This window comes from Deinococcus frigens DSM 12807, from assembly GCF_000701425.1.
In the GTDB taxonomy this organism is placed as follows: domain Bacteria; phylum Deinococcota; class Deinococci; order Deinococcales; family Deinococcaceae; genus Deinococcus; species Deinococcus frigens.
This window is the reverse complement of record NZ_JNIW01000002.1, coordinates 1-107883: the sequence shown is the minus strand read 5'-3', so window position 1 is coordinate 107883 and position 107883 is coordinate 1. Positions and strand designations below refer to the sequence as shown.

The 107883-nt window shown below is 65.7% G+C and carries 122 protein-coding genes, 2 tRNA genes and 2 pseudogenes (1 of these 126 only partly in view); 61 read left to right on the top strand and 65 right to left on the bottom strand.

The genetic code is table 11. The features are described from left to right. Positions 1-276, bottom strand: partial view of an HAD-IIB family hydrolase gene (locus Q322_RS0101355; protein WP_342667648.1) — the start only. Its footprint begins 558 nt before the window's first position; 276 of the gene's 834 nt are visible here — the first part of the coding sequence; its start codon is at positions 274-276; its stop codon lies beyond the left edge, outside the window. Between the two features lie 199 nt (positions 277-475). Continuing rightward, positions 476-997: a 50S ribosomal protein L19 gene (gene rplS / locus Q322_RS0101350; RefSeq protein ID WP_029475178.1), complete on the bottom strand. Its 522-nt coding sequence runs from the start codon at positions 995-997 to the stop codon at positions 476-478. A 281-nt stretch (positions 998-1278) separates the two neighbouring features. On the opposite strand from rplS, the gene Q322_RS0101345 reads away from it, so the two are divergent. After that, positions 1279-2079 carry a hypothetical protein gene (locus tag Q322_RS0101345; RefSeq protein ID WP_029475176.1) on the top strand — a complete coding sequence of 267 codons (801 nt, stop codon included), beginning with the start codon at positions 1279-1281 and terminating at the stop codon, positions 2077-2079. On the opposite strand, the gene Q322_RS24340 is transcribed toward Q322_RS0101345, so the two are convergent. Together Q322_RS24340 and purB are read right to left on the bottom strand one after the other, a co-directional pair. Then, positions 2076-2294, bottom strand: coding sequence for a GNAT family N-acetyltransferase (locus Q322_RS24340; protein WP_245593094.1), 219 nt, complete (start codon positions 2292-2294; stop codon positions 2076-2078). The genes Q322_RS0101345 and Q322_RS24340 overlap by 4 nt on opposite strands. 441 nt (positions 2295-2735) lie before the next feature. Next, positions 2736-4043: an adenylosuccinate lyase gene (gene purB, locus Q322_RS0101335; RefSeq protein WP_029475174.1), complete on the bottom strand. Its 1308-nt coding sequence runs from the start codon at positions 4041-4043 to the stop codon at positions 2736-2738. Between the two features lie 89 nt (positions 4044-4132). Here purB and Q322_RS22100 point away from each other — a divergent pair, with 89 nt between their 5' ends. Next, entirely contained in the window at positions 4133-4501 is a 369-nt protein-coding gene (locus Q322_RS22100; RefSeq protein WP_084147697.1) for an excalibur calcium-binding domain-containing protein, read from the top strand. 8 nt (positions 4502-4509) lie between these two features. Here the strand turns inward: Q322_RS22100 and Q322_RS0101330 are convergent, their stop codons facing one another. The 5 genes from Q322_RS0101330 to Q322_RS0101310 are packed head-to-tail and all read right to left on the bottom strand — an operon-like array spanning position 4510 to position 7149. Beyond that, on the bottom strand, positions 4510-4857 hold the full coding sequence (locus tag Q322_RS0101330; protein WP_029475172.1) for a DUF503 domain-containing protein: 348 nt from the start codon (positions 4855-4857) through the stop codon (positions 4510-4512). Positions 4858-4859: 2 nt separating this feature from the next. After that, a complete protein-coding gene (locus Q322_RS0101325; protein ID WP_342667647.1) occupies positions 4860-5024 on the bottom strand; it encodes a heavy-metal-associated domain-containing protein in 165 nt (54 codons plus the stop codon). A gap of 50 nt (positions 5025-5074) precedes the next feature. After that, entirely contained in the window at positions 5075-5617 is a 543-nt protein-coding gene (locus Q322_RS0101320) for a DUF1999 domain-containing protein (RefSeq protein WP_029475168.1), read from the bottom strand. Between the two features lie 41 nt (positions 5618-5658). Continuing rightward, a complete protein-coding gene (locus tag Q322_RS0101315) occupies positions 5659-6543 on the bottom strand; it encodes a ribokinase (RefSeq protein ID WP_029475166.1) in 885 nt (294 codons plus the stop codon). Between the two features lie 60 nt (positions 6544-6603). Next, complete coding sequence (locus Q322_RS0101310) at positions 6604-7149, bottom strand: nucleoside deaminase (RefSeq protein WP_029475164.1); 546 nt, start codon at positions 7147-7149, stop codon at positions 6604-6606. Between the two features lie 365 nt (positions 7150-7514). Between Q322_RS0101310 and Q322_RS0101305 the strand changes: the two genes are divergently transcribed. Further along, positions 7515-9149 carry a long-chain-fatty-acid--CoA ligase gene (locus Q322_RS0101305; protein ID WP_245593100.1) on the top strand — a complete coding sequence of 545 codons (1635 nt, stop codon included), beginning with the start codon at positions 7515-7517 and terminating at the stop codon, positions 9147-9149. A 132-nt stretch (positions 9150-9281) separates the two neighbouring features. On the opposite strand, the gene tsaD is transcribed toward Q322_RS0101305, so the two are convergent. Beyond that, positions 9282-10298, bottom strand: a complete 1017-nt coding sequence (gene tsaD, locus Q322_RS0101300) for a tRNA (adenosine(37)-N6)-threonylcarbamoyltransferase complex transferase subunit TsaD (protein ID WP_029475160.1) — start codon at positions 10296-10298, stop codon at positions 9282-9284. A 220-nt stretch (positions 10299-10518) separates the two neighbouring features. On the opposite strand from tsaD, the gene Q322_RS0101295 reads away from it, so the two are divergent. The 10 genes from Q322_RS0101295 (at position 10519) to ychF (ending at position 20795) form a co-directional block, all read left to right on the top strand. Next, positions 10519-11229 carry a hypothetical protein gene (locus Q322_RS0101295; RefSeq protein ID WP_245593093.1) on the top strand — a complete coding sequence of 237 codons (711 nt, stop codon included), beginning with the start codon at positions 10519-10521 and terminating at the stop codon, positions 11227-11229. 335 nt (positions 11230-11564) lie between these two features. After that, positions 11565-12359, top strand: a complete 795-nt coding sequence (rpsB, locus tag Q322_RS0101290; protein ID WP_029475155.1) for a 30S ribosomal protein S2 — start codon at positions 11565-11567, stop codon at positions 12357-12359. A 90-nt stretch (positions 12360-12449) separates the two neighbouring features. Next, positions 12450-13247 carry a translation elongation factor Ts gene (gene tsf / locus Q322_RS0101285; RefSeq protein WP_029475153.1) on the top strand — a complete coding sequence of 266 codons (798 nt, stop codon included), beginning with the start codon at positions 12450-12452 and terminating at the stop codon, positions 13245-13247. A gap of 129 nt (positions 13248-13376) precedes the next feature. After that, positions 13377-14084 carry a UMP kinase gene (gene pyrH / locus Q322_RS0101280; protein WP_029475151.1) on the top strand — a complete coding sequence of 236 codons (708 nt, stop codon included), beginning with the start codon at positions 13377-13379 and terminating at the stop codon, positions 14082-14084. A 114-nt stretch (positions 14085-14198) separates the two neighbouring features. Next, positions 14199-14750, top strand: a complete 552-nt coding sequence (frr, locus tag Q322_RS0101275; RefSeq protein WP_029475149.1) for a ribosome recycling factor — start codon at positions 14199-14201, stop codon at positions 14748-14750. 67 nt (positions 14751-14817) lie between these two features. After that, positions 14818-15651 carry a phosphatidate cytidylyltransferase gene (locus Q322_RS0101270; RefSeq protein WP_029475147.1) on the top strand — a complete coding sequence of 278 codons (834 nt, stop codon included), beginning with the start codon at positions 14818-14820 and terminating at the stop codon, positions 15649-15651. A gap of 752 nt (positions 15652-16403) precedes the next feature. After that, positions 16404-17393: an ADP-ribosylglycohydrolase family protein gene (locus tag Q322_RS0101265; RefSeq protein WP_029475146.1), complete on the top strand. Its 990-nt coding sequence runs from the start codon at positions 16404-16406 to the stop codon at positions 17391-17393. Between the two features lie 67 nt (positions 17394-17460). Beyond that, positions 17461-18036, top strand: coding sequence for a nucleotidyltransferase family protein (locus Q322_RS0101260; RefSeq protein WP_029475144.1), 576 nt, complete (start codon positions 17461-17463; stop codon positions 18034-18036). Positions 18037-18169: 133 nt separating this feature from the next. Then, entirely contained in the window at positions 18170-19474 is a 1305-nt protein-coding gene (locus tag Q322_RS0101255; RefSeq protein ID WP_156952816.1) for a hypothetical protein, read from the top strand. Between the two features lie 223 nt (positions 19475-19697). Next, positions 19698-20795, top strand: a complete 1098-nt coding sequence (ychF, locus tag Q322_RS0101250; protein WP_029475141.1) for a redox-regulated ATPase YchF — start codon at positions 19698-19700, stop codon at positions 20793-20795. Positions 20796-21382: 587 nt separating this feature from the next. Here ychF and pgl read toward each other — a convergent pair. The 4 genes from pgl to gnd all read right to left on the bottom strand — a co-directional run bounded on the left by pgl (position 21383) and on the right by gnd (position 26117). Further along, the gene (gene pgl / locus Q322_RS0101245) at positions 21383-22057 is read right to left on the bottom strand and encodes a 6-phosphogluconolactonase (RefSeq protein ID WP_029475139.1); all 675 of its coding nucleotides are present in this window, start codon (positions 22055-22057) and stop codon (positions 21383-21385) included. A gap of 61 nt (positions 22058-22118) precedes the next feature. Next, entirely contained in the window at positions 22119-23060 is a 942-nt protein-coding gene (locus tag Q322_RS0101240) for a glucose-6-phosphate dehydrogenase assembly protein OpcA (RefSeq protein WP_029475137.1), read from the bottom strand. A gap of 217 nt (positions 23061-23277) precedes the next feature. Further along, the gene (gene zwf, locus Q322_RS0101230) at positions 23278-25044 is read right to left on the bottom strand and encodes a glucose-6-phosphate dehydrogenase (RefSeq protein WP_029475135.1); all 1767 of its coding nucleotides are present in this window, start codon (positions 25042-25044) and stop codon (positions 23278-23280) included. After that, positions 25041-26117, bottom strand: coding sequence for a phosphogluconate dehydrogenase (NAD(+)-dependent, decarboxylating) (gene gnd, locus Q322_RS0101225; protein ID WP_029475133.1), 1077 nt, complete (start codon positions 26115-26117; stop codon positions 25041-25043). The genes zwf and gnd overlap by 4 nt, the downstream gene beginning before the upstream one ends. Positions 26118-26325: 208 nt before the next feature. Between gnd and mqnC the strand changes: the two genes are divergently transcribed. Together mqnC and Q322_RS0101210 are read left to right on the top strand one after the other, a co-directional pair. Beyond that, positions 26326-27552 carry a cyclic dehypoxanthinyl futalosine synthase gene (gene mqnC / locus Q322_RS0101215; RefSeq protein WP_051667968.1) on the top strand — a complete coding sequence of 409 codons (1227 nt, stop codon included), beginning with the start codon at positions 26326-26328 and terminating at the stop codon, positions 27550-27552. A gap of 3 nt (positions 27553-27555) precedes the next feature. Beyond that, positions 27556-27978 carry a hypothetical protein gene (locus Q322_RS0101210; protein WP_029475130.1) on the top strand — a complete coding sequence of 141 codons (423 nt, stop codon included), beginning with the start codon at positions 27556-27558 and terminating at the stop codon, positions 27976-27978. Positions 27979-28128: 150 nt separating this feature from the next. Here the strand turns inward: Q322_RS0101210 and Q322_RS0101205 are convergent, their stop codons facing one another. Further along, entirely contained in the window at positions 28129-28674 is a 546-nt protein-coding gene (locus Q322_RS0101205) for a GNAT family N-acetyltransferase (protein WP_034417225.1), read from the bottom strand. Further along, positions 28674-29696, bottom strand: a complete 1023-nt coding sequence (locus Q322_RS24335; RefSeq protein ID WP_029475126.1) for a hypothetical protein — start codon at positions 29694-29696, stop codon at positions 28674-28676. The genes Q322_RS0101205 and Q322_RS24335 overlap by 1 nt, the downstream gene beginning before the upstream one ends. A 154-nt stretch (positions 29697-29850) precedes the next feature. Between Q322_RS24335 and Q322_RS0101195 the strand changes: the two genes are divergently transcribed. Next, positions 29851-30735: an NAD(P)-dependent oxidoreductase gene (locus tag Q322_RS0101195; protein ID WP_029475125.1), complete on the top strand. Its 885-nt coding sequence runs from the start codon at positions 29851-29853 to the stop codon at positions 30733-30735. Further along, complete coding sequence (locus Q322_RS0101190; RefSeq protein ID WP_029475123.1) at positions 30732-31613, top strand: DegV family protein; 882 nt, start codon at positions 30732-30734, stop codon at positions 31611-31613. The genes Q322_RS0101195 and Q322_RS0101190 overlap by 4 nt, the downstream gene beginning before the upstream one ends. A gap of 177 nt (positions 31614-31790) precedes the next feature. Here the strand turns inward: Q322_RS0101190 and nagZ are convergent, their stop codons facing one another. Beyond that, positions 31791-33266 carry a beta-N-acetylhexosaminidase gene (gene nagZ, locus Q322_RS0101185; protein ID WP_029475121.1) on the bottom strand — a complete coding sequence of 492 codons (1476 nt, stop codon included), beginning with the start codon at positions 33264-33266 and terminating at the stop codon, positions 31791-31793. Between the two features lie 169 nt (positions 33267-33435). Here nagZ and Q322_RS0101180 point away from each other — a divergent pair, with 169 nt between their 5' ends. The 5 genes from Q322_RS0101180 to Q322_RS0101160 all read left to right on the top strand — a co-directional run bounded on the left by Q322_RS0101180 (position 33436) and on the right by Q322_RS0101160 (position 41127). Then, the gene (locus Q322_RS0101180; RefSeq protein WP_029475119.1) at positions 33436-34689 is read left to right on the top strand and encodes an ABC transporter substrate-binding protein; all 1254 of its coding nucleotides are present in this window, start codon (positions 33436-33438) and stop codon (positions 34687-34689) included. 264 nt (positions 34690-34953) lie between these two features. Then, positions 34954-36984 carry a beta-N-acetylhexosaminidase gene (locus tag Q322_RS0101175; RefSeq protein WP_084147693.1) on the top strand — a complete coding sequence of 677 codons (2031 nt, stop codon included), beginning with the start codon at positions 34954-34956 and terminating at the stop codon, positions 36982-36984. A 154-nt stretch (positions 36985-37138) separates the two neighbouring features. Further along, the gene (locus tag Q322_RS0101170; RefSeq protein ID WP_029475115.1) at positions 37139-38722 is read left to right on the top strand and encodes an ABC transporter substrate-binding protein; all 1584 of its coding nucleotides are present in this window, start codon (positions 37139-37141) and stop codon (positions 38720-38722) included. A gap of 361 nt (positions 38723-39083) precedes the next feature. Further along, positions 39084-40112, top strand: a complete 1029-nt coding sequence (locus Q322_RS0101165; protein WP_029475112.1) for an ABC transporter permease — start codon at positions 39084-39086, stop codon at positions 40110-40112. 16 nt (positions 40113-40128) lie between these two features. Further along, positions 40129-41127 (top strand): ABC transporter permease, encoded by a 999-nt coding sequence (locus tag Q322_RS0101160; protein WP_029475110.1) that lies wholly within the window; start codon positions 40129-40131, stop codon positions 41125-41127. Between the two features lie 81 nt (positions 41128-41208). Here the strand turns inward: Q322_RS0101160 and Q322_RS0101155 are convergent, their stop codons facing one another. The 7 genes and pseudogenes from Q322_RS0101155 to Q322_RS0101125 form a co-directional block, all read right to left on the bottom strand. Beyond that, complete coding sequence (locus tag Q322_RS0101155) at positions 41209-41958, bottom strand: hypothetical protein (protein WP_029475108.1); 750 nt, start codon at positions 41956-41958, stop codon at positions 41209-41211. A 47-nt stretch (positions 41959-42005) separates the two neighbouring features. Beyond that, positions 42006-42758, bottom strand: a complete 753-nt coding sequence (locus tag Q322_RS0101150) for a tryptophan-rich sensory protein (RefSeq protein WP_029475106.1) — start codon at positions 42756-42758, stop codon at positions 42006-42008. A gap of 108 nt (positions 42759-42866) precedes the next feature. Further along, positions 42867-43118, bottom strand: a complete 252-nt coding sequence (locus Q322_RS0101145) for a hypothetical protein (RefSeq protein ID WP_029475104.1) — start codon at positions 43116-43118, stop codon at positions 42867-42869. 96 nt (positions 43119-43214) lie between these two features. Continuing rightward, complete coding sequence (locus Q322_RS0101140; protein ID WP_029475102.1) at positions 43215-44051, bottom strand: 3-hydroxyacyl-CoA dehydrogenase family protein; 837 nt, start codon at positions 44049-44051, stop codon at positions 43215-43217. Beyond that, a pseudogene (locus tag Q322_RS24925) lies at positions 43978-44400 on the bottom strand (WapI family immunity protein); the annotation flags it as partial. The gene Q322_RS0101140 and the pseudogene Q322_RS24925, both read right to left, overlap by 74 nt. Positions 44401-44492: 92 nt before the next feature. Beyond that, a complete protein-coding gene (locus Q322_RS0101130) occupies positions 44493-44801 on the bottom strand; it encodes a YciI family protein (RefSeq protein ID WP_029475100.1) in 309 nt (102 codons plus the stop codon). Positions 44802-44885: 84 nt separating this feature from the next. Continuing rightward, positions 44886-46064 (bottom strand): acetyl-CoA C-acetyltransferase, encoded by a 1179-nt coding sequence (locus Q322_RS0101125; RefSeq protein ID WP_029475098.1) that lies wholly within the window; start codon positions 46062-46064, stop codon positions 44886-44888. Positions 46065-46158: 94 nt separating this feature from the next. Between Q322_RS0101125 and Q322_RS0101120 the strand changes: the two genes are divergently transcribed. Beyond that, positions 46159-47031, top strand: coding sequence for an EamA family transporter (locus Q322_RS0101120; protein ID WP_029475096.1), 873 nt, complete (start codon positions 46159-46161; stop codon positions 47029-47031). Here the strand turns inward: Q322_RS0101120 and Q322_RS0101115 are convergent. Further along, a complete protein-coding gene (locus tag Q322_RS0101115) occupies positions 47024-47311 on the bottom strand; it encodes a nucleoside triphosphate pyrophosphohydrolase (RefSeq protein WP_029475093.1) in 288 nt (95 codons plus the stop codon). The genes Q322_RS0101120 and Q322_RS0101115 overlap by 8 nt on opposite strands. 87 nt (positions 47312-47398) lie before the next feature. On the opposite strand from Q322_RS0101115, the gene ffh reads away from it, so the two are divergent. Together ffh and Q322_RS0101105 are read left to right on the top strand one after the other, a co-directional pair. Next, positions 47399-48751, top strand: a complete 1353-nt coding sequence (ffh, locus tag Q322_RS0101110; RefSeq protein ID WP_029475091.1) for a signal recognition particle protein — start codon at positions 47399-47401, stop codon at positions 48749-48751. A gap of 106 nt (positions 48752-48857) precedes the next feature. Beyond that, positions 48858-48933 (top strand) — tRNA-Lys (locus Q322_RS0101105). 461 nt (positions 48934-49394) lie between these two features. On the opposite strand, the gene Q322_RS0101100 is transcribed toward Q322_RS0101105, so the two are convergent. Continuing rightward, positions 49395-50696, bottom strand: coding sequence for a tyrosine-type recombinase/integrase (locus tag Q322_RS0101100; RefSeq protein WP_029475090.1), 1302 nt, complete (start codon positions 50694-50696; stop codon positions 49395-49397). A gap of 140 nt (positions 50697-50836) precedes the next feature. On the opposite strand from Q322_RS0101100, the gene Q322_RS0101095 reads away from it, so the two are divergent. Beyond that, positions 50837-51337: a type II toxin-antitoxin system antitoxin SocA domain-containing protein gene (locus Q322_RS0101095; protein ID WP_029475087.1), complete on the top strand. Its 501-nt coding sequence runs from the start codon at positions 50837-50839 to the stop codon at positions 51335-51337. Continuing rightward, positions 51334-51738 carry a hypothetical protein gene (locus Q322_RS0101090; protein ID WP_029475085.1) on the top strand — a complete coding sequence of 135 codons (405 nt, stop codon included), beginning with the start codon at positions 51334-51336 and terminating at the stop codon, positions 51736-51738. The genes Q322_RS0101095 and Q322_RS0101090 overlap by 4 nt, the downstream gene beginning before the upstream one ends. A gap of 81 nt (positions 51739-51819) precedes the next feature. On the opposite strand, the gene Q322_RS22090 is transcribed toward Q322_RS0101090, so the two are convergent. From Q322_RS22090 to Q322_RS20460, 4 genes are all read right to left on the bottom strand, one after another. After that, a complete protein-coding gene (locus Q322_RS22090) occupies positions 51820-52896 on the bottom strand; it encodes a P63C domain-containing protein (protein WP_162176567.1) in 1077 nt (358 codons plus the stop codon). 205 nt (positions 52897-53101) lie between these two features. Then, positions 53102-53305 carry a hypothetical protein gene (locus Q322_RS0101080; protein ID WP_029475083.1) on the bottom strand — a complete coding sequence of 68 codons (204 nt, stop codon included), beginning with the start codon at positions 53303-53305 and terminating at the stop codon, positions 53102-53104. A 16-nt stretch (positions 53306-53321) separates the two neighbouring features. After that, positions 53322-54347 (bottom strand): hypothetical protein, encoded by a 1026-nt coding sequence (locus tag Q322_RS0101075; RefSeq protein ID WP_029475081.1) that lies wholly within the window; start codon positions 54345-54347, stop codon positions 53322-53324. Continuing rightward, the gene (locus tag Q322_RS20460) at positions 54344-54586 is read right to left on the bottom strand and encodes a helix-turn-helix domain-containing protein (RefSeq protein WP_156952815.1); all 243 of its coding nucleotides are present in this window, start codon (positions 54584-54586) and stop codon (positions 54344-54346) included. Before Q322_RS20460 ends, Q322_RS0101075 begins: the two co-directional genes overlap by 4 nt. Positions 54587-54735: 149 nt before the next feature. Between Q322_RS20460 and Q322_RS0101065 the strand changes: the two genes are divergently transcribed. The 7 genes from Q322_RS0101065 (at position 54736) to Q322_RS0101035 (ending at position 57791) form a co-directional block, all read left to right on the top strand. Continuing rightward, a complete protein-coding gene (locus tag Q322_RS0101065) occupies positions 54736-55143 on the top strand; it encodes a hypothetical protein (protein WP_051667966.1) in 408 nt (135 codons plus the stop codon). 244 nt (positions 55144-55387) lie between these two features. After that, positions 55388-55552 (top strand): hypothetical protein, encoded by a 165-nt coding sequence (locus tag Q322_RS22965; protein WP_156952814.1) that lies wholly within the window; start codon positions 55388-55390, stop codon positions 55550-55552. Further along, the gene (locus Q322_RS0101055) at positions 55545-55823 is read left to right on the top strand and encodes a hypothetical protein (protein ID WP_029475075.1); all 279 of its coding nucleotides are present in this window, start codon (positions 55545-55547) and stop codon (positions 55821-55823) included. Before Q322_RS22965 ends, Q322_RS0101055 begins: the two co-directional genes overlap by 8 nt. Beyond that, on the top strand, positions 55820-56014 hold the full coding sequence (locus Q322_RS20450; protein WP_034417217.1) for a hypothetical protein: 195 nt from the start codon (positions 55820-55822) through the stop codon (positions 56012-56014). Before Q322_RS0101055 ends, Q322_RS20450 begins: the two co-directional genes overlap by 4 nt. Beyond that, positions 56011-56691: a hypothetical protein gene (locus tag Q322_RS0101045; protein ID WP_029475074.1), complete on the top strand. Its 681-nt coding sequence runs from the start codon at positions 56011-56013 to the stop codon at positions 56689-56691. The genes Q322_RS20450 and Q322_RS0101045 overlap by 4 nt, the downstream gene beginning before the upstream one ends. After that, on the top strand, positions 56688-57107 hold the full coding sequence (locus Q322_RS0101040) for a hypothetical protein (protein ID WP_156952813.1): 420 nt from the start codon (positions 56688-56690) through the stop codon (positions 57105-57107). Before Q322_RS0101045 ends, Q322_RS0101040 begins: the two co-directional genes overlap by 4 nt. 114 nt (positions 57108-57221) lie before the next feature. Continuing rightward, complete coding sequence (locus tag Q322_RS0101035) at positions 57222-57791, top strand: hypothetical protein (protein WP_029475070.1); 570 nt, start codon at positions 57222-57224, stop codon at positions 57789-57791. 83 nt (positions 57792-57874) lie between these two features. Here Q322_RS0101035 and Q322_RS0101030 read toward each other — a convergent pair whose 3' ends face one another. The 21 genes from Q322_RS0101030 to Q322_RS0100940 form a co-directional block, all read right to left on the bottom strand. Next, positions 57875-58174, bottom strand: a complete 300-nt coding sequence (locus Q322_RS0101030; protein ID WP_051667965.1) for a Txe/YoeB family addiction module toxin — start codon at positions 58172-58174, stop codon at positions 57875-57877. Beyond that, a complete protein-coding gene (locus tag Q322_RS0101025; RefSeq protein WP_029475066.1) occupies positions 58146-58418 on the bottom strand; it encodes a type II toxin-antitoxin system Phd/YefM family antitoxin in 273 nt (90 codons plus the stop codon). The genes Q322_RS0101030 and Q322_RS0101025 overlap by 29 nt, the downstream gene beginning before the upstream one ends. A gap of 74 nt (positions 58419-58492) precedes the next feature. Next, positions 58493-58828 carry a hypothetical protein gene (locus Q322_RS0101020; RefSeq protein ID WP_029475064.1) on the bottom strand — a complete coding sequence of 112 codons (336 nt, stop codon included), beginning with the start codon at positions 58826-58828 and terminating at the stop codon, positions 58493-58495. Between the two features lie 41 nt (positions 58829-58869). Next, complete coding sequence (locus tag Q322_RS0101015; RefSeq protein WP_034417214.1) at positions 58870-59196, bottom strand: hypothetical protein; 327 nt, start codon at positions 59194-59196, stop codon at positions 58870-58872. A 406-nt stretch (positions 59197-59602) separates the two neighbouring features. Then, positions 59603-59953 (bottom strand): helix-turn-helix domain-containing protein, encoded by a 351-nt coding sequence (locus tag Q322_RS0101010; RefSeq protein ID WP_029475061.1) that lies wholly within the window; start codon positions 59951-59953, stop codon positions 59603-59605. A 160-nt stretch (positions 59954-60113) separates the two neighbouring features. Next, positions 60114-60359, bottom strand: a complete 246-nt coding sequence (locus tag Q322_RS22960; protein WP_156952812.1) for a hypothetical protein — start codon at positions 60357-60359, stop codon at positions 60114-60116. Further along, complete coding sequence (locus Q322_RS0101005; RefSeq protein ID WP_029475058.1) at positions 60356-60856, bottom strand: hypothetical protein; 501 nt, start codon at positions 60854-60856, stop codon at positions 60356-60358. Before Q322_RS0101005 ends, Q322_RS22960 begins: the two co-directional genes overlap by 4 nt. Then, positions 60853-61128, bottom strand: coding sequence for a hypothetical protein (locus Q322_RS0101000; protein WP_029475056.1), 276 nt, complete (start codon positions 61126-61128; stop codon positions 60853-60855). The genes Q322_RS0101005 and Q322_RS0101000 overlap by 4 nt, the downstream gene beginning before the upstream one ends. Further along, complete coding sequence (locus tag Q322_RS0100995) at positions 61125-61343, bottom strand: hypothetical protein (protein WP_029475054.1); 219 nt, start codon at positions 61341-61343, stop codon at positions 61125-61127. Before Q322_RS0100995 ends, Q322_RS0101000 begins: the two co-directional genes overlap by 4 nt. Then, positions 61340-61615 (bottom strand): hypothetical protein, encoded by a 276-nt coding sequence (locus Q322_RS0100990; protein WP_029475052.1) that lies wholly within the window; start codon positions 61613-61615, stop codon positions 61340-61342. Before Q322_RS0100990 ends, Q322_RS0100995 begins: the two co-directional genes overlap by 4 nt. Then, positions 61612-61839: a hypothetical protein gene (locus tag Q322_RS0100985; RefSeq protein WP_029475051.1), complete on the bottom strand. Its 228-nt coding sequence runs from the start codon at positions 61837-61839 to the stop codon at positions 61612-61614. The genes Q322_RS0100990 and Q322_RS0100985 overlap by 4 nt, the downstream gene beginning before the upstream one ends. Next, complete coding sequence (locus Q322_RS0100980) at positions 61836-62108, bottom strand: hypothetical protein (RefSeq protein ID WP_029475049.1); 273 nt, start codon at positions 62106-62108, stop codon at positions 61836-61838. The genes Q322_RS0100985 and Q322_RS0100980 overlap by 4 nt, the downstream gene beginning before the upstream one ends. After that, complete coding sequence (locus Q322_RS20445) at positions 62105-62428, bottom strand: hypothetical protein (protein ID WP_029475047.1); 324 nt, start codon at positions 62426-62428, stop codon at positions 62105-62107. The genes Q322_RS0100980 and Q322_RS20445 overlap by 4 nt, the downstream gene beginning before the upstream one ends. Beyond that, positions 62425-62730: a hypothetical protein gene (locus Q322_RS0100970; RefSeq protein ID WP_029475045.1), complete on the bottom strand. Its 306-nt coding sequence runs from the start codon at positions 62728-62730 to the stop codon at positions 62425-62427. The genes Q322_RS20445 and Q322_RS0100970 overlap by 4 nt, the downstream gene beginning before the upstream one ends. 3 nt (positions 62731-62733) lie before the next feature. After that, the gene (locus Q322_RS0100965; protein ID WP_029475042.1) at positions 62734-63006 is read right to left on the bottom strand and encodes a hypothetical protein; all 273 of its coding nucleotides are present in this window, start codon (positions 63004-63006) and stop codon (positions 62734-62736) included. 50 nt (positions 63007-63056) lie between these two features. Beyond that, entirely contained in the window at positions 63057-63347 is a 291-nt protein-coding gene (locus Q322_RS0100960) for a hypothetical protein (protein WP_029475040.1), read from the bottom strand. After that, positions 63344-63577 (bottom strand): hypothetical protein, encoded by a 234-nt coding sequence (locus tag Q322_RS0100955; RefSeq protein ID WP_029475038.1) that lies wholly within the window; start codon positions 63575-63577, stop codon positions 63344-63346. The genes Q322_RS0100960 and Q322_RS0100955 overlap by 4 nt, the downstream gene beginning before the upstream one ends. Beyond that, positions 63574-64188 carry a hypothetical protein gene (locus Q322_RS22955; RefSeq protein WP_156952811.1) on the bottom strand — a complete coding sequence of 205 codons (615 nt, stop codon included), beginning with the start codon at positions 64186-64188 and terminating at the stop codon, positions 63574-63576. The genes Q322_RS0100955 and Q322_RS22955 overlap by 4 nt, the downstream gene beginning before the upstream one ends. Beyond that, on the bottom strand, positions 64185-67628 hold the full coding sequence (locus Q322_RS0100950) for a hypothetical protein (protein WP_029475036.1): 3444 nt from the start codon (positions 67626-67628) through the stop codon (positions 64185-64187). The genes Q322_RS22955 and Q322_RS0100950 overlap by 4 nt, the downstream gene beginning before the upstream one ends. A gap of 103 nt (positions 67629-67731) precedes the next feature. Further along, the gene (locus Q322_RS20440; RefSeq protein ID WP_029475034.1) at positions 67732-67998 is read right to left on the bottom strand and encodes a MerR family transcriptional regulator; all 267 of its coding nucleotides are present in this window, start codon (positions 67996-67998) and stop codon (positions 67732-67734) included. 109 nt (positions 67999-68107) lie between these two features. Continuing rightward, complete coding sequence (locus Q322_RS0100940) at positions 68108-68962, bottom strand: hypothetical protein (RefSeq protein ID WP_029475033.1); 855 nt, start codon at positions 68960-68962, stop codon at positions 68108-68110. A 524-nt stretch (positions 68963-69486) separates the two neighbouring features. Here Q322_RS0100940 and Q322_RS0100935 point away from each other — a divergent pair. The 5 genes from Q322_RS0100935 to Q322_RS0100910 all read left to right on the top strand — a co-directional run bounded on the left by Q322_RS0100935 (position 69487) and on the right by Q322_RS0100910 (position 74914). Then, positions 69487-71502, top strand: a complete 2016-nt coding sequence (locus Q322_RS0100935) for an elongation factor G (protein ID WP_029475032.1) — start codon at positions 69487-69489, stop codon at positions 71500-71502. A 2-nt stretch (positions 71503-71504) separates the two neighbouring features. Next, on the top strand, positions 71505-71798 hold the full coding sequence (locus Q322_RS0100930) for a DUF7674 family protein (protein ID WP_029475031.1): 294 nt from the start codon (positions 71505-71507) through the stop codon (positions 71796-71798). 273 nt (positions 71799-72071) lie between these two features. Then, complete coding sequence (locus Q322_RS0100920) at positions 72072-73088, top strand: threonine aldolase family protein (RefSeq protein ID WP_029475027.1); 1017 nt, start codon at positions 72072-72074, stop codon at positions 73086-73088. 88 nt (positions 73089-73176) lie between these two features. Continuing rightward, on the top strand, positions 73177-74154 hold the full coding sequence (locus Q322_RS0100915) for a CPBP family intramembrane glutamic endopeptidase (RefSeq protein ID WP_029475025.1): 978 nt from the start codon (positions 73177-73179) through the stop codon (positions 74152-74154). Positions 74155-74200: 46 nt separating this feature from the next. Continuing rightward, positions 74201-74914: a hypothetical protein gene (locus tag Q322_RS0100910; RefSeq protein ID WP_051667963.1), complete on the top strand. Its 714-nt coding sequence runs from the start codon at positions 74201-74203 to the stop codon at positions 74912-74914. A 96-nt stretch (positions 74915-75010) separates the two neighbouring features. Here the strand turns inward: Q322_RS0100910 and Q322_RS0100905 are convergent, their stop codons facing one another. Continuing rightward, complete coding sequence (locus Q322_RS0100905) at positions 75011-75514, bottom strand: DUF456 domain-containing protein (RefSeq protein WP_029475021.1); 504 nt, start codon at positions 75512-75514, stop codon at positions 75011-75013. A gap of 110 nt (positions 75515-75624) precedes the next feature. After that, positions 75625-75701: transfer RNA gene (locus Q322_RS0100900), tRNA-Met, on the bottom strand. A 328-nt stretch (positions 75702-76029) separates the two neighbouring features. Here Q322_RS0100900 and Q322_RS0100895 point away from each other — a divergent pair. From Q322_RS0100895 to fni, 3 genes are all read left to right on the top strand, one after another. Further along, complete coding sequence (locus tag Q322_RS0100895; RefSeq protein ID WP_051667961.1) at positions 76030-77118, top strand: acyltransferase family protein; 1089 nt, start codon at positions 76030-76032, stop codon at positions 77116-77118. Next, positions 77094-77957, top strand: coding sequence for an SGNH hydrolase domain-containing protein (locus tag Q322_RS21470; protein ID WP_029475017.1), 864 nt, complete (start codon positions 77094-77096; stop codon positions 77955-77957). Before Q322_RS0100895 ends, Q322_RS21470 begins: the two co-directional genes overlap by 25 nt. A 134-nt stretch (positions 77958-78091) precedes the next feature. Then, complete coding sequence (fni, locus tag Q322_RS0100885) at positions 78092-79144, top strand: type 2 isopentenyl-diphosphate Delta-isomerase (RefSeq protein ID WP_051667959.1); 1053 nt, start codon at positions 78092-78094, stop codon at positions 79142-79144. Here fni and Q322_RS0100880 read toward each other — a convergent pair. The 3 genes from Q322_RS0100880 to Q322_RS0100870 all read right to left on the bottom strand — a co-directional run bounded on the left by Q322_RS0100880 (position 79075) and on the right by Q322_RS0100870 (position 82016). Further along, positions 79075-80397 carry a low temperature requirement protein A gene (locus tag Q322_RS0100880; protein WP_034417205.1) on the bottom strand — a complete coding sequence of 441 codons (1323 nt, stop codon included), beginning with the start codon at positions 80395-80397 and terminating at the stop codon, positions 79075-79077. The genes fni and Q322_RS0100880 overlap by 70 nt on opposite strands. Before the next feature lie 58 nt (positions 80398-80455). After that, a complete protein-coding gene (gene ruvA / locus Q322_RS0100875) occupies positions 80456-81052 on the bottom strand; it encodes a Holliday junction branch migration protein RuvA (protein ID WP_029475011.1) in 597 nt (198 codons plus the stop codon). Between the two features lie 271 nt (positions 81053-81323). Further along, entirely contained in the window at positions 81324-82016 is a 693-nt protein-coding gene (locus Q322_RS0100870) for a TetR/AcrR family transcriptional regulator (protein WP_029475009.1), read from the bottom strand. 250 nt (positions 82017-82266) lie between these two features. On the opposite strand from Q322_RS0100870, the gene hpf reads away from it, so the two are divergent. The 3 genes from hpf (at position 82267) to Q322_RS0100855 (ending at position 84459) form a co-directional block, all read left to right on the top strand. Then, positions 82267-82833, top strand: coding sequence for a ribosome hibernation-promoting factor, HPF/YfiA family (hpf, locus tag Q322_RS0100865; RefSeq protein ID WP_029475007.1), 567 nt, complete (start codon positions 82267-82269; stop codon positions 82831-82833). A 129-nt stretch (positions 82834-82962) separates the two neighbouring features. Next, entirely contained in the window at positions 82963-84051 is a 1089-nt protein-coding gene (locus Q322_RS0100860) for a butyrate kinase (protein ID WP_029475005.1), read from the top strand. A gap of 30 nt (positions 84052-84081) precedes the next feature. Beyond that, the gene (locus tag Q322_RS0100855; RefSeq protein ID WP_029475003.1) at positions 84082-84459 is read left to right on the top strand and encodes a hypothetical protein; all 378 of its coding nucleotides are present in this window, start codon (positions 84082-84084) and stop codon (positions 84457-84459) included. A gap of 13 nt (positions 84460-84472) precedes the next feature. Here Q322_RS0100855 and Q322_RS0100850 read toward each other — a convergent pair whose 3' ends face one another. Then, positions 84473-85081: a GNAT family N-acetyltransferase gene (locus Q322_RS0100850; RefSeq protein WP_029475001.1), complete on the bottom strand. Its 609-nt coding sequence runs from the start codon at positions 85079-85081 to the stop codon at positions 84473-84475. Positions 85082-85136: 55 nt separating this feature from the next. Between Q322_RS0100850 and map the strand changes: the two genes are divergently transcribed. Then, positions 85137-85880, top strand: coding sequence for a type I methionyl aminopeptidase (gene map, locus Q322_RS0100845; RefSeq protein ID WP_029474999.1), 744 nt, complete (start codon positions 85137-85139; stop codon positions 85878-85880). A gap of 7 nt (positions 85881-85887) precedes the next feature. Here the strand turns inward: map and Q322_RS0100840 are convergent, their stop codons facing one another. After that, entirely contained in the window at positions 85888-88101 is a 2214-nt protein-coding gene (locus Q322_RS0100840) for an MMPL family transporter (protein ID WP_029474997.1), read from the bottom strand. A gap of 118 nt (positions 88102-88219) precedes the next feature. Between Q322_RS0100840 and Q322_RS0100835 the strand changes: the two genes are divergently transcribed. The 3 genes from Q322_RS0100835 (at position 88220) to Q322_RS0100825 (ending at position 92111) form a co-directional block, all read left to right on the top strand. After that, the gene (locus tag Q322_RS0100835; protein ID WP_029474996.1) at positions 88220-89437 is read left to right on the top strand and encodes a 23S rRNA (cytosine(2499)-C(5))-methyltransferase; all 1218 of its coding nucleotides are present in this window, start codon (positions 88220-88222) and stop codon (positions 89435-89437) included. A gap of 335 nt (positions 89438-89772) precedes the next feature. After that, complete coding sequence (gene cysS, locus Q322_RS0100830) at positions 89773-91254, top strand: cysteine--tRNA ligase (RefSeq protein WP_029474994.1); 1482 nt, start codon at positions 89773-89775, stop codon at positions 91252-91254. 272 nt (positions 91255-91526) lie between these two features. After that, positions 91527-92111, top strand: coding sequence for a YcjF family protein (locus Q322_RS0100825; protein WP_034417199.1), 585 nt, complete (start codon positions 91527-91529; stop codon positions 92109-92111). Between the two features lie 91 nt (positions 92112-92202). Here Q322_RS0100825 and Q322_RS0100820 read toward each other — a convergent pair whose 3' ends face one another. After that, positions 92203-92598 (bottom strand): hypothetical protein, encoded by a 396-nt coding sequence (locus tag Q322_RS0100820; RefSeq protein ID WP_029474990.1) that lies wholly within the window; start codon positions 92596-92598, stop codon positions 92203-92205. 35 nt (positions 92599-92633) lie between these two features. Between Q322_RS0100820 and Q322_RS0100815 the strand changes: the two genes are divergently transcribed. The 3 genes from Q322_RS0100815 to Q322_RS0100805 all read left to right on the top strand — a co-directional run bounded on the left by Q322_RS0100815 (position 92634) and on the right by Q322_RS0100805 (position 94131). Further along, positions 92634-93197, top strand: coding sequence for a DUF402 domain-containing protein (locus tag Q322_RS0100815; protein ID WP_029474988.1), 564 nt, complete (start codon positions 92634-92636; stop codon positions 93195-93197). 206 nt (positions 93198-93403) lie between these two features. Further along, positions 93404-93562, top strand: a complete 159-nt coding sequence (locus Q322_RS24330) for a hypothetical protein (protein ID WP_245593092.1) — start codon at positions 93404-93406, stop codon at positions 93560-93562. A gap of 71 nt (positions 93563-93633) precedes the next feature. Further along, positions 93634-94131, top strand: a complete 498-nt coding sequence (locus Q322_RS0100805) for a PaaI family thioesterase (RefSeq protein ID WP_029474986.1) — start codon at positions 93634-93636, stop codon at positions 94129-94131. 220 nt (positions 94132-94351) lie between these two features. Here Q322_RS0100805 and Q322_RS0100800 read toward each other — a convergent pair whose 3' ends face one another. Further along, a complete protein-coding gene (locus tag Q322_RS0100800; RefSeq protein WP_029474984.1) occupies positions 94352-94807 on the bottom strand; it encodes a response regulator in 456 nt (151 codons plus the stop codon). 114 nt (positions 94808-94921) lie between these two features. Here Q322_RS0100800 and Q322_RS20430 point away from each other — a divergent pair, with 114 nt between their 5' ends. Further along, complete coding sequence (locus tag Q322_RS20430; protein WP_084147689.1) at positions 94922-96067, top strand: sensor histidine kinase; 1146 nt, start codon at positions 94922-94924, stop codon at positions 96065-96067. A gap of 124 nt (positions 96068-96191) precedes the next feature. Here Q322_RS20430 and Q322_RS0100790 read toward each other — a convergent pair whose 3' ends face one another. Further along, positions 96192-97130, bottom strand: coding sequence for a ribose-phosphate diphosphokinase (locus Q322_RS0100790; RefSeq protein ID WP_211248861.1), 939 nt, complete (start codon positions 97128-97130; stop codon positions 96192-96194). A gap of 245 nt (positions 97131-97375) precedes the next feature. On the opposite strand from Q322_RS0100790, the gene Q322_RS0100785 reads away from it, so the two are divergent. From Q322_RS0100785 to Q322_RS0100770, 4 genes are all read left to right on the top strand, one after another. Next, entirely contained in the window at positions 97376-98809 is a 1434-nt protein-coding gene (locus Q322_RS0100785; protein WP_029474980.1) for a phytoene desaturase family protein, read from the top strand. A gap of 106 nt (positions 98810-98915) precedes the next feature. After that, positions 98916-99086 (top strand): hypothetical protein, encoded by a 171-nt coding sequence (locus Q322_RS22945; RefSeq protein ID WP_156952809.1) that lies wholly within the window; start codon positions 98916-98918, stop codon positions 99084-99086. 171 nt (positions 99087-99257) lie between these two features. Then, positions 99258-100037 carry a ThuA domain-containing protein gene (locus tag Q322_RS0100775; RefSeq protein WP_051667957.1) on the top strand — a complete coding sequence of 260 codons (780 nt, stop codon included), beginning with the start codon at positions 99258-99260 and terminating at the stop codon, positions 100035-100037. Then, complete coding sequence (locus Q322_RS0100770; protein ID WP_029474976.1) at positions 100034-101065, top strand: Gfo/Idh/MocA family protein; 1032 nt, start codon at positions 100034-100036, stop codon at positions 101063-101065. The genes Q322_RS0100775 and Q322_RS0100770 overlap by 4 nt, the downstream gene beginning before the upstream one ends. Positions 101066-101086: 21 nt before the next feature. On the opposite strand, the gene Q322_RS0100765 is transcribed toward Q322_RS0100770, so the two are convergent. Both Q322_RS0100765 and dnaJ read right to left on the bottom strand, forming a co-directional pair. After that, a complete protein-coding gene (locus tag Q322_RS0100765) occupies positions 101087-101827 on the bottom strand; it encodes an META domain-containing protein (protein WP_084147687.1) in 741 nt (246 codons plus the stop codon). A gap of 373 nt (positions 101828-102200) precedes the next feature. Further along, positions 102201-103322, bottom strand: a complete 1122-nt coding sequence (gene dnaJ / locus Q322_RS0100760; RefSeq protein WP_029474972.1) for a molecular chaperone DnaJ — start codon at positions 103320-103322, stop codon at positions 102201-102203. A gap of 366 nt (positions 103323-103688) precedes the next feature. Between dnaJ and uraD the strand changes: the two genes are divergently transcribed. The 3 genes from uraD to uraH are packed head-to-tail and all read left to right on the top strand — an operon-like array spanning position 103689 to position 105489. After that, complete coding sequence (gene uraD, locus Q322_RS0100755; RefSeq protein ID WP_245593091.1) at positions 103689-104237, top strand: 2-oxo-4-hydroxy-4-carboxy-5-ureidoimidazoline decarboxylase; 549 nt, start codon at positions 103689-103691, stop codon at positions 104235-104237. A gap of 14 nt (positions 104238-104251) precedes the next feature. After that, entirely contained in the window at positions 104252-105130 is an 879-nt protein-coding gene (gene pucL, locus Q322_RS0100750; protein ID WP_034417194.1) for a factor-independent urate hydroxylase, read from the top strand. After that, positions 105130-105489 (top strand): hydroxyisourate hydrolase, encoded by a 360-nt coding sequence (gene uraH, locus Q322_RS0100745; protein ID WP_029474966.1) that lies wholly within the window; start codon positions 105130-105132, stop codon positions 105487-105489. Before pucL ends, uraH begins: the two co-directional genes overlap by 1 nt. 143 nt (positions 105490-105632) lie before the next feature. Here uraH and Q322_RS0100740 read toward each other — a convergent pair whose 3' ends face one another. Then, positions 105633-106493 carry a GNAT family N-acetyltransferase gene (locus Q322_RS0100740; RefSeq protein WP_029474964.1) on the bottom strand — a complete coding sequence of 287 codons (861 nt, stop codon included), beginning with the start codon at positions 106491-106493 and terminating at the stop codon, positions 105633-105635. A gap of 378 nt (positions 106494-106871) precedes the next feature. On the opposite strand from Q322_RS0100740, the gene Q322_RS0100735 reads away from it, so the two are divergent. Then, positions 106872-107456: a DUF4258 domain-containing protein gene (locus tag Q322_RS0100735; protein WP_051667985.1), complete on the top strand. Its 585-nt coding sequence runs from the start codon at positions 106872-106874 to the stop codon at positions 107454-107456. A gap of 27 nt (positions 107457-107483) precedes the next feature. On the opposite strand, the pseudogene Q322_RS0100730 reads toward Q322_RS0100735, so the two are convergent. Next, a pseudogene (locus Q322_RS0100730) lies at positions 107484-107883 on the bottom strand (IS701-like element ISPlag1 family transposase); the annotation flags it as partial.

Below are 107883 nucleotides of genomic sequence, written 5' to 3'. Positions count from 1 at the left end.
GTTCACCACGATGCGCCCGCCGTTGTTGGTGGCCACCGCATCGGGCTGCATAGCGTCCAGCACGGCGTCGGGGGCCAGGTCGCGCCCAGTGATGATCGCCAGTTTCACGCCTGCCGCACGCAGCCGGGCCAGCGCGCTTGCCGTGGCGGCGTCGGCCTCGCGGCCCTGCTCGGTGATCAACGTGCCGTCCAGATCAAAGGCCATCAGCAGCGGCAGGCCCGCTGGGGGCGGCAGGGGCGGGCGTCCGGTGGGGGGCTGGGCATCGCGGGAGGTCACGCGCGGCAGCCTAGCAAAGTCGGGCGGGGCGAAAGGTTGCAGGAGGGCATCCACAGTCCCCGCGTCCCACTCTGCCTGGCTCCCTTTTGAGAGGAGATGCAGACCGGGGGTTCACGGCCACACTGGAGTCCACCTTCACTCCAGGACATAAAAAAGCCGCCCACCACGGGGGCAGGCGGCTTAATTTCAACCTCTGGACTTATTCGCCCTGTGTTTCGGGGGCGGCCTCAGTTTGAGGGGCAGGCGCAGCGGCCTGGGCGGCAGCGGCTTCGGCAGCCTGGGCGGCGGCGGCCTGATCGGCGGCCTGCTTGCTGGCCTTGGCCGTCTTAGTGGCGGCGGCGTCCTTCATCACGCGGCTGCGGTCGCTCTTGATGCGGGCGGCCTTGCCGCGCAGGTCGCGCAGGTAGTACAGCTTGGCGCGGCGCACCTTGCCGCGTTCCAGCACGGCCACCTTGGCCAGCAGCGGGCTGCTGAAGGGAAACACGCGCTCCACACCCTCACCGAAGGAGATCTTGCGGACGGTGAAGCTGCGGCGGCTGCCCGAGCCGTTCAGGGCAATGACCACGCCCTCGAAGGCCTGGTTGCGGGTGCGGTTGCCTTCCACCACTTTGGTTTCCACGCGCACGGTGTCGCCGGGGCGAAACTCGGGGTGATCGGACTTGATGTGCGGCTGTTCGACGGCGCGCAGAATCGCGCCACGGTTCACTTTGATGTTGCTCATTGCAGGCTCCTTGGGTCAGCGGACTGCCCCACCTTCCAGCGTTCTTGGCCCGCGTGTGCGGGCGCTGGCAGAGGCATTCTTACACCAGATACGGCGCGCGGCTGCACGCTGACAGCCGGTCCGAACCTTGGGAGTATACGCGAGGCCAGCGGAAAACGGCAAGCGGGGCGCGGCTCACCTTCGGAAGGACCAAAAAAGACGAGGATACAGAGTGTGAGCTATATCTCAACTTTCCAACGATTTCTCGGAGGCGTCCGGGCGCGTCCAGGGCTGGGGCACCCGTGAACCCAGCTCAGGACAAACGCGACGGACTGATGGCCGATGCCTGGAACGCTGCCCACAGCCAGCACCGCCGGGTCTCGGAAGTGCGCGCCCGCGAGCATGTCGGCGCGGCGGGGTGGGCACAGAGCAGCACGCTGGAGGACATCATCCGCACCGGACAGCAGGGACTGGCGGCCACCGACGCGCTGCGGCAGGTCATTCACCTGACCACCGAGCAAATTCGCACGCTGCCGCTGGGGGCCAGCCCCCACGAGCGCGGCGGGCAAACTCAGGCGCTGCTGGACATCGTGGAAAACGGTGAGCAGCAGATCACGGCGGCGCAGGCCCTGGACCAGTTGGTGTGTCTGGCCCTGGAGGACGTGGCGCGCACGCCAGTGGACGAGTTGAATGTGGCCCAGCTGCGACTGATCCACGGGCGGGTCAACGACCAGTTGGCGGCCCTGAAAAACATCATCGGTGCGGCGCGGGCGCAGGCGCAGACGCTGGAGCAGGCCAATCATCTGGAGCAGGTCCTCAATGAACACCAGCACCGCGTCGATGAAATCCAGCGTTTCAGCGCGGCGCACGAGGCCGACGCCCTGGCCGACGCGGGCGAAAGCATCGTTGCACGCATCAGCGAACTGGACGAGGCCGCCCCTGAACAGGTGGACGCTCTGGTGCAGATCGGCGAGGCGGTGGTGGAGAAGATGGGCGAGACCGGCGCTTCTGAGCAGGAACAGGCCGAGGCCCTGGAGGAGCTGGCCGACGAGATGAAAGAGAAGGCCGACGAGTTGCGCGCAGACGCACCAGAGGCTCGCTAGAACGTGGTCCAGGAGCGCCGTACGCATCTGCCGTGAAGATAGACCACCAACTCCCCTTCCAGAATGCCGCCATTGCCCTCGGTAACCCCGCGTGAGCTGAGGTTGTCGGCGTCGCAGGTGAGCAGCACCCGCCCCAGCCCCAGTTCACGCGCCCGCTCCAGCGTCAGCCGCAGCAGGGTTGTGCCGTGGCCCTGCCGCCGGGCCGGGGGCCGCACCTCGTAGCCGATGTGTAGCCGATGTGGCCGCCAAACTCGCGCAGGTGTGGGATGAGGGTATGGCGCAGGCTGGAGCGGCCCAGGTACGTGTCGCCTTCCACCAGCCAAAGCTATGCGGAATGCACGAAGCCCTCTGGCTGCGCCCAGCCCAGCTCGTAACGGCGCAGCTCTTACAGCACCGCCCCGAAGTCCGGTTCCATTTCGGCCACCGCCCATTTCAGGGTGTCGCCCAGACCGCTGCCGGACGCCTGAGCTTCGCGTACGGTCCCAATGAAACTCTATTTGTCACGGCTGGACGGCTGGACGAGTTCGGGCATGGTTCCGATTTCACGTCCCGCTCTCCCAGACATCCCGCAAGATTGCCCGGCCAGGGATTAAGAACGGAGCCGCCCCTCAACCCTGAAGAATGAATTCGCCGTACTTCCTCCTCCGTCACCCGCCTTACATCCCGAATCTCCCGTAGATGTCATCGACATGCCGCAGATACCACGCCAGATCAAAAGCCTCCTCCAGCTCGGCGTCATTCAGCGGACTCTCGGGGTCGGCAGCCAGCAGCTCGCGCAGGCCCTCGCCGGTCTCCCAGCTCTTTAGGGCGTGGCGCTGCACCAGATCGTAGGCGGCCTCGCGGGACATGCCCTTTTCGTCAATCAGCGCATGCAGCACGCGCTGACTGAAGACCAGACCGCCCAGATCGTTCATGTTCTTGAGCATCCGCTCCGGGAAAACCACCAGACCGCGCAGCACTCCGGTCAGGCGGCGGGTGGCATAGCTGGCGGCGGCGGTGGCGTCGGGCAAAATGACACGCTCGGCGCTGGAGTGGCTGATGTCGCGCTCGTGCCACAGGGCCACGTTTTCCAGGCCGGTGGTCAGGAAGCCGCGCAGCAGGCGGGCAAAGCCGGTCACGTTCTCGGTCAGGATCGGGTTTTTCTTGTGAGGCATGGAGGAACTGCCGGTCTGCCCCTTGCCGAAGGGTTCCATCGCCTCGCGGACCTCGGAGCGCTGGAGGTGGCGAATTTCGACGGCAATTTTCTCCAGCGTCGTCCCGAAGATCGCCAGCGCCGCCAGCACCTCGGCGTGGCGGTCACGGGCCAGGGTCTGGTTGGTCACTGGAGCGGCCTCCCAGCCCCAGGCGCGGGCGACTTCCACCTCCACCTGCGGCGAGACGTGGGCGTAGGTCCCCACCGAGCCGGAGAGCATGACCACCCGAATGCGCCGCCGGGCCGCCGTCAGACGCTCCACATCGCGGTCCAGCGCCGCCATCCAGTTCAGGAATTTAAGGCCAAAGGTCATCGGCTCGGCGTGGATGCCGTGGGTGCGGCCCACCGTGGGCGTGTGCCTGTAGGCCAGCGCCTGGGTGCGGCAGACCTCGCGCAACGCGCCCGCATCGGCCAGGATCAGGCCCAGCGCCTCGTCCAGCAGCAGGTTCTGGGCGGTGTCCACCACGTCGGTACTGGTCAGGCCGTGATGGATAAAGCGGGCCTGGTCGCCGTAACGCTCGCTCAGGGCGCGGGTAAAGGCCACGATGTCGTGGCGGGTCACGGCCTCGATCTCGGCCACGCGGACAGCAAAGGCGTCGTCGATGGGATCGGCTTCAGTCTGCGCCACCAGTGCCGTATGCGCCTCGCGCGGCACCTCACCCTGCGCGGCCTGGGCGTCCATCGCGGCCAGTTCCACGCGCAGCCAGGCGCGGTATTTACTGGCCTCGGACCAAAGGGTCTTCATCTCGGGCGTCAGGTAACGTTCGATCACGCAGGGAGGCTAACACGGCCATAGGACACGGGATGGGCCGTGCCAGTGAGGCCCACGCACAGTAGCCGGGATGCCAGCATGGACCGCAAATGAACAGATTGATCGCCCTGCTGGTCACCGCCACAACCTCGACAGCCCTTGCCTACCCAGGCAGCGTTCCGGCAACGGCCCGTCTCTCCGTTCTGACCAGCGCGTCAGGTCCGCTGGTTGCCACGCTGCCCGCCAGAACCAACCTTGAGATTGTCTCGTGTACGGCAACCTCGTGTACTCCAACATGGTGCAAGGTCACGGCCCAGGGCAAAACGGGGTGGGTGGAACGCCCACTGGTCAGGGCCAAATACGGGCGCTGCACCGAGCTGAGCAAAATTGGGCTGTTCGATATCAAGAAAACCGAGGCTAGCTACACGCCAGGACTGGACCGGGACAACGATGGAATTGGCTGTAACAGAGTTGAATAAGTCCCCGTTCAGTCCTCCAGCTCGTCCTCTTCCAGCTCATCCTCTTCCGGATCGCCCTCGCCGATCATGGTGATCTCGGTTTCCTCCTCGGTAACGCGGTACGGCCCCTCGCTGGCGATGTAGTCGGCGGCCATCTTGAGGGTTTCCTTGACCCACCCATAATCGTTGCTGATGGTGGCCACGCCGATCACTTCCCAATCGTGGGCGTCCAGACCGTCCAGACGGGCCACCGTCAGAGGGAAGCGGACCTTCAGGCGCTCGACCACCGGGCGCACCAGGGCGCGCTTTTCCTTGAGGTTGCTGACCCAGGGCATTTCCAGCCGGATGGTCAGGACGCCCACATACCCCAGCGCCACCGCTACGACATTCCGGCCAGGAAGCTCTGACCGCCCACCGCCCGCCCCTGATCCAACACGGTCAGTTGCGAAGGAGGGTAAGGTATCTCGATCTGGCCGTCGTTGGGGATGGCCTGTGGGACGCTGGGCAGGGCAACGGCGACAGTCTGCCCGGCGTCGTGGGACATGCCGCAAATGCCCAGTAGCACACGGGGAACGCAAATAGTCATGCCCGCCATTATGCGTCCGCACCCGCGCCCGAAGTGCCAGAAATGTCTCCCGCTCGGCTGGGGAGAGCGCCCGGAGTCAGCCGCTGGCCCGGCGCGGTGTCCAGACGGCTGCCCAGGTGCCGCACCGCGTAAGCGCCGATGGTCACGGCTTCCTCGGCCTGTGCCGCACCTTTTAGACCGGGCGCGATGGGAAAGTGCACCTCGTAGACGGCGGCGTCGTAGGCGCTCTTGACGGTGGCGTGCAACAGACCCTGCGCTGTCTCCGCAGCGGCCTCGGGCGACAGGCTCAGGGTCCGCACCAGCACGATGGGCTTATCGCCCTGCCACACCGACTGCGCGAAAATAAAGCCCGCCAGTTGCCCGTCCTGCTCGGCCACAAAGGAATGCTCGCTGCGCTCATAGAACTTCAGCGCGGGCAGGCTGGTGGATACGCGGCCCTCGCGCTCGCGCGCAGGCAGAGTGTCGAAGGCAGGGTCCAGATGCCGCTGCACGGTCAGGTCCAGCGCCTGAAGCGCGGCGTTGTCCTGTTCGGTGAAAATCCGGTAACGCATGGGGGGAGTCTACGGGTCTGAGAGGCCAGAGGTCTGAAGGATCAGTGACCGCTTGCCCGCTCCACTTCCTCCCACGTCGGCATGGCGTCTTGCGCGCCGGGGTGGGTGCAGGCCAGGGCAGCGGCGATCCCGGCCCAGCGCAGGGCCGCTTCCAGCGTGTCGCCATGTGCCAGCCGCGCGGTCAGCACGCCGCAGAAGGTATCACCCGCCCCGGTAGTGTCCACCGCATTGACCGGGTGCGCGGGCAGGCGGTGCATCTCCCGCGCTGTCACGGTCAGGCTGCCCTTGCCCCCCAGCGTGACGGTCACCGCCCCCGGCCCGCGTTCCAGCAGGGCGCGGGCGCGGTCCTCGACCTCTCCCTCTCCGGCCAGGGCGGCGAGTTCGTGCTCGTTGACCAGCAGGTGACCCGTCAGGCGCAGCAGTTCGGGGGCGGTGTCGCGGGTGGGGGCGGCATTGAGGAGGACGGTCAGGCCCGCGTCCGAGGCGCGTTTCGCTGCCTCCAGCGTGATTTTGGGAGGCAGTTCCTGTTGCAGCAGCAGGTGCGTGAAGCCGCCCAGATCGGCGGACAGATGCTGGGGCGTCAGCCGGGCATTCGCGCCGCTCGCCACGGTAATGGCGTTCTCGCCCGCGTCCGAGACGGTGATTAGCGCCAGTCCGGTGGGGGCGTCCAGGGTCAGCAGGCCGGACAGGTCCACGCCCGCCCGCCGCAGCCCGGAGAGGGCCACGTCCTGGAAGGCGTCCTGACCCACAGCCCCGATCATGGACACTTGCGCGCCAGCCAGCGCTGCCGCCACCGCACCATTCGCCCCCTTGCCCCCCGGCGAAGTTCGTGTATCGCCGCCCAACACCGTTTCGCCGGGGCCGGGAATACGCGTGGCACGCACGGTCAGGTCCGCATTGACGCTGCCCACCACCAGCACGCTCACGCCAGTTCCAGATCGAGACGCTTCATGGCGACGATCATAGGCGAGTATGGGCCGCTCTGCTCAGACCCCCTCGGTTTCTACCGGATATTTCTCGCGCCACAGCGCCCAGCCCTTTTCGGGAAAGGCGCGTTTGGCCTCGGGGGCGAACAGACTCGCGCCCTCGGTTTCCAGCTCGGGCAGGGGGCAGGCGATAATTTCCGTTTCCTGCATGGCGGGATGATCGGACCACGCCAGCAGGCGGCCCGCACCGCCCCAGGGATCGCCCGTCGCCCACACGATCCGGCCCACCTCCAGCAGCGCGGAGGCACCGCCGCACATCAGGCACGGTTCCAGGCTGGAATACAGGGTCAGGCTCTGCGGGTCCTCCAGCTTGCCCGCCTGGAAGAACACGTCCATCTCGGCGTGCGCCACGCTGGCGTCGCCCACCCGCTCGGCGGTCTGCGCCTCGCCCGTGCGGTTGCGGCCCCGCGCGATGACCTGCCCGCTCTGGTCCACCAGCATGGCCCCGACAGGGGAGCTTCCGGCCTCAAGCGACCGGCGGGCCAGGGCCAGGGCTTCGCGCAGATGAACTTCATGGACGGACACTTCAGTGGCAGGAACAGTCATGCGGCAAAGTCTGGCAGTTCCACGGCCAAACTCCGTCCGACACGCTACCAAACGGTCCAGAGACAACCTTGAGCCTGGGCTTATGCGGGGGCAATGGTGGGGGGAGGGCTTGAAGACCACACCGCCTGTCGGTAATCATTGCACCAAGTTCAATTCTCTTCCGCCCCTGTGGATGGCCTGTGACTGCCCGGCCTCTGACCTACAGGCCGCCCCACCCACTGAGTCTCCAAAGGAGTGTCATGACCCCTCCCCTGCCCCCTCAGCCACCGTCAGGCCAGCCACCGTCAGGCCAGCCACCGTTGGATCGGCCCCAGATAGACCGCCCCTGGTTCAAACACTATGAGTCCGGCGTGCCGCACGACTTCATGCCCAGTAAGCTGACGCTGCCGCAACTGCTGGAACGGACCGCCCAGGCCTACCCGGACCGCGTGGCCCTGGCGTTCCTGGGGGCGAACACCACCTACCGGGAGCTGTGGCAGAACGCGCAGAAGCTGGCGCTGGCGCTGCAAAAGATGGGCGTGGAGCCAGGAGACCGCGTGTCGGTGATGCTGCCCAACTGCCCGCAGTTCGTGACCGCCTTTTTTGGCACGCTGCTGGCCGGGGCGGTGGTGGTCAACACCAGCCCGCTGTATGTGGCCGACGAACTGGAGCACCAGTTGAACGACAGCGGCAGCGAGACGCTGATCCTGCTGGACACCTTTTACCCGCGCTACGCCGAGGTTCAGGAGCGCGTGCCGGTGCGGCGCGTGATCGTGACCGGCATTCAGGACGCCCTGCCCTTTCCAAAAAATCTGCTGTACCCGGTCAAGGCGCGGCGTGAGGGAACCTGGGTGGACGTGCCGGGCGGCGCGCACCTGCTGCACTACATGGACCTGCTCAAATTTCAGCCCCCCACGCCCGCGCCCGCGCCCCGGCAGCCAGGCGATCTGGCGCTGCTGCAATACACCGGCGGCACCACCGGCACGCCCAAGGGCGCGATGCTCAGCCACCGCAATCTGGTCGCCAACGCCGAGCAGGGCCGCGCGTGGATGACGGACCTGAGGGGCGGGCAGGAGGTCACGCTGGCCGCCATTCCCTTCTTTCACGTCTACGGCATGACCGTGGGCATGAACCTCAGCGTGCTGATTGGCGCGACGATGGCGCTGGTGCCCAACGCCCGCGATATCGGCACCGTGCTGGACCAGATCGAGGCGTCGGGGGCCACGCTGTTCCCCGGCGTGCCCACGCTGTACAACGCCATCAACAATCACCCAGATACGCCCAAACACGATCTGACCAGCATCCGGGCGTGCATCAGCGGCAGCGCGCCCCTGTTGCTGGACACCGCCCACAAATTCCGCGAGATCACGGGCGGTGCGAATCTGGTGGAGGGCTACGGCCTGACCGAGGCCAGCCCCATCACCCACACCAACCCCATTTTCGGCCAGCACAAGGAGGGCAGCATCGGCCTGCCCATGCCCGGCGTGGACGCCATCGTGGTGGGCGAGGACGGCGAGATCGTGGACACCGGCGAGGTGGGCGAACTGTGGGTGGCCGGGCCGAATATCATGCTGGGGTACTGGCAGCGCCCGGAGGCCAGCGCGGAGACGCTGCGCGAGATGCACGGCAGGACCTGGCTGCTGACCGGCGACATCGCGACGGTGGATGATGACGGCTATTTCCGCATCGTGGACCGCAAGAAGGACCTGATCATCGTGGGCGGCCACAACGTCTACCCGCGCGAGGTGGACGAGGTACTGAACGCCCATCCCGCCGTGCTGGAGGCGGCTGCCGTGGGTCTGCCCGACGAATACCGGGGCGAGACGGTGCATGCGGTGGTTCACCTGAAGCCCGGCGCACAGGCCAGCGAGGCCGAGATCATCGCGTACTGCCGCCAGCATCTCAGCTCGTACAAGGCTCCGCGCAGCGTGGAATTCCGGAGCGAGGAGCTGCCCAAGACGGCGGCCATGAAGGTCCTGCGCCGTCAGTTGGCGCAGGAGGCCAGAGAAGGGCGGGAGTAGCAGCAGACCGCGTGAACAGTTGTTGAATAACAGAAGTTGAAGACCGGAGAACAAAACCCCCACCCGTCTGGCTGTGGGGGCTTTTCCAATGTGCTGATCGTGATCGAGGTCTCGCGGTTTCCCGTGCCTCCCCTACCCGTTCGCCAGCGGTGCATAAGCCGTCGCTCCCGCTGCTAACGGACTCGGCATGCGGCCTGCCCGGAGCGCAGCGGCTCCTGCCAGAGCAATCATCGCGCCGTTGTCGGTGTTCAGGCCCTTGCCGGGGAAAACGGCGTGTAAATCGGTTGCCCAGAAGGCTTCGCGTAACGCAGTATTGGCGGCCACACCGCCGGACACCACCACCGTCTGCCGCCCGTACGCCTCGGCGGCGCGGCGGGTGGTCTTGACCAGCACATGCACGGCAGCCTTCTGGAAGCTGGCGGCCAGGTCTTCAGGTTTGGCTCCAGCCTTATGCGCCAGCAGCGCCGCCGTCTTGAGGCCGCTGAAGCTGAACTCGAAGGCTTTCTGGCCTTGCAGGGGTTCCTTGAACAGTACAGCAGCGGGATTGCCACACAGGGCCGCCTCGGCGATGGCCGGGCCACCGGGATACCCCAGGCCCGCCAGCCGGGCAATTTTGTCGAAGGCCTCGCCTGCCGCGTCGTCGCGCGTCGCACCCACCAGTACGTACTTTCCTTCCTCGGGCACATCGAACAGATGGGTATGTCCGCCGCTGACCACCAAGGCCAGGTACGGCGCTTGCAGATTCTCCTCGGCGGCGGCGGCGAAGATGTGGCCCTCCAGATGGTGTGCGGCGAAGAACGGCACGTCCAGCGCCTGCGCCAGCCCCTTACCGTACATCAGCCCCACCAGCAGCGCGCCCACCAGACCGGGGCCGGAAGTGGCGGCCACCGCGCCGATGTCGGACACGTCCAGCCCCGCTTCGGCCAGCGCCCCTTGCATCACGCCGTCGATGCGCTCGACATGCTCGCGGCTGGCGAGTTCGGGCATCACGCCGCCGTACTGCGCGTGAACGGCCTGCGTCCAGACGCGGTTGGCGCGCACACGCACGCCGCCTGCGCTCAGTTCCACGATGCCCACGCCGGTATCGTCGCAGGAGGTGTCAATGCCCAGGACATAGCGGGGTGTCGTGTTGGGGACCGCAGCACTCATCGCCGGGGAGTGTAGCAGGGGCGCGGAGTGGAGAAGCGGCCTGAAACGGGGTTCTGGAAGATGTGCGGCATGCGGCAGCTTCACATCGCTACTCCAGCAAACCAGGGGCCAGGTGGCGAGGCGCGGGAACAGTTCACCTGCCTTCCGATTCCTTGTAACAAATACCCGCCGAGTCGCCGAATCTGTCAGAGAGGTGTCAGGCACGGCTGTATACTCTGCCATGATGAACAGTGTGGCCAGGATTCAGGGAATGAAATGGGGACTGCTGGGCGGCGTGGCGCTGACGCTGGTGGCCTGCGGCGGCACCCCCACCCCGCAGGCGTCCGATCAGCGTACCGTGCAGACCGTCAGCGGCAAGGTCTCCGGCTGGACGGGCCAGGGGCGGGTAACCGTCCCCGGCCTGCCAGGGGTGTCCTCCAGCGTGGATGCGGACGGCTCATTTGTCCTGACGCTGCCCGGCGACGCTGAGGTGGCCGGGCAGACCGTGCGCGCCACCGACGTTGCGGAGAGGCTGAGTTGCAGCGGCAGCGTGCAGAGCAGCGATTCCGAAGCCCGCGTCTTCGCCCTGCTGTTTCTGGACACCCAGGACAGCGCCGGGACACGTCAGACCAGTGCCGTGACCGGCAGCGTGTCCGGGCCGCTGAGCCGCCGGGTCGACGTCCGCGTGTGGGTATACAGCGACAGCGTCACCCAGCTCCGCGGCACAGTGGACTGCGCGAAGATCCTGAGCGTCCCGCAGATTTCCAAGCTGCCGGTCACGGTAGCCGTCAATGCCAGGCCCGGCTGGAACGTCGTCGAGCTAAACATTGAGGCCAGCGCCAATGTGCTGACCCAGGTCAGCGCCTCGGGTTCGATGGTCAATTCCACGGCGGTCAACGCGCAGAATACCTTTCGCACCATCGAGGAACTTCAGGCCCAGATCGCGTTTTAGCCCAGCATCAGGAAAAGAGGCGTGAACCGCGTATGGCGGCCTCCACGCCCTTGGTAATTCTGGCCCCGTCGCCATTCTGCCAAATCACCACCAGGACCAGTAGAGCGCACGCTCCAGACCTGGGTCACACGCGTGGGCGGCTTCCGGTCAGAAGGGTCAGGTCTGACTTCCCTCCCATCTCCGCAGGCGCTATACTCCTCGGTTGGGTGCCCCCGTGACCCGCCGTGCGCGCTCAAGCGTCGCGCACCGGCCTGGCCCACTCTCGGCGAGATCTGACGCTGGGCTGGCACGAGGACGGCAAACTCTTCCCAATTTGAACGCTTATGGAGCCACAGATGTCCTATATCAGCATGAAGCAGTTGCTGGAAGCCGGGGTTCACTTCGGCCACGAAACCAAGCGCTGGAACCCCAAGTTCAAGCGCTTCATCTTCGCCGAGCGCAACGGCATTTTCATCATCGACCTGCAAAAGACCCTCAAGCAGGTGGACCGCAGCTTCGACTTCATCAAGGAACTGGCCGAACGCGGCGGCGTGATCCTGTTCGTCGGCACCAAGAAGCAGGCGCAGGAAATCGTGGAACTGGAAGCGCGGCGCACCGGTATGCCGTTTGTCACCAGCCGCTGGCTGGGCGGCATGCTCACCAACTTCAAGACCATCCGCACCCGCATAGACCGCCTGAACGAGCTGGACGACCTGTTCGAGTCCGAGCGCATCAATGACCGTGGCAAGGCCGAGCGCATCGCGCTGAGCACCGAGCGCGAGCGATTGCTGCGCTTCGTGGGCGGCATCCGCAAGATGAACCGCTTGCCCGACGCGATCTTCGTGGTGGACCCCACCAAGGAAGTCATCGCCGTGCAGGAGGCCAACAAGCTGGGCATTCCCGTCATCGCGCTGGCCGACACCGACAGCGACCCGGACGTGATCGACTACATCGTGCCCGGCAACGACGACGCCATCCGCAGCATCCAGCTCATCACGCACCGCATCGGCGACCTGCTGGTCGAGGCGCGCGGCGGCGGCGAGGACGTGTCGGAGGGGCGCGTGGAAGGCGAGAACGCCGAGATGCAGGCTGCCGAGCAGGGGGCCGAGGGCGACACCGCCCAGCTCACCAGCACGCAGGGCCGCAGCTAAACGCTTTTCAGGTGGGGGGCGTCGCTGCGCGGTGAGCGGGCCGCGCCCCCCATTCTTGGCTTCACAGCCCACATCTCAGGAGGAATGACTATGTTGGAATCGATCAAGAAGCTGCGTGAAACGACCGGCGCGGGCATGATGGACGTCAAGAAGGCCCTGGCCGACGCGGGCAACGACGAGGACAAGGCCGTGGCCCTGCTGCGCGAACGCGGCATCGTCAAGGCCGCCAAGAAGTCGGACCGTGAAGCCCGCGAGGGTCTGGTGCGCTTCGTCGTGGACGGTAAGCAGGCCGCGATGGTGGAAGTCAACAGCGAGACGGATTTCGTGGCCCGCAACGCCGACTTCCAGAAGCTCGTTGAAGACCTGGCCCAGGCTGCGCTGAAAGCCAAGGCCAGCGACGTCGAGGAGTTCAAGAACTTCAAGATGGACAACGGCGAAACCGTGGGAACCGTCGTGGCGGCTGCTGCCGGGCGCATCGGCGAGAACCTGGTGCTGAACCGGGTGAGTTACATCGAGGGCCAGCAGATCGCCGGGTACGTGCACAGCAACGGCAAGATCGGCGTGCTGGTAGACCTGGACGGCGGCACGGCGGCGCACGCCAAGGATGTGGCCCTGCATGTGGCCGCCGAGAACCCGCAGTACCTCAGGCGCGAACAGGTCAACAGCGACGACATCGAAAAGGAGCGCGAGATCCTGACCAATAAGGCGCTCAACGAGGGCAAGCCCCAGCAGATCGTCGAGAAGATCGTCGGCGGGCAGATCGGCAAGTTCTACGAGGAAAAAGTGCTGCCCGAGCAGAAGTTCGTCAAGGACAACAGCGTGACCGTGGGCAAGTACCTAGGCGACGCCAGCGTGAACAACTTCGTCCGGTTCGAGATCGGTTCGTAAATGCAGTAAATATAGAGGGGGCGGCGCAGTTGGCTGCCCCTTTTTCGGGCCGCACTTTCACTTTCCCGGCGGCCCCAGCGGTTGCCGGGTTTTTTCTTGATTTTCTCTTTGCCAGCGAGGTGGTATCCCATGTTCAAGCGCGTTCTGCTCAAGCTCTCCGGTGAATTTCTGGCTGGAGAAGAGGGCTTTGGCATCAGTCCCGACACCACGGCCCGCCTGGCAAAGTTGATCGGCGACGCCCTGGAGGGCAGTGAAGTCGAACTGGCCATCGTCATCGGCGGCGGCAACTTCTGGCGCGGGGCGCGCAACGGTGTGGGCATGGACCCGGCCACCGCCGACTACATCGGCATGCTGGGCACCGTGATGAACGCGATGGCCCTGCAAGACGCGATGGAGACCGCCGGACGCCCCACCCGGGTCATGAGCGCCATTCCGATGGCGGCGGTGGCCGAGCCGTACATCCGCCGCCGGGCCATGCGCCACCTGGAAAAGGGCCGCGTGGTGATCTTCGGCGGCGGCAACGGCGCGCCGTTTTTCACCACTGACACCACCAGCACCCTGCGCGCCCTGGAAATCGGCGCGGAGGTGGTGCTGATGGCGAAGAACAAGGTGGACGGCGTGTACGACAGCGATCCGCAGAAGAATCCGGACGCCACGCGCTTCGACACCCTGACCCATCAGGAAGTGGTTGAACGCCGCCTGGCGGTCATGGACGCCACCGCGATCACGCTGTGCATGGACAAGGGGCTGCCCATCGTGGTCTTCGATCTGTTCCAGCCGGGCAATCTGGAGCGGCTGTTCCGGGGCGAGCGCGTCGGCACGCTGATTCAGAGCTGAGGGTGGGCTTTGAGCGAGGAGAAAGAAGACCACCTCTCGCCCACCCACCAGACGCGGTAAACTCGGCCCCATCCTGCCCCCACGTTCACGTTCATTCGTAAGGAGAGTTTCCCCATGTCCGACATGAAAACCATTCAGGAAAGCACCCGCGAGAAGATGGGCAAGGCCATCGAGTCGCTGGAAAACAGCCTGAGCGTGCTGCGCACGGGCCGTGCCAATCCCGGCATCCTCAAGCGTGTGGTGGTGGACTATTACGGCCAGTCCATGCCCATCGATCAGGTCGCCAGCGTCAGCACGCCCGACGCACGCACGCTGGTCATCGCGCCGTGGGACCGCGCCGCCCTGGCTCCCATCGAAAAGGCCATCCGCGACAGCGATCTGGGCCTGAACCCCAACAACAAGGGCGACACCATCTTTATCAGCCTGCCCATCTTGACCGAGGAGCGCCGCAAGGATCTGGTCAAGAACGCCAAGAATTACGCCGAGGACGCCCGCATCGCCGTGCGTAACCTGCGCAAACATTCGCTGGATGAGGTCAAGAAGCTGGAGGGCATCGGCGACGACGACATCAAGCGCGGCGAGGCCGACGTGCAGAAGATCACCGACGAGTACATTGCCCGGGTGGACAGCACCCTGAGCAAGAAGGAGCAGGAAATCCTCGGGTGAGGGCCATGCCAGAACGTGGCCTAAAGGACGTGGATCGTGGAGGATCGCCGCGTCAGCAGGAGGCACCGTGGAAAGCCTGAGCACCCGCGTCCTGACCTCGGTGGTGGGGTTTGCCATCGTGAGCGCCATCGTCTGGACCGGCTGGTGGGCCATGCTCCCGGCGCTGATCTTCGTGTCGGTGATGGGCCTGTACGAGTACATCCGCATGCTGGACCGCAATGACATCGACGTGCGGCGGGTCAGCCTGGGGGTCTTCGCCGCCGCGTTGATCGTTGCCAGCCTGCCGGTGTGGGCGCAGACCCCACCGTGGCCCGGCGGCTCGTGGCGCGAGGTGGTCCTGACCGTGGCGCTGGCCTACCTGCTGGTCATCGAGGTAGTGCGCCCCGGCGAACGCCCGCTGGAACGGGTGGTGTACAGCATGTTTGGCCTGCTGTACATCCCCTGGTTGCTGGGCTATTTCCTGCTGCTGCGCTACAGCCCGGACGCCACGGCGGGCCTGCTGTATTTCGCGCTGCCGCTGCTGGCGACATTTGCCGCCGATATCGGAGGATTTTTTGGCGGCTCCTACTTCGGACGCCGCAAGCTGGCCCCGGAAGTCAGTCCCGGCAAGACGGTGGAGGGGGCCATCGGCGGCCTGCTGGCTGGTTTTCTGATCGTGCTGGTGATCGCCAGCCTGACCGGCCTGTGGTCCCCGGTGGAGTCGCTGCTGTACTCCATCCTGGTGGCCAGCGCCAGCCAACTGGGCGACCTGGCCGAGAGCCTGGTCAAACGCGCGCTAAAAACCAAGGACAGCGGCACCAGTCTGCCCGGCCACGGCGGCTTTCTGGACCGCATCGACAGCCTGCTGTTCGCCGTGCCCGCCACCTACCTGTTCTTGCAGATCAGCGTGTTCTCGCGTTAGCCCGGCGGTGATCTGGAGGGGTACGGGCTGGGGCGTCTGATGAGGACGCTGCCTTTTTTGTTGTTGGGGCATCCAGGAGAATCCACTCACCGTCTTGGGCAGAACAGTCTGTCGTTATGGACAGACGCCCATGAAAACGCTTGCCCCTTCGGTCAAACGCGAACACCTCTTTTGACCAATGCTCTTCAGTAGGACTGGAGGAGACCTAGGATCAAACGCAGTTTCTCCAGCAGCGTAGTAAAATCATCTCCTCCCAATCAATGCTTGAGCCAACCCCTTTCAAGAGCGAACTTGACTGCGCGGCAGACGAGATCAGCTCATACGGACTCCGTTTGTTTCGTGCATGAATCGGGACAGCGCCGATTCATCCACTCCACGTCCGGAACCCGTTTTTCTCCTGCTCGCTGTCTTGTCCAGAGCAGCGCCCATGAGGACGCTTGGACGCCCCCTCGGATTTGCAGGTGTTGCCAACATCTTCCAATCGGAGTCCGTATCAGACCGCGTCGCCGCCTCTGCCTTGCGGACTCTCCCGGCCCTCCAGTCAGAACGGCCCGGCCATCACGAAGGGGTGCGGGGTATCCAACACTCCACAGCGTGCTGGATACGTTTCAGCAGGGTACGGATCTCCGGTTGGCGCGAGACCAGTTTCAGGGCGCGGAACGGCGGCGGCGTGACTGGCTGGGCGTGGGACCGGCGGGGGTCTTGCCCCGACAGACCCCAATGCCACACTTTGTCCATGTCACAATGCCGCCATGATCACCGGAACCGGGACGCTCTTCTCGCTGGCGGCGGCGGACGCGCTGGGGGCCGCCACCGAATTCAAGACGCCCCAGGGCATTGCGGCGCGGTATGGCCAGACCTTCACGGACTATCAGCCGGGCAGCGTCTTCGGTTTCGCGCCGGGCGAGGCCACCGACGATACCCAGATGACGGTGGCCACTCTGCTGGGTTACGCGCGCGGTGACGGGCTGGGCGGCGTGCTGGCGGCCCAGCGCGAGTGGCTGGCGGCGGGACCGCCCGATGTGGGCGGCTTGACCGGCGCGGCCCTGCGCCTCGCCGCTTTAGACGGTGGCGTGCGCGCCTGGCAGGGCAGCCGTTTTGACGGTGCCGGGAACGGTGGCCTGATGCGGATTGCCGCCGTGTGGATCGCTGGATTCCGGGGAACGGCCCTGGCCCGCGAATCGGCTGCGGTCACCGCCCTGACCCACGCCGATCCCAGATGCGTGTACGCCTCGGTGTTCCTGACGGCCTTTCTGGAAGCGCTGGCGGACGGGCAACCCTACGCCGGGGCTGCCGACGCCGCGCTGCGATTCTCCGACAACTTTGATGCCCGCGCCGCCCTGCTGGACACGGGCCTTTTCGGGATCGACACGCGCGAGGCCCACACGGCGTTCAGGGAGCGTGAGCGGCAGGCCCGCGCCGAGGTCCGTGCCCGCGTGCGCTCCGGTCTGGGCGGACACGTGACCTCACAGAGCGGTTTCGTGCTGGACACGCTGGAGGCCGCCGTGAAGCATGCCGGGGCCGGGACCTGGCAGGGCTGCGTGGAACCGGCAGTGCTGCTGGGCGACGACAGCGACACGGTGGCCTGCGTAGTGGGGGCCATTGCCGGGGCGCGCGAATTGAAGGTGCCGCCCGCCCTGCTGCCGCCGCTGCGCCTGGGCCACACCTGGCCGGGCTGGCAGCGCGAGTGGGCCTGCGCCGAGCATTTCCCCCGGCTGGTGCAGGCGGCGCAGCAGGCGTGATACGCACTGCGCCTTCCTCGCCACTTCTTTCAGCCGCACTGAAATGGGCACTGCAATTGCAATTTCTATGAACGAGGCCGAATTTCTGAGGCTGGTGCGCCTGAATCCGGTCAATGCGGCCATCTTGGAGCGCCTGCCGGAACTCGGCGCAAATCAGGTCCATCTGGTGGCCGGGGCGCTGTTCGGCACTGTCTGGAATGTGCAGAGCGGCCAGCCGCCGACGGCCCAGATCAGAGATTACGACGTGTTCTACTGGGACGACGACCCCAGCTACGCCGCCGAGGACGCCGTGATCCGCCGCGCCGGGGTTCTGTTCAGCGATCTGGACGCACCCATCGAGGTTCGCAACCAGGCCCGCGTTCATCTCTGGTTCAACCAAAAATTCGGCCAGGACCGCCCGGCCCTCACCAGCGTCCACGAGGGCGTCGATCAGTTTCTGGTGGAATGCACCTGCGTAGGCATCGACGCATGCGGTGAAGTGTACGCCCCCCACGGCCTGGATGACTTACAGGCCGGAATCCTGCGCCCCAATCCGCACAACCACACTCCCGGGCTGTGTGCCGCCAAAATCGACGATTACCTGCGGCGCTGGCCCTGGCTGCGGTCCGCCGGAACAGTGACGGGTGGGTGTAGAGGCCCATAGCGCAGACTAGGGTGGTCGTCGTGTGAATGACAAAAAATCTACATCTCAGGCGATATACTGACCATCCGAAATAGAGGAATTTTCAGGTCAACACGTCTAGCGGCGAAAAGGGCAATCAGTGAAAAAACAGCATATGACCATCAGTACACTTCATGGCGGAACAGGACGGGGCATCGTCCGGGGCGCTTTCATCCTCGGCGTCCTGACGCTGGCTCTGACGGCCTGCGTACCTATGATGGAACCACGCACCATCGTCCCGGACAACGATCCCTCCGAGGGACCGGCGTATTCGGGACCACTGGTCATCACCCGGGGCGGCACCTATCAGGGCAACTGGCAGAGCTTTGATCCGGCAGTGGCGGCGGTCACGATCAAGACCAGTGAGCCTGTCGTGATCGAAAATTCCATTCTGCGTGGACGCGGCAACCTGATCGGCGGCGAGGGGGTCAACCTGACGGTCAGGAACACCACCGGTTACGGCCTGAATCCCCTGACCAACGGCGCGTATCCGGGGCGCTTCATTTCAATTTACAAGGCGGTCAACCTGCTGGTCGAGAACAACCGGATGCAGGGAACGTCCGGCATGTACGTCAACCTCTTTACCGGAAACTCCGGCGCAGGGCAGACCCTCAAATTTCTTCGCAACCAGGTCAGGAACGTTGATGGGCGCTACGTCAACGCTGGGGGCAAATTCACGGGCAAGAGCTACCGGGTCCAGGCCATACAGCTTAACCGGGTCGCCCGGGTGCCGGGCATGGAGATCGCCTGGAACGAGGTGATTAACGAGCCGGGCAAGAGCGCAGTGGAAGACAACATCAATCTTTACGAGTCCAGCGGGACTTCCAAAAGCCCAGTGAAGATTCATGACAACTACATCTACGGTGCCTACGCAGTCAACCCGCTGACGGACCGCAACTACTCCGGCGGTGGCATTCTCCTGGGCGACGGCCAGAAGGACAGCATGGACATCGCGGGCGGCTACGCCGAGGTCTACGGCAATCAGGTGATCAACACCTCCAACCACGGGGTGGCCATCGCGGGCGGGCATCACCACACGGTGTACGGCAACCGGGTCGTTTCCAGCGGACTGTTGCCGGACGGCACCATCGATCCGAATGCCAATGTCGGCATGTATGTCTGGAACATTCAGGGCCGCAGCGCCAGAGCCTCATCAACGTTCATCAACAACTCGGTCCAGAACAACCTGGTCGGCTGGACCCGCTTTACCGCCACGGGAAAGGTGTACTACCACAACCTGTGGACCCCCAGTTGCCAGGCTTCCAGCGGCAACATCTGCAAGGACAACCAGGACTGGCCAACTCCCGTCAGTCCGGATGTTGAGCGCGACGAGTTCACCTTCTGGCAGAAAAAGCTCAGGGACGCGGGGATCGTGGTGGGCGTGTCCGGCGGCAACAAGACGGCTGCGGCCTCGCCGTAACTGGGCCTAAGTGGGCTGTCCGCCCACGGCAGCCCGGCCCGCCACCTGTACACGGGCAACGACGCAACCGCCTTCTCCACGGAGAGGCGGTTTTGGCATTCACGCCGCCGTTCCACAGGGTCAATGCCGCCTCCGGCTGCCCGGTATCCCGTACACTGTCAGGGTTGCCGCGCCGCCTCCGTGTTCACGCGGCAGAGTCAGGCGCAGGCGGAGGAGCGCAACTATGGGTCTAGCCATTGGAATTGTCGGATTACCGAATGTGGGAAAGAGCACGCTGTTTAACGCCATCACGCGCGCCGGGGCGCTGGCGGCCAATTACCCCTTTGCCACCATCGAGCCGAACGTGGGCCGCGTCATGGTGCCGGACGAGCGCCTGAGCGCACTGAGCAGGGTGTTTACCAAGGGCGAGCGCGTGCCGCCGATCATCCCCACCTTCGTAGAATTCGTGGACATCGCCGGACTGGTCAAGGGGGCCAGTCAGGGCGAGGGCCTGGGCAACCAGTTCCTGGCAAATATCCGCGAGGCTGACGCCATTGCCCATGTGGTGCGCTGCTTCGCCGACAACAACGTGGTGCATGTGGCGGGAACGGTCAATCCGCTGGACGACATCGAGACCATCAACACCGAGCTGATCCTGGCGGACCTGTCGGGCCTGGAAAAACGCCTGGGCAACCTTCAGAAAAAGGGCAAGGGCGGGGACAAAGAAGCGCGCGAACACGCCGAGCTGGCCGAAGCCGTGCTGGCGGTGCTGGGCGAGGGCAAACCCGCCCGCGCCGGGAGCTACGAGGCGGCCATCCCCAAGGAATTCGGCCTGATCACCACCAAGCCCGTGATCTACGTGGCAAACGTGGGCGAGGACGATCTGACCGACGACAACGATTACGTGCGGCAGGTCCGCGACTACGCCGCCGCCGAGGGCGCTTCGGTGGTCAAGATCAGCGCCCAGATCGAGGGCGAACTGGCCGAGATGCCCGAGGACGAGGCCCGCGAATTCCTGACTGATCTGGGCGTCACCGAGAGCGGTCTGGACCAACTGGTCAAGGTGGGCTACGAGACGCTGGGCCTGATCACCTTCATCACCAGCGGCGAGAAGGAAGTGCGCGCCTGGACCATCCGCGACGGTGAGAAGGCCCCGGAAGCCGCCGGGGAAATCCACAGCGATCTGGAACGCGGCTTTATCCGCGCCGAGGTGATCGAGTGGAACAGGATGGTAGAGGCCGGGGGCTGGGTGGGAGCCAAGGGCAAAGGCTGGGTCCGCACCGAGGGCAAGGAATACGTGATGAAGGACGGCGACATCATGAACGTGCTGCACAGCTCGTAAAGCCTGATTGAATCCGCCCACCTAATGACCGGGCAGTGCTGAAGTGACGCCGTGCGCGGTGCCAGGAGGTCTCAAACCGCAACTTGAGACCTCCCGGCACCGTGTAATAGGCTCATTTTTGGCAAGGATTTAGGATTCCCAGCGTTCAGGCAGCGTGCTCCTGACAGTCGAGATGACCCCTGGACTCAAATCGCTGGCACAGACTGAGCGCGCCGGGGCAGAGAAACGACATTTCTACACAGAACGGCCAATCGGCCCTCTCGTTTCCGGCAGGTGCCCCAGCCAGATGTTGGGGGTATGAAGGCAGGTCAGATTTGGATAAACAAAACAAGAGGACAAACTCCGATGGAAAGGTGTTGACAACACCTGAAAATCCGGGCGGATGCGAGAAGGAGAAAAACGGGTTCCGGGCGTGAAGTGGATGAACCGGCGCACTTCCAGTTTATGCATGATACAAACGGAGTCCGTATTATCGTGCCAGAGGTTGTCGTGCCAGCGAAAGCCGATGGAGCTTTGTTGGCACGGCCAATGCCTGCGCTTTCGCCCGGATGGCAAGGCCGAAAGGAGACTTTGCGAAGGGCCAGCCCTCAATTCCCGAGTTTGCCCGCCGCCGCCGCATCCACGAACCAGACCGGGTCTTGAAGGCGCGCGACGGGATGGTTCTCGCGCCCGGCCTGCACGTCTGCCAGAGCTTCTGTCTTCTTTTCTCCGGCCACCAGCAACCAGCGCTGACGGGCCGCGTTGATCTCAGAAAACGTCATGGTGAGTCGCCAGGTATCCTGCTGCGGCACCCAGTTGGCGGCCATGCGCCCACCCGCGTCCAGCGCCGCCGTGCCGGGAAACAGGCTGGCGGTGTGCCCGTCGTCTCCCATGCCCAGCAGATTCACGTCCAGTTGCGGTGGTAATAAAGCCGCATATGCAGCGGCAGCGTCCTCCAGCGGGCGACGCTCGCCCTCCAAGCGGTGAATCTGGCCTGCTGGCACCGGCACGTACGACAGCAGTTTGCGCTGCGCCGCGCCGTAATTGCTGTCCGGGCTGTCCGGCCCAACGCTGCGCTCGTCGCCGAAATAGATGTGGACCGCTTTCCAGGGAATGTCCGGCAGGGCGCGCAGGGTGGTGTACATCAGCTTGGGTGTGCTGCCGCCTGACAGCGCGACGTGAAAAGCTCCCCGTGTCGTGACCGCCTCCCGCGCCGCGCGGGCAAAGGCGTCGGCCACCGCGTCCGCCGTGGCCTGCGCCGTGGGAAAGACACGCAGGTTCATGGGCAGCTTCCCTTCACTGATGAGAGATAGAAGCAAGAAAATAACGTCTCCCTCAGCGCCCTCACAGCGTCGCCTTTGCCAGCTTCCAGGCGCGCTCGAACATCTCGCCGCGTTCCGGGCGGGCCATCACGCGGCCCAGGCCCTCGGCCAGCGACATCCGGGGAACGTTGACCTCAGTGATATGCTTTTTATCGTCCCAGACGGCCTCAACGCGCGCCGTTTCGCCCTCTCCGGCAGCCAGCGTGAAGTGCACGCCGTCCCCCACAAGCTCCACACCGCACAGATCGCCGTTCTCGCGTCCGCAGCGGGCAGCCCTGAACTCCACGTTCCTCAAGTCCTTCCAGCCCAGGGTATCGGCGATGAATCCGGCGTACAGCCGGGCGGGCAGCTCCTTGCTTCCGGCATAACGCACGGTCAGGCGGTCCACCAGCGGCAACTGCCGGGCGGCGTCGGGCGTGTCGAAGACCTGCGCCAGCGCCTCGCGCCAGCTCGCCGAGCGGCTCCAGCCCAGATCGGCCAGGGCGTAATGCCGCGCCGGGGGAATGTCCAGCGTCAGGCTGTCGGCGATGACCTGATCGGCAATGTCAGTCAGCTCGCGCAGCAGCAGGCCCTGCAGCTTGGTGTCTGCGCCCCACCAGACGTGGTTGACGGTGGCGGGCCGCAGCAGGGGCAGGATTGCGCCCTGGAGCTGATCGGCACTGGCATCCAGGGTCAGCCGCTCCACGAAGGTCCCCCGGTGCTGCGATACCAGGCTGGCATGCACGTTCAGATCGTCACTGCCATCCATCACGCCAATGATCTGCCGCCCGGCGTAACGGCCTTCCAACCCCGCCAGCGTCTCCTGCACACGCTCCAGATGCTTGCGGACGGTCAGGGCCACGATATTGCCGGTGTAGGCCCGCGTTTCCACATTGGTCTGTGACCACAGCTCATCCAGCGTCACCTGCGCCTTGCGGACGGTGGTTTCGACGGGGCCGAGGGTGCTGGCAGTGGGAGCGGTCATGGGCAGGTCCTGTGGATGGTAGGTGGTGATTGGGAGATGGAGTCAGCGCTGGGTGACTTGCTTACGGTCAGGGCCTGCCCGGTGGCCCCCTCACCCTTCCGCCGCTGCGCGGCTCCCTCCCTCTCCCACAAGGGAAGAGGAGTCAAGAGACTTAGACCCTTGAACTCTTGGACCCTTAGAACTTCAGACCTCTTGACCTTCAGACCGCGCAGCCCCCTCATAGCCGCCTCCAGCGTCGGCCCTCGCCGATCAGTTCCTCGGCTTCCTCGGGTCCCCAGGTTCCGGCGGCGTAATTGGGGAAGTCGGGGGTCTGGCCTTTGCCGGGGCGCACGTCCCAGGCTTCCAGAATGCCGCTGACGATCTGCCAGGCGTGGTCCACCTCGTCCTCGCGCGGGAACAGGGTGGCGTCGCCAATCAGCGCGTCAAGGATCAGGCGCGAATACGGGCTTTCCAGTTGCGCGCCAAAGGCGTCGTAGCGGAAGTCCATGACCACCTCGCGCAGCACCATTTCCTGGCCCGGCGATTTGGAGCTGAATTTGAGGCTCACGCCCTCATCCGGCTGGATGCGGAAGGCCAGCACGTTGCGTTCCAGACCGCCGGGAAAGATGCCCAGCGGGGCGCGTTTGAAGACCACGGCGATTTCCGTGACCTTTTTGGGCAGCCGTTTGCCGGTGCGCAGGAAAAACGGCACACCCTGCCAGCGCCAGTTGTCGATTTCCAGCTTGACGGCCACGTAGGTGGCCGTGTGGCTGCCCGTCTTGACGCCCGGTTCTTGCTGGTAGCCCGGCACTTTCTGGCCGTCCATGCTGCCCGCGCCGTACTGACCGCGCACCGCCACCTCTTTCACCCGGCCCAGCGGAATCGGCTTGACCGCCCGCAGCACCTTGGTCTTCTCGTCGCGGATGGCGTCGGCGTCGAAGGCGGCGGGGGCTTCCATCGCGGTCAGGGCAAACAGTTGCATCAGGTGGTTTTGCAGCATGTCGCGCACGATCCCGGCTTCCTCGTAGTACCCAGCGCGGCCCTCCAGCCCCAGATCCTCGGCTGCCGTGATCTGCACGTGGTCCACGTAGCCCCGGTTCCACAGCGGCTCGAAGATGGCGTTGCCGAAGCGGATCGCCATCAGGTTCTGCACCGTTTCCTTGCCCAGGTAATGGTCAATGCGGTAGACCTGCGACTCGTCCCAGGTGTCGTGGATGGCCGCGTTCAGCTCGCGGGCGCTTTCGAGGTCGCGTCCGAAGGGCTTCTCGATCACGATTCTGCGCCAGCCCTCGGACTGATCGGCCAGCCCCAGGCGGCCCAGACCGTTGCTGATCGGCTCGAACAGGCTGGGCGGCGTGGACAGGTAGAACAGCGCGTTCTTGCGCCCGCCGTGTGCTTGCTCGGCGCGGTCCAGCTCCTTACCCACCAGATCGTAGACCTCATCCTCTGCAAATTCGCCAAACTCGTAGAACAGCAGTTCCCGGAACTTCTCCAGACTCCCGGGCTGGATCGCGTCGGTTTCCTTGCTTTCCTGAAGGGCGGCAATCGCGTAGTCCTTGAACTGCTCGTCAGTCATCTCCTGACGGCCCACGCCCACGATATTGAAGGCACTTCCCAGCAGCCCGTCCTGCCACAACCCGAAGACGGCGGGCAGCAACTTGCGGCGCGACAGGTCGCCGGTCACGCCGAAAATGACCATCGTGGCCGGTTCGGGCGCGCGGCTGCGTCGCATGGTGGTGCGGAAGGGATTCTGACCGTCTGCGCCTGCCCCGCTCGGCCTACGTTTGCGCGACTTGGCTGGGGTTTTGGAGCCAGCCTTCGCCTTCGGCGCAGCCTGGGCCACCCCCACTTTCTGGGAGGCCACCTTCTCCTTCACGACCCTTTTCGTGGCCGAGGCCGTCACTTTCTTGGTGACCGGCTTTTTTGGAGTGGCCCCTTTGGAAGCCGGTTGGGCAGCGTCCCCGGCTCTCGGGGCCGCCACCGTCTTGCCGCGCTTTGCGGTCATTCGTTGCCTTTGACGCGTTCATGGCCGGTCTCACCCAGTTGCTCCTTCATGGAGCCGTCGCCCTGATTCTTGCCCTTTGAGGCGGGGATGTTCTCCGGCGCGGCGGCTTTGGGGTGCTGGCCCGGCTCCACTTCCGGCACAAATCCTTCCTTCTTGGGGGTTTCCAGGGTCTTGACCGCGTGACCGCCGAAGGCGCGGCGCATGGCCGAGAGCATCTGCCCGGCGTAACTGGTCTCCTGCTGGCTGCGGAACCGCATCTGGGTGGCCAGGGTCATCACCGGTGTCGGTACGCCCTGCTCGATGCTGTCGATGATGGTCCAGCGTCCTTCGCCGCTGTCGGCCACGTAATCAGAGAGCTGATCGAAGTCCGCCGAATTCTTGAGGGCCTCGGCGGTCAGGTCCAGCAGCCACGAGCGGATCACCGAGCCGTAGCGCCACAGCTCGGCGATCTGGGCCATGTCCAGGCCGAATTCCTCCTTGTGGCGCATCAGCTCAAAGCCCTCGGCGTAGGACTGCATCATGCCGTACTCGATGCCGTTGTGGACCATCTTGACGTAGTGCCCGGACCCCGAAGGCCCCATGCGGCCCCAGCCCTGGGTGGGCGTGGGGGCCAGCACTTCCAGTACCGGGCGCATGCGCTCCACGGCTTCCTCATGACCGCCCACCATCATGGCGTAGCCCTCAGACAGGCCCCAGACGCCGCCAGAGGTGCCGACGTCCACCATATGAATGCCCTTTGCGCCCAGCGTCTCGGCGCGGCGCATGGTGTCCTTAAAGTTGCTGTTGCCGCCGTCCACCACGATGTCGCCGGGGGCCAGGCGCTCTGCCAGATCGTCGATGACCGACTGGGTGATCTTGCCGGACGGGACCATCACCCACACGGCCCGGCTGCCGGGTTCGCCCAGCGACTCGATCAGCTCGTCCACCGTGCGTGCGCCCCGCGCGCCCTCTTTCTCGATCAGCGCCACGCTGTCCTCGCTGCGGTCATAGCCCACCACTTCCTGGCCGCCGCGCGTCAGGCGCAGGACCATGTTGCCGCCCATCTTGCCCAGACCGATCATGCCCATTTTCATAAGGTCACCTCCGCATGAGGGGGAACCGCTTCCAATACAGTGCGTTCAGGCTCCCCCGACTGTTCCAACGTGACAAAAAGCATGATACGCGCGCCCTTTCTTGGGAGAAACTTGGGCTGATCTTCATTGCGGTATTTGAGGCGGCCTGGGCGCAGCGAGAGTAGGTCAGGCGGGAATGACATTGCCTGCGGAATGATACGTTGACGGCATGATCGCCCACTCATCCACCCCATCTGCCCTGGTGTCGGAAACGCCGGTGCTGGCTGCTCAGGTGCTGGACCGGGCCGCGCGCGGTGAACGCCTAAATGCCGCCGAGATCGAGGCGTTGTACCATCTGCCGCTGCCCGAAATCGCCGGGGTTGCCAACGCCCTGCGCCTGGAACGGCGTGATCCGGACACCGTAACCTTTCTGATCGACCGCAACATCAATTACACCAATGTCTGCAACGTGGGCTGCAACTTCTGCGCCTTTTACCGCACCAAGCGCCAGAAGGACAGCTACACGCTGGACTACAAGGAAATCAGCGCCAAGATCGTCGAGCTGGAGGAGGTCGGCGGCACCCGCATCCTGATGCAAGGGGGCGTGAATCCGGAGCTGGGTCTGGACTACTACACCGGGTTGCTGCGCCACATCAAGGCCAACCACCCCACCATCCGCATCGACGCCTTCTCGCCCGAAGAAGTGCTGTTTATGGAGAAGAACTTTGGGCTGAGTCTGGACGCGCTGCTGGACACGCTGATTGAGGCCGGGCTGGACGGCCTGCCCGGCGCGGGCGGCGAGATTTTAGAAGACGACGTGCGGGCCAAGGCCGCCCCGGCCCGGATTCGCAGCGAGGACTGGTTCCGCATTATCGATGCCGCCCAGCGCAAGAGGCTGTATACCATCGCCACGATGGTGATCGGCTTCGGAGAAACCTTTGCCCAGCGCACCAGCCACCTGCTGAAGATCCGCGAGCAGCAGGACAAGGCCAACCGGGAATACAGCGGCAACGGCTTTTCGGGCTTCGCCATGTGGACCCTGCAAACCGAACACACCCGCCTGCACGGCAAGGCCCCCGGCGCGACCGCGCACGAGTACCTGCAACAGCTCGCCGTGGCCCGCATCGCGCTGGACAACATCCCCAACATCCAGGCGTCGTGGCCCGCACAGGGCTTCAAGGTGGCGCAGGCGGCGCTGTACTACGGCGCGAACGATCTGGGGTCCACCATGCTGGAGGAAAATGTGGTCTCGGCGGCGGGCGGCGGCGGACGCCACAGGGCCACCGTGCGCGAGCTGGTACGCATCGCGGTGGACGCCGGATTCACCCCCGCCATCCGCAACAGCCGCTTCGAGATCATCGCCTGGCCCGATGTGCAGGCCGAACTGGGCCGCCAGAGGAGTCCAGATGGTACGGCGAACCCGGAAGAGGCCCGCGCCGTCGGGGCCGCCGGTTAGCGAATGCTGGCGCTGGCCGTCGTCATCTGTGAGAGCAGTCCAGCCGAGACGCCGCAGGATTCGCCGTCATCGGCGCGTATTTCATTGCGGGCCGGAGGACTGCTGACGCCCGAGCAGCCCAGCCCCTGGCAGGCTGAGGCCCGTTTCATCGTTGCCAATGCTGACGAATTGCTGGAACTGCTGGGGGTCTCGGATGTGGCGGACCGCCTGCACCCCCCGCAACTCAGCACCCTGGTCAGCGCCGATCTGCTGTTCGAGGACGGCGACATTACCGGGCACACCTGTCTGACCCGGCCCGATCTGGCGCGGATGCGGCCCCACGCCGCGCCGGAACTGAGGGAGCGGATCAACGCCTGGGACGCCTTTGCGCGGGCGCTGGAGGACGCCGGGCAGGCCACCCGCCTGATCGTGTGGTTCATCCGCTGACTGATACGGACTCCGATTGGAAGGTGTTGGAAACACCTGGAAATCCGAGGGGGCGTCCAAGCGTCCTCATGGGCGCTGCTCTGGACAAGACAGCGAGCAGAAGAAAAACGGGTTCCGGACGTGGAGTGGATGAATCGGCGCTGTCCCGATTCATCCACGCAACAAACGGAATCCGTATGATCCGCCCTCCCCCACGTCCTCGTTTAGCGTCAGTTGCAGGAAGGCCAGATCCAGCCAGCGCCCGAACTTGCGGCCCACCTGCCGGAAATGGGCCACCTGCACAAAACCCAGCCGTTCGTGAAACGCCAGGCTGCCCGCATTCTCAGCGTCCACGCCGCCCACCATGACGTGAAAACCCCTGGCCGTAGCATCCGCGATCAGCGCGGTCAGCAGTGACCTTCCCAGACCCGCGCCCCGCAGACCTACGCGAATGTAGACGCTGTGTTCCACCGTGCCCGCGTAACCGGGCTTCTTGCGGAAGGGGCCGTAGGTGGCCCAGCCCACCACTTCTCCCGCCTGCTCCAGAACGAGGACCGGCCAGCCTGCCTCCTGCTTGTGGTCAAACCATGCCACACGGGTTTCCAACGAGGCGGGTGCCAGATCATACGAGGCGGTGGTGTGCAGCACGGCGTGGTTGTAAATCTCCAGCGTGGCGGGAACATCGGCGCGGGTGGCGGGGCGAACGACGGACAGCATCAGACTTTGAGATCGTCCGCTTGCCTGGCCTCTGCCGATTTGCCAAAGCGGTCTTCCAGAAAGCGCTGGTGGGTTAGCATCTCGCGCCCGCCTGCCTTCAGGGAAGTGTCGATGATGCTCTGCACGGCGTCCAGCAGCAGATCGAGCTGTTCGCGCAGCAGATCGCGGCCCGTCTTGCCGCCTTCGATGGGATCAGTGTCAGCCCGCGTGCGGGGCAGCTTCAGGTAAGAATTGACGGCGGTGGGCACGTATTCCTCGCGGATGGCGCGGGCCAGGTACTGGGCTTCGGAATACTGGGCTTCGGAATACTGGGCTTCGGAATACTGGGCTTCGGAATACTGGGCTTCGGAATACTGGGCTTCGGAATACTGGGCCTCACTCCCCTGCTGCCCCAGCCCGCACAGGTGTGTCAGCGCCTCTCTCGTCCGCAGGTTCAGGGCCACCAGTTGCGCGCGGGCCTCGCCGGGCAGGCGGCTGTCGCGCATCCAGTCGGTGTAGGGATCACTCGCGGCAGCCGTTTTGGAGAGAGGAACTTTGCTCTGCGCCTGCGCTGCCGGAACTTTCTCTCTTCCCTTTTGACTGGGCCAGTGACGGGTGAAGGAGAATCCCCCGGCGTGTTCGGGCAACGCAGCGGGTGGCGTTGAGCCACCGGGAGACCTGTTTCCACGTCCGACGAACGAGAAGGCGGCGGTGAACAGCCAGATCATGACCATCACCGCCAGCGGATAGATCATCCAGCCCGCGCCCGCCAGCATGAACAGGACCGACGCGCCCAGCGCCGCCAGCAGCGCGGGCCAGCGCCTCTGCCAGGTGCCGTACGCCGCGCTGCCGAAATAGTACAGCAGCATCCCCGCCGCCGGATGCACGTCCCAGTCGGCTCCCAGCACGGCCAGCAGCAACAGCAGGGCGGACGCGAAGGCCACCGCCTCCCACTGTCGCCCGCGCCCAGAAAACAGCACCGAGACGAACAGGGCCAGCGCCAGGCCCGCCGCCGGATGCACGATCCAGGCCACCGCCTCCATTAGATTTGCTCCGCCGTCATGCCCCATCCTACCGCTCTGAGCAGGAGAAAGAATGGGAAGGGAGGGGGCAAACACTGCCTCAGCCCCGCCTCTAAAGATTGCACCGCGTTCAATTTCAGCCACTGCCCCGACGATTCCCTCTAGCCTGTAGAGGATGAAGACTGCCGCATTTCTGGGCCTGGGCGCGATGGGCGTGCCGATGGCCGCCGCCCTGGCCCGCCGCGCCGCCACAACCGGGGGCCGAGTGCTGGTCTGGAACCGCCATGCAGAGAAGGCGCAGGCGCACGCCGCCGGGTACGGCACGCAGGCGGCAACGCTGGAAGAAGTCGGCGGGGCACAGTTGATTTTGACCTGCCTGCCCACCAGCGCGGATGTGGACGAGGTCATCGGGCAACTGGAAGCCCACATAAACCCCAGCACGTTCTGGGTGGACTGCACCAGCGGGCACCCGGACGCGGCGCAGCTTCAACGGGCGCGGCTGCTAAAGCGCGGCGTCAAATTTCTGGACGCCCCGGTCAGCGGCGGCGTGAGCGGCGCGGAGGCAAGCACCCTGACCGTGATGCTGGGCGGCCCGGCGGACGAGGTGCGAGCGGTACGCGGCGAACTGGCCTTTGCGGGCAAGGCGGTGCATGTGGGCGATACCGGCGCGGGTTTTGCGGTCAAGGCGGTCAACAACGCGCTGCTGGCCGTGAACCTGTGGGCGGCGGGCGAGGGACTGGCAGCGCTGGGCAAGGGCGGGGTGGACCTGAGCGCGGCGCTGGACGTCATCAACGCCAGCAGCGGGCGCAGCAACGCCACCGAGAACCTGATCCCCAGCCGCGTGCTGACCCGCGCCTTTCCGCCTACCTTCGGACTGGGGCTGCTGGCAAAGGACGCCGACATCGCGCTGGACGTGGTGCGTGCGGTGGGGAGCAGCGCCCCCGTGCTGGCGCAGGTGGCCGCCCTGACCCGCGCCGCGTCCCAGCTCGTCGGCCCGCACGAGGACCACACCGCCCTGCTGAAACTGGTGGAGCAGATGAACGCACAGGAGATCAGATGACACAGCAAGATAAAAAGCAGCACTTCGCCGTCGCCACCGATGGAGGGCTGGACGCCTTCGAGGGGCTGAACAACGCGGTTCCCGTCGCGCCGTTCTCCGTCAATTTCGGGGACAAGAGCTTCCGCACCGACGAGATTTCTCGCGCCGATCTCTTCAAGGAACTGGAAACCAATCCCCAGCACCCCACCAGCAGCCAGCCGACGCCGCAGGAATGGGCCGATGCCATCCGTGGGGCCAGCGCGCCGCAGGTCCTGGCCGTGACCATCAGCGCGGGCCTGAGCGGCAGCCGCAACGCCGCAGACCAGGCCAAGAGCGTGGTGGAAGGGGTAGATGTGCGCCTGCACGACTCTGGCACGCTCAGCGCGGCGCAGGCGTTCCAGGTCCATGCCGCGCAGACCGCCGCGCTGCGTGGCGAGTCGCTGGACACTGCCCTGGAATGGGTCCGCGCCGTGCAGGCCGAAACCGAGCTGTATTTCACCATCGAGACGCTGGAATACCTGCGCCGGGGCGGACGCATCGGGCGGGTGCAGGCCACGCTGGGCGGGCTGCTGAACCTGAAGCCGGTGATCACCGTGGACCGGGCGACGGGCGCGTACACCAACGTGGGCCGCGCCCGCAGTTACAAGGGCGGCATCGAGGCGGTGGGCCAGCAGGTCACCCGCCAGTTCGGCGAGGGCACGCCGCTGCGCCTGGGCCTGCTATACGGCAGCGTGCGCGAGGACACCGACGCCCTGCTGGAACAGCTCAAGAGTCGCCATCCCATCGTCTGGTCTGGCGCGGTGGGCATCAATCCGGTGCTGAATGTCCACACCGGGCCGCGGGCGCTGGGGGTAGCGGCGGCACCTGGAAAATGGCCCTGGGAGCGGGAATCCCAGTGATACGGACTCCGATTGGAAGGTGTTGGAAACACCTGGAAATCCGAGGGGGCGTCCAAGCGTCCTCATGGGCGCTGCTCTGGACAAGACAGCGGGAAGGAGAAAAACGGGTTCCGGACGTGGAGTGGATGAATCGGCGCTGTCCCGATTCATGCACGAAACAAACGGAATCCGTATGAGTCATCCAGTCCAACCCTGACCAAACGGCAATTTCCCCGTCGCCTCCACCTCGTCCCGGAGCCAGGCCAGCACGGCGGCGCGGGCTTCAGGGTGAAAGCCGTAGGCCAGCAGCGCGGGGGCGTCCACGTCCAGCACGGCATAGGGGTTGTACAGCGCGATGTGAAGGTCCGGTTGCACGCCGATCAATGCCGGGTGGCGGTGGCGGGCCGTGGTGGCCAGGATCACCGGATTGCCAGCGGCGCGGGCGGCGCTCCAGTCGATCTGATCCGGCGTCTCAAAGGGCATGAGCCTGACCCCGTACACCTGCCCCAGCTCGCGCGCCAGCGTTTCGGCATCTGCCCCCGCCTCACTGACGGTCTCGCGCACGGGCTGGCGGTGGGCGATCAGGGTGATGTGGGAGCCGGGTTTGGGGGCCACGGGATGGCGGTAGGCCGTCAAGCCCCGCGTCCAGGCACGGCGGAAGAGGTCTGCATCGTCCTGCGGATTCAAGGAGACGTCCGCCCCCGCCGGGTACTGCTGGGCCAGCGCATGCAACCGCTCCAGGCTGGCCTCCATTTCCCGGCGATTCAAACGGCTTTCCAGAGCCGAGCTGATGGCCTCCAGCGTGGTTGCCTGCGCCTCGCGCCGGCCCAGGGCCATCACCAGATCGGCCCCGGCTTCCAGCGCCAGCACCCCGGCCTCGCCGCGTCCATAGTGGTCGTCGATGGCCCGCATGCCCATGCTGTCGGTGACGGTCACGCCGCGATAGCCCCATTCCTGCCGCAGCAACCCGGTCAGAATCCGGCGGGAAAGGGTGGCCGGGTGAATGTCGTCGAGCGCGGGGTAAACGATATGGGCGGTCATGACGGCGGGCGTGGCGGGCAGCAGCTCACGGAAGGGGGCAAACTCGGTGGCCTCCAGTTCGGGGCGGGATCTGTCCACGCGCGGCAGGGCCAGATGGCTGTCTATGCGCGTGTCGCCATGCCCCGGAAAGTGCTTGACGCAGGCGGCCAGCCCCGCCGCCGCGAACCCCGCCAGCGCTGCCCGCCCGTGCCGGGTGACGGGGGCCGGGTCCGCGCCGTACGCCCGCTCGCCGATCACCGGATTGGCCGGACTGACATTGACATCCAGCACCGGGGCGAAGTTCCAGTTGATGCCCACGCTGCGGAGCTGACGGCCTAGGGCCGCCGAAACCTCCTGCGTCAGGGTCACGTCGTCTGCCGCGCCCAAACTCATGGCACTGGGAGCAAAGGGCCAGAAATCGGGGCGCAGGATCGCGCCGCCCTCGTGATCCAGGGCAATCAAGGCGTCCTCGCCGAGTACCTCCCGCAAGTCGGCACACAACTGGCGCAACTGCCCCGCCGACTCGATGTTCTTGCCGAACAGGCACACGCTGTGGACGCCGTATTTTTTGAGATGGGCGGCAGTATCGGCATCCAGCGCGGGGCCGGGAACATCCACCATCGCGAACGCGCCGGGCAGCGGTTGAGCAGTCATGGGGAGCAGGGTAACGCGCGGGAAGGCGGGCGAGGCGCAGATGAGGAAAGCAGACAATTTCTCAGGCAAGGGCAGGGGCGGGGCGCTAGATTCTCGGCAATCAATTTCCAATCCAGTCTGTGATCCCGTCTCTCGTCCCGTTTCCTTTTCCCACTCAGGAGTTGTCCCGATGAAAAAACTGCCCGCACGTTCCGCCCTGCTGACCGCCGCCCTGCTCGCCGCCACTTCTGCCACGGTAGCCAGCGCCCAGAAAACCCAGTTGGAGTTCTGGACCATCAGCCTGGCCCCACTGTTTAACGATGAGATGAACCGGCTGGTGGCGCAGTTCGAGAAGGAAAACCCGAACGTGTCGCTGAAATGGGTGGACGTGCCCAGCAACGCGATGGAGCAGAAATTGCTGGCCGCCGTCGCCTCGGGCCGCCCGCCCGCCGCCGTCAACCTGTCGTCGGACATGGCAGTGAAGCTGGTGCAGCAGGGCGCACTGGAACCGTTGACGCTGGACGCGGCGGCCAAGAAGCTGTACTTCGAGTCGCCGCTGAATACGTTTACCTTCGACGGCAAGGTGATGGGCGTGCCGTGGTACTGGGCACCCAAAGTCGTGGCCTACAACACCGACATCTTTAAAAAGGCCGGGCTGGACCCCAACAATCCGCCGCGCACGTTGCAGACCATCATCGCCGCCGCCAAAACGATCAAGGACAAGACCGGCAATTACGGCTTCATGCCCAACATCGGCGGCATCAACATGCTGTACCTGTTTCAGGAGGCGGGCCTGCCGGTGCTGGACAGGAGTGGCAACAAGGCCGTGTTCAACAGCCCCGAACACATCAAGCTGGTGCAGCAGTACGTCGATCTGTTCAAGGCGGGCTATATCCCGGAAGACACCATGCGCCGGGGCTATGCGGCGGCCACCGAGCTGTACTCGTCGGGCAAGCTGGGCATGCTGATCACCGGGCCGCAGTTCATCATCCGCGTGGAGAACGACAACAAGGCGATTTACAACCTGACTAAAGTTGCGCCCTACCCGATCAACATTGCGGGCAACGTGATCCACACGCCGCTGATGGGCTTCACGGTTCCCAAGGGGACCAAGGACAAGGCGCTGGCGCAGAAGCTGGCACTGTTCCTGACCAACGACGCCAACCAGTTGCAGTTCAGCCGGGTCACCAAGACCACCTTCCCCAGCACGGTCAAGTCCAGCACCGACAAGTTCTTCAAACAGGGCGGCGACTCGGCCACCGATCAGGGCAAACTGGTGGCCAGCACCGAGCTGAAAAAGGCCAAGGACCTGACCCTGAACTACCCCGACGCCAGCAAGCTGAACAAGGTCTTCAAGGACAACATCGAATCGGCGATGGCCGGACAGAAGACGGTCAAGGCCGCGCTGGACGACATCGTGAAAGCCTGGAACGCCAGCCTCTGAGCGGAATGCAGGCAAACGGGGGTGTTCGGGGTGGCCCGGATGCTCCCGGCTTTTTTAGAAAAGATCGAGCAGTGAGTTGGAAGGCGAAGCCCTGAGTCTGCTTCGCATCTTTTTTCTCCTGAAAGAGAGCCTAGAAGCGCTGTTGATAGGGCAATTCCGTAACTCTTACCTCCCTTCTGAGGGGAGGTGCCCCGGAGGGGCGGAGGGCTGAGAACGTGGCACCCATCCACCAACTTAACCTCCAATCTTCCAAAGGACGTCCCCATGCCCAGAACCTTCCTAACCCTGAGTCTCCTCGCCCTGGCCATCGCCCACGCCGCCCCCGCTCAGATCACCCCCATCCCCGACGCCCGCGCCCAGATTCCTTCCACCCAGCTCGTGCCGCAGCCAAAGCGAGCGGAGTTTCCCGCCGGGACGCTGGCACTGGCGGGTATGGGCATCCGCACGGTGGGCAAGGCCCCCGAACTGGGCTGGGCCGCCCGTGACCTGCGGGCCGAGTGGAAAACGCGGCTGGGAGCGGAATTGCCAGATGCCAAAGCGAGTGGGCCAGCCATCGTGATCGGGACGCTGGCCGATGCCGATCTGGCGGCGAAAGCTAAAGCGGCGGGCCTGAGTACCACCGCTGCCGAGGGCTACGCGCTGTGGGTCGATGCGGGCGGCGCGTACATCGTGGGGGCCGACGTAAGGGGCGCTTACGAGGGCGCACAGACTCTGCGGCAACTGCTGACGCCTGCGGGAGTGCGCTTCGCCAAGATCAGCGACGCACCCGCGCTGAAGGAACGGGTGGCGATGATCTACCTGGACCAGTACAGCAAAGGCGTGAACGACGCGCTGATTCCCATGCTGGCGGCGCTGAAATACAACGCGGTACTGGTCATGAGCAACTACGTACAGTGGGACACGGCCAGAGCGGGCGGCTACGCGCACCCTGGCGGCGCGAGCAAGGCCGAGGCGCGGCGGGTGGCGGCGCTGGCCCGCGAACACGGTCTGGAGGTCATTCCGCTGATCGAGACGCTGGGCCATGTGCAGTGGATGTACTACGGCGGCGCGAATAAAGACCTGTATCAGGACCCCGACAGCCAGAATCCTTATGCCTACGACACATTGAACCCGGCGACGTACAGCCGCGTCCTCTTCCCCATTTTGGGGGAGGCGGCGGAAGTGTTCGGCGCAAAAACCATCCATATCGGGCACGACGAGGTGAGGAACCGGGACCGCTTCCCGGCACGGGCCAATGGCAAGACGGCGGGCTTCGAGAAGCTGTTTGTGGACGACACCGTCAAGATTCACGATTACCTCAAATCGCTGGGCGTGAACACCATGATCTGGCACGACTCCGCGTTCTCGGATTCGGTGATTGCCAGCCTGCCCGCCAAATTGCCCAAGGATATTCAGGTGGCGTACTGGAATTACGCGCCGGGCAACGACTATCCCATCCTTGGGCAGATCGCCGGGCTGGGCTTTCCGGTGCTGGGCGCGTCCTGGAATGAGGAGGGCAATGCGGACGGGCTGGCGGACGCAGCAGTGAAAGCCGGGGCGCTGGGCATGATCCAGACGCGCTGGACCGGATATTTTGGCAATCCCAGCATCTGGGACGGACAGGCGCAGCAGGGCGTGGCCTACGTGCGGGCGGCGGGCGCATTCTGGAACCCGGAGGCCAGGCCCATGACGAACGCCGAGGCGCTTTACCGTGATTTCTACGCACCTGTGGCATACAGGGGGACGGCGGGCGCAACCGTTAGCCTGAAACCGCTGGCAACGCGCAGCCTGACGGACGACGACGAGAAGGGCTGGATTGGCAAGGGACCGGATATTGACCTGCGGAACCTGAAAACAGGCGTCCAGCAGATCGGCGCATATAAATTTGACATCTCCGGCGCGGTGATGCTCAGGGGAACGCGCGGTGCGGTCAGTGGTCTGCCCACCCGCGCCTCTGTCGAGATCGGGCGCAGGGCCGATGCCATCGCCTTCCTGCACACCACCGGCTGGCCGTCCGCCGTGGCACGCGAGAACATCGGGCGTTACGAGATCGAGTACGCCGACGGCAGCAAGCTGGCGCAGCCGCTGGAATACGGGCGGCACATCCGCGCGTGGACCGACGCGCTGCCCACATCTATGATCCCGGCTCCCGGCTGGGCGGGGCAGACGGCAGACGGGCTGGAGGTGGCGGTCCCCGTGCTGGAGTGGAAAAATCCCAAACCCACTGTGGTGATCAAGAGCGTCACGCTGGTCAGCGAGGGCAAGAACGCCAACCCCACGCTGATCGGGCTGACGCTAATCGGCAGCGGGAAATAGAGTGCCTGGCAGGGTTTTTTAGATTTTCAGTGACCCAGTAACTTGACACCTCCCGCCCCCACCCCTACCCTGAGCGCACGTTTACGTTTTCTCACTGCCCTCATCCTGAAAGGACGCCCTACAGCGCCCACATGGTGAACGGCCCGGAGGTTTCATGAAGAAATTGATCCTGACCGCCCTGCTCGCCACCCTTCCCGCCGCCTCCGCCGCCACCCTGGTCTTCGGCGGCAACGGCGAACCCGTTAGCCTGGAGTCGGGCAACATCACCGACGGCATCAGCATTCTGGTGCAGCGCCAGATCTATGACACGCTGATCGATTTCAAGGACGGCACCACCGATCTGGTCCCCGGCCTGGCCACGTCGTGGAGCAGCAATGCTAACGCCACCGCCTGGACTTTCAAGCTGCGCCCGAATGTCAAGTTCCACGACGGCACGGCCATGAACGCCGACGCCATCGTGTTCAACCTGCGCCGCTGGTGGGACAAGGCGGATCCCTACGGCTTCCGCGACCAGGGCCGCACCTTCGAGATCATCGGTGACCTGCTCGGCGGCTTCAAGGGCGATCCCACCGCCGTGATCAAGAACATCGTGAAGGTGGATAACCTGACCGTGCGGGTGGACCTGAACAAGCCCAGCAGCGTACTGCCCAACGTGCTGGCCGCCGGCTACTTCGGCATCGCCAGTCCCGCCGCCATCAAGAAAGACGGCGCGAAGTACGGCACGCCCGCCAGCAAGGCCGTCGGCACCGGCCCCTTTATTTTCCAGAGCTGGACCACCGGGGACCGCGTGACCCTGACGCCCAACAAGACCTACTGGGGGGCCAAGCCCAAGGTGGACGGCCTGATCATCCGCAGCATTAAAGACGCCTCGCAGCGCCTGAACGAGCTGAAGGCCGGGACCATCGACTTCGCCAACGACCTGACGCCCGACAGCCTCAAGAGCGTGGAAAGCGACAAGAACCTGACGGCGGTCAGACGCCCCAGCTTCAACGTGGGCTTTGTCAGCATGAACAACAACAACAAGTACCTCAAAGACCAGAAGGTGAGGCAGGCGATCAGTATGGCGATCAATAAAAAGGCCATCGTGGACGCCTTCTGGAACGGTCTGGGTGTCAGCAACGCCAGCTTCGTGCCGCCCGTCCTGGCCTGGGGCAACAGCAGCAAGGTGCCTGCCGACTACAAGTTTGACCCGGCAGCGGCCAAGAAGATGCTAGCCGACGCCGGTTACTCGGGCGCGAACAGCGTGGCGATTGACCTGTGGTACATGCCGGTCAGCCGCCCGTACTTCCCCAACCCCAAGCCGATTGCCGAGGCGATTGCCGCAGACCTGAGCGCCATTGGGATCAAGGTGACCCTCAAGACCGAGGACTGGGCCAAGTATCTGCAAGACCGCAACGCCGAACCCGGCTTCGACATGTACATGATCGGCTGGACCGGCGATTACGGCGACCCGGACAACTTCTACGGCGCGTACTACGGCGAGAACGGCAGCAGCGACATCAGTTGGAATCCCCCCGAACTCCAGAAACTGCTGGAGCAGGGCCGCGCCGCGACCACCCAGGCCGCCAAGGCCAAGGTCTACGCCCAGATTCACCAGATGACCTACGACGCCGCCTACCGCGTGCCGGTGGTCCACAGCCAGCCGCTGGCCGCCGCCCGCACCTATGTCAAGGGCTGGGTCCCCAGCCCCCTGGGCAGCGAGGCCTTCAACACCATCGACATCTCGGGCAAGAAGTAAGAGGCCTGAGCCGCACCTGGGAGGGGCAGATTTCCGTGTGGAGGTCTGCCCTTCCCCTTGTTGCCGGACGTCAAGAGCATTTGTCAAAAGAGTTCTTGACCTTTGACCAAACAAAGTGAGTGAGTTTTGCTGAGTGTTTGGGACTGGCACAGCTCCGTAGGAAAGAATAGAAGTATTGGGAGTCTTTTTTCCCGCTGACGTAATTCGGAAAAATGCCTTAAAGGTCTAACCGTCTGGAGGTCACAACACCAGAGGCGGCATAGACTGCCCGCACGCCACAAACTCCGGCCTAGTGATCCTGCCCTCACCTTCCCGTCTTCATTCCGGTTTTGCCCCTGCCGCGAAACCAAGGAGGTCTGCTTTGGGCAGTTACCTGATCCGCCGCATCGTGCGGACCCTGCTGGTCATGCTGGGCATCAGTCTGGTGGTGTTCGTATTCGTGCGCTCGATTCCCGGCGATCCTGCCGTCGCCATGCTGGGCGAGCGCGCCACTCCGGCGGCGGCGGCGGCCCTGCGCGAGCAACTGGGGCTGAACAAGCCGTGGTTCTTTAACCCGGCCAACCCGCTGGACGCGCAGTATCCCAAGTACATCGCGGCGCTGGTGCAGGGCGATCTGGGCAGCGGCCTCAAGAGCAACATCCCGGTGCGCGATGAGCTGTCCTCGCGCTTTCCGGCCACCGCCGAGCTGAGCATTGCCGCGCTGCTGTTCGCGCTGGTGGTGGGCATGCCCGCCGGAATCCTGGCCGCGCTGCGCCGCAACACCGGCTGGGACAACCTGGCCACCGGCATCAGCCTGGTGGGCGTGAGCATGCCGGTGTTCTGGCTGGGGCTGCTGCTGTCATATTTCTTTGCCGTCAAGCTGGGCTGGCTGCCCCCCAGCGCCCGCCTGGGCTACGAGTACACCATCCAGCCGATCACCGGCTTCTACCTGATCGACTCGGTGCTGCGGGGCAACGGCGGCGCATTCTGGGACGCCCTGAAACACCTGATCCTCCCGGCCATCGCGCTGGGCAGCATTCCGCTGGCGATCATCTCGCGCATCACGCGCAGCAGCCTGTTGGATGTGCTGGGGCAGGACTACGTGCGGACCGCCCGCGCCAAGGGTCTGGCCGCCAACGCCGTGACCATCAAGCATGCGCTGAGAAACGCGCTGCTTCCGGTGGTCACGGTGATCGGCCTGCAAGCGGGCGCACTGCTGGGCGGCGCGGTCCTGACCGAGACCATCTTCTCGTGGCCGGGCATCGGCTCGTGGATCTACGAGGCCATCGCGCAGCGCGACTACCCGATCATCCAGGGCGGCGTGATCTTCGCGGCGCTGGTGGTCAGCGTGGTCAACCTGCTCGTCGATCTCAGTTACGCGGCCCTCGATCCCCGGATTCAGTACGGGTAACCAGGAGGGGAATTCTATGACCACCACCACACCCTCCACCACCCCGGCCAGGAAGTCCGAGAGCATCTTCTGGCGGCGCTTCCGCAAGAGCACGCCGGGCAAGGTCGGCGGCATCGTCGTGATCATCTTCATCCTGCTGGCCGTATTCGCACAGGTGTTGCGGCCTTACGATCCCACCACGGACCGCAATTACCGCCTGAACCTCAAGCCCCCCAGCATCACGGCGCTGTGGAACCCGGAGGCGAAAGAGACTTATACGGATGCGGTGACGGGCAAGACCAACCTGTGGGCCGCGCCGTTCGGGACCGATAACCTGGGCCGCGACGTATTCGCACGCGTGCTGCACGGCACCCGCATTTCCCTCAAGGTAGGCGTGGTGTCCACCATTCTGGCGCTGGTGATCGGCTCGCTGCTGGGCGTGCTGGCCGGGTATTTCGGCGGCTGGCTGGATAACGTGCTGGGCTACCTGAGCGACGTGATGCTGGCCTTTCCAAGCATTCTGCTGGCCATCGGTTTTGCCAGCATCTTCAGCGTGGACAATCCGCCCATACTGATCGCCGCGATGGACCGATTATTCGCGCTGAACAGTCCGCAACTGGTCACGGCCATGCTGGCGGTGTCGCTGGTGCAGGTGCCGGTGTATCTGCGGCTGGCGCGCAGCGTGGTCCTGAGTGTGCGCGAGCGCGAGTTCGTGCAGGCCGCCGGGGCGCTGGGTGCGTCGCAGTGGCGCATGATCTTCAAGCACGTGCTGCCCAACAGCCTCTCGCCGCTGATCGTGCAGGGCGCGCTGAGCATCGCCACCGCCACCATTGAGGTGGCCGCGCTGGGCTTCCTGGGCATTGGCGCGCAACCGCCGCTTCCCGAATGGGGCACGATGATCAGCGATTCGCGCTCGTATTACGTGGATTACCCCTGGACGATGATTTTTCCCGGCCTCGCCATCTTCCTGACGGTGCTGGGCTTCAACCTGCTGGGCGACGGCCTGCGGGATGTGCTGGACCCGCGCAGTGCGTAGTCAAGACCCCTCTGCAAGCAGGTCTGTGCCCCACCCCCACTGCTAAAGCGCCCCCCCTCTCCCCTGCGGAGAGGGATTTTGTTAGGTCAGCGCAGCCACCACGCCCATCAATTCCTCGGGGTGGAAGCGCTGGCCGGTGGCGTGGGCCAGTTGGCGGGCCAGGCGACGGGCGGGCAGGGCGCTCAGGTCCAGCAGGGTGGCCCCGCCCGGCGCGGCGGCGAGCTGTCCGGTCAGGTCCACGACGGTGTGGTACGGCTGCGCCAGGCCCGCCGGGAAGTGCCCCCCGGTAAGGACCAGCAAATCCGCCCGCTCGGCCAGCCCCATCAGCGCCGAATCCTGGCGGCTGAGGGGAAAGGCGCGCACGCCCGCCGGAAGGTCACGCGCCGCCCGCTCGGCATCCGGGGTGTTGGCCGCCGCCACGCCCACCGCCGAGAAGCCCAGACGGCTCAGGGGCAGCGCCAGCGCCAGATCGTGCATATCGGTGCCCAGCAGCACGGCGCTAGCCCCGCGCGAGGCGTAGCCGCTGGCCTCCAGCATGTCGCCCAGGGCGTCGGCCAGGGCGAAGGTGCCGTGCGCGCCCGCCGAGAAAGCCACCGCGTCTACCCGGCCCACGCGCCGCGCGGTGGCGTCGGCCTGCGTGGCGTCCAGGGCGCAGGATTCCTGGCTGGGGTGGACCAGCGCGCCGCTGAAGCCCAGGGTCATGCAGGCGTCCATGACTTCTTTCAGGTGTTCGGTGGGCGTGGCCAGTGCCACCAACCCCAGTTCCCGCAGGGCGCGGGCGGCAGGGCCAGGGTAACCGATCAGGGCCAGGGGTGTGTCGGACGCTTGCATTGTGGGCAGTGTAGCAACGGAATGAAGGTCCAACCGCTAAACACGCTCTACAGCGCCATTCGCCCCTGACGCATGGCGCGCAGGCCAGCCAAGACCACCAGCACGGCTCCGGCAACAACGCCCACAGCCACCAGCAGCGTATCCGGGCGGGCGAGGTACACTCCCAAAAAGGCCCACAGCAGCACGGCGGCGAAGGCGTAGTCGCGGAAGCGCAGCAGGAAGAAGGTGCCCACCAGGCCCGCGATGACCACCAGCAGCGCGGACCACAGTTGCGCGCCGATGCCCAGCACGCCGCCCGTAATGCCCAGGCTGACCAGAAAAGCCGTGATGTTCGCCATCGTCGCCACGCTGATCCAGCCCAGGTACAGGCTGGCAGGCACCTGGAGCGCCCAGAACTCGCCGCTCATGGGTTGCAGGCCGCGCACGGTCAGGTACAGCGAGATCAGGCTGACCAGCAGCAGCAGCATGATCACCACGCTCAGGCCAAAGTTGAGGCTCTGGAAGGCGAACAGCCACGCCACGTTCAACAGGTTGCCCAGCAGGAAAGGCCAGAACAGGCGGTCATGGCGGGGGCCGCGCTGGGCCGGCAATGCCTGATACACCGCAAACACCGTCAGCCCTAAAAAAATCGGCCCCCACACCGCGAAGGTCAACCCGGCGGGCGTGAAGGCATTCGGCAGCGAGTCGCTGATCTGGCCATTGGAATTGCCGAACAGCGGCAGCGCGTTGCTGAGGTAATTCATCACCAGTGTCAGCACGGTGGCCAGCACCAGCGTCACTTGCCGTGCAATTCCAGTCATGCCCCAATCATACGGGGTGCAAAACAGAACGTCCGTCGCATAGATGACGGATCATAGCTGACGGATCATGGATGACGGATGAAGCACTGAGAGTTGGTCTGTCCGGCTCTACGCCGCGCCTGGATACCCCCGCCCGAACTCCACCTGACGCTCCAGATCATCGAGCGCCTGACGGTACAGCTCGCCGCACAAACCTGGCAGGACGGCCAGGAAAGTCGCAGCCTCCGCCAGGGTGTCATGGGCGCTGCGGTGTGTCCAGCCCGGCCCCTCCGCCATCAGGCAGACGCGGCCAGCGGCCAGCAGGAAGCGCACGCGGCCCTGGTCCGTCCGCGTGTCACTGAAGTGACGGGTGACGTTCATGGCCTCAGCATAGGCCGGGGGACATGACCATGACATCCGCCAAAATGATCAGGTCTTAAGATACGGACAGGGCAGAATGGCAAGTCATTCTTCGGTTCAGTACTTATAAAAGCCTTCCCCGCTCTTACGTCCCAGCAGTCCGGCCTGCACCATCTTCCGCAGCAGTGGCGAGGGGCGGTATTTGTCGTCTCCCAGGCCGGCGTGCAGCACATCCATGATGCTCAGGCAGGTGTCCAGTCCAATGAAATCCGCCAGCGTCAGCGGCCCCATCGGGTGGTTCATGCCCAGTTTCATAATGCCGTCGATGGCTTCCGGCTTGGCCACGCCCTCCATGACGCACTGAATGGCCTCGTTGAGCATGGGCATCAAAATACGGTTCGACACGAAGCCGGGAAAGTCGTTGCAGGTCAGCGGCGTCTTGCCCATCCGCTCGGCGGTTTCGGTGACGAACTGCGCCGTCTCGTCGCTGGTGGCGTAACCGCGAATCACTTCCACCAGCGCCATCAGCGGCACCGGATTCATGAAGTGCATCCCGATAAACCGTTCCGGACGTCCCGAAGCCGAGGCCAGCGCCGTGATGGGAATGGAGCTGGTGTTGCTGGCGAGAATGCCCGAAGGCTTGACTACTTGCCCCAACTGTTCAAACAGGGCATTCTTGACCGCCTGGTTCTCCACGATGGCCTCCACGACAAGGTCGCAGTCGGCAAAGTCCTGCAAATGCGTGGTGAACTGGATGCGGCCCAGGATTTCTACGAGCGCTGTTTCCAGCCTCCCCTTCTCGTGCAGCTTGGCAAGGCTCTTTTCAATCACGGCCCGGCCCCGGTCCAGATACCCCTGCTGCACGTCCTGCACGATCACGTCAAATCCACTCTGCGCGGCGACCTGCGCGATGCCGCCGCCCATCTGTCCTGCTCCGATGACTCCGAATTTCATTTGTGGTTCTCCTTAATTGGGGTGTCCCCGCACGGGAAACTGTCTGAGGATTGAATTGAGTTATCGCCAATGGAAGATAAGATTGATCCAGTTCCACGTAGAAGCGATGTTCCTGTGTCTTATGATCTAGGGTAATCTCAACCTCCGCAACAATGGCTCCTGTTCCCTTACCCTCCAGGCGAACCTTGAGTTCAGGCTCAATCGTCCAGAGTCCGGCCTCTGCATCAAGGTTGTCGTACAACATTTGCAATTCGTCACGAAACCGGGCCAGCTCTGCGGTCATCAGAAATGGCCCATCAGCCCGAACCCAGGCTTGACCAGGAAGATTAACCTCAGCGGAAACGCTTAACCAATTTGCATCCTAGTATTCAGTGGCATCCTGAAATTGATAGTTGTGGACGCCTAATTGCAGCGGGCCAAGCGTGAAGTGGGCATCATCCATCACTCCACCAGCGCTACACCCTCAAGCTCCAGCGCCCGCCCGCGCTTGACGGGCGTAAACGGCGTGAAGGTGTACTCCGAGCAGTTTTCCAGCACGAAGGGATCGTCCTTGAAGATGTCGCGGAGTTGCTCCTCACTGTCGGCCAGCGCCACCAGCACGCCGCCCGTGCTGTCCAGCTTGCGCCCGGAGGTCAGGAACACGCCGGAGCGGTAATGCTGGTCCAGCCACTGGCGGTGCCGGGGCGTGACGGCGGCCAGCTCGTCGCCGGACCTGGTGTAGCGGCTTTCAATGATCCAGAGGGTAGGCATGGGGAAAGTCTAACCGTCTAACCGTCAAACGGTCTAACCGCCAAAGGACTCATGACAGCGGTTAGATGGTTTGACCTTAAGCGGTTAGACCCGCCGAACGGCGAGCGCCAGCCCATTGCCCCCGCCCATGCACAGCGTAGCAACCCCGGTTTCCCTGTCCTGCTGCTTCATGGCGTGCAGCAGCGTGACCAGAATCCGTGCGCCGGACGCGCCAATCGGGTGGCCCAGCGCCACCGCGCCGCCGTTGACATTGACCTTATCGGGATTCAGGCCCAGTTCATTCATGACGGCAATGCTCTGGACGCTGAAGGCCTCGTTCAGTTCCCACAGGTCCACGTCATCAGCACTCCAGCCCAGCTTTTGCAGCAGCTTGTTGGTGGCGGGCACGGGGGTCATCATGACCCACTCGGGGGCCAGGCCGCCGGTCGCGTAGTCCACGATCTCGGCCAGGGGGGTCAGGCCGTGGGTAGCGGCGGCTTCCTCCGACATGATCAGCAGGCTGGCGGCGGCGTCGTTCAGGCCGGGCGCGTTTCCAGCCGTCACCGAGCCGTCTTTCTTGAAGGCGGGTTTCAGGCGGGCCAGGGTTTCGGGGCTGGTGTCGGAGCGCGGTCCCTCGTCGGTGTTCACTACCGTGTCACCCTTGCGGCCCTTGACGGTCACGGGGACGATTTCATCCTTGAAGCGCCCAGCCTCTTGCGCGGCAATGGCCCGCTGGTGGCTGCGGGTGGCGAAGGCGTCCTGGGCCTCACGGCCAATGCCGTACTTGTCGGCCACGCGCTCGCCGGTCAGGCCCATGCCCTCGTCGTTGATTGAACACCACAACCCGTCGTGGGTGTTGGCGTCCAGCACCTGCGCGTGGCCCAGGCGGTAGCCCTTTCTGGCCCCCGGCAGCAGGTGCGGCGCGTTGCTCATGGATTCCATGCCACCCGCCAGCACTGCGCTTTGATCGCCCGCGCGGATGCTCTGGGCGGCCAGAATCACGGCTTTGAGACCGCTGCCGCAGACCTTGTTGATGGTCAGCGCGCCGACTTCGTTGCTCAGCCCCGCCTTGAGGGCCGCGTGCCGCGCCGGATTCTGTCCGCAGCCTGCCTGGACCACCTGACCCATGATGACCTCTTCCACCACGTCCGCCGGGAGGCCCGCACGCCGCAGCGTCTCGGCCAGGGTGATGCTGCCCAGTTCCACGGCGCTGACGCTTTCCAGCGCCCCCAAAAACTTGCCCGTCGGCGTGCGCGACGCCGCCACGATCACTGCTTTGCTCATGCCTTGCAGGATAGCGCGGCCAGCCTAACGGGCGTTAGGTTGAAGGGAGCAATGCCCGCTATCCTCTGCCCGTGACTGTGGACCTGATCAATCCATGAGCGGCGTGGCCCTGGGACTGCTGGCGGCGCTGGCGTGGGGTTTTGCGGACTATCTGGCGCAACCGGCCTCGCGGCGGATGGGGGCCATGCGGGCGTCCTTCGCGGCACAGGGCTTCGGCGTGGCGGCATTGCTGATCTACCTGCTGCTGACGCGGCAACCCCTCTTTCCCACCGACGCGGTGGCGTGGGCCTGGGCGCTGGGCGCGTCCACGCTGATGACGGCGGGCGGCCTGGCTTTTTACCAGTCGCTGGGGCTGGGGCAACTGGCGGTGGTGGCCCCGATCATGGGCAGTTACGGGGCCGTGACCACCGCGCTGGCGTGGCTGAGTGGCGAACGCCTGAGCCTGCTGACCGGCCTGGGCCTGCTGGGGGTGCTAGTGGCGGTAGTGCTGGTGTCTCTGCCGCAAAAGACGGAAGGCTTTCAGTCCACCCCTGCCCAGATTCAGGGGGCGTGGTGGGCCGTCTTCGCCGCCGTCACCCTGGGCGCGTGTTTCTTCGTCATCGGCTATGGTCTGACGCCCCGTGTGGGCGGCGTACAGGCGACGTGGACCCTGCGCCTGTGTACCCTGGCGCTGACCTTCCTGACCCTGAGCGTGTGGCAACAGCGCCACGCTGGATTGCCTCGTGCCGACGGGCCAGGAGCGCTGAAATACGCCGGATGGTCCGGCCTGCTGTCCACCGGGGCGATCCTGTTCACGGCGCTGGGCCTGGGGCGCGGCGAGGACAGCATCGTGACCGTGCTGGGCAGCATGTCCATCGTGCTGACCACACTGCTGGCCCTGGTCCTGAACCGCGAGCGTCTGGGCGGCGTGCAGTGGGCCGGGGTGGCGCTGGCCTGCCTGAGCACGGCGCTGGTGGGATTCAGGTAGAGGGCGGGTCCCACCACAACCGGGCCGCAAAAGCTCCTCTCTCTTCAGCCTTCCTTACGCGCAAGTCTTCCAATTCTCCCCTGCTCACGCCGTCCAGTTCCGCCAGCGCGTACACGACTTCCAGCACATCGGCCAGTTCCAGCACCTCACCAGTTTCCAGATACTCGGCCACCTCCTCCCCCAGTTTGGCGCGGAGAGCAGCGCGAAATTCAGCCGGGTTCAGGGGGCGGGATGTGCCGCCGAAGAGAACTGGAATGCGGTCACGCACGAGTTTGCCCATAAGGCAAGAATAACGAGCAGCAAGTCCGCATCTGGGTTCCCTCTCACCTCACTGAAACCGCCCGCCCCGGCGTGGTAATTTGCCCACATGTTTGAGTCGCTGGGCAACAAGTTGCAGGACATCCTGGACCGTGTGGGCAAGGAGCGCCAACTGACCGAGGCGCAGGTCAAGGCCGCCATGCGCGAGATTCGGATGGCATTGCTGGAAGCCGACGTGAATTTCGGCGTCGCCAAGGAGTTCGTGGCCAAAGTCTCCGAGAAGGCGGTGGGCCAGGAGGTCTCGGGCAGCCTCAACTCCGGGCAGACCGTGGTGAAGCTGGTCCACGACGAATTGATCGAGACGCTGGGCGGCAAATCCATCCAGCCCGAGCTGAAGACCGAGGGCAACGTGTGGTTCATGGTGGGCCTCCAGGGCGCGGGCAAGACCACCAGCACCGGCAAACTGGCCCTGCACTACAAGAACAAGGGCCGCCGCGTGCTGCTGGTGGCCGCCGACACCCAGCGCCCGGCGGCGCGTGACCAGCTCGAGGTGCTGGCCAATCAGGTGGGCGTGCCGGTGCTGAAGGTGGCCGACGGCGAAACCCCTGCCGAAACCCGCCGCCGCGTGGATGAACACCTCAAAACCGACTTCCGCGATCTGGTGATCGTGGACACAGCGGGCCGGTTGCAGATCGACGAAACCCTGATGGACCAACTGGCGGACCTGCAAACCGCCATGCAACCCACCGAGACGATGCTGGTGGTGGACGCCATGACCGGGCAGGAGGCGCTGAACGTGGCGCAGACCTTTGACACGCGGGTGCAGGTCTCGGGGCTGATCATCACCAAGATGGACGGCGACGCGCGCGGCGGGGCAGCCTTATCTGCGCGCAGCGTGACGGGCAAGCCGATCTACTTCGCCGGGACCAGCGAGAAGATCTCGGGTCTGGACGCCTTTCACCCGGACCGCGTGGCCGGGCGTATCCTGGGCATGGGCGACGTGCTGGGGCTGATCGAACGCGCCGAGCTGGCGGATATCAAGGCGATGGAAGTCAAGAAGCCCGGCGATTTTGACCTCGAAGACCTGCTGACCCAGCTCCGCCAGATTCGCAAGATGGGGCCGCTGGGTGACCTCCTGAAGCTGATCCCCGGCATGAGCCGCGCGCTGCCCGAGGGCTTCAATGTGGACGAGAAGCAGATTCAGCGCATCGACGCCATGATCTCCAGCATGACCCTGAAAGAGCGGCGCAACCCCAAGGTGATCGACGGGCGGCGGCGCAAGCGCATCGCGGCGGGCAGCGGCCACAGCGTGCAGGACATCAACAAGCTGCTGAAGATGCACGAGCAGATGAAGGACATGATGAAGATGCTGGGGCGCATGGGGGGCAAGGGTCCCGGCGGCAAGGGGCCGGGGGGCAAACCGCCGCGCCTGCCCAACCTGCCACCCAATATCCGGCGCTGAGGCCACGGGAGGGCGGCCTGACATTGACAGCCTGACATTGACACTTCAGGCCGCCCTCCGTATACTCATCCCCGCTGCGAATCGCCCCGTTGTGGGCGCGGCTCCCGGATCGTTAGCTCAATCGGTAGAGCAGCTGACTTTTAATCAGCGGGTTCTCGGTTCAAGTCCGAGGCGATCCACCAAAGAAAGGCCCGCCTAGCGCGGGTCTTCGCAGTTCCCCCCGGCCCGCTGTCTGGCCCATATCCCCCGGCGTGGCCCAAATCCGGCCCATTCACTTCCCACCGCTGGACACCTGGCCCACCGCCCCGGCGAAGGGTGAAGGTGGGGACAGCCTGGCCCATGTCCGCCCGTGAGGCTTAGGTGAAAAAGGGGCCGCTGTCTTCACATCTTCGAGGCTTCGCGCGCAATTCTCAAAACAAACCTAGCTCTATACCCTGCATAAAAATGGGGACAGTGGGGACAATAGCCCGTTTACGCCGTCTGGCACGGCTTAAAGTGCTGTCCCCAGCAAGAAAGGCCGTGGGGACACCAAATCGGGAAAGCAGCGCCCACACGGCTTAAAGTGCTGTCCCCACTTTTGGGGACAGTTGGGGACACCGTGGGGACACCGGCCCCGAAAGCGTGACATTTCCCACCGTTTGGCCTACTTCCGGCGTGGCCCGCCCTTCCTTCCGCGCACGGCACGCCGCGCCGCCTTCTCTCTCACGTTCTCATCTTCGCCGCTGTCTTCGCCCGGCGTGGGGACAGGTGGCCCGGCTTCCGCCTTCGCCGCTGGCCCGCGCTGGCCCATCTGCCGGGCCATGTCCCGAAGGTTGCCCTCTACTTTGTGGGCGTAGAAATTAAGCGTGGTGGACACCTGAGCGTGTCCTATGTGCTTGCTGACCGTCACCGGGTCGAAGCCTTCCGCTAGCCGGTGCGTGGCGAAGGTGTGGCGTAGGGCGTGGGGGGACAGCAGCGGGACACCGGCCCGTAAGCACGTCCGGCGCATGGAAGACCGGGCCGTGTCCTGCCTGTGATGCTGCCCGGTCTTCCGAGGAAAGAGGGGCGCGTCAGGCTGGACGCCCTGGCCCTGATAGTCCAGCGCTTCCGCTTCGCGCGCCACCCGGCCCCGCATGTCCTGAACGATGCCCGCCGCGCCTTCCGGCAGATAGACCCGCCGCCGCGCCGCCGCCGTCTTTCCTTCGCTCTGGTACGCCTTCCCCATGAACTCACCGCGCGCCTTCGAGATGGTCACATAAGCCGCGCCTTCCTCACTTCCGTAGTCCCCCCACGTCAGGGCCACGGCTTCGCCTATCCGCATTCCAGACAGCAGCAGGAAGGCCAGCAGCAGCGCCCACCGATCTTCTAGCGCCGCTGCCAGGAAGCGCGCCGCCTCTTCCGATGTGAAGGTCTGCTTTTCCTTCGCCGCCTCATCCTTCCCGCGCACAGGCCGACCAAAGTGGGCCGGGTTGTCTCGAAGCTGCCCGTCTGTGACCGCGTGCTTATACGCGCCGGACAGCAGGGCGTGAATCTGCCGCCGCCCGCTGTAGCCCAGTCCACCCGCTTTCAGCGTCTCGAAGTAGGCCCGTAGGCTCTTGGCTTCCACGCCCGCCGCTTTCAGGTGGGCCAGGTGGGGAGAAACGTGGCGAAGGTAAAGGGCTTGATTCTGCCAGGCCGTCCGGTCTGCCCACTTCTCTTCCTTCGCGCGCATGTATTCCGTCACCATCTCACCGACGGTCAAAGTCCGGGCCACCGGCTTACGGCCCGCCGCTGCCTCTTGCTGCGCTTCCATGATGGCCCGCTGCGCTTCCGTCCGGGTCCGGGCTGTGCCAGTGGGCCGGGCCGTGGTCCCGTCCGGGTACGTGACGCGCACGCGCCAGCGGAAGCGCCCGGAAGGCAGCTCTTCCACCGTCCCCTTATGCCACCCGTTCCGGTTCCTGCCCTGGCCTTTCCCCTTCGCCGTCATGACCCACAGCCTAAGACGTAACCGGACACCGTGGGCCGTGAATGGGCCACGCCGGACAATGTAGGGCGACTCAGTACAGCGTCAGGGGGGCCGTGTCATGCTCTGTACACTCACTGCCCACCGGGGCGAAGGGGCCAGCCATGACCACAGACACAGCCGCCGCGCGTTCTATCTTCGCTGTCCCCTTCCAGGGCCAGGACGAAGACCTGCCCGTCTGCCATGCCGCCGCGCTGTACTTGGCCCGCAATGTCCCCACACCCACTTTCGAGAAGTTGAGCGCGCTGCTTTTCCTGGCAGACTGCGCGCACCTGGCCCGTTACGGGGCGCTCATGTTCGGGGGCGCTTACGAAGCCATGAGGGACGGCCCCACGCCCACCGCCTTTCTGCACCTGGCCCGATCTAGCCAACTCGATTTGAGCGCATCGCCAGACGTGAGCGAACTAAGCGACGGCGTGATGGACGTGCTAGGCGAGGTGATGCACCTGCACGGTGAAGAGACGGCGGAAGAGGTCAGCGCGAAGACGCGCGTCGAAGCCTGGCAGAGCGTCCCGCCCGGTCAGGCCATGACCGCCGCACATATCGCCCATACCCTGCCAAACGCCGCCGCCGTGCTGGAACACCTGGCAGACCCGCACCCGTGAGCGAAGACGCGCCCGTGAGCAGCGCCCCCGCGTGGGGCGTCTTTCATGTCTGGATGGACGGCACACAGCCCGCCAAATACAAGTTTTTCGTGTGCCTCTTGACCGGCGAAGGGTACGCCGTGGGCGTGGTCATCAATTCAAGGATCAATGAGCTAGGCCAGGGCGAAACCTTACGGCCCTGCTATGCCCCGCTATACGCTGCCACCCATCCGTTTCTAGATCATGACTCATGGGCGGATTGCACGCGCACCTTTACCGTGTCCCTGGCAGACCTGACAGACCACCGGGGCCACCTGACGCCGAACGCGGGCCGGGCCGTGCTGGAAGCTGTGCGGGTCTGCCCACGCCTCAAACCGCGCACACAGGCCGCTCTACTTACCCTCCCTCTGCCTGACGCCTGATAGCACAGCGGCGAAGAGGAAGCGTGGGCGCGTGGCCTGTGCATCCTCTTCGCCGATCTTGACGTGACTAATTACGTTAATTCATTCAACAGCTACAGTTTTAAAATGATCTCTGTATTCATCAAACAAAGGATAAAACTCTTGTTTCGGAAGCGCTCTGTCTAGCATCTCAATAAACTGTTCATAGCTGTTGGATACTGTCATGAGAGCGACGACTGCCGATATATGTTGCATCAATTTTGGATATCCTGGATTCTGTGTGAGATATTGAAACTGCTTATGCTTTCTTCTACCATTTACAGATGGATTGACTCGCTTCAATTCCTCTAAAACACCAGGCGCTAAACGTTTGTAAATTATTTCATTAGTTAGTGTCCCTATGTATCGCGGCCCTTTGAGGGTGCCATCAAAGGGTAAATTACGTAAGCGAAAGAGTTCTCTGTAATAGCTTCCTGGAAAAGTTCTAACATAGGGTTGCAGCTCTTTAGCGATAAATTCCTCAAGAATCTTAGCAAGTGCATCACGCGCACGATCTTGCTGATATCCCGTGGCTTCATCGATGAGGGCAACTATGCCTACCTGTGCGAGACCTCGCATAAGAATGTCAGCACTCGCGGCAACGCGCATTTGGGCTGACCGTAGTACGCCAGCATCTCGAGCTTTCAACCACACTTCGCAGATTTGCGGGAAAAGTTCGGCCTTCACACCATTTGCCCTATAAGTCAGCTTGCCGCCCATCTCGTTTGAAATCACAGTGTGCGAGTAAGGGATAGGCGCTGAGAGTAAACCAGCTAACTCATCTGAAACGAATGGCCGGAGATTCTTGTAACCGATGTACAAAGGCAGAGACTGATTACCTTCCTCGTCTTTACGAGCCGCAGACAAAGCACCACCAACTTGTACCCCCAAAGCCCCAAGCAGGCCACGCTCGGAGATAACCCGTTGGCCGTCCTCAAGCACTGCGCAGGGCAGCTCTAAAGGTCCAATGTTTAACATCCCCATATGTGTGGCTGCTGGTGGTTCCTGCTCGGCTTTTTTCTTCTCCCAGCGCGCGAAGGCTGCCTTCTGAGCGATGGCCTTCCTCTCCATCGGCGACAGTTTCTCGGCGCGAGCTTCGCCGCCTTTGCGGGCGTTCAATCCAGCGATCTCCTTTGTCATGAGAAGATAGTATGCTTGCCTAGTAAGCATGTCAATACTTGCTGGGCAAGCATACTATTTTTATCGCGCTGATCAGAACGCAACCCGAAACTTAAATTAGTCGTGTAGGAGATGCTTCTATCGCTATGCTCTCATCCCCATCTATCTCAACCCATAGGGGTCGAGGTTTGCTACTCCACACCTGGCCTGTATTTCTCTTCGCCGGTTACATCTGACCCTGGAAGATTCCGGCCCACAGCAGCGCCGCGCCGATCATGCACGCCGCCCCACAGGTCAGGAAGGCATACGCGGCCCTACGCTTCCGGCGAAAGGCGAAGGCCAGCACGAACAGCAGCGCGCCCACCACGAAGACCTGCCAGGGAAAGGCCGCGCCATAGGAAAAGAGAATGTCTGTACTCGAAGCGGTCACGTCTTCCCTTCGCCGGTCATGACGCCGCCCATGCCGCGTCTAGAGCCGCCTCGACAGCTTCACCCTCGGCCAGCCGGTAAAAGAATCTCCGCCTTTGCGTCTTCGTGACGGCCAGGCCGTCCGCAGTGAGCATGTCCAGAAACCGGCGCACCACAGCGGGGCTGACCAGATGCCCCCGCGTGGTCAGTCGGTCATGAATCTCGCTCTGGGACTGCTCTTCCAGGGACAGGCACAGCAGCACGTCACCCGGCTTCATGCTGCCACCGGCACAGACCAGCCCGCGCTCACGTCTTCCCTTCGCCGTCAGCGGGGCCGCAATCCACCCACGCCGGTAGGCTGCGCCGTCCCTCTGCCCCGTCTGGCCCTGCCCGCGAAGGTCTAAGGGAAAGAGAACGGGCAGGACTTCCCGGCTTCCTTCCAGAAAGCCCGGCGACAGCTTCCACGGGCCTCTGAGCGGGTCTTCATCTGTGTAGAGCGTGGTGTCCGGGGGCCGCATGTGCGCCCGGTACACCACGCCGTCTACCCGGACGCAGGCCAGCCAGGACAGCGGAGAAGCAGCGTCTAGCAAATCACGCCACACGGGAAGCATGACCACGCGCGGCCCGTGTGGTGGGACCGGATAAGTGCTTTTCAGCAGAGCGTGTAAGGCGTCATGAAGGCCGGGCAGATCATTGTGCAGGTCTGTGCGGGCCATACTTTCCAGCCAATCGAAGAGCAGACACGCGGCCTCGTGTGGGTCTTCCCAATCCGCCAGACGGTCTAGCAGTGTCTGAACCTGTTTCCTGTAGCGCTGTACCGTCCACGCATAGGAGCGGTAAGCCCCTGCCCCCGCGTGCTTCGCGGTCAACTCTTCCACCTGACCCCACAGGCGGGCCACGTTCAGCGCTCGCCCCTGCCACCCGTCCGGCGAAGGTAACGCGGGCAGAGCGTTCTCTTCGTCGGGCAGGGCTTTGAGGGCTTGCCTGAGTAGCGCCCGTGCTTGCTCAATTTGCCCAGCTTCCAGCAGATCAGCGGCCTGGCGCACGGTGTCCGGCCCGGTCACGTCTGCCTGCCTCTTCCTTCGCCGGTCTGGCCCTGGCCCGCTCCCACCGTCAGGCGAAGGTCTAGCGCTTCGAGAATTGCGGCCCATATGCCGGGAACCTGCCCCCCGCCGTCTTTCCCGCCGTTCAGGGCGCGGGTTATGGCCTGTGGCGTCTTCCCCACCGCGCGGGCCAGATCAGCGCGTGACATGTGCTTTTCAGTTAAGCGGGCGTCTACCGCTGCCCGTATTTCTTCATTCATGGGGCGCATCTTAACACTTTCCGGTCATAGCCGGAAGTCGGTTGCATATGTAGCCGACTTCCGGTAATATATCCATAGCAGGAAAGGGACGCCCACCGTCGAAAGTAAAGCGCCCCTCACTGACTCCCACACAGCAGCACAGGAGCAAAATGAACACTAACACCCGCGCCACTTCCCGCACCTGGAAGGCCCACACCACCTACCGGGAATGTGGCGTAGTGACCGGCGTTTCTGCCCACGCCGTCACGATCACCCGCACCGCTTCCGGCTTCCGGGCCAGCGTGGACGGGCAGGCCGTGGGCGTGCTGGACGCTGACCGCGTGCTTCGCTCTGCTGACCGCGTGGAAATGACCGGCGAAGTCCTGGAAGCTGGCCCCATCGGTAAGCCCGCTGGCTGTGAGCTTCACCGCGAATTGGGCCGCTTGGGCTTCCGCGCCCACTACACCACCGCGAGCGAAGCCCTGGCCCGCCCCGTTCTTTCCTTCGCCGTCCTGAGTGAAGCGGAAGCGTACACCGTGCGCGACTACGCGCGGGGCCAGTGGGGCATGACGGCCTAGACCGGAAGGGGGGGCCAGCACACGGCCCCCTGCCCCTGAACACGTCCAGCCAGCAGGACAAGTTGCCACAGTTTGAATAACTGTCCCCAGCGACACCACCGAATACGTGTAGCCAGCTCCACGAATTGCCCCGCCGCTGTGAAGCCCTGACCGCGTATCCACTGACCGGCGAAGAGGAAGACGCCCACCCGCGCCCTCAACGCCGCACCGCTTCCAGCCGCGCCCCACGAAAGGACGGCCCACCATGACCCGCGCCCTGACTGCCGCTTACCTGGCCTGTCTCTACTTTGCCGCATCTGACGGCCCCCACGCCCTGATCTTCACTGCCGCCGCCATGCTGACCGGCTTCCTGGCCCTCTTCGCCCTCTTGACCCGCCTCACTTCTAAAGGACGTGACCCGCATGTTTAACCCTGACCGCCTCGAAGCCCTGCCCACCGTCCGGGCCTTCCGCGTGGAAGGCGAAGGCCACAGCCTGACCGCCCGCGTAGACCTCACCACCGGGGCCAGCGTCTCCCACTTCCTGCCGCCTTCCGCTGACCCGGCCCTGTGTCCCCTGCCGGACGGTGGGGCTGTCTTCGTGCCTGAACTGGCCCACCCGGACGCCCACGCCTACCGCCTGCCCGCGTCACTGACTGACGCTGTGCGCGCCGCCCTGAACCTGTGCCGGGTGGAAGCATGACCCGGCCCGCGCCACTCATGGGGGAAGAGGGTGGACTGACCAAACGGGAATACTTCGCCGCCGCTGCCCTTGCTGGCCTACTTGCCGCAGATGAAGAGGGCAACCTGACGGAAGAGAAAGCGGCCCGCCTGGCTGTCCAGCAGTCTGACGCCCTGATAAGCGCCCTGAATGCGAAGGCGGGCCAGCCATGACCGCCCCCATCTCTTCGCGCGATCTGCCCGCGCCGTGGGGCGTGTGCGACGTGTGCGGGCGGGCCGCTGGCCTGCCAGACCCGGACAGCAGGGGGCAGGGCCACATGTGCGCCACCTGTGCCGTCCGGCGCACCCTCACAGACGCCGCACAGCATGACCTCAAAGCCCTCACCGGCCCCGTGGTAGGGGCGTGGGCCGCTCACTGGACACGGGCCGGTCTGACCGTGGAAGAGATGGACAGCGCAGCGGAAGCCCTGACCGCCGCATGGGCCAAAGAAAGCTATGCCCGCCGCTTCCGCCGCGTCTTCCTTCGCCGCCTGGCCCGCCGTCACGCTGCCCCGGCTTACTTCGAGGAAGCGCCCACCCGGCAGACCTTCGCCCCGGCCCGCGTTGTGGCCTTCCACCCGGCAGAGACCGCCCACGCCTGGCCCACCTTCGAGACGGCAGACGGCAGACGCCACACCCTGCCCCGTGGGCTGGACGCCGTGATTCTGGAAGAGGCAGACGGAAGCCGCGCCGTGGTCTTTATCGGATTTGCTGGACAACTGAGCTTCGAGAACTTGCCAGAGATCAACCCGCCCAGCTTCCGCGTCCCCGCTGCCCTGTGGCCTGCCTTTCATGCGGCCCTGTCTGGCGAAGAGAAAGACCTTTCTTCCTTCGCCGTGGGCCAGTCATGACCCGCCCACCCCGTCGGGTGAAGGTCAGCAGACCGCGCCCACCGCGTCCGGTCTTCGCCGGGGCTGTGGCCCTCCGCGCCGTGGCCCTGATCTATGAGGGGGACGGCAGACCCGCCCTGTACGTCTGTGCCGATGGCCGGGCCAGCCTGCTCGCCCTGTACCGTGTGCCGGAAGACGCCCGCGTGAGGGTGGAAGCGCCCCACCCACTGCCGGAAGATCAGGGCCGGGTCTTCCTGCCCGCTGGAAGCCGGGTCATCTTCGAGACGCCGGACGCCGTGAGCGCGCTGGACTTGCACGCCGTCCGGGTGTGCCGTGAATTACTCGAAGCCCTGGAAAGCTACGCCCACGCGCGGCAGACCTGGCAGGATGCCCGGCAGACTTTCGAGAGGCCACAGCGCCCAAAGAAGACCGGGTGAAGGCCCGCACCTTCCGGGGCCAGCGCGAAAGACTGCCGCACAGACCACGGCCCCACCGCCTTTCCTTCGCCGTCCCCACCCCCACACCGCGCTACACGAAAGGAAGGCCCGCCCATGACTGACGCCCACCCGCTGCTACACAGCTACACGCCAGACCGCGAAGCCCTGGAAGATGCCCACGCCTTCGCCGCCGCGCTGCCAGACGGCCCGGCAGTCCTGAACCGACTCGAAGACCTGTGTTTGACCTTCGCTTACTTCCATGACACCACCACGCCGGACAGCGAAGCCGCCGCCCACTTCTGCCGCGTTCTTTTCTTCGCCGCTTCCGGTCTGACCGTCTTTCTGGACACGCCACAGGGGGACGGGTGGGCCACGCTGTCCCGCGCCCGGCTGTGGGCCGTCTCCCACTGCCAGCGGGCCACGGTTGACCTTCCTCTGAGCGAAGTGAACGCCCTACAGCACGCCATGAGTAACCCTCACCTTCTGGCCCCGTGGGGCGCTGCCATTCAACAGGCCGGGCGTGGGCAGAAAGGCGGCAGACTGGCCGCATGGTGGGCCGTGTCCCGGTTACTCGAAGCGGCCCACCATCTCGAAGACGGCGAAGCCTCAGACCGCATGACCGTCATTCTTGCCGCCCTGGCCCTGCCTGGCCCCACGCTTCCGCCGCTGTCTGATCTGAACTAGAGCTGTAAGAAGTTGCAAGCCTTAAAAAAGCAGCGCCCCACGTTTCTTCCTTCGCCGTGGGGCGCTGCCGTGTGGTGTGCTGCTCAGTAGTGGTAACGGGCCTGTAAAAAGATCACCCGGTCATCTCTGACCAGATACACCATGCGGTGTTCTTGAGTGACGCGCCTTGACCATGTATCCGCCGCCAGGTACTTCAGCGGTTCGGGTTTGCCGATGCCCCCGAACGGGTCAGACAGCACCGCCTTCACCATCCTGAGCAGCCGCAGGGCCGTCTTCCGGTCTGTGTCCACCCAATACGTGAGGTCTTCCAGAAACTCAGGCTCAAAAACCGCCAGCCGCGCCCTCTTGCCCGGCTTAGAGTCCGGCACGCCGGGCCAGTTCATCCGGCGTCAGCGCTTCGCCTTCACCGTTCAGGGCGCGCGTGAGAGCCGTGAGCAGACGCCGGGCATTCTCTGGTGAGCGCATCAGGTGAGCCGTTTCCTCTAAGCTGCTCAGTTCATCAGCGGCGATCAGCGCCACAGCCGGACGGCCCCGCCGCTCGATAATCACCGTTTCGCGGTCATCTGCCGCCCGGTTCATCAGGTCCGACAGTTCCGCCCGTGCCTGTGTGTAGGTGCGCGTGGTCATGGGCAGATTGTACAGGGTATCTGTGCATGTCATGGGGTGTTGTGTGCTTCCTTCGCCGTGGGGCGCTGCTTTCCCTATTGGACCCGGCCCTGTGCCGTGGGCAATCTTGAGGCTTCCCGTACCACCATCACGCTTAGTACCATTTCAAAGGTAGGCCCGTCCAGCACGGCCCATAACTGGTAAAGCGTCACTTCTGCCGCCGCTTCCATGTCCCGCCGTCCAGCGCCGGGCCGGTAGGCGCTGTGGAAGACAGCGAAGGCCACGCGCACCGCTTCCACGCTTCCCACGTCCCCACCGCACAGCCCCACCGCTTCGAGGGCCAGGGCCAGGCCGCGCCGGGCTTCATGCTGCCAGGCTGTCCGGCCCACACCCGCCGCCGCTTCCACCTTCGCCAGTCTTCGCGCTGTCATGCCCCCATCTTCCGGCAAAGCGTGACACCTGCCCACCCCACCTACAGGGCAGACACCACGGCCCGGCGAAGGGCCAGGGCGTAGCGCACTTCCAGCACGCGGGCCGTGTGTTGCTGCCGCTCTACGGGCCACACCGCCGCCCACTGATTCCGCGCCGCTTGCACGTCTGCCGTCAGTCCCCACCGCTTCCCGCCGCGCGTGCTGTAGCCCAGACAGGCCACCCGCTTCCCCTTCGCCAGACCGTACAGCGCCCGGCGCGTGCTGGCCTCGCACGCCCCCACCGCGCGGGCCAGGTTCCACACGTCCAGCGGGCCAGCGTCCAAAGCTCCGAGAATGCCCCTCTGAACCTTGCCCAGTCCCCGGCTCATGGGGACATTGTGCCGCACCCCCATGACGCATGCACCGCACAGCAGAAACGGCACACTTACCGGGGCGTATGGCGTCCCCGCATGGCGTCGTAAAACGAGACGCTGTGGGCGCGTCAGGTTGTCCACAAATTAGACAACCTCGAAGCCGCGCGCGTGGGCATCCGGCCAAACTGGTAGACAAATATCAGGTGTGTCCCCATATCTGCCCCGCACCCGTGGGCGCTAGTCCAGATGCCGAAAACACACGCCCGGCCAGCATCACACCGCCCGGCCCGGCGAAGGCAAACGCCCACGGGTCCGGCTTCCAGGGCCACCCGTGGGCGTTAGCTCATATTCAGAATTAGTAAGTTTCAGCGCCGGTTATTTCCAGGGCTACCCGTGGGCGCTAGTTCCCCCTCATAAAACATCACTTTTCTTCGCCGCTCACTTCGAGGGCCAGCAGCTCCCCCACGCCCACCGGTTGCCCCGTCAGGGTGTGAATGATTCCGGCCAGGGTTGCCAGGGTGTCCAGATCAATACGCGACGTGTCCCCACGGGCCAGCCGGTACACCGTGCCAGGGTCTACCGTCCCCTGTGAATGGCCGGACATGGCAACCTGATACACGCTCAGGCCGCGCGCCGCACAGCATTCACGCACCGTCACGCGGGTCGTGTAGGGCGTGGGGCCGGGTGTCCGGTAGCCCAGGTGGGTTAATGGGTTGCCGGACAGGGTGTAATGCCCTTTCAGCACGTCCGGCAGGTCTGCCCGGCGCGTCATGCTGCCCCCCGATCTTCACCACGGGCCACGAAGCCCACCCGCGCAACGGCCCACCCTTTCCCGGCAGTCCGGCGCAACTTTTCTAGAGCTAGATCCCAGACCCACGGGGCCAGTGTTGCGCGGGCCGTGGGAAAGCGGCGAAGGTGTAAACGTCTGTCTGTCATGGTCTGCCCCCTGTGAACCGGGCCAGTGTGGCCCGTAAGTCTTCGTCTGGCAGGGCTTCCACTGCTGCCCGTATCCGCGCCGCTTCGCCTTCCGGGTCTGGAAGACCGTCCCGACGCAACACGTCCACATGCACCGCGTCTAATTCTTCGTCTGACAACGTGCCGAGGTACGCCCACGCGCGCTCTTCGCGCTGCCCGGCCCGGACTTCCAGGGCGTCTAATCGCTTCCGCTTCGCTGTCATGCCTCCCCCCACTGCCAGCGCCCCATGTCCAGTACCAGAACGGCATTCAAACGCCACCATGCCGCCATCCACCGCGCACCGGTCAGCAGCGCCGGGGCCAGCATGTACCACGTTCCCACCGCGTCCGCCCGCGCCGCTTCCGCCTCAAAGTACGCCGCGAAGGAAGACGGGTCAGCAGGCACGGGCCAGGGCTGGCCTTCCGGTGTCTTCGTGTACCGGGCGTGCCAGTCCCACGCCGCCTCACTGACCGGGTGGGGCAGGCGTGGGCCGGTTGCCAGCGTCATCAGCCGCCGCACTTCCGCCCACTGTGGCCCGCTCTGTTCCTGGCAGTCATCCCCCGCCGCGATAGCCTCCACATCTGCGCGGGCCATACGGTTAAAGACCCGCGCCCACGTCTCTTCCTTCGCCGTTTCCACTGCCGCCTGGCGCTGCGCCGCTGTGTCTTCCAGGGCTTCGAGACGTGAGACTGTGCCGCGTGCCTTCCGTTTCGCCGTCATGCGGTCCCCTCGAAGGCCAGCCGGTAAGCCGCCCGCGCGGACACGTTCAGGTCTTCGCCCCTGTCCGCTTCCCACCATGCTTCCAGCAAGTCCGCATAGCCCCGCGCGCCGCCTGCCTTCACCGTGGCCTGTAGGTCTTCCGGCAGGGCAAAGCACACGCGCCGGGCCATTTCATACAGGGTGTCCGGCTGTGGCAGGCGAAGGGCCGGGGCAGACGCCCGGACAGCCTGACGGGCTTCCAGGGCTTCGATACGCTTTCTCTTCGCCGTCATGCTGGCCCCCGGACGGCCTGCCGGTACACGGTCAGCAGTTCAGGCAGGGCCAGGGTGTCCAGTTCAGGCCGTGGGGCCGGGTTGTGTGTCCAGTCCCGGTACAGCGCCCGTAAGTCTTCCAGCGGCAGGCCGTCATATGTACCGGACGGCGTGGCCCTCGAAGTGCCGCGCGCCCGGTCTTCCAGGCGGGCCAGCCTGCCGCGCCTGCCCGTCATGCCCGGCCCCCTTCCCATTCCATCAGGGCCGCGTAGGCGTGGGCTGTGCTGACCTCTTCCGCTTCCACAGCGGCCCGGATGTGCCAGGGCGCACGGTCTAGCAGCGCGCACCCGGCCCGGTAGGCGTCCGGCGTCAGGCCCACCGCTTCCGCCGCTTCCAGGGCCAGCGGGGACAGGGGCGCACGGTCACGCGGCCCCCACACGAAGACCGCGCCCGCGTTCAGGGCTTCCGTCCGGCGCTTCCGGGCGTCCTGTGCCTCTTCCCACGTCATGCCGCGCCCCCGTGACCGTGAAGGTCCACCCACGCCTGAACGCCTCCACAGCGCCGGACTTCACTCCCCCACAGCCTGAACTCTTCCGGTGTCATGGGGGGGACGCCGTACTTGCCCATGAGGTTGTTCATCCCTCTCAGGCGCATGGCGAAGTTCTCCGGTGTTTCCTCTGGCACGGCGGGCCGCTGGCCTTCCAGCCGCGCCAGGCGTGAGCGCCGGGTCATGTGTTGTCCTGAAAGTACAGGCGCACCAATTCCGGCGCGGTCATGGCGTTCATGGTGTCCGGGTGAATCATTTCGCCGGGTCTGGGCATCTGCCCCGGTGGGGCAAACTTGCCGCCCCTCTGCCGGTACAGGTCCGCCAGCTCGTCCGCCGTCTTGCCCTGCATTTCCTCTGGCGTGATGACCGGACCCTTAAATGCGGGTGGGTGGGCCACCTTCCAGGCCCGCGCCCGTGCTTCCAGGGCTTCCAGGCGCTTTCTCTTCGCCGTCATGGCTGGCCCCACTGGACAGACAGCCGGGCCAGCGCCGGGGCCGTCAGGCCCGCGAAGTCCCCCACCGGCAGACCCACGCGCCGGGCCAGGTCTTCGAGTTGCGCCGCCGTCTTCCCTTCCAGGGCGGACAGCACCCGCGCCGCCTGGCCTTCCACCACACGCCGCCCGCACCGCGCCGCCGCTTCCGGCCCGGCTTCGCCTTCCACCACGTCCAGCACGGCGAAGAGAAGACCGGACAGGTCAGACCGGCGCACATGCGAAGCAAGGAAGGCCCGCCGCTTCGCTTCCAGGGCTTCGATACGTTTCCTCTTCGCCGTCATGCCGCGCCCCTGCCCAGCCGTGGGCCAGCGTCCGGGCTGTCTTCGCCCACCCCTGACGCTTCCAGCGCTGCTAGGCGGGCTTCCATCTCGCCTACTTCCACAATCCGCGCGTAGGCGGAAGCGCCCTGAGAGACGGCGTGAACCGCTTTCAGGCTCAGCACCGGGTCTTCTTCTTCCAGCAGTTCCCCAGCGCGGGTCAAGGCACGCCACAGCAGGGCGCGGGCGTCTTCGAGTGTGCCGGGCTTGCCGCGTCTTTTCTTCCGCTTCGCTGTCCGGGCTTCCGTCGGGTTGGGGTTGCTCATGTCTCACCACCTGGCCCAGCAAAGGGGCCGTGAATAGAAGGGGGGGGGGATGGCCGGGCCGCTCATGGCTTCCAGGGCCAGGCGCACACCGTCCAGTGTCAGTTTCCCGGCGCGCATGTGGCCCTGTCTGTGGGCCTCTAACACCGCTCCCTGTACCAGACCGGGGCCAGGTTCCACACGGCGAAGGAAAGACGCCCACCCGGCCCGCACAGACAGCGGGGCCGCGTTCTCTTCCAGGGTCAGGGCGTGGGCCAGCGCGAAGGCGTGGGGCGTCATGGCTTCCTCTTCGCCGGGTGTACGGCTTTCACTCCGATCTGAGAGGAAGGTCATGGGGCCACCGGCAGACCGGGCAGGGCTTCGCCCGCTGTGACCGCCTGGCCCACCTGGAAGGCCAGGGGCAGGCCAGCGGGTAGCAGCGCCCCGGCCCGGTCAATGATGCCCACCGCTTCCAGGACTTCGCGGGCCGCTCTGACTTCGCTCCGCTTCGCTTCCGGCAGACGGGCCAGCGCCCGCGCCGCGAAGCCCGCGCCCTCACTGTCTGCCTGACACAGATAGCGCACCCGTAAGCCTTCCAGGGTCAGCCGGGCATGTTGTGGCGTCATGGTGGGCGCGATCATGGGGCCACCATCCCCAGACCTTCGCGCCTGAGAACGGTGCGCGCCAGGGCGTCCCCTTCCGCTGTCAGTTTGCCGCGCACGATCAAGCCCAGACCACCCGCTGTAATCATGGCCGTGGTAAACCGCGCGGGCTTATTCCTGACGCACAGCAGGCCCACCGCGCGCCGCTGTGGCCCGTCCGGCATATTCCGGGCGTACACCATCAGGCACGCCCACTGAACGCCGGTCATGGGGCCACCGTTGCCCGGCGTGCGCCGTCTTCGAGCGGCACGGGTGGAAGCGGGGCCGGGCCGCTGCGCCTACCGCTGGCCCTGGCCTTATAGCCCCGGCCTATTTCTTCGCCGTCGCCACGGTAGGCCGCGCACCTGTGGCCCGCACAGATTGAAAGGGGCCGGGTGTTGTCAGGCCAGCCGGAAGAGGGACAGCCGCACGTCCCCATGTGCGCGCCCCATTCCGGGGCCACTTCCCACCGCGCACAAGTTCCACAGTGGCCCGGCTTCGCCGCTTCCGCTATCCAGTCCGGGCGGGCCAGGGTAAGCGCGCCCTTAACGGAAGTATTGACCGGCGAAGAGGAAGCGTCCGGGGCCAGGTCTTCCCACGGTGGGGGCAGGTTGTCGCATTTTGTTACAACCTCCCCGCCGCCCGCTGCCTCTGCCTTCGCCGTAGCTTCGCCTCGAAGATGGGCCAGCACTTCCGCCCGCCTGGCCTTCACCGCGTCCAGCAGGGCCACGGGTGGGCGCTTGCCCGTCAGGGCCAGGCCGTCCCCGTCCAGCGTCAGACGTGCGCCCACGGCTTCGAGTAGGGCCAGCAGACCAGACACGCCCACCGCCTGCCCGCTCACAGCTTCACCACGTCTAGCAGGTCTTCGCCTTCCAGCACGCCGCCCGTCAGGTCATCCCATGACGGGTCTTCCAGCGGGCCAGCGGGCGGCACAGCTTCCGGCGAAAGAGAAGGCACTTCTACTAAAGGTGTCCCCACTGTCCCCAGACCATCACAAAAATAATTAAAGGTGGGGACAGGTCTGGACGCCGTGCTAGCCGTGCTTCCCGTGCTGTCTGTCCCCACTGTCCCCAGTGTCCCCACTACTTCATAAGCCCCCTGTAATGGAAGGCGAAGAGTGAGCAACTGTTGACGTGAGCCGTCCGGCTTCGTGGTCTTCGCTGTAGCCCGCGTCCGGCCCCCGGCTTCCGCTTCGCATTTCATCAGCCCTTGAGGGTGAAGGCGGTCCCGCATGTTGGCCCACAGCTTCGCGGCGTCTGGCAGGATGGCCCCGGCTTGATGACTGACCGCCCGCTGTAGCTGCTCATGTAAGGCGTCTGGCAGGAAGTGGCCCCACTCATCCCCGCCTGTCTTCGAGTACCACCCCACGAGGACCGCGCCGGGCCGGGTCTGATACTTTTCCTCTTCGCCGCCGTCTGGCCCACGAAAGACGCGCCGCTCATAGCCGCACATGGGGGCCACGTCTGCCGGTGGGGGGCCACCTTCGCCCCGGTCTTCGAGAAAGACGCGGCCCTGACTCAGCAGACCGGACAGCACAGACAGCGCGCGGGCCACCGGGTCCGCTTCCGTCAGGTGTTCCGCCTGGCCCTGTGACGTCTCTTCCAGGGCCACGGTCACGCGCTGCCAGTAGGCCCGCGCCTCTTCCTGCGAGACGGCCCCCACAGCCACGGCGAAGGAAAGAAAGACTTCCCAGCCGTAGGCCAGTTCTGCCGCCGCGTCCCCGGTGCGCCCGTGCTGGCCCTCGAAGTGGGGGGCCAGTTGCCGGACGCGCGCACGCCACGCGGCCCCACCTGCCCGGACGCCCTCGAAGTTTGCCGCCGTGGCCTGAATCAGCGAAGCCAGGGCCAGCGCGTAGACACCCGCCGCCGCTTTCTCTTCGCCGTCATAGAAGGCGGCAGACTTCGCCTTATCTTTCCCGATCAGGGGCCGGGTCACTTCCACAATCACGGCCCGCGCCCGGTTGCCGTGGCCGCGCGGAAGATCTTCCGAACTGGACATAACCAGACCACGGGGCCACAGTCCGGCCCGGCTCTTCCGGTCTGCCGTGAGCGTGGCCCGGCCCTGACCGTCTGCTAGCCCCTGGAAGATGCGCGAGACAGACGCCTGAGCCTTCGCCGTATCGGATTGACTGCCAGCGGGCTTAAAGTCATCGATGAGAAAGAGGGCGTCTTTCACGGTGAAGGCGCTGCGCTCTAGGGCGTTTGCCGAGCTGTTCCACCCGTCCGGCAGATACTTTCTAGACCACCCGGCCCCGTGGTGGGCCATGACCAGGCCCATGTAGGCCGTCTTATTCCGGCCCGTCTCGCCTGTCACCCACACCGCGAAGTCTGCCGGGCCTAACGCCGCCCGGTAAGCCGCGCCCAGCACCGGCACGCTTACGCCGTCCGGGGCCAGGTCCAAGAGGGCCAGGGACGCCCGGACAGCGGCCCGGACTTCCAGGGCTTCCGCCTTCGCCGGGTCTGGCAGGGCGTAAGCGGACAGCCGCCCGGACAGTTCCACGGTCACGCCTTCCACCGCGCCGCCTTTCCCGATCACCGCGCCCGCCGTCAGGTAGACGGGGCCGTATTCCGGGTGGACGGTCCAGCCGGTGTGCTGGTACACCGTGCGCTCTGGTACGCCGCGCGCCTGGCTAAGAATCTGGATAGCGGCCCGCGCCTTATCTTTCTTGCCCTGCCCGGCGTGGACAATGCCGGACGCGCCCCACTTCGCCACCGCCCACCCCATGCCGGTAAACTCTGCCGCTGTGACCGTCACATGGGGCGGATTCATGGGCCGTCCGTCTGGGCGTGTCCCTTCCATCTCGAAGACCCGCGCGCCTTCGCCTGACCCGTCTTCCTGTGTCACTTCCGCCGCGATATAGGCCGCGAAGTCTGCCAGCGTTTCCACGCTCTCGAAGTCTTCGCCGTCTTCGCCTTTCTTCAGGGTCAGGGCGCACAGCTTCCCGGCCCGGATGCCGTAGCCGCTGCGCTTGGAAGTCCACACGGTCCCGTCTTCGCTCTGGCCCTGATCTGCTGGGCCATCTGCCTCTTCCGGCGAAGGGGCAGGCTTCCATAGGCGGGCCGCTCCGATTGCTTCCAGCAGCTTCCCACCCCGATAAGCCGCTGTCCTGTCCGGCGTGCTGAACTGGCCCACGTTGCCCAGGGCGTCACAGGCGTCTGCGTCCATCTTGTACTCACTGCCCCCGTCCGGCTTGAAACTGAACAGCCCCCGGTTCTCTCCGATCTGGTACACCCGCGCGCCCCTGGCATAGAACAGCGCCGCCCACGTCTGCCGCGCCTTATCCCCCGCCGCGTCACCATCTGCATAGATGTAAACCGCCTGACCATCTTTGACAGGTGAGACATGCGGCACAGCTTCCGAACTGGCTACGCCCTGGACGGCGAAGCCGCGCGCCGCTTCGCTGGGTGGGCCACCCGCGCCGGACAGCGCCGCGTCCAGCATGATCCGCACAGCCACGGCGTTTAGCTCACCCTCTGTAATGATGTGGGCCAGCGTTTCCCCTTCGCCGGGCAGGAAGTGGGCCGGTGCGCCCTGGCCTTTGCCGATATAGGCGTATCGATTGGCCCCGGACGCTTTCAGGTCTTCCTTGCTGCCAGGGTTGCGGACTTTTAAGGCCCACGGCTTCCCGTCTGGCCCTGTGACCTCGAAGGCCAGCGCGCCGGGCAGGATGTGGCCCGGAAGCCTGAACGTCTTCCACGGCCCACCTTCCGGGCCTTCCCTGCCTGTCCACCTGTAGGCCGCAAGCTGCCCGGTCAGGGCCACAGTCAGGCCACGCCGGGCCACTTCCACCGCTTCCGGCCCTTCGCTGTCCGGCGTCAGGCGTTCCCAGCCGCGTAGGCGCTTGACCACTTCCGTCTCTTCCAGCGGGGCCAGCTTTTCCAGTTTGCCGGTCATGCGGGCCAGGTCTGCCGCGCGCTTCCCTGTGACGCGGATTCCGGGCCGCGCCTTCCCTTCGCCGGGCTTCCACCCCTCTTCCTTCACCCCTGCCCAGTCGAGTAGCAGGGCCACGGCTTCCGGCTGTGGGATGCCTGACGAGACGAGGAAGGCCAGCGCGCCGCCCTGGAAGCCGTCACCACCAAACCGATTAAAGACCGGGCCACCCTTTCCAGCCCCGTAGGACAGAGACGGGTCTTCCTCTTCCTGCCCGTCTCGGAAGTCGCACAGCGCCCCCTCATGCTGACTGCCGATCAGGTGGGGCGTGGGCTTGCCCAGATGCGCCGCCAGACGGCGAAGCACCGCGCCGGGCGTCAGGTGGGCCAGGGCGTCAGTCAGAGCGCTCACAGCCTGACCCCGGCGAAGGGACACAGGGCGCGGGCCTGTCCCGTATTGTGTAGGCGAAGCTGTCCCGCTTTGCCCGCCCGCCCGGTCTGCACGCCGGGCGCTTTCATTTGCCCACGCGAAGCGTTTCTAGCCACGTTTCTATGTCAGTGATACGCACGAGGAAGGCGGGCCGGGCCGGACTGCCCACGTCATAGGCGGGCAATTCCTGAGAGTTGATGGCCTTATACACGCGGTCACGCGGCAGGCTGTAGCGCTTCACGAGTTGCGAAGGGCGCAGGGCCACAGGTTGCAAGTCAGCAGCGGGCAGGGCGTAGGCCGGTGCTTCCGTAGGTCTAACGGTCTGTGCGGTCACTTCTCGAAGGGTTGTCATGGGTTGCCCCGTCCCTGCCAGACTTCGCCGGTCAGGGTGTCCCGGTCTAATCCGGGCCGCGCGTCTTCTACAGACAGCAGCGGGTCTAAGCGGTAGCTGTGCGCTTCGCTTAGATCACAGGGGGAGCAAGTGGGGCCGTGGGGGGCCGTGGTCTGGCATACAGCGGACGCCGGACACGGGTACGCCGTGCGATGGGCTTAACGCGCCGGGCCAGGTGGGCGCGCCGGGCCGCCCGTTCAAGAAAGCTAAGCGCATATTCGAGACTCTTCGCCTGCCCGTGCCGCGCCGCGATCAGATGGCCTAACTCGGCACGGTAGCCCAGCACAGAAAGGGCCAGCCCAGCACCTTCTAAAAGTTCTGCCGCGTTGTACGGGCATTCACCACGGCGTAAGACCCCCGCCGCTTCGCGCAACATTTCCAGGGCTTCCAGGTCTATGCCGTCAGGATGCCAGAAGCCCAGAGGGGACGGGTAGAGCGAGCGCAAAATCCCAGCCTTACGCTCATGGAAAGCTTCCCGCACCGCCGCCCGTCTTCCCTTCGCTGTCCGGTCTGCCGGGCGTCCCTGTATCCCGGTGCGCCCTTCAGCACGGCGCTGGATAAGCCGGGACGTGGCCCTGACCTGTCGTAAGGCTTCAAGCTTCCGCGCACGCCTGACGCGCGCGCCGGTCTTCCACCAGACGCTAGGCTGTACCTCCCCACGCGCTGCCCACCTGAACCGCTCGAAGTGCGGGGCCGCATTAACAGCCGCTGCCCGGACTTCCAACGGCGAAGGCGTGGGCGGGGCCAGCTTGACAGCTTCCTCTTCGCCGCCCGCCTTCGCCCACACGATCACCGGGCCGCGTATGGCTTCCACAGACAGCGCGCCGCCGTCCGGGGCCAGGGTGTACGCCTTCCAGGCCACGCCGGACACCACCGCCGCCCACTGGGGGGACGGGTAGGCGTTCAGGGTGGGCGCGCTGGACATGGGGCCAGTGTATACGATATGGCCGGGGCTGTCCTGTAGCGTTTAATCAGCGGGTGGGCGTGGCCCATCTGTGGCCCATATGCCCCCGGAAGACAACCCACACAGCCGGACACCTGACCTCTTCCTCTTCGCCGTTTCTACCGTCTGGCACACTATCCAACTGGACAGGGCCGGAAGTGCTAGACCTGCCCGAAAGGCCGAAAGTTTAACTTTTAATCAGCGGGTTCTCGGTTCAAGTCCGAGGCGATCCACCATCAACAGGCCCGCCCAGCGCGGGCCTTCGCTTTTAGCCCAGCCCGGTTTCTGCGCCATCTGGCCCGGCGTGGCCTGCATCGGGCACACCCACTGCCCGCCAGAGCGCCGGCTGTTCTCCGAGACCACGCAGCGCGTACTTCTTTGCCCCGCCTTCCAATTCGCCCACGCTCCAGATCGGGTGTAAACTGCGTCCACCAACATCCCTGTCCGCGCCGGAGGCCGTTCGCCCCGCTCCCTCTTTTTGACTCAAAAGGATCGGTGGTCTAGGAATGCCCGTTCGTATTGTCAGTCTCGCCGCGCACAGCGGCGCTGGGAAAACCACGCTCTGCGAAGCCCTGCTGCACCACAGCGGGGCCATTTCACGTCCCGGCAGGGTGGAGGACGGCACCACCCAGAGCGACCACACCGACGCCGAGAAGGCGCACGGCTTTTCCATCACCACCGGCGTCGTGCGCCTGAACTTCGAGGGCACCGATATGACGGTGCTGGACACGCCCGGTTACGCCGACTTCGTGCGCGAGATTCGCGGCGGCATCCGCGCCGCCGACGCTGCGTTAATGGTGGTCAGCGGCGTGAGCGGCGTGGAAGTGGGCACCGAGCGCGTGTGGGCCACGGCGGACCGATTCAACATGCCGCGCCTGATCGCCATCAACAAGATGGACCGCGAACGGGCCAACTTCTCTGCCGTGCTGGCCGACCTGCGCTCCAGCCTGCCGGGCAGTGTCGCGCCGCTGTATCTGCCGATTGGCGAGGGGCCGGAGTTCCGGGGCGTGGTGAACGTCCTGACTGGGGAAACTGGAGACGGCGGCGAGGTCCCCTCCGACATGCGCTCCACCCTCAAGGAAGCGCAGGGCAGCCTGACCGACGCCATCATCGAGTCCGACGACGCTTTAATGGAACGCTTTTTAGAGGGCGAGAAGATCGGCACCGGGGATCTGCACGCCGCCTTGCTGCGGGCCATCCATGCGGGCACGCTGTATCCGGTGATTCCGGTCAGCGCCACGACCGGAATCGGTCTTCCGCAACTGCTGGAGCTGATGGTCACGGGTCTGCGCAGCGCCCGCGAGCGTGGTCCCACCACCGGGCTGGACGGCCAGAACCGCGAGCCGACGCCCGACGCGCCCTTCAGCGCCCGCGTGTGGCGGGTCAGCATCGACCCCTTCGTGGGCAAGCTGGCGTACATCCGCGTGTATAGCGGCACCCTGAGGCCCGGCGATACCGTCCTGAACACCACGCGAGGCGATACCGAGGTCAAGCCCGCCCACCTCTACCTGGTAGGCGGCAAGGAGCTGACCGAGGTGCCGGAGCTGCGGGCCGGAATGATCGGCGTGCTGACCAAACTGACCGATCTGCACGCCGGGGACACGCTGGCCGATCCCGCCCACCCGATCCAGTACGACGCGCTGTGGCTGCCCGATCCGGCGCATACGGTGGCCCTGCACCCGGCTGGCCGCCAGGACGAGGACAAGCTGGGCGCGGCGCTGACCCGCCTGATGGAGGAAGACCCCACCCTGCACTTCCGGCGTGACCCGCAGACCGGGGAGCAACTGCTGAGCGGCATGGGCGACATGCACCTGACGATTGCCGCCGAGAAACTGGCCGCGCAGGGCGTGACCGTGACCACCACCACGCCGCAGATTGCGTACCGCGAGACCATCCACGCCGCCGCCGAGGCGCAGGGCAAGCACAGGAAACAGAGCGGCGGCCACGGGCAGTACGGCGACTGCACCATTCGCATCGAACCCGGCGAGGATTTTGAATTCAGGAGTGCGGTGGTGGGCGGCGCGATTCCTGGCAAGTACCTGCCCAGCATCGAGAAGGGCGTTCAGGAGGCCATGATCAAGGGCAGTCTGGCAGGCTACCCGCTGCAAGACGTGCGTGTGACCGTGCTGGACGGCAGTTATCACGATGTAGACAGTTCAGACATTGCCTTTCGGATGGCAGGGGGAATGGCGTTACGCAACGCGCTGGAGAACGCCCGGCCCGGCCTGCTGGAACCCGCCGTATTGCTCAAGGTCCGCGCGCCCGCCTCGTTCACGGGTGACCTGATCAGCGACCTGCAAACGCGCCGCGCCCGCGTGCAGGGCATGGACACCGGCGGCACGGTCATCACCATCAGCGCCGTGGTGCCGCAGGCGGAGCTACAAAGTTACAGCGCCGATCTGCGCTCGTTGACGGGGGACCGGGGGGCCTTCAGCGTCAAACCGCACGGCTACCAGGACGTGCCGGACCATCTGGCGAAGAAGATTATTGAGGAGAAAAGGGCGGAGGTGGCTGCGGGCTGAACATGACCACCCCCCTCTGGGAAATCAGGCACCTGCTGCTCCAGGCATTTCCAAGGATTGAAGACGAGTTGGAGGATTCGGGTTCAAACTATCTAGACGTCGCCACCGCCGCGAGAGGAGCCGTAGCTGCGGCCACAGAGGATCAGGACTCCGAACTTACCGCCCTATTCGCCTGCGTGGAACGTCTGTTCGTAGAGGGCGATCAGGAGGTTCGGACCTTGATGGGAGCAGGATTGATAGAGGGATTGCAAAATCACGCGGTCAATCAATCAGGCGCTTGCGAACCCCCAGCTTGACCCCGACGTGTTCCTGTCGTGGCTCGGTCCCGCCTCGCTGGCATGCTGGCGAGAGATGCTCACGACATTCGGACATGACTCGGAAAGTCTTGAAGCTGTTGTTGAGAAGGAGCGGACCTACCGCGATCCACAATCCATGACAAGGCTGGAACTTCAGGGTCAAAGAAGAAAGGCTCGGCGCAGTGTTCGCAGAAAAACGTGATCTTCAGAGCGGGCTGCAAAAAGCCGTCCTCCCTGTTCCCCATCTCCTGCTGAGCGCGTAGCATCCTCTTCATGCCTCAAGCCGTGATTGCCGACCTGCGTTCCGACACCGTTACCACGCCCACCCCCGAGATGCGCGCCGCGATGGCCTCGGCGGCGGTGGGCGACGACGTGTACGGCGAGGACCCCACCGTCAACGAGTTGCAAACCGAAGTCGCCCGCCTGACCGGACATGAGGCGGGCCTGTTCATGCCGTCCGGCAGCATGACCAACCAGGTGGCGATTGCGCTGCACACCCGCCGGGGCGAGGAGGTCATCTGCGCCGAGGGCAGCCACATCTACGAGTGGGAGCTGGGTATGATGGCGGCCTTTTCCGGCGTGGTGCCGCGCTTCGTGCCTGCGCCGCTGGGGGTGCCGGACCCCGAACAGGTGCGCCTGGCCGTGCGCCACAGCATCCATCAGTCGCCCACCGGATTGATCAGCCTGGAAAACACCCACAACAAGGCGGGCGGCACGGTTATTCCGCTACAGGTCATCGAGGCAATCCGCGCGGTGGCCGAGGCCGAGGGCCTGCCGTTGCACCTGGACGGCGCACGGGTCTTCAACGCGGCGGCGGCGCAAGGCGTGCCGGTGTCCCAGATCACGCGGCACTTTCACACCGTCAGCGTGTGCCTCAGCAAAGGGCTGGGCGCACCCGTGGGCAGCGTGCTGGTGGGCAGTGCCGGGGCCATGAAACAGGCCCACCGCTACCGCAAGATGCTGGGCGGCGGCATGCGCCAGGCCGGGGTGCTGGCCGCCGCCGCTCTGGTGGCCGTGCGTGACGGCCCCGTCCGACTGAAGGAAGACCACCGCCGCGCCCGCCAACTGGCCGGGGCGCTGGCACACGCGGGCTTCGACGTAAATCTGAGTGCCGTCCAGACCAACATCATCTACGCCACCCTGCCCGACGCCGCCCAACATGTGGCGAAATGGGCCGAGCAGGGCGTGCTGGCAAGCGCGCTGGGGCCGGATTCGGTGCGCTTCGTGCTGCACCATCAGACGGGGGACGAGGCGCTGGCGGGTGCGATCGAGGTGCTGACGCAAGCGTAGAGCGTGGGTTTGCTGCTCCTCCTTCCTCAAGAATCCTCCCCCTTTCAGCGGAGGCGTGTCCCGTGGGCGGCGCTGTACCCTCTGTGGCATGACCGCGCCCGACACCGATCCCCCCGCTTCCCAGGTCTGGCCGGACGGGCCACAGCTCCCGAAGCCGCCCGCTGGTATCCGCGCGGTGGACGGCAACCGCGCTGCGCTGAGCCTGCTGGTGATTCAGAACGTGGTCTCGGCGCTGCTGATCGCCCAGCGCGTGCCGCTGGGAACGGCGCTGCTCGGCTCGTTCGTGGTGGTGGTGCTGGCAGCGTTTCTGTTCTTCCGACCCACCGTGCGGGCGCTGGCCCAGGACACCCGCTGGCGCACGCCGCCGTCGTGGGGGCTGGCGCTGGCGGCCTTTGTGCTGGCCTTTCTGGCGTCCCGCGCCTTTGCGCTGGCCTACATCACCTTTTTTCCCAGCGCGGCGGACTCGGTGCCGCAGTTCCTGAGCAGCGGGCCGGACCTGTGGGCGCTGCTGCTGGCGGCAGGGATTCTGATTCCCTTCGCCGAGGAAGTCGCCTTCCGGGGCCTGCTGATGCGCGGCCACGAGCGGGCGGCGGGCTTTACGGTGGCCGCGCTGACCTCTACCTTCGCGTTCTCAGTGGCGCACGGCGTTCCGGCCAGCATCGCCGGGATTCTGCCGCTGGCCTACGTGCTGGCGCGGCTGGTGCAGCACAGCGGGAGCCTGTGGAACGGCGTCATCGTCCACGCGCTGAACAACACCCTGGCGGTGGGCCTGGGCGCATTCCTGGCCGGCAAGAACCTGGGCAACCCGGCACGGGCCACTGAACTGCTGAGCAACCCGGCCCTGAGGCTGCCGCTGGCGCTGGGTGCATTGCTGTTCGGCGTGGCGGTGCTGGTGGTCCTGCACCTGTGGCTGACACCCCGGCCCGACATGCAGGAGCGCAGCGCCCCCGGCCCGTGGCTGAGTCTGGCCTATGTGGTCATCGTGCTGTTCGGCGCGGTGGCGGTGGCCCTGAGCTTTCCGCAGGTGGGGCTGTGGTTTTCCGATCTGAGAAGCGCGCTGTTCTGATCAGACTTCTGTGTCCCGCGCCCCAGCCGCTAGCATGGCGGGGCTTATGGCCTCTCCCCGCAAGTCCAGCAAGAACAGTCCACCGGCTCCGCTGCCAGAGCCGCCCACCCCTGCCACGCTGCTGGTCAGCCCAGGCAGCTTCGTGGCGCAGCTCAATGAGGTGGATCTGGTGTGGTGGCGCTACATCTGGGTGCCGGTGGTGGCCGGGTTGCTGGGCGGCGTCGCCTACACGCTGCTGGTGCGCCACGCGGCAGCCTTCGCGGCGGCGAACAGCGGGGTGGCCGGACCCAACTTCGCCACCTCCGCCGTCAACACCCTGGGGACTACCTTTTTAAGCGTGTTCATCTTCGTGCTGATGTGGGGCTTTGGGCGGGTGGGTGCTGGCTTTAGGGGACGGGCGGCGGAAGTCTACGGGGCCAGCTTTGCCCTGATGCCGCCGCTGTACCTGCTGGTGATCGTGGTCACGGCCCTGACCCCCGCCGCCGCCTTCCTGCCCGACGCCGCCCGCGTCAGCGCCCTGGGGAGCGATCCCCGGCTGCTGGAGCGCGCCGCCCTGGCCCAGACCTTCCAGACCTCCGCCGGGTTCGCACTGGTGGTGGTCACGCTGCTGGGCACGGCAGCTCAGTTCGGCCTCGTCTACGCCGCCTTCCGCCGCCTGACTGAGCGGCCCATCCAGGCGGTCATGGGCACGCTGCTGCCGCTGCTGCCCGCGCTGGCCATCCAGTTGATCGGAGTTTCACCGCTCCTGTTTGCGAGGTGAATGCGAGGTAAAGAGGCCAGCAGGAGATCACCCTTTTTCCACCGTGAAACAGAGATCCACTGGGCAGGCCATGACCTCAGGTGGGTTGCACTTTCTCTAGCCCGCAAAGACACTCCGTGCCGGGTCCCACAACCGCCACAGCTCATAGATGCCCATCAGCAGGTGCAGCACCAGTTTGGCGGCCAGCCCGGTCAGCAGGCCCACCAGCGTTCCCCACGCGGAGCGCAGCGCGTCCGGCAGGTTCTTGCGGACCAGCAGCAATTCGGCCAGCAGCGCCCCCACCAGCGGCCCCACGATCAGCCCGAAGGGTATGAACAGCCCGGCCAGCCCGCCAATCAATGCCCCCCAGATCGCCTGTTTGCTGCCGCCGTAACGCCGCGCCCCCCACGCCGAGGCCAGGTTGTCCACGAAGCCAATAAGAATGGTCAGCGCCCCGAAGGTCAGCAGGAACGGCAGGTCTGGCCACACCTGGAAGCCGTCCAGCAGCGTCGCGCCCAGCGCCCCTAGAAAGATGATCAGTGTGGCGGGCAGCACCGGCACGAACGTCGCCACCATGCCCACGGTCCAGGCGACCAGAAAAATCAGAAAGGCGAGGCTCATATCGCTGCACAGTACGGCGCGCAAGGGTCTGAAGTTCCGCCCCGGCTCTTGCGTTCAAACTTTCAACACGCCATGAAAAAGCCCCCACCGTGAAGTGGGGACCATACTGTTGGTTGCAGGGACAGGATTTGAACCTGCGACCTCCGGGTTATGAGCCCGACGAGCTACCAGACTGCTCTACCCTGCGTGACCGTGATGAACTCTAAACTTTCTACGTGCCTCACGCGGTCTTGCTCTTCTCAGCGCTTGGGAATAGTACAGCCCCCTGCCCGGACTGTCAACTGTGCCTGGGGTTGCCATAGTGCACAGAGGGTAAAAACCGGAGTTCCTCGTCACGTCCGCATCTCTGTGGACACCCTTCTGAAGAGGCTGTGTAGAGACTTACCAACACTATTTCGCCCGGAGAGGAAGCGCTGACTTTATAGTTTAACGGTCTTGAAACCTGCGAACTTCAGAATAGAGCGGTGCTGGACGCGGAGGCGATATGAACGAACCCTGGCCCACCCTGGGCAACCATGACTGAAGCCCAACCCCGGTCCCTCGCCTACCGCCCGGAGCTGGACGGAATGCGCGCCCTGGCGGTGCTGGCCGTCATCTTCTACCACTTCGAGATTCCGCCCTTCCGGGGCGGCTTTATCGGGGTGGACATCTTCTTCGTGATCTCCGGTTTCCTGATCTCGGGCATCCTGCGCCAGCAGGTCGAGACCGGCACGTTTTCCTTCGTCCAGTTCTATGTCCGCCGTTTCCGCCGCCTGATTCCCGCCTCGATCGCCGTGATCGCCGTGACCAGCCTGCTGGCCACGCTGCTGTTCTCCCCGGAAATGCTGGCCAACCACGGCAAACTGAGCGTCATGGCGGCGTTCTCGCTCGCCAACCGGGAGCTGTACTTCGCGTCCGGCTACTTTGACCCCAGCGCGGCCACCAAGCCGCTGCTGCACATGTGGTCCCTAAGCGTCGAGGAGCAGTTCTACTTCGTGTGGCCCGCTTTCATGCTCCTGACTCTGCGCTTCGTGGGCAAGAAGGCCACCCCGTGGGTGATCGCCGCCGTGAGCGTCGTTTCGCTGGTCTTCTGCGTGGTGTCCACGCAGCGTCTGCCGCAGGCGGCTTTCTACATCACGCCGTACCGCATATTCGAGTTCGGCTTCGGAGCGCTGCTGCTGTGGCTGCCGCTCTCGCTGGAACGCCGCTTCGGTCAGGTCACCGGCCTGGTGGGACTGGTAGGTCTGCTGGTGATGGCCGGCGTGCTGTCGGACGCCTCCACCTTCCCCGGCTGGAACGCCGCTGTGGTGGCCCTGTTCAGCGCCGCGCTGATTCACGGCAGCCGGACGGGCCTGGTGCACCGCCTGCTGAGCCACCGGGCCACCGTGAGGCTGGGCGTGCTGAGCTACTCGCTGTACCTGACGCACTGGCCGGTCTACGTGTTTTACCGCTTCATCGCCCTGCGCGAGCTGGGCGTGGCGGACAAGGCGCTGCTGCTGGGACTCACGGCTGGGCGCTGTACGGTTGGGTCGAGCGGCCCTTCCGGCTGGGGCGGCGGGACCACAAGGACCACGGGCGGCGTCCGGCCCGGCTGTATCCGGTGGCCGCGCTGTACGCCCTGGTGATCGGCGCGGGCGCGGTGGCCCTGACCACCGACGGCCTGCCGGACCGCGCGAGGGTGAACGGCGTGGTGGCCCCCACCTCGGAGACGCTGGAGCGGGCGCAGTCCAAGTTCTGTCAGGGCAAGGACCCGCAGCCGCTCGTCACGTGCGCCACATCGGAAGACCGGGGCAGCTCGGTCTACGTCTGGGGCGACTCGCATGCCCGGCACCTGACTCCGGGACTGGCCGGGGCACTGCCGAAACAGAATGTCAAGATCATCTATACCTCAGCCTGCGTGCCGCTGTGGGGCGTGTCCGAGCTGCCGTATGCCCGCTCACGCACATCCAGGCGCGAGTGCGCGGAGCGCAACATGGCGGCGCTGGGATTCCTGAAAGCGCTGCCCCCGGTCCCGGTGATCATCGTGGCCCGCTGGAAGAACTACCTGACCACCCCCGAATTGCAGCGCGTGGGTCGTGAAGGCTTAAAGGACGTGACGCGGCAACTGGAGCGCAGCGGGCACCCGGTCACGGTGATCGGCAACGTGATCGAGCCCGGCCCGGAGGTGATCGACTGCCTGCGCTCGCCGGACACGCCGCTGACCCCGCGCGCCCGCTGCCAGCCGTTCGGCAGCGCCGCCCAAGCGTCCCTGGAAGCCAATGCGGCCCTCAAGGCGCTCGGCCCAGTGTTCTTCGATCCCACGCCGGTATTTTGCACGCCGGAGTGCCGTGTCGCCGACGGCCAGACCATGCTGTTCCGGGACGGCCATCACCTGACCGACGAAGGCTCGCGGCTGCTGGCACAGGCCCTGGTGCGGGCTGCGCCGCTCCTGGCCGGGGGCCAGGCAGGCGGTGCGGGACGGTAGAAGACGTGGCAGTGAGAGTCCTGGGCAGGTCAGGTGACGGCAGGTCATCTTGTCAATGTCGAACAGACCCTCCGACTTCACTCGGGATGACACTCTTCCTGGGACGCCTGCTTTAGGCTGTAGGAGTGACTGGTGTGCCGCCGCTCATCACCCCGCCCGAGATCGCGGCGCGCAAGCTGCGTCATGTGGAGGCGTGCCTGCTGCCCGCAAGCCAGTACGCGGGCGTGACCACCGGGCTGGAAACTGTGCCGTGGCCCTACCGCGCCCTGCCCGAGCGCAACCTGAGCGAGGTGGACCTGACCACCACATTCCTGGGTTACCGTCTGAGCGCCCCGGTTTTAATCGGTGCGATGACCGGCGGAGCCGAGCGGGCTGGGCGCATCAACGCCAATCTGGCGCGGGCGGCGCAGAAGCTGGGCTTGGGACTGATGCTGGGGTCGCAGCGCGTGATGCTGGAGCGCCCCGAGACCGCCGCCACCTTCCAGGTCCGCGAGACCGCTCCCGACATCCTGCTGATCGGCAATCTGGGCGGGGCGCAATTCTTGCTGGGCTACGGACCGGAAGAGGCGATCCGCGCCGTGCAGACCGTGGGCGCAGACGCCCTAGCGATTCACGTCAACCCCTTGCAAGAAGCCTTGCAGGGTGGCGGCAACACGAACTGGGCGGGCCTGACCGCGCGCCTGGCCGAACTGCTGCCGGCCCTCCCCTTCCCGGTGATTTTGAAAGAGGTGGGGCATGGGCTGGACGTGTGGACAGTAGCTGCTGTTTCAGGACTGGGATTCGCCGCGCTGGACGTGGCCGGGGCGGGCGGCACCAGTTGGGCGCGGGTGGAACAACTGGTGGAACACGGCGTGGTGCGGACCCCCGATCTGTGCGAGGTGGGTGTGCCGACGGCTCAGGCGTTGCGTGAGGCCAGGAGGGCAGCTCCAGACATGCCGCTGATCGCCTCCGGGGGCATCCGCACCGGGCTGGACGCTGCCCGCGCGCTGAGGCTGGGCGCGGGGGTGGTGGCTGTGGCCCGTCCGTTGCTCGCGCCCGCGCTGGACAGCGCCGAGGCCGCCGAGGACTGGCTGGCCAACTTTATCCAGGAGCTGCGCGTGGCCCTGTTCGTCGGCGGTTACGCGGACGTGTCGGCGGTGCGGCATTCGGGCGTTCCATCCAGGGCGTCCTGCACTGAACCGGGCTGATCGCCCTCCTCAAGTCGCTCCAGCACCGCCTGCTCCAGCCTGCCCAGCCGCCGCGTGGCTGGATCGGTGGCAATGATCAGCGCCAGGGCAGTGGTCAGCGCGGCAACGGCCAGATGCACCCGGAACGTGTCCAGATCGAGGAAAACGAGTCCCACCGCCAGTCCCGCGCCCAGCAGCAGCACGGACAGACTTCTATCCGGATAAAAGCTTCCCGTGACCCGCAGTGAGTTCCAGCGCAAAAAGGCCAGTGTCAGCAGCGCCAGCGCCAGCGAGGCAGCCACCAGCCGCTGGTCCCCGGCAGCCTGGGCTGTCCCGGCGGCGGCCAGGCCGTGACCCAGCCCCACGCCCAGCACCACCGCCGCCAGCGTGAAGGGCAGGTGGCCGTACAGCCACGCCAGCATGCGGCCCACCCGCTGCTCCACCCGTGCCCCCAGCAGCGGCAGCGCGCGGGCCTGATCAAAGTACATGCGCCACAGCGCCACCGCCGTCACGATGGCGGCCAGCGCCGGAATCAGGTTGCCCGCGTCCAGCGCCTGCTGGCGGCTGCCGCCCACGATCTCAGTGACAATCGCCCCCAGCGCGATGATCTGGAGCAGGCCCACGCGTTCGGGCAGATGGCCCTCGTGCGGCAGGGCGTGGCGGCTGTGGTTGCGGATCACCACCGGGGTCAGCACGTCCAGCAGCAGCGCGGCGCACCACAGCCCGATCTGAACTGCCGAGCCGCCCGGCAGCGCCGCCGACAGCAGCCACAACGCCGCCGCCGCGCCAAAGGCCAGCGACATGCGCCCGGCGAAGGCGGCCACCGCAGGGCCGCGCCGCGCCACCGCCACGTACAGCCCCGCCTGGATCACCCGGTTGGCCCCGTAGGCCAGCGCGAAGGCGGCCCCCGTGTCCATCAGGTCCCCGCGCAGCGTCAGGGCGATCATGCCCAGCGACACGAGCTGCGCCAGCGTGCCCCAGCGGTAGGTGCGGGTCTCGTTGCCGTAGCGGGCCGCAAAGGTGGCGTTGCCCGCCCAGGCCCACCACACCGCCACGAATAGCAGCCCGAAGCGCAGCAGGCCCGCCGCATCTGGCGACTGCCCCAACCGCTTAGCGAGCTGATCGAAGGCCACCACGAAGATCAGATCGAAAAACAGCTCCAGCCAGGACACCTTCTGTTCCTGGTAGACCGATTCGCCCTGGTCCGGCTGGTCAGGGGCAGGCACCTCGCCTGGCCTGTGGATGTTCACTTCGTCGGGGTGGCTGTGGGTCACTGCCCTGATGTATCAGACGGGCCAGCAGTCCACCGTAAGCCGCCTCGCATCCGTTCGCCTAGCGCAGCCGCCCCAGGCCCTTGCGGATCAGCGCGTCGGCGCTCAGCTCCGGCTCGGCAGACAGCAACTCGGCCACCACCGCGCGCACCCCGGCCTCGCGGAAGCCCAGGGCCAGCAGCGCGTCCACCGCGTCGCGGCCCGCCGTCGTCGCCACTCTGGCGGCCTTGACGCCGCCCACGCTCGGCGCGGCCAGGTGCTCCGGCACCTTGCCCTGCAACTCCAGCACCAGCCGTTCGGCGGTCTTCTTGCCTACGCCGGACACGCTGGACAGCAGCTTGGCGTCGCCGCTCAGCAGGCCCTGCGCCAGCGCCGATACCGGCATGGCCGACAGCATCGCCAGCCCCAGCTTTGGCCCCACGCCGCTCACGCCGGTCAGCAGGTCAAAGAGACGCACGCTGTCGGTGTCGGCAAATCCAAACAGCAGTTGGGCGTCCTCGCGCACGATAAAGCGGGTGTTCAGTTCGGCAGGCTGCCCGGCCACCAGTTTGGCCAGCGTTCCCGCCGGACACTGGACCTCGTAGCCCACGCCGCCCGCCACAACCACGGCGCTGTTCTCGCGCACCTCGCGCACCACGCCGGACAGGTAAGCAATCACGCCGCCGATTCTAGAGGTTTGCGGGCTGTGGGATGTGGACCGTGGGCAGGATTGACGGGGGCGCAGGAAACCAGGCCGTTTTGTATGGACGCTCAGGACAGGTCCCACGACAACCCCTCGGTCCACTGCGCCGTCAGCTCCCCTCAAAGGGAGTTACGCAGCGCAGAATACCGCGCAGCACGGCAATGTCCCCGCTTGCCCACTCAGGGGAAGTGGGCCGGAGAGGTCCAGTTGTGGGACCTGCCTCGGAACGGCCAGCCCACGACCGTTCTCAGTCCCGCCCGCCCTCGCTCACTGTGCCGGGGGCCAGCGCGCCGTACATCAACAGGCTGAAGCGGTCCTGCCAGTCGCGCAGCACCTCGCGCTGGTCACGGTGGCCGCCGTGCAACAGGGCCAGCAGGCAGGCGTCTACCAGCAGGGCGCTCAACGTGGCGATGTTCACGTCCGGGCGCAGGCGGCCCTGGGCCTGCATGGCCAGCAGCACGGGTTCCACCAGCGCGCCCAGCGTCAGCGCGGTCTTGAGGCCGTCGGCGGGGGCCAATCGATCTGAGGGGTTCAGGCGATCTGAGAACGACAGCGGAGATCTGGCCCCGGCCTCCGCCTGTCCCACCGGGGACGCGCCCAGCACGGCCTGGCCCACCGCGCCCACCAGGTGGCGGTAGCGCACGCCCAGATCCGCCATGCGGGCCATCACCTTGTCCCAGACCTGCTGTGGGTTGGCCCCGGCGCGCAGGCGTTCCAGGGCGTCGTCGCGGCTGGCCTGCACGGCCTTGTCAAAGTGCGCCAGCAGCATGTGCACCTTGCTGGGAAAGTAGCGGTACAGGTTGGTGCGGCTCACGAAGGCCGCGCGGGCGATGTCCTGGGCGCTGGTGGCTTCCAGACCGCTGCGGGCGAACAGCTCGAAGGCGGCGCGGGCGATGCGGTCACGCCGCGCCTCGTCCTGCTCCTGGCGATCCACCTTCATGGCCGGTCCACCGTCATGGCGCAATGATACTGCGCCGCTGGAATCTAAATTGGTCCCGTGCGCCGCCCCGCCTTGTGGCAGTCCTTAACAGTGGGGGCTTCCCACCGGTCATACTTCCGCTCTCCACCCTACCCCCGGCGTGGATGACGGCGCTATGAAGACTTCGCCGGACAACACCGTGCGGGGCGGGCTACAGTACGGTGAACCGGAAGGCCCATTCTCCCTTCCGGGGAAAGGATGGGTGAAAGCCGTGCATATCTACAAACTGTCAGGCCGAAACGTCGATGTAACGGACGCTATGCGCGATTACGTCGAACAGAAACTCACGCGACTGGACCGCTACAGCGACTCCATTACCGACGCGAGGGTGACGCTGACGGTGAGGGATGTCAGGGACTCGACCCGCCGCAACCGTGTAGAGGTGCAGCTCAATGTGCCCCACGGCATCATCCGCGCCGAGGAGCACCACGCCGACATGTACGCGGCCATCGACAAGGCCAGCGACGTGCTGGAGCGTCAGCTCCGCAAGTTCAAGACCCGCTACATGAAGGCCCGCCACGACCGCGCGCCGCAGCCCATTCCTGGCCCCGCCGAGTCGGACGTGAACGCTGGAATGGACGATGTGGGCGAATTCCAACCCGAGATCGTGCGCCGCAAACGCTTCGATCTGCGCCCCATGAGCGCCGAGGACGCCGTGGCGCAGATGGAGGCCCTGGGTCACGATTTCTACGTGTTCTCCAACATGAAATCCGGCCTGACTGGGGTGGTCTACCGCCGCAAGGACGGGCATTACGGACTAATTGAACCCAGCAACTGAGCCTCTGAACGGAGGGGCTGGGCTGGGCCGTCTGAGTAGTGGAGGTATGGTCCGGGCGATGGGTCCTGACCTCAGGTCTTCCTCAGGACCGGGACATCATGCGCCGGGCCTCTGCTACTCTGCGGCGTTGTGATCGCCCATGTGATCAATCCAGGTACCAGCGGGATCAAGCTCGCCTGCGCCAGCATCGAGCCGAGTCTGAATGCGGCGCTGCCCGGGCAGTTGCGGCTCGCCCTGACCCGCGCCGAACTGACGCTGGACGCCCCGCCCACGGCGGCGGACCTGCCCCGGCTGACCGCCCAGATTCGGGAGTTGACCGCCGACTGGCCCGCCCCGAACGCCGTCGTCGGGCGCGGCGGACTGATCGGGCGGGTGGCAGGCGGCACCTACCGCGTCACGCCGGAGATGGCCGAATTTGCCGTGCTGGGCGAGGGCGCGCAGTATCCACCGAATCTGGGCGGCCCGCTGGCGCTGGCACTGGCCCAGCAACACGGCGTCCCCGCCTTTGTGGTGGACCCCCAGAGCGTGGACGAACTGCTGCCCGAGGCACGCGAAACTGGTGTAAAAGGCCTGCGTCGCCATGCCCAGTTCCACGCTCTGAACGTGCGTGTGGTGGCCCGCCGCGCTGCCCACGACGTCGGCAGGAGGTTGCAGGACGCCCGCATCGTGGTGGCCCACCTGGGCGCAACCACCAGCGTCACAGCCTTCGAGAAGGGCCGCGCGGTGGACACCACCGGCACCGGCACCGACGGCGGCCCGCTGGGGGCGGTGCAGAGTGGGCCGCTGCCCGCCCGCAGGCTGCTGCGGCTGGCCCGCGAGGAGGGCGAGGCGGCGGCGCTGCACCACCTGTCCGGCGGGGGCGGGTTCCTGTCGCTGACAGGCAGCGCCAACCTCAAGGACCTGGAGGCCCGGATGGTCAGCGATCCCGCCGTGCAGGCCGCCGCCGCCGCCTTCGTGCATCAGGTGTGCAAGGCGCTGGGCGAGCAGACCGGGGCACTACGGGGCCGCCCCGACGCGCTGGTGATCACCGGCGGGATCGCCCGCTGGGACGAGCTGGTGGACCGCATCGAGCGCCGGGTGGCCTGGATCGCCCCGGTGCTGGTCATTCCCGGCGAACTGGAACTCGAAGCCCTGGCCGAGGGCGCGGGCCGTGTGCTGCTGGGCCTGGACGCCGCCCGCGAGTGGCGACATCCGCAAGTTGCGGCCCCGGAACTGTGATGTCGAGGACATTGTGGGCGTGAACAGCTAATGGCACGCCGCCGTCCTGTCCGTTCCGCCGCTTCCGAACCCATCCGGGCCACCAGCATGTGGCGTGTGGATCAGGTATTTCTGGCGCGCAGGGGCATGCGGGTGGAGGTCACGTCCTCGCTGGTCAACGATCACGGTGGCCTGCGCAACCTGAGCGTCACCGCCCCCACCGACGATCCCCTGGAGGCGGTGCGCCACGCCGCGCGTTTTATCGCGGGCAAGGGCAACGTCAGCGGCGCACGCCAGGCCCGTGTGCGCTGGACCCGCGAACAGGCCACCACCGAACAGGACGCCCTGATCCGGGACCGCCAACTGGAAGACGAATTCCTGGACGAGTTCGAGGAGACGCTGGCGGCGGTGCGCGATCAGCAGCGGTAGGGAAGCCGCGCGACTACAGCTTCAGCCCCAGTTCCAGCGAGCCGCCCGGCCCCTGCGCCAGCTCCTGAAATCCCAGATGACGGTAGAACCTGATGGCCCGAGCGTTCCTGCCGCCCACCCCCAGATGCACGCCGGGAGAACCGGCCTCACGCAGCGCAGAGAACAGCCGCGTCATCATGCGCCGCCCGTTGCCGCCGCCCTGGCCGCGTGGCAGCAGGTCAATGTGCAGGTGTGAGGGATAAGTCTCCACGGTCTCCTGCGGGGCCGTGTTCGGGTGGTGAATCAGGCGGGTCAGGCGTTGATCCGGGGTGCGCTCGGCGGCGGGATTGTCCGAAGGATCGGGAAACTGGGCGCGCAACGCAGGCCACCATTCACGCTCCAGCGTCGCCTCAAACTCCCGCGTGTCGAGTGCGCCGATAACGTAGCCGCACACGCCCTCCTCGTCCTCCAGCACAAAGGCGAGGGCAGGCGCGTGGGCCAGATACGGTCCGGCGTAGATGTGGCCCACCAGCAACGGATCGCGGTAAAGGTGGGTGGCGTCGTCACCGCTGTCCGCCGTTTCCAGGCAGATGCCATAAAGCGAATCGCGGTCGCTGGGCCGTGCATGGCGGATGTTGAACATGGGGGTATTCAAGCAGATGGGGCATGTGGCAAGACCGAATGGCCTAAAGTAGACCATGACCATCACCACCGAGGCTGAGCTGCAAGGCATGAAACGCGCGGGGTTCGTGGTGGCCGAAACGCTCCGCACGCTGGCAGCCGCCATCCAGCCGGGCGTCACGCCCGCTGAACTCGATGCGCTTGCCGGGCGGGTGTTCAGGCAGCACGGGGCCAGGTCTGCGCCACGCATGACCTACAGCGCGCCGGTCAATGTCTTTATCAGTGTCAATGACGACATCGTTCACGGCCTGCCGACGCGGCGACCGCTGGCCGCAGGGGACGTGGTCAGTCTGGATGTCACGCCATTCGTGGACGGGTACATCGCCGATGCGGCGGTCACGGTGGCGGTTCCTCCGGCCTCGCCCGCCGTGATGCGGCTGATCGAATGCACCGAGGCGGCCTTGCAGGCGGCCCTGTCCGCCGCGAAGGCGGGTCAGCCCATCCACGCCATTGGGCGAGCGGTGGAAACGGAGGTCAAGCGCCGGGGCTTCACGGTGCTGCGGGAGTTATTCGGCCACGGGGTGGGCCGCGCTATCCATGAGGAACCCAGCGTGCCGAATTATTACCGCCCGACTGACCGGAGAAAACTGCATGAGGGTCTGGTCATCGCGGTAGAACCGATGGTCTCGACAGGCAGATCACAGCGGGTCAGGACGCTTCGTGACGGGTGGACCTTAAGCACCACGGATGGCGGTCTGGCCGCACATTTTGAACATACCGTCATGATCACCGGGGACAGACCGTTGATTCTGACGGCCTGACCCCTCCTCAATGCTCCAGCCGGATGTGCGGCAGCCGCCTCTCCAGCCACCCCGGCAGCCACCAGTTCCACTTTCCGGCCAGCTTGAGAAAGGCGGGCACCAGCACCAGGCGCACCAGGGTGGCGTCCAGGGCCACCGCCACCGCCAGGCCCAGGCCGATGCTCTTGGTGGCGACGACACGCCCGAACATAAAGGCCACGAACACGATGAACATGATCACGGCGGCGCTGGTGATGATGCGCGCGGTGTAGCCCACCGCCAGCACCACCGCCTCGTCGTTGCTGGCCCCGCGCAGGTGTTCTTCCTGCACCCGCGAGAGTAGGAAGATCTCATAGTCCATGCTCAGGCCGAACATCACCGCGAACAGCAGCACAGGCAGCGAGGCGTCCAGCACGCCCACATCGGCGGGAATGCCCAGCGGCGCGGCCAGAAAGCCGTTTTGCACGATCAGCGTGACCACGCCCACCGCCGCGCCCACCGTCAGGGCGTTCATCACGATGCTCTTGAGGGGAATCAGCAGGCTGCGGAAGGCCACCATCAGCAGCAAAAAGGTTCCAGTAAAGACCACCGCGATCACGCCCGGCAGCGTGCCGATGATGGCCCGGCTGAATTCCTCGCCGCCCACGGGCGCGCCCCCCAGCAGGTAGGCGGAGCCGCTGGCATCCAACGTATCGCGCACGCGGGATTCAAAGGCCGCGATGTCCTGGGCGCGCAGGGTGTCGTCCGGTACCACCGTCACGCGCAGCAGCGTGCGGTCCGCGCTGAAGGAACGGCGGGTCAGGACGCTCAAGACCCCCAATCCTCCGGTGCCCGCTCCGGCCAGGTCGGCGGGCGTCAGGAAGGGACTGATGACGGCCCTCACGCCGGGCAGGGCGCGCAGATCGTTCACCACCTTTTGAAACTGGTCACGGGCTGCGGGCGTGTACCGCTGCCCCTTCAGGTCCAGAATGACCTCGAACTGGCTCAGGAGGCCGCCCGCCCCCAGGTCACGCACGTCGCTCAGGGCGTCGCGGCTGGGGACGCCGGGGACCAGGCCCCACGCGCCCGCGTAGCCGGTTTTCAGGCCCAGGGCAGGAATGGCCAGCGTCAGCAAAAAGGCGGTGGACAGCAGCACGGCCAGCACAGGCCGGGCAGTGACGCGGCGCGCGAAGGCGGTCCAGGCGGCAGAGGCCGCGCCGCTCTGCGCCCAGGTCACCTTGAGCAGGCGCGGGCTATTGACCCGTTCGCCCAGCAGTGCCAGCAGGGCGGGCAGCGCGGTCAGGCTGGCCAGCACGGTCAGAATCACCGCCAGCACCCCGCCGATGCCGATGCTGCGGACAAAGGCCACCGGGGGCAGGATCAGGCCCGCCATCGCAATGCCCACGGTCATGCCGCTAAAGGCCACGCTGCGGCCCGCCGTCATCACGGTGCGTGCGGCGGCGGCGCGGGGGTCCGGCTCACGCCCCAGCTCCTCGCGGAAGCGGTTGACCATCAGCAGGGCGTAATCGATGCCCGCGCCCAGACCCAGCATGGTGATCACGCTCTGGGCGAAGGTACTGACCGGCATGAAAAAGGTCAGGCCATACAGCGCGGCCATCGCCACGGAGATGCTCAGCAGCCCCACCGCCAGCGGCAGTCCGGTGGCCACCAGCGCCCCGAAGACCAGCAGCAGCAGACCCCCGATTAGCGGCAACGCCGTGAACTCGCTGCGCTTGGTATCGGATTCGGCGAACTCGGTGAAGTCGTCGGCAATCGCCTGCCCGCCGGTCACGCGGATGCTCAGCGCCTCGCTCTGGACGCCGCGCACGTACTGGCGCACCGCCGAGAGCGCCTCGGTGCCGCCCTCCTGCAAGGGAATCTGCGCCACGGTCAGGGCCAGCACGCCGTCCGCCGCCCGCGTGGGCACCGGGCCGCCCGTGCCAGCGGGCAGGACGCGCGAGACGCCCGCCACGGTTTCCAGGCCGTCCAGAAATGCCCGGTAAATCTTCTGCCCCTCCGGCGTGGTCAACGGCGGGTTGCTGCGCGTGACCAGGATGGCGGTGTTAGTATCGCGCTCCCCAAAGCGTTCGCGCAACAAGGCGCTGACGGTGCTGGCCTCCGAGTTGCTCAGGCCGCCTGCCGGATCGGCGTTCAGGGCCGCCGGGGCGCGGGCGGCCAGCGGCAGGCTCAGCGCGGCGGCCAGCACCCACACCGCCAGCACCGCCCAGGGATGTCGGGACGCGAGGCGGGCGAGGAATTGCACGCCCTGGACTGTAGCGGGTACTGGCGAGGGGTTGTGGGTGGTCGGAGGCCGTTTGACCTGTTTTGACCGGTTGATGGTCAGACCGCTGGACCGGGCGTGCATCTGCTACCCTCCCCGAATGCCCGCTCCCGCCTCTCCCCTGCCCCGCCTGCGCCTGCGCGTCACGGCGGCGGCGGAAGGCCAGGTGCGCGCCGGGCATCCCTGGGTGTACGAGTCCAGCGTGCGGGGGCAGAACCGGGACGGCGAAGCCGGGGAACTGGCCGTGGTCTATGACCGCCGGGACCGCTTCCTGGCGATTGGCCTGTATGATCCGCATTCGCCGCTGCGCCTGCGCGTGCTGCATGCCGGGCCGCCCGTCACGCTGGACAGTGCGTGGTGGGCCGCCCATCTGGACGCGGCGCTGCTCCGGCGTGAGCCGCTGTTCGGCCCGCTGGACGGCGGGGGCGATACCGACGGCTACCGGGTCCTGAACGGCGAATCTGACGGTTTCGGCGGTCTGGTGATCGACCGGTACGCCCGCGTGCTGGTTCTCAAGGTCTACACGGCGGCGTGGTTCCCGCATCTGGAGCGCATGCTGGGCCTGCTGGACGAACGTTTCCCCGATTGCGCCATGGTCCTGCGCCTCAGCCGCAACATCCAGACCCTCGCGGCAGCGGTGGGGCTATCCGATGGTCAGATGCTTCAGGGCGACTTGCCCAAAAATCCAGTCGTCTTCCACGAATCCGGCCTGGCCTTCGAGGCGGACGTGCTGCGCGGCCAGAAGACCGGTTTCTTCCTGGACCAGCGCGAGAACCGGCGGCGGGTGGAGGAGCTGGCACGGGGCAGGCGGGTGATGAACGCCTTCTCATTCTCGGGCGGCTTCTCGCTTTACGCGGCGCGCGGCGGGGCCACCGAGGTCGTCAGCCTGGACATCAGCGCCCACGCGCTGGCCGGGGCGACGCGCAACTTCGCCCTGAATCCGCAGTTGATCACGCCGCATGAAGCCGTTCAGGCCGACGTGTTCGACTGGCTCTCGCAAACGCGCCGCACCTTCGATCTGGTCATCCTCGATCCGCCCTCGCTGGCCCGCCGCGAAGCCGAACGTGCCGGGGCCATCCGCGCCTACGGCAGGCTGGCGGCGGACGGCATCGCGCAGCTGGACCGGGGCGGCGTCCTCCTGAGCGCCTCGTGTTCCGCCCATGTCAGCGCCGATGAATTCTGGGACGCGGTGCGCGGCGCGGCCCAGGCCAGCGGCAGGCAATGGGAGGAGCTGGGAACCAGCCGCCACGCCCCGGACCACCGCGCGACCTTTGCCGAGGCGGAGTATCTGAAGGCAATTTATCTGGAGCTGGGATAGTGCGGCGAGATGGAAGGCGAACCCCTAAGTCCGCTGCGCGGCCACCTCCCTTAAAGGGAAGCCAAGAAGGGCGGCTGGCCCACCAAGTCAGCGACTCTTGCCTCCCTTTGAGGGGAGGTCCCCCGAAGGGGGGGAGGGGTTAAACCGTGGCGGCAACTCAAGAACACAGTCGCCCAATCGTTCAGTGCCCCAATCTGCTAAGCTACTTTCTATGAAGACCGTGTGTTGCCCCCGATTGCGGTAAAGCAGCGCTCCGTCTGCCGTCCGCGCCCCGACTGTTGTGGCGCGGCTTTTTTATTGCTTTCCAGTCTTCCAGCCCATTCAAGGAGCCGCCCATGACCACCCCTCCGTCCAAAACACTGGCCCAACCCGATGCCAATATCGTCCTGTACGACACCATGCAGCGCCAGAAAGTGCCTTTTGCGCCCACCACGCCGGGGCATGTGGGCATGTACCTGTGCGGCCCCACCGTCTACAGCGACGCGCACCTGGGACACGCCAAGAAGGAAGTGGCCTTCGACGTGATTCGCCGCGCTTTCATGCACTTCGGCTACGCGGTGCGCTACGTGGCGAACATCACGGATGTGGGCCACCTGCAAAACGACAGCGACGACGGCGAGGACAAGATCGCCAAACGCGCCGCGCTGGAACGCCTGGAGCCGATGGAGGTGGCCGACAAGTATTTCTGGTCCTTCATGGACGACATGGCCGCGCTGAACGTGCTGCGCCCCAGCATCAACCCGCGTGCCACCGGCCATATCACCGAGCAGATCGCGCTGGTCCAGGAGCTGATCACCGGCGGACACGCCTACGAATCGGATGGCAGCGTGTATTTCGATGTGCGGAGCTGGCCCGACTACGGCAAGCTGTCGGGCCGCAGAATCGACGATCAGGAGGAGGGCACGCGCGAGGCGGTGCGCGGCGACAAGCGCGACGCCCGCGACTTTGCCCTGTGGAAGAAGGCGGAGGGCGGCCACATCATGCGCTGGCCCTCGCCGTGGGGAGAGGGATTTCCGGGCTGGCACATCGAATGCTCGGCCATGAGCCTCAAGTATCTGGGCGAGGGCTTTGACATCCACGGCGGCGGCCTGGACCTGGAATTTCCGCACCACGAGGCCGAGATCGCGCAGGCCGAGGCGGCGGGGCACGCCTTTGCGCGCTACTGGATGCACAACAACATGCTGACCATTGGCGGCGAGAAGATGAGCAAGAGCAAGGGCAATTTCACGACGATTGCCGACGTGCTTTCGCGGCATGACGCGATGGTGGTGCGCTTCCTGCTGGTGTCCAGCCACTACCGCTCCATTACAGAGTTCAGTGACGCGGCTTTCGAGGCCGCCAAAAATGGCTACCGCCGCTTGAGCGAGACGCTGCACGAGATCGAACGCCGCCTGGAGGATGCGCCGGACGGCAGCGACGCCGCGCTGGACCGCAAGATTGAGGGCCACGTTCACGCCTTCGAGGCCGCCATGCGTGACGATTTCAACACGCCCAAGGCGGTGGCGGCCCTCTTCGGCCTGAGCGGCGATCTGAACACCGTGCTGGCCGCCGGAAAAGTTGGTCAGGCCACGCTGGAGCGGGCGCGCGACGCTTTCCGCAGCCTGGGCGGCGGCGTGCTGGGCCTGTTTGCCGGAAGCGGCGCGGCGCAGGAGGACGACTCCCAGGTGGTCGGTACTCTGATGGAGCTGGTCCTCAAGGCCCGGCAGAACTACCGCCTGAACAAGCAGTACGCCGAATCCGACGAGCTGCGCGACACCCTGACACAGGCAGGGGTGACCATTGAGGACACCCGGGACGGCCCGCGCTGGCGGCGCTGACCAGCGTGGTGACGCGGGCAGAACCCGTGCGCCTCTGCACCCGCTTTCAAATCTGCCTGTCAGAAAAATGTCATGACCCAGCACTAGCATTGATCCTGAGAGGTGCCTGACACCCCTCATCCTTCCCTCCCTGGACACGTCACCTCCCCCCGGCGTGTCCTCTTTTTGTGTCGTGTCGGCCCGGCACCTCTGCTGTCCCCGGCTGCGGCAAAGGTGAACGCCCGTCCACCTGCGCCTCACGCTGGCCCGCCCACCCGGGGTAAACTCGCCCTATGTTGCCCCCGCTGGTCAAGCAGGTCCTCGACAACTTCAACTTCGACATCGCCCCTGACATGAGTCAGGAGGAGAACAGCGAAGCGGTCATCAAGAGCGCGGCATTGTTGACGGGCGCAGTGGCCATTGAACCCATTCCCTTTGCCGACATTCTGGTGATCACGCCAGTTCAGGCCAAGATGGTGCTGCACATCGGCAAGATCTACGGCTTCGAGATCACCGGTGAGCGGGCGCTGGAAATCGTGCGGGAGCTGGGCGTCACCCTGGCCTACGGCATGGCGGCGAGGCAGGTGATGCGCGGGCTGGCAAAACTGGCGCTGCCGGTCATCGGCGGAATCATCACCGCGCCCGCCGTGTACGGCTGGACCTTTGCACTGGGCCGGGTGGCACAGAGTTACTTTGAGCGCAAATGCCTAGGCCTGCCCGACAGCCGCCAGGATCAGGTCAAGGTCATCCAGGAGGCCAAGCAGCAGTCCCGCAAGGTGCTGCCCAGCGTCCAGGATTTCTCCGATCTGGCCAGCGAGCTGCGCCGCCGCGCCGACGAGAAGAATAAGAGCCAGGGCGGACCGAACGGGCCAAACTGAGGGTGGAAGTCAGGGGACGCGGCGAGGGATTGACCTCCGCCGCGTTCTTTCATGTGGAGCGAGGCCAGGGCGTCTTCTATTGGCAAGGAATCTATTCCCTGGGCCAGCGAAACACCCGCCCGTCCCCGAGGCTCAGCGTGACGCTGGCATGCTCCTCGCCCGGATCGCGGATCACGCAGGTCCGGGTCTCGGGGGGTGGATCGCCCACGCCACTCTCAAAGCCGCTGACGCTCTGGCAGGGGCCGCTGGCGTCCTGCTCGCCCTGGCCGATCACGTCGGCGGCAATCGCCACCTGACGCACATATTCCTCGAAACGCACCGGATCAGAGTTCAGCAGGCGCTGCGCCTCGGCCAGCCGCGCGGATTCGGCGGCCTGGCGCTGGCGCTCGGCTCCGGCCTCGCGGACGGTGGGAACCGCCCACAGCGCGCCGAGCAGGAGCAGAACCAGCACCAGCGCGGGCCACAGGCGGCGGACAGAACGGATCACGCCCGCATCCTAGCGAACCCGCTACTCTTGAGGGCGTGAAGCGCAAGACCTTTGACCTCCGGCCCTGGGCGCGGGTCACCCAGTCCACCCAGACCGCGCTGGCCGTGCCGGGCTACGTGATCGTGGACTTTAGCGCTCAGACCGTGATCCGCCCGCTGGAGGTCACCAGACCGGGATCAGCCGTTTGTCACCTGATCCTCGACAACGGCTACCGCTGGATTCGCTGCCACCCCACAGGCGCGGGCGCGGGAGTCATGGGCGCGGCCCTGACCGTGCAAATCAACGCGGCGGGCCAGCCAGTGCAGTTTTACGTGGACATCCACGGCGGCGAGGGCGTGCAGGATGACGGGCTGCCGTGGCACGACGACCTGTATCTGGACGTGGTGGGCGACCCGGACGACGCCGAGCGCTGGATCGTGACCGCCACCGAGATCATCGACGCCGAAGACCTTGAGGCAGCGGTAGAGGCGGGTCTGGTCACGCTGGAGCTGGCCGCGCAAACCTGGGACCACGCCCGCCAGATCGAGACGGAGTTGCGGGCCGGAACGTATGCGCCCGTGGACGTGCTGCGGCGCTATGTGGAAGACCCCTACACCTGAGCGCCCCCTGGTACGCGAACGATGAAGCGCAAGGGAGTGGACCACCAGGGCTGGCACCGCGTGGCCCGCAGCGAGCAGTCCGTCATCCACTTGCCAGGCGGCACCATTGTCGATTTTCGCGCGTTGGAGAGCGACTGACCGTGCTGGACAGCGGCAATCGTAGGGTCACTTACGTTCTAGTGGGAACCAGACACGCCCTGCTGGTCATGTTGGATGCTGCCGGGCTACCTGTTCAGCTTGATGTGGATATCGGCGAAAGAACTGGCGTGGGGGCAGCGAAGGTCACGCGGGCGCAGTTCGATCTGGCCTGGGCCGAGGCGCGAGCAGTTGAGGCCACCAGTCGTTTGAACCCGTCGAGATGGTGAGGCAATACCTGATGACGCCCTATACTTGAACTCAGTTCAAAATCGTGTTCAGGACCAATGGAGGACCACCCATGCCACAGCCCACGCTTCAGACGCCCCTGCCTCCGCAAGCGGTTCAGACGGTCAAGGCCGCCCTACACGCCATTCCCATGAATACCACGGTGGGCGTGACCATCACCGATGTGGGCGTGGGCTGGGCCACGGGCGAGTGCCCGGATACGCCCGCCTTTCACAATCACCTGGGAACCATCCACGCCGGAGCGCAGTTCCTGCTGGCCGAGGCCGCGAGTGGAGCGGCTTTTGGCGGGGCCTTCGCGGCGCAACTGGGCGGGGCCGTGCCGCTGATCGAGCGCCTGGACACGCATTATGTGGGCCGCGCCCATGGCGGCCTGACCGCCAGGGCCGAGGCCCGCGCCGAGGATCTATCCGCCGCCGTTGAAGCCTACGCAACCGAGGGCAGGGCGCGTCTGGTGATCAATGTCATCGTCCGCGACGGCGAGAACAAGGAAGTGATGCGGGCGGTGGCCCACTGGTATCTGCGCTCTCTGGCCACGATGCGGGGCAATTGAGGGCAGGCTGGAAGGCAAATTCCTCAGTCGACTCCGCTCAAGGGGAGCTGGGGAGAACATCGCGCCTCCCTTCGAGACGAGATGCACCGAAGCGGCGGAAGGGGCGGGTCTGCCCATCAAGCAATTCCTGTTAGCAGCGGTTCTCAAGCCCTTGCGAGACCGCAAGAAAGCCCCCTCCGACCTGGCGCGGGGGCTGGCGGTCCTCCACGCTGAGCCAGCGTCAGAAGCCCCCGCGACCCTGGATCACCTCTTCCAGGCTGGGCAGGCGCACCAGGCCGCGCCAGTAGGCCCGGATGGTCTCCAGAACGTGCATGTACTCCTGATAGTTGCCCGGCTTGACCACGTAGCCGCTGACCTGCTGATCGTAGGCGCGGTGGATATCGCTGGGGTGCTCGGAGGTGGACAGCACCAGCACCGGAATGGAACGCACCTCGGAGATGGCCTTGACGCGCCCCAGGAACTCGTGCCCGTTCATGATCGGCATGTTCAGATCCAGCACGATCAGATGGGGGCGGACGCTGTGGGCCGGGTCACACAGATACGCCAGGGCTTCCTGGCCGTTCTGGACGTGGTGAACCGTGATGTCCTGGTCCTGTTCGGAAAGCATGTCCTGGAAGAGCAGGGCGTCGGCCAGCTCGTCCTCGACCAGCAGCAGGTGAAAGGGCGCAGAACTCATGAAGGCAGACCAATAATCGGGTGAATGCTCAATCGTTGTCTAGCTGACAATTCCGTATCCTGGTGCTGGAAAATGAACACCGACGCCGTCGTCATGGGGTGTTAACTTGAGGGCATGCTCACCGCCTCGCCGCCCGAACGCTTCGCCGTGGCGGCCTTTGATGCCCTGCTCGCCCATATCGCCATCATCGATGCGGACTGGATCATCGTCGCCGTCAACCACGCCCGGACGGCCTTCGCACGCAGCAATGGCGGCACCGGCAACGACGTGGGCATCAACTACCTCTCCATCTGCGACGGGGCGCAGGGCCAGAACGGCACAGCCGAGGACAGCCCAGCCGAGTACGACACGGACGCCCGCGCCATCGCGGCGGGAATTCGCGCCGTCATGAACGGAGAACAGCAGGTGTACGAGCTGGAATACCCCTGTCACACGCTGACCGAGCAGCGTTACTACGTGGCCCGCGTGACCCGCTTTACGCAGGACGGCGGGCAATACGCCCTGGTGGCCCACGAGAACATCACGCGCCGCAAGCTGGCCGAGCTGGAGGTCACGGCCCTGAACGCCTCGCTAGAACGGCGGGTGCAGCAGCGCACCACGGCGCTGGAGGCCAGCGAGGCGGTCCTGCAACACCTGAACGGCGAGCTGGTAGACCGCAACGAGGAACTCTCGCAGTTCGTGTACGTGGCCAGCCACGATCTTCAGGAGCCGCTGCGGACGCTGGGGGCCTACGCCGACATCCTGCGCCAGCGCTACCGGGGCAAACAGCTCGACGACCGTGCCGACAGCTATCTGGGCCACATCACCGAACAGGTGGGCCGCGCCCGCCAACTGGTGCGCGACGTCCTGGCCCTGTCCACCATCAGCGAGGAGGTGCCGCGCGAGGCCGCAGACCTGGGCGAACTGTGCCAGGGGGTACTGGCCGAGCTGCCGTGGCACCCGGACGCCGAATGGCATGTTTCTGACCTTCCCCCGGTGTGGGCCAACCCACCGCAGATGCGCCAGTTGCTGGGCAACCTGCTGGGCAACGCCCTCAAGTTCCGCAGTGACTCGCCACTGTGCGTAGAGCTAAGCGCCAGGGCCGACGACGACATCACCCAATTCACCCTGCGGGACAACGGCATCGGCGTCGCGCCGGAGTACGCCGAGAAGGTCTTTGGCATGTTCCAGCGCCTGCACGGGCGCACGCCCACCGGGGGCAACGGCATCGGGCTGGCGGTGTGCCGCCGCATCGTGGAGAGGCACGGCGGGCGCATCTGAATCGAGGCCGTCGATGGGGGTGGGACTGCGGTGCATTTCACCCTGCCCACTGTTCAGGACGACGGGAGCCAGAAGGCCTGAAAAAGCTCTCTCCGGGGGAAGAGGGCTGGGCAGAGGGGTCTTCTCAGCTAAACAGCGTACTGACGCTCGCGCCGGTATGGATATTGGCGATGGCGTTGGCGAACAGTGGGGCCACGTCCAGCACGGCCAGCTTGCCGCCCGCCGCCTCGATCTTTTCCTCGGAAACGTACACGGTGTTGCAACTGGCCACCTGGGTCACGTCCAGGCCCGCGATGCGCTGGATGGCCGGGCCGCTATACACGCCGTGGGTCACGGCCACATACACGTCCCTGGCCCCCATGCTGCGGGCGATGTTGACCGTCTCCACCAGGCTTCCGGCGGTGCTGATCTCGTCGTCCACGATAAACACCGTTTTGCCCTCGACCTCGCCGATCAGGGCGCGCGGCACCACCTGCGTATCAGAGACGCGCTCCTTGTCGATCATCGCCAGCCCGCACTCCAGCAGGCGCGAGATGCGGCTGGCGCGCTTGATGCTGCCCGCGTCGGGGGCCAGAACCACGCCCTCGTGGGCATTATCCACGCAGCCCCGGAAGTGTTCGGACAGCACCAGATCGGCGGACAGGTGATCGACAGGCACCTTGAAAAAGCCGTGCACCTGGGGGCTGTGCAGCGTCATGGTCAGCACCCGGTCCGCGCCCGCTGCCTGGATCAGATCGGCCACCAGACGGCCCGCAATCGAGATGCGCGGGCTGTCCTTCTTGTCGCTGCGGGCGTAGCTGTAATACGGGATCACGGCGGTCACGCGACCGGCGCTGGCACTCTTGGCGGCGTCGATCATCAGCAGCAGCTCCATGATCGAGTCGCTGACCGGGTGGCTGAAGGTCTGCACGATGAACACGTCCGCCTCGCGCAGCGACTGCTCGTAATGCACGATGATGTTGTCGTTGGTAAATTTCTCGGTGACGCTGTGGCCCAGCGTGACCCCCAGATGATCGCAGATGGCCTGTGCCAGCGGGCGGTTGCTCTGGCCCGAGAAGACCATTAAAGGCGAGCGGCGGCTTTCCAGCAGGGCGGTGGGCGAGCGTGACGTGACGGGCAAGGGGACATCCTCCGGGGATTGGGGGCTGGGCTACAGGCAGCGGCGTAAGTCGTCCGAAGCATACCTGCCCCGGATCAGGGATGTCAGGGCCATGTGATGTCCTCGGAGTGGGAACAGACAGGACACGGCACAGTGTCCGGTTGATTTGGACGCCGGACCTGCCGCATCACAGGCACTACCATGCGCCCATGACCCTGGACGCAGTCGTGGTCGGCGCTGGCCCCAACGGCCTCTCGGCGGCCCTGACCCTGGCCCGCGCCGGATTGCGGGTGCAGGTGCTGGAGGCGCACGACACGGTGGGCGGAGGAATGCGGAGCCTGCCCCTGACCCGGCCCGGTTTCGTTCACGACTACGGCAGCGCCATTCACCCGCTGGCCGCCGCCAGCCCCGCGTTTCGCAACTGGCCACTGCACGCCTTTGGTCTGGAGTGGGTGCAACCGGACGCCCCCGTCACGCATCCGCTGGGCGGAGGTTCGGTCACGTTAGAGCGCAGTTTGGAGGCCACCGCTGACGCCCTGGGCGCAGATGGCCCCGCCTGGACCGCCCTGATCCGCCCCCTTCTGAACAACTGGGAGGGCCTGCTGCACGACATCCTGCGCCCGCTGCCGCGCGTGCCGTCGCACTTCTTCACGCTGGCGCGGTTCGGGATTCGCGGGCTGCCGCCTGCCGAGCTGCTGGGCAGGTTGCTGTTCCGCACCCCCGAGGCCCGCGCGCTGTGGGGCGGCCTGGCCGCGCACAGCGTGCTGCCGTTCTCGGCCCCCGGCACCTCGGCCATGACGCTGGTGCTGGCGCTGCTCGCCCACTCGGTGGGCTGGCCCTTCCCGCGCGGCGGGGCGCAGGCGCTGCCCGACGCCATGCGCGCGTATCTGGAATTTCTGGGCGGGTCCGTGGTCACCGGCGTTCGGGTGACCTCTGCCGCCGATCTGCCCCCCGCCCGCGTGACACTGGTGGACAGCAGCCCCGGCGTGCTGCTGGGGTTGCTGGGAGACCGCGCCCCTGCCGCCTACCGCGCCGCGCTGGAACGCTACCGCTACGGCCCCGGCATTCAGAAACTGGATTACGCCCTGAGCGGCCCGGTGCCGTGGGCCGATTCCCGCGTGGCCCGCGCCGCCACCGTGCATCTGGGCGGCACGCTGGACGAGGTGGCCCGTTCGGAGGCCGCCGCGCCCACCCACGTCTCGCCGCGCCCCTATGTCCTGGCCGCGCAGCACACTCTGTTCGACTCCACTCGCGCCCCCAGCGGACAGCACACCTTCTGGGCGTACTCGCATGTTCCCAACGGCAGCGACGAGGATATTCAACAGCAGATGGAAGATCAGATCGAACGCTACGCGCCGGGCTTCCGTGGCCTGATCCTGGCCCGCCACCGCACCACCGCGCCGATGCTCCAGGCATACAGCCCGGTCTTCGGCGGCGGCGATGTGAACGGCGGCAAGGGCGACCTGTGGGGCCTGCTGGCCCGCCCGGTGCTGACCTCTACCCCGTACCGCACGCCGGTCAGGGGGTTCTACCTGTGTTCCAGCAGCACGCCCCCTGGCGGCGGCATTCACGGCATGGCGGGCTACCACGCCGCACTGGCCGCGCTGAAGGACGAATTCGGGATTCAGGATTCGGAGGCGTGAGAGGGGCGATCAAACCGCCCAACGACCCAACTGTCAATGCGCCAGAACACCTGTTCGCCTCTGCGGTCCTCCCAGCCCAGGCCCCGTCAACGCCGACATTGGCAGCGTGCAGGCGATCGCACTGGACTCCCCCGAATTCCGGGTCAGCGCCCTGGGTGCGCGCGACGCGGGCAAGATCAGCAGCGTGGGAGCCGCCGCCGCTGTCACCAACGCTCATTATCTTGCGATCGGCCAATGGGTGCGCGAGACGCCGATCACGCTGGACAAGCTGTTTTGAGCGGAACTGGAGGGCAAACCCCTTCGCCTGTTTCTCCGCTAGTTCCCCTCAAGTGGAGTCGGGAGAAAACTTGCCTTTCCTTGTGTGAAGGTGGCCTCTAAGGGGGACGGATGGGGTGATCGTGGGAGCAGCCCCCATCCCCTCCCCCACCGCGCTACATTCAGTCCCGCCATGACCCCATCCAACCAGCCCCGCCTGACCGTCTGGAACGAGTACCACCACGAACTGGAAAACCCCGCCGTCAGCGCCCACTACCCGCAGGGCATCCACACAGTAATCGCCGAGGGATTGCGGGCGCACGGCTTCCCGGAGGTCCGGACCGCCACCCTGGATCAACCGGAACACGGCCTGACCGACGAGGTGCTGGAAAACACGGATGTCCTGCTGTGGTGGGGTCACAAGGCACACGGCGACGTGTCCGACGAGGTTGCCGCAAAAGTGGTGGCCCGCGTGCAGGGCGGCATGGGACTGATCGTGTTGCACTCCGGGCATTTCAGCAAGCCGTTCAAGGCTCTGATGGGCACCGGCTGTGACCTGAAATGGCGCGAGGTGGGCGAGAAGGAGCGGCTGTGGGTGGTCCATCCGGCGCACGCAATCGCGCAGGGCGTGGGCGAATACATCACGCTGGAGCACGAGGAGATGTACGGCGAACACTTCGACATTCCCGCGCCCGATGAGCTGGTCTTTGTGAGCTGGTTCGCGGGCGGCGAGGTCTTCCGCAGCGGCTGCACCTTCACGCGCGGGAGCGGCAAGATCTTTTATTTTCGCCCCGGCCATGAGACATTCCCGACGTACCACAACCCCGAAATTCAGCGCGTGATCGCCAACGCCGCACGCTGGGCCATGCCGACAGCCAGCGCGCCGCGCTCCTTCGGGCATCGGCCCCAACCTCTAGAGACACTGCCTCTGAAGACGCTGCCACTGGAAACGCTGCCGCCGGAAAAGCGGTGACCACTGCACTGTCCCAGACTGGCCCGCTGAACGTCGGCATCATCGGCGCGGGGGCCATCTCGCAGCGGCATTACGAGGGCTACAGCCACGCTGGGGCGAACGTGGTGGCCTTTGCCGAGCCACATGGCGGCACCCGCATCCGCCGGGAAACCGAGTGGAACGCGCGGGGCTACGCGGACTTCACGGAGTTGCTGGAGGGCGGCGAGGTCCAGGCGGTCAGCATCTGCACGCCCAACGCCTTTCACGCGCCCGCCGCCCTCGCAGCCCTGCGGCGCGGCATTCACGTCCTGTGCGAGAAACCTCTCTCGCTGGACCTGGCCGCCTGCGAAGAGATGATCGCGGCGGCGCAGGAGGGCGGGGCCATTCTCCAGACCGGCCATCATCTGCGCTCCAGCCCCCTGGTGCAGACGGCCAAACGGTTGATCGACGAGGGCCGCGTCGGGCGCGTGACCTTTATGCGCCTGCGGCAGGCCCACGACTGGGGCGGTGCGCCGGAGGTGCGCGGGGCTTTTGGCAATCTGGCGGCCAGCGGCGGCGGCACCCTGCTGGACAACGGCTGTCACATGATGGACCTGGCCCGGCACTTCGGCGGCGACGTGGGCAGCATCTACGCGCGCATGAGCACGCTGAAGTTCCAGATTGAGGTGGAGGACACCAGCGTCGCCACGCTGGAATTCAGCAATGGTGGACTTGCCAGCGTGGAGAACGCCTGGACCGCCACCGGCTGGGAGGAGAGCTTTGCGGTCTACGGCACCGAGGGCGCGCTGGAATGCAGCAACCGCCTGGGCAAGCCGAGACTGCGTTTCGTGAACCGCGAACACGGCTTCGGGCAGTGGGGCCAGGCCGACGAAACGTGGTACGACTTTGCCACCTCCGACAATGCCCACGTCCGCAGCGTTGTCGCCTTTGTGCAGAGCGTCCAGGACGGTGCGCCCGTCGTCTGTACCGGCGAGGATGGCCGCGAGAGCGTGCGGCTGGTGCTGGGCGGCTATGAGAGTGCGCGGACGGGGCTGCCAGTTCGCTGGTAATCCCGCCCACGCCGCCTGCGGTTACTGACGGTCCAGCCTCAGCGTCTTGCCGGATTTGGTGGTCAGGATCAGCGCCGCACCATTGACGGCATAACCGATGACTTCCGAGAGGTCTTTGAGGAATGCCTGTTCCTGTCCGGCCAGCGCCGCATCGGGGCAGGCGCGGCGGGTCACCCCCAGCGCGCCAAAGGTCAGGCCCGTATCCATCACGCGGTACTCGCCCATAAAGGTGTTGCAGCCCGTGGTGCCGCTCACGCGCCCGACTGTGCCGAACACCACCGTCAGGGCCTCGCTGCCCTGCGTGCCTGCCAGTTTCCAGTCGCCCTGAAGTTCTTTCTGCACCCCGCCTCCCATCTTGCCCGCCATCTTGAAGACCACCTTCGACGTGCCGGAGGTCAGGATGAGCGTGTCGCCGTAGCGTGCGAAGGCACGGGCCTGCATCAGAACGTTCAGGTAACGCGTTTCCAGCGCATTCTGCTCGGGCGCGCACAGCTTGCGGGTGGTGGCGAGCGGCCCGAAACGGAAGGTCTGCCCGGCCAAAGCCCCGGAGGTCATGAACGTGTTGCATCCGGCGGACCCGGAGATCTGATTGCCCTGCACACTCAGCGTGAAGTTCTCCAGGCCAGCGCTGGCCGAGGTTCCCGGCTTGTCGGTCAGACGGGTCAGGGTCCAAGTGCCGTCGGTGTTTGGCGGCGTGGTCTGAGCAGAGGCGAGGGCGCAAAGGCCGAGGGTGGCGCTGAGCATGAGAGGCAGGGGGTTCATTTGTGTCTCCCGGGAAAGGTGGTGTGGAGGCGTGCAGCGTCCTCTTCGGCCTTCCAGATTGCTCCCCCCGACTGACGGTCGGATGATGGGCCGCCTCACGCCGACTCAGACGGATTCCGTTTGTTTCGTGCATGAATAGGGATAGGGACAGCGCCGATTCACCCACTCCACGTCCGGAACCCGTTTTTCTCCTGCTCGCTGTCTTGTCCAGAGCAGCGCCCATGAGGATGCTTGGACGCCCCCTCGGATTTCCAGGTGTTTCCAACACCTTCCAATCGGAGTCCGTATCAGACACAGGTGCTAACGCTGGCCTGATCTCCACGCAAAAGACCCCAGGCCACCGCCCAGGATCTCCATCAACAGGTCAAAAGCGTCAGTCGCCTCTGAAAATCTTTCCAACCTTGTCGAAAAAGCCTTCGTGCTTCTCGTTGACCTCGTCACCCACGGCGCGGGCGTAGGCCAGCAGCGCGTCGCGGGCCTCGGGGGTCAGGTCTTTGGGCTTCGGCACGGTCACGTCGTATTCCACGATCAGGTCGCCGCTGCCGCGTCCTTGCAAGCGGGGCATGCCCTGACCCGTCAGGCGGTGCAGCTCGCCGTGCTGGGTGCCGGGCTTGACCTCTACCACCTGCTCGCCGTCCAGCGTGGGAACGGTGACGTGGCCGCCCAGCGCCGCCTTGGCAAATCCGATCTGAGCCGGAAAGATCAGGTGTTCCTGCTCGCGGCGCAGTTCCGGGTGGGCTTCCATCTCGATATGCACGTACAGGTCGCCGTTGCCCCCCGGTCCCTCGTTGCCCATGCCGGACACGCGAATGCGGTAACCCTCGTCGATACCACGCGGCAGCTTGACGCCCACCTTCTCGGCCTTTAGCGTGCGGCCACGCCCCTTACAGACGGTGCAGGGATCCTGGATGATCTGGCCCTCGCCCCGGCAGGCAGGGCAGGGCTGCTGGGTTTCCACCACGCCAAAGATGGTCCGGGCCTGTGCGCGCACCGCCCCCGCGCCGGAGCAGGTGGGGCAGGTCTTGGCGGGCTTGCCGCCGGGTTCGGTCTTGCTGCCGTGGCAGTGTTCGCACCCTGTCAAGCGGTCCACCACTACCTCGACCTCCTCGCCCGCGCGGGCCTGGAGCAGCGTGACCTGCACCGCTGTTTCCAGATCGTCGCCGCGCGCCGGGCCGCGCCGCCCGCGCCCACCAGCCATGCCGCCGAACAACTGCTCGAAGATGTCCATCGGATCAAAGCCCGCGCCGCCCATGCCGCCGAACGGATCGCCGCCGGGCATTCCCGCATTGGGGGCCGAACCGAAGCGGTCATAGTGCGCGCGTTTCTCGGTGTCGGACAGGACCGAGTACGCCTCGCTGATCTGCGCGAATTTCTGCTGCGCGCCCTCTTCCTTGTTGCGGTCCGGGTGGTACTTGAGGGCCAGCTTGCGGTAGGCAGATTTGATTTCGTCGGCACCCGAGGTCCGGGTCACGCCCAGTAATTCGTAATAATCCATGTGTCGTCTTTCGCCGGGCGCAAGCCTGTGAAATGGCAGGGGCCGGGCCTCCGCCCAACAGGTTAACATGACCACACTCAGGAAAAGTGGGCGGGGCGCAGTCTCAAGCCATCCGTGAAGAGGTTGGCGTCGTATGCAGGACGGGTTGACGGGCCTGACGCGCTCAGGTTTTCCGGGGCAGGAGCTGAACCGGGACTGGAGCCACCGCTGTTGGCCACCGCTCACCGCGCGGCCACCCTGCACCCGGTTCAAGAATGGCCAGCTTGACATCGCCGTAATGAACCCGTAAGATTCAGACGTCCAATTAGTTAGCCATCTAAGTAGTTTCTTGTCCGACCACTGCCGCCCACCCGCCGGAGGTGTCTTTTGACCCCGAGTTCCGCCCCTGCTGACCCACTGAGCCTGAAAGACGTCAACGCCCTGAGCGCCGACGCCTTTACCGACTACTTCGCCGGGGTGCTGGAATACTCGCCGCAGTACGCGCAGGCCGCCGCTGCCCAGCGCCCCTTCCAGACTGCCGACGAGGTAGCCGACGCCTTCAAGGCCGCCGTGCAGGCGGACTCCGAGAGCGCGCAGCTTCGGCTGATCCGCGCCCATCCGGACCTGGCGGGCAAGGCGGCGCTGGCCGGTGAGCTGACCGCCGAGAGCGCCCACGAGCAGGCTGCGGCGGGTCTGGACCGTCTGACGCCCGAGGAGTTTGCCGAGTTCGGACGCCTGAACGACGCCTACCACGAGAAGTTCAAGCTGCCCTACGTGGTGTGTGTGCGCGAAAATAACAAAAGCAGCATCTTCGAGGGGGCCAGGCGGCGACTGGCGAACACCCCCGAGCAGGAACGGCAGGCCGCCCTGTACGAGATCAGCCGGATTGCCCGGCTCCGCGTTCTGGACCTGATCGCCCACGGCGACGGGAAATAAGGGGAGGAAGGATGATGACTCAGACCGAAAGCAAGCAGACCAAGGTGAAAGTGAAGCTGGGCGAGAACAACTACGGCAAGGCCGAAGTCAACCTGATGAAGATCAACCGGAGCGGCAAGCGTCACGAGATCCGTGAACTCCAGGTGCGCGTGGGCATGATCGGCGATTTCGACGCCGCGCACAGCCAGGGCGACAACTCCGAACTGATCGCCACCGACACCGTCCGCAACACCATCTACGGACTGGCCAAGGAAGGCTTTAAGAGCAGCCCCGAGGAATTTGGCAAGGAACTCGTCGCGCACTTCACCAAGACCGGGGCCAAGGTCTCGGGCGGCTTCATGGAATTTACCGAGCACCTGTGGGACCACGTTCAGGTGAACGGCCAGGGCCATGACCACTCCTTCGTGCGCCAGATGCCCAAGCGCACGGGCCGGATCGAGAGCGAAGACGGCAAGACATTCAAGGTGACCTCCGGCATCGCGGAACTGTACGTGCTGAAGACTACCGAGAGCGGCTGGGAAAACTATCTACTCGAGGAGCGCTTTACTACGCTGCCCGAAACGCACGAGCGCGTGATGGCCACCTTCGTGAACGCCAAGTGGGAATACAACACCGACAGCGCCGACTACGACGCCGTGTGGGAAAAGGTGTTCAAGCAGCTTCAGGTGACCCTGACCGACCACTACTCCCCCAGCCTCCAGAACACGCTGTACCTGATGGGCGAGGCCGTGCTGTCCGCCTGCCCCGAGATCTCGCGCATCTGGTTCCGCATGCCCAACATGCACCACCTCCAGTACAACCTGGGCCGCTTCGACATCGAGAACAACCTAGAGATCATGCACGTCGATCCCGAACCCTACGGCCTGATGGAAGGCTGGGTCGAGCGCGCTTAATGGCCGCACACGCCGGACTGAGTACGCACGTGCTGGACACCGCGCGGGGCCGTCCAGCGCAGGGCGTCCGGGTGGAGCTGTGGCGCATTCAAGGCGAGGAGCGCAGGAAGCTGACGGCAGCCATCACCAACGCCGACGGACGCACCGACGCACCGCTGATCGAGCGCGGCAGCCTTCAGGGCGGCACCTACGAGCTGACCTTTGATGTGGCCGACTACTTCTCGGACTTTGACGCCGCCGCCGATCCGCCGTTTCTGGACGTGGTGACGCTGCGCTTCACGGTGGGCGACCCGGACGCCCATTACCACGTCCCGCTGGTGATGACGCCGTGGTCCTACAGCACGTATAGGGGCAGCTAGGCTAGAGGCACCCAAGCTAGAGGCAGCCAAGCTCCAGCCTTCAAATCCAGCAGCGCCGCCCGGAAGACTGACCTCCGGGCGGCGCTGTTTTTCTTGGTCCCGATGACGCGAAAAACCGGCAGCAGTCCGAATGGACTGAGAAGCTAGGCCTCTTCCTCGCCGTCCAGCAGATAGGTCACGATGCTACGGCAGTGGGTAAAACCCATGTGGGCGTACAGGGCGCGGGCAGAGTGCAAGTGATCGTGAGCGCGCACGCGCAGGGTCCGCAGTTCGGGCCTGCTCTGCGCCTCGGCGGCGGCCAGGGCCAGCAGCACGCGGCCCAAGCCCTGCCCGCGCTCGGCGGGGTGAACGGCCAGATACGTCACGTCGGCGCGGCCGTCGTCGGGGCTGAATTCCAGTTCGGCAAAACCCACCGGGTGGTCTGCGCGCCACAGCGCCACCAGCCGCACCGTGTCGTCGGCAAAGTGGGCGGCGTACTGCTCTGGAGTCCAGTCCAGGCGTCCAGCCCAGGCGTCCTCGGCGGCGCGGTACAGGGCGCGGTACTCGGCCACGGGCAGACTCTCCGTGGCGCGCAGACCGTCCGGGACGCGGACCCCACGCGACACGGTTGCCAGCGGCGCGGCGTAAAAGGCGGTGCTGTGTAGCGCCGAAAAACCCGCCGACTCCAGCGCGGCGCGCACCGGCAGGTTATCGCGGGCGCTGAAGGCGTAGACCGGCTGGCCGTCCGTGTGCTGGGCGGCGCGGCCCAGCAGGGCACTCAGCGGGCCGCCCTCGCTCACCGGCCCCTCCAGCACCAGCCCGTCGCGGAAGGGAGACAGGGCGCAGTAGGCGCGCACGCCATCGTCATCCGTCTCCACCAGACACAGGCCGTCCTCACATTCCAAATGCAGTTCGCGCGGATCGCGGGAGTCCGGGGCAAAGACCTCGCGTTCGGGAGAGGCGTCCATCCAGTGCAGCAGCGCGAGAACGTCGGGGATATCGGTGGCCTGCATGGAACGGATCATGGGGGTGTCCTCCAATGGGCGAAGTTGACGGCGGCCTGAACGGTGTCTTCCAGCCTAGAAGGCGGGCGCCCCGCTGTCTGCCCATTGCGTTACGCCCATTTTTGCCGCGCCGTGCTATGCTGCACGCATGCCCTGAACAGGGTACGACGCCTGCCTCCTCCCAGACACGAAGCCGTGTTTGAGGGGCCTTTTCTTTTTTGGGGGGTGCGGATCAGGAGTGGACTCGGCAAAGGAGACAGGGGGCGGGAAGCCGGGGGGCGTTTTTTTTCGGAGGTGTTCGCCGTGACCAAACAGTCCAGCAAGCCGCTTGGGATCAACAGCCGCCGGGGAGGCCGCCACGAGCGGCCCGCCGCGCCGCAGGCGCAGAAGCAGACGCCGCTGCTGTCCGGGGTCCAGACCGGAACCGACCTGCTGGCCCTGCGCGCCCAGCTCGCGCGTGCCGAGAAGGCCAGCCGCCGTGCGCCCACGCCACTGCCTGCCCGCGCCGTGCGTGCGGCCCCGGTCAAGGCCCAGCGCGAGGCCGAACTGGTCGGCATCGCCACCGACGATTTTAGCCTGTCACGCGCCCATACCCGGCTGCGCGACGCCGTGTACGACGCGCGTTACCACCTGTGCCCGCACGCCATCGGCCACGCCCGCGCCGAGGGCTTTTTAGAACACGACATCATCAACGTGTTGCTGTGCGGGCGGGTGCGGGCCGTGTACCCGGAAGACCGGCGCTGGCTGGTCTGCGGCTCCTTCGAGGCCTGCGGCATAGCGCTGCCGCTGCATGTGGTGGTGCAGGATCACCGGGACGGCCATCTGGACATCGTGACCGCCTTTGTGCCCAGGCACCCGCACCACATCATCAGCCGCGCCCGGCTGGCCGTGATGCTGCGCTACGACGACGAGCAGATCCGGGTCCGCACCAGCACGCCAGGGGCAAAGGCAGGGGCGCGCGGGCGGGGGCGCTGGAAGCGCTAGGCATTGGGGACGCAGAGAATTTAGGGCTTATGCGAAACTCAGAGATGGGTTTTTGAGCTGCTGGCGCGTGTAGTCATCAAGAAGACCGAATTTTAGCGCGTATATCGTTTTCTTCGCCTCTTTGGCCTGCTGGTTCAATCGAATCCAGACCAGCATGGCAGTGCCGATGTGATTGCGTTGAGATCGCCCCAGACGGCATTGACAGTCTTCGGTCCCGGTGATCTGCTTCAATTCGCGGTGAAAGATCTCGACAGACCAACGGACGGCGAGCGTCTGGCGCACGTCGTCCGCAGTCTGTAACGCTGGGCCGTTGGTCACGACCCATTCCGTGCGCTCGGTAGAGAGCACCAACCGGAACATCCTCACTTTAGCCTCTTGCGGCCACTCACTCAGGCGCGCTTCCTGTCCCTGTCTCTCTTGCTGGGGT

What these genes read in the sequence shown, in the direction of transcription:
- Q322_RS22960 (WP_156952812.1), bottom strand. Translation starts at nt 60,359, where the DNA reads ATGACAGCGAAGCGGAAGCGATTAGACGCCCTGGAAGTCCGGGCCGGG.
- Q322_RS0100995 (WP_029475054.1), bottom strand. Translation starts at nt 61,343, where the DNA reads ATGACGGGCAGGCGCGGCAGGCTGGCCCGCCTGGAAGACCGGGCGCGC.
- Q322_RS0101150 (WP_029475106.1), bottom strand. Translation starts at nt 42,758, where the DNA reads ATGACTGGAATTGCACGGCAAGTGACGCTGGTGCTGGCCACCGTGCTG.
- Q322_RS0101025 (WP_029475066.1), bottom strand. Translation starts at nt 58,418, where the DNA reads ATGACCACGCGCACCTACACACAGGCACGGGCGGAACTGTCGGACCTG.
- Q322_RS0100835 (WP_029474996.1), top strand. Translation starts at nt 88,220, where the DNA reads ATGCCCGCTCCCGCCTCTCCCCTGCCCCGCCTGCGCCTGCGCGTCACG.
- Q322_RS0100790 (WP_211248861.1), bottom strand. Translation starts at nt 97,130, where the DNA reads ATGGTCTTCTCGGGCCAGAGCAACCGCCCGCTGGCACAGGCCATCTGC.
- Q322_RS0101240 (WP_029475137.1), bottom strand. Translation starts at nt 23,060, where the DNA reads ATGACCGCTCCCACTGCCAGCACCCTCGGCCCCGTCGAAACCACCGTC.
- Q322_RS0100930 (WP_029475031.1), top strand. Translation starts at nt 71,505, where the DNA reads ATGACCACCCCCCTCTGGGAAATCAGGCACCTGCTGCTCCAGGCATTT.
- ffh (WP_029475091.1), top strand. Translation starts at nt 47,399, where the DNA reads ATGTTTGAGTCGCTGGGCAACAAGTTGCAGGACATCCTGGACCGTGTG.
- Q322_RS0101055 (WP_029475075.1), top strand. Translation starts at nt 55,545, where the DNA reads ATGTTTAACCCTGACCGCCTCGAAGCCCTGCCCACCGTCCGGGCCTTC.
- Q322_RS0100955 (WP_029475038.1), bottom strand. Translation starts at nt 63,577, where the DNA reads ATGACCGGCGTTCAGTGGGCGTGCCTGATGGTGTACGCCCGGAATATG.
- Q322_RS0100765 (WP_084147687.1), bottom strand. Translation starts at nt 101,827, where the DNA reads ATGAACCCCCTGCCTCTCATGCTCAGCGCCACCCTCGGCCTTTGCGCC.
- Q322_RS24335 (WP_029475126.1), bottom strand. Translation starts at nt 29,696, where the DNA reads ATGGAGGCGGTGGCCTGGATCGTGCATCCGGCGGCGGGCCTGGCGCTG.
- Q322_RS0100775 (WP_051667957.1), top strand. Translation starts at nt 99,258, where the DNA reads ATGACCCCATCCAACCAGCCCCGCCTGACCGTCTGGAACGAGTACCAC.
- Q322_RS0101160 (WP_029475110.1), top strand. Translation starts at nt 40,129, where the DNA reads ATGACCACCACCACACCCTCCACCACCCCGGCCAGGAAGTCCGAGAGC.
- map (WP_029474999.1), top strand. Translation starts at nt 85,137, where the DNA reads ATGACCATCACCACCGAGGCTGAGCTGCAAGGCATGAAACGCGCGGGG.
- Q322_RS0101255 (WP_156952816.1), top strand. Translation starts at nt 18,170, where the DNA reads ATGACCATCAGTACACTTCATGGCGGAACAGGACGGGGCATCGTCCGG.
- Q322_RS0100870 (WP_029475009.1), bottom strand. Translation starts at nt 82,016, where the DNA reads ATGAAGGTGGATCGCCAGGAGCAGGACGAGGCGCGGCGTGACCGCATC.
- Q322_RS0101320 (WP_029475168.1), bottom strand. Translation starts at nt 5,617, where the DNA reads ATGCGTTACCGGATTTTCACCGAACAGGACAACGCCGCGCTTCAGGCG.
- Q322_RS0101115 (WP_029475093.1), bottom strand. Translation starts at nt 47,311, where the DNA reads ATGGGCAAACTCGTGCGTGACCGCATTCCAGTTCTCTTCGGCGGCACA.
- Q322_RS0101005 (WP_029475058.1), bottom strand. Translation starts at nt 60,856, where the DNA reads ATGACGGCGAAACGGAAGGCACGCGGCACAGTCTCACGTCTCGAAGCC.
- tsf (WP_029475153.1), top strand. Translation starts at nt 12,450, where the DNA reads ATGTTGGAATCGATCAAGAAGCTGCGTGAAACGACCGGCGCGGGCATG.
- Q322_RS0101265 (WP_029475146.1), top strand. Translation starts at nt 16,404, where the DNA reads ATGATCACCGGAACCGGGACGCTCTTCTCGCTGGCGGCGGCGGACGCG.
- zwf (WP_029475135.1), bottom strand. Translation starts at nt 25,044, where the DNA reads ATGACCGCAAAGCGCGGCAAGACGGTGGCGGCCCCGAGAGCCGGGGAC.
- Q322_RS0100895 (WP_051667961.1), top strand. Translation starts at nt 76,030, where the DNA reads ATGACTGAAGCCCAACCCCGGTCCCTCGCCTACCGCCCGGAGCTGGAC.
- rpsB (WP_029475155.1), top strand. Translation starts at nt 11,565, where the DNA reads ATGTCCTATATCAGCATGAAGCAGTTGCTGGAAGCCGGGGTTCACTTC.
- Q322_RS0101020 (WP_029475064.1), bottom strand. Translation starts at nt 58,828, where the DNA reads ATGACAGCGCGAAGACTGGCGAAGGTGGAAGCGGCGGCGGGTGTGGGC.
- Q322_RS0100905 (WP_029475021.1), bottom strand. Translation starts at nt 75,514, where the DNA reads ATGAGCCTCGCCTTTCTGATTTTTCTGGTCGCCTGGACCGTGGGCATG.
- cysS (WP_029474994.1), top strand. Translation starts at nt 89,773, where the DNA reads ATGACCACCCCTCCGTCCAAAACACTGGCCCAACCCGATGCCAATATC.
- Q322_RS24330 (WP_245593092.1), top strand. Translation starts at nt 93,404, where the DNA reads ATGTTGGATGCTGCCGGGCTACCTGTTCAGCTTGATGTGGATATCGGC.
- Q322_RS0101065 (WP_051667966.1), top strand. Translation starts at nt 54,736, where the DNA reads ATGAACACTAACACCCGCGCCACTTCCCGCACCTGGAAGGCCCACACC.
- Q322_RS0101045 (WP_029475074.1), top strand. Translation starts at nt 56,011, where the DNA reads ATGACCGCCCCCATCTCTTCGCGCGATCTGCCCGCGCCGTGGGGCGTG.
- Q322_RS0100990 (WP_029475052.1), bottom strand. Translation starts at nt 61,615, where the DNA reads ATGACGTGGGAAGAGGCACAGGACGCCCGGAAGCGCCGGACGGAAGCC.
- Q322_RS0101035 (WP_029475070.1), top strand. Translation starts at nt 57,222, where the DNA reads ATGACTGACGCCCACCCGCTGCTACACAGCTACACGCCAGACCGCGAA.
- pgl (WP_029475139.1), bottom strand. Translation starts at nt 22,057, where the DNA reads ATGAACCTGCGTGTCTTTCCCACGGCGCAGGCCACGGCGGACGCGGTG.
- Q322_RS0100825 (WP_034417199.1), top strand. Translation starts at nt 91,527, where the DNA reads ATGTTGCCCCCGCTGGTCAAGCAGGTCCTCGACAACTTCAACTTCGAC.
- Q322_RS0101155 (WP_029475108.1), bottom strand. Translation starts at nt 41,958, where the DNA reads ATGCAAGCGTCCGACACACCCCTGGCCCTGATCGGTTACCCTGGCCCT.
- gnd (WP_029475133.1), bottom strand. Translation starts at nt 26,117, where the DNA reads ATGAAAATGGGCATGATCGGTCTGGGCAAGATGGGCGGCAACATGGTC.
- Q322_RS0101130 (WP_029475100.1), bottom strand. Translation starts at nt 44,801, where the DNA reads ATGCCTACCCTCTGGATCATTGAAAGCCGCTACACCAGGTCCGGCGAC.
- Q322_RS0100785 (WP_029474980.1), top strand. Translation starts at nt 97,376, where the DNA reads ATGACCCTGGACGCAGTCGTGGTCGGCGCTGGCCCCAACGGCCTCTCG.
- Q322_RS0101195 (WP_029475125.1), top strand. Translation starts at nt 29,851, where the DNA reads ATGAAGACTGCCGCATTTCTGGGCCTGGGCGCGATGGGCGTGCCGATG.
- Q322_RS0100970 (WP_029475045.1), bottom strand. Translation starts at nt 62,730, where the DNA reads ATGAGCAACCCCAACCCGACGGAAGCCCGGACAGCGAAGCGGAAGAAA.
- Q322_RS0101180 (WP_029475119.1), top strand. Translation starts at nt 33,436, where the DNA reads ATGAAAAAACTGCCCGCACGTTCCGCCCTGCTGACCGCCGCCCTGCTC.
- Q322_RS0100850 (WP_029475001.1), bottom strand. Translation starts at nt 85,081, where the DNA reads ATGTTCAACATCCGCCATGCACGGCCCAGCGACCGCGATTCGCTTTAT.
- Q322_RS0100980 (WP_029475049.1), bottom strand. Translation starts at nt 62,108, where the DNA reads ATGACGGCGAAGAGAAAGCGCCTGGAAGCCCTGGAAGCACGGGCGCGG.
- frr (WP_029475149.1), top strand. Translation starts at nt 14,199, where the DNA reads ATGTCCGACATGAAAACCATTCAGGAAAGCACCCGCGAGAAGATGGGC.
- Q322_RS0101095 (WP_029475087.1), top strand. Translation starts at nt 50,837, where the DNA reads ATGACCACAGACACAGCCGCCGCGCGTTCTATCTTCGCTGTCCCCTTC.
- Q322_RS0100910 (WP_051667963.1), top strand. Translation starts at nt 74,201, where the DNA reads ATGGCCTCTCCCCGCAAGTCCAGCAAGAACAGTCCACCGGCTCCGCTG.
- Q322_RS0100960 (WP_029475040.1), bottom strand. Translation starts at nt 63,347, where the DNA reads ATGATCGCGCCCACCATGACGCCACAACATGCCCGGCTGACCCTGGAA.
- Q322_RS0100740 (WP_029474964.1), bottom strand. Translation starts at nt 106,493, where the DNA reads ATGATCCGTTCCATGCAGGCCACCGATATCCCCGACGTTCTCGCGCTG.
- Q322_RS0101310 (WP_029475164.1), bottom strand. Translation starts at nt 7,149, where the DNA reads ATGACTGTTCCTGCCACTGAAGTGTCCGTCCATGAAGTTCATCTGCGC.
- Q322_RS0101305 (WP_245593100.1), top strand. Translation starts at nt 7,515, where the DNA reads ATGCCCAGTAAGCTGACGCTGCCGCAACTGCTGGAACGGACCGCCCAG.
- Q322_RS0100985 (WP_029475051.1), bottom strand. Translation starts at nt 61,839, where the DNA reads ATGACCCGGCGCTCACGCCTGGCGCGGCTGGAAGGCCAGCGGCCCGCC.
- Q322_RS0101015 (WP_034417214.1), bottom strand. Translation starts at nt 59,196, where the DNA reads ATGAGCCGGGGACTGGGCAAGGTTCAGAGGGGCATTCTCGGAGCTTTG.
- Q322_RS0101125 (WP_029475098.1), bottom strand. Translation starts at nt 46,064, where the DNA reads ATGAGCAAAGCAGTGATCGTGGCGGCGTCGCGCACGCCGACGGGCAAG.
- Q322_RS20430 (WP_084147689.1), top strand. Translation starts at nt 94,922, where the DNA reads ATGCTCACCGCCTCGCCGCCCGAACGCTTCGCCGTGGCGGCCTTTGAT.
- Q322_RS0101205 (WP_034417225.1), bottom strand. Translation starts at nt 28,674, where the DNA reads ATGCTGTCCGTCGTTCGCCCCGCCACCCGCGCCGATGTTCCCGCCACG.
- dnaJ (WP_029474972.1), bottom strand. Translation starts at nt 103,322, where the DNA reads ATGGATTATTACGAATTACTGGGCGTGACCCGGACCTCGGGTGCCGAC.
- Q322_RS0101175 (WP_084147693.1), top strand. Translation starts at nt 34,954, where the DNA reads ATGCCCAGAACCTTCCTAACCCTGAGTCTCCTCGCCCTGGCCATCGCC.
- Q322_RS0100920 (WP_029475027.1), top strand. Translation starts at nt 72,072, where the DNA reads ATGCCTCAAGCCGTGATTGCCGACCTGCGTTCCGACACCGTTACCACG.
- Q322_RS0101010 (WP_029475061.1), bottom strand. Translation starts at nt 59,953, where the DNA reads ATGACGCGCCGGGCAGACCTGCCGGACGTGCTGAAAGGGCATTACACC.
- Q322_RS0101145 (WP_029475104.1), bottom strand. Translation starts at nt 43,118, where the DNA reads ATGAACGTCACCCGTCACTTCAGTGACACGCGGACGGACCAGGGCCGC.
- Q322_RS0100800 (WP_029474984.1), bottom strand. Translation starts at nt 94,807, where the DNA reads ATGAGTTCTGCGCCCTTTCACCTGCTGCTGGTCGAGGACGAGCTGGCC.
- Q322_RS22965 (WP_156952814.1), top strand. Translation starts at nt 55,388, where the DNA reads ATGACCCGCGCCCTGACTGCCGCTTACCTGGCCTGTCTCTACTTTGCC.
- nagZ (WP_029475121.1), bottom strand. Translation starts at nt 33,266, where the DNA reads ATGACTGCTCAACCGCTGCCCGGCGCGTTCGCGATGGTGGATGTTCCC.
- mqnC (WP_051667968.1), top strand. Translation starts at nt 26,326, where the DNA reads ATGATCGCCCACTCATCCACCCCATCTGCCCTGGTGTCGGAAACGCCG.
- uraH (WP_029474966.1), top strand. Translation starts at nt 105,130, where the DNA reads ATGGCCGCACACGCCGGACTGAGTACGCACGTGCTGGACACCGCGCGG.
- Q322_RS0101120 (WP_029475096.1), top strand. Translation starts at nt 46,159, where the DNA reads ATGAGCGGCGTGGCCCTGGGACTGCTGGCGGCGCTGGCGTGGGGTTTT.
- Q322_RS0101040 (WP_156952813.1), top strand. Translation starts at nt 56,688, where the DNA reads ATGACCCGCCCACCCCGTCGGGTGAAGGTCAGCAGACCGCGCCCACCG.
- Q322_RS0101030 (WP_051667965.1), bottom strand. Translation starts at nt 58,174, where the DNA reads ATGAACTGGCCCGGCGTGCCGGACTCTAAGCCGGGCAAGAGGGCGCGG.
- ychF (WP_029475141.1), top strand. Translation starts at nt 19,698, where the DNA reads ATGGGTCTAGCCATTGGAATTGTCGGATTACCGAATGTGGGAAAGAGC.
- pucL (WP_034417194.1), top strand. Translation starts at nt 104,252, where the DNA reads ATGACTCAGACCGAAAGCAAGCAGACCAAGGTGAAAGTGAAGCTGGGC.
- rplS (WP_029475178.1), bottom strand. Translation starts at nt 997, where the DNA reads ATGAGCAACATCAAAGTGAACCGTGGCGCGATTCTGCGCGCCGTCGAA.
- Q322_RS20440 (WP_029475034.1), bottom strand. Translation starts at nt 67,998, where the DNA reads ATGACAACCCTTCGAGAAGTGACCGCACAGACCGTTAGACCTACGGAA.
- tsaD (WP_029475160.1), bottom strand. Translation starts at nt 10,298, where the DNA reads ATGAGTGCTGCGGTCCCCAACACGACACCCCGCTATGTCCTGGGCATT.
- Q322_RS0101295 (WP_245593093.1), top strand. Translation starts at nt 10,519, where the DNA reads ATGATGAACAGTGTGGCCAGGATTCAGGGAATGAAATGGGGACTGCTG.
- Q322_RS0100965 (WP_029475042.1), bottom strand. Translation starts at nt 63,006, where the DNA reads ATGACGCCCCACGCCTTCGCGCTGGCCCACGCCCTGACCCTGGAAGAG.
- Q322_RS0101000 (WP_029475056.1), bottom strand. Translation starts at nt 61,128, where the DNA reads ATGACGGCGAAGAGAAAGCGTATCGAAGCCCTGGAAGCCCGTCAGGCT.
- Q322_RS0101100 (WP_029475090.1), bottom strand. Translation starts at nt 50,696, where the DNA reads ATGACGGCGAAGGGGAAAGGCCAGGGCAGGAACCGGAACGGGTGGCAT.
- Q322_RS0100940 (WP_029475033.1), bottom strand. Translation starts at nt 68,962, where the DNA reads ATGTCCAGCGCGCCCACCCTGAACGCCTACCCGTCCCCCCAGTGGGCG.
- Q322_RS22090 (WP_162176567.1), bottom strand. Translation starts at nt 52,896, where the DNA reads ATGACAAAGGAGATCGCTGGATTGAACGCCCGCAAAGGCGGCGAAGCT.
- Q322_RS0101210 (WP_029475130.1), top strand. Translation starts at nt 27,556, where the DNA reads ATGCTGGCGCTGGCCGTCGTCATCTGTGAGAGCAGTCCAGCCGAGACG.
- Q322_RS0100855 (WP_029475003.1), top strand. Translation starts at nt 84,082, where the DNA reads ATGGCACGCCGCCGTCCTGTCCGTTCCGCCGCTTCCGAACCCATCCGG.
- Q322_RS0100805 (WP_029474986.1), top strand. Translation starts at nt 93,634, where the DNA reads ATGCCACAGCCCACGCTTCAGACGCCCCTGCCTCCGCAAGCGGTTCAG.
- Q322_RS0101325 (WP_342667647.1), bottom strand. Translation starts at nt 5,024, where the DNA reads ATGTCCCACGACGCCGGGCAGACTGTCGCCGTTGCCCTGCCCAGCGTC.
- Q322_RS0100935 (WP_029475032.1), top strand. Translation starts at nt 69,487, where the DNA reads ATGCCCGTTCGTATTGTCAGTCTCGCCGCGCACAGCGGCGCTGGGAAA.
- Q322_RS20460 (WP_156952815.1), bottom strand. Translation starts at nt 54,586, where the DNA reads ATGAATGAAGAAATACGGGCAGCGGTAGACGCCCGCTTAACTGAAAAG.
- Q322_RS20445 (WP_029475047.1), bottom strand. Translation starts at nt 62,428, where the DNA reads ATGACGGCGAAGAGGAAACGTATCGAAGCCCTGGAAGCGAAGCGGCGG.
- Q322_RS22100 (WP_084147697.1), top strand. Translation starts at nt 4,133, where the DNA reads ATGAACAGATTGATCGCCCTGCTGGTCACCGCCACAACCTCGACAGCC.
- Q322_RS0101170 (WP_029475115.1), top strand. Translation starts at nt 37,139, where the DNA reads ATGAAGAAATTGATCCTGACCGCCCTGCTCGCCACCCTTCCCGCCGCC.
- Q322_RS0101140 (WP_029475102.1), bottom strand. Translation starts at nt 44,051, where the DNA reads ATGAAATTCGGAGTCATCGGAGCAGGACAGATGGGCGGCGGCATCGCG.
- Q322_RS20450 (WP_034417217.1), top strand. Translation starts at nt 55,820, where the DNA reads ATGACCCGGCCCGCGCCACTCATGGGGGAAGAGGGTGGACTGACCAAA.
- Q322_RS0101190 (WP_029475123.1), top strand. Translation starts at nt 30,732, where the DNA reads ATGACACAGCAAGATAAAAAGCAGCACTTCGCCGTCGCCACCGATGGA.
- Q322_RS0101260 (WP_029475144.1), top strand. Translation starts at nt 17,461, where the DNA reads ATGAACGAGGCCGAATTTCTGAGGCTGGTGCGCCTGAATCCGGTCAAT.
- pyrH (WP_029475151.1), top strand. Translation starts at nt 13,377, where the DNA reads ATGTTCAAGCGCGTTCTGCTCAAGCTCTCCGGTGAATTTCTGGCTGGA.
- Q322_RS0100915 (WP_029475025.1), top strand. Translation starts at nt 73,177, where the DNA reads ATGACCGCGCCCGACACCGATCCCCCCGCTTCCCAGGTCTGGCCGGAC.